114 protein-coding genes, 2 tRNA genes and 3 pseudogenes (2 of these 119 only partly in view) are annotated in these 111,246 nt (G+C 60.8%); 63 read left to right on the forward strand and 56 right to left on the reverse strand.

Annotated elements, in window-relative coordinates; all coding sequences use genetic code 11:
• The 3 genes in view from adeC to RB216_RS06755 are tightly spaced (at most 3 nt apart) and all read right to left on the reverse strand, a layout consistent with a single transcriptional unit that may run on beyond the window.
• Nucleotides 1–372, reverse strand: the beginning of a protein-coding gene (gene adeC / locus RB216_RS06745) for an AdeC/AdeK/OprM family multidrug efflux complex outer membrane factor (RefSeq protein ID WP_016975095.1). It extends 1,086 nt beyond the left edge of the window; the window shows 372 of its 1,458 coding nt (coding positions 1–372); its start codon is at nt 370–372; its stop codon lies beyond the left edge, outside the window.
• Nucleotides 369–3,530: an efflux RND transporter permease subunit gene (locus RB216_RS06750; RefSeq protein WP_028619279.1), complete on the reverse strand. Its 3,162-nt coding sequence runs from the start codon at nt 3,528–3,530 to the stop codon at nt 369–371. The genes adeC and RB216_RS06750 overlap by 4 nt, the downstream gene beginning before the upstream one ends.
• Before the next feature lie 3 nt (nt 3,531–3,533).
• Entirely contained in the window at nt 3,534–4,682 is a 1,149-nt protein-coding gene (locus RB216_RS06755; protein WP_028619280.1) for an efflux RND transporter periplasmic adaptor subunit, read from the reverse strand.
• A gap of 286 nt (nt 4,683–4,968) precedes the next feature.
• On the opposite strand from RB216_RS06755, the gene RB216_RS06760 reads away from it, so the two are divergent.
• Nucleotides 4,969–5,601, forward strand: a complete 633-nt coding sequence (locus tag RB216_RS06760) for a TetR family transcriptional regulator (protein ID WP_010212311.1) — start codon at nt 4,969–4,971, stop codon at nt 5,599–5,601.
• A gap of 234 nt (nt 5,602–5,835) precedes the next feature.
• On the opposite strand, the gene RB216_RS06765 is transcribed toward RB216_RS06760, so the two are convergent.
• From RB216_RS06765 to RB216_RS06775, 3 genes are read right to left on the reverse strand one after another with little or no spacing between them, the layout of a single operon-like run.
• Nucleotides 5,836–6,891 carry an alkene reductase gene (locus RB216_RS06765; protein WP_028619281.1) on the reverse strand — a complete coding sequence of 352 codons (1,056 nt, stop codon included), beginning with the start codon at nt 6,889–6,891 and terminating at the stop codon, nt 5,836–5,838.
• Nucleotides 6,892–6,939: 48 nt separating this feature from the next.
• Complete coding sequence (locus tag RB216_RS06770; protein WP_028619282.1) at nt 6,940–8,106, reverse strand: MFS transporter; 1,167 nt, start codon at nt 8,104–8,106, stop codon at nt 6,940–6,942.
• 13 nt (nt 8,107–8,119) lie between these two features.
• Nucleotides 8,120–8,446: an ArsR/SmtB family transcription factor gene (locus tag RB216_RS06775; protein ID WP_016975101.1), complete on the reverse strand. Its 327-nt coding sequence runs from the start codon at nt 8,444–8,446 to the stop codon at nt 8,120–8,122.
• Nucleotides 8,447–8,600: 154 nt separating this feature from the next.
• Between RB216_RS06775 and RB216_RS06780 the strand changes: the two genes are divergently transcribed.
• The gene (locus RB216_RS06780) at nt 8,601–9,194 is read left to right on the forward strand and encodes an acyl carrier protein phosphodiesterase (protein ID WP_028619283.1); all 594 of its coding nucleotides are present in this window, start codon (nt 8,601–8,603) and stop codon (nt 9,192–9,194) included.
• A gap of 73 nt (nt 9,195–9,267) precedes the next feature.
• Here RB216_RS06780 and RB216_RS06785 read toward each other — a convergent pair whose 3' ends face one another.
• A complete protein-coding gene (locus tag RB216_RS06785) occupies nt 9,268–10,056 on the reverse strand; it encodes a lysophospholipid acyltransferase family protein (RefSeq protein ID WP_308908452.1) in 789 nt (262 codons plus the stop codon).
• Complete coding sequence (gene olsB, locus RB216_RS06790) at nt 10,056–10,811, reverse strand: L-ornithine N(alpha)-acyltransferase (RefSeq protein WP_003172415.1); 756 nt, start codon at nt 10,809–10,811, stop codon at nt 10,056–10,058. Before olsB ends, RB216_RS06785 begins: the two co-directional genes overlap by 1 nt.
• Nucleotides 10,812–10,997: 186 nt before the next feature.
• On the opposite strand from olsB, the gene RB216_RS06795 reads away from it, so the two are divergent.
• From RB216_RS06795 to RB216_RS06830, 9 genes are all read left to right on the forward strand, one after another.
• Nucleotides 10,998–12,071 carry a serine hydrolase domain-containing protein gene (locus tag RB216_RS06795; protein WP_308908453.1) on the forward strand — a complete coding sequence of 358 codons (1,074 nt, stop codon included), beginning with the start codon at nt 10,998–11,000 and terminating at the stop codon, nt 12,069–12,071.
• Nucleotides 12,068–12,382: a hypothetical protein gene (locus RB216_RS06800; RefSeq protein ID WP_028619286.1), complete on the forward strand. Its 315-nt coding sequence runs from the start codon at nt 12,068–12,070 to the stop codon at nt 12,380–12,382. The genes RB216_RS06795 and RB216_RS06800 overlap by 4 nt, the downstream gene beginning before the upstream one ends.
• 211 nt (nt 12,383–12,593) lie before the next feature.
• Entirely contained in the window at nt 12,594–12,878 is a 285-nt protein-coding gene (locus RB216_RS30000; RefSeq protein WP_504968498.1) for a colicin E1 family microcin immunity protein, read from the forward strand.
• Nucleotides 12,879–13,137: 259 nt separating this feature from the next.
• Complete coding sequence (locus RB216_RS06805) at nt 13,138–14,313, forward strand: M20 aminoacylase family protein (protein ID WP_068936498.1); 1,176 nt, start codon at nt 13,138–13,140, stop codon at nt 14,311–14,313.
• A gap of 59 nt (nt 14,314–14,372) precedes the next feature.
• The gene (locus tag RB216_RS06810; protein ID WP_308908454.1) at nt 14,373–15,683 is read left to right on the forward strand and encodes a citrate-proton symporter; all 1,311 of its coding nucleotides are present in this window, start codon (nt 14,373–14,375) and stop codon (nt 15,681–15,683) included.
• Nucleotides 15,680–17,122 (forward strand): amidase, encoded by a 1,443-nt coding sequence (locus tag RB216_RS06815; protein ID WP_308908455.1) that lies wholly within the window; start codon nt 15,680–15,682, stop codon nt 17,120–17,122. The genes RB216_RS06810 and RB216_RS06815 overlap by 4 nt, the downstream gene beginning before the upstream one ends.
• 64 nt (nt 17,123–17,186) lie before the next feature.
• The gene (locus tag RB216_RS06820) at nt 17,187–17,945 is read left to right on the forward strand and encodes an IclR family transcriptional regulator (protein ID WP_028619291.1); all 759 of its coding nucleotides are present in this window, start codon (nt 17,187–17,189) and stop codon (nt 17,943–17,945) included.
• Between the two features lie 52 nt (nt 17,946–17,997).
• Nucleotides 17,998–18,588, forward strand: a complete 591-nt coding sequence (locus RB216_RS06825) for a YceI family protein (RefSeq protein WP_028619292.1) — start codon at nt 17,998–18,000, stop codon at nt 18,586–18,588.
• A 1-nt stretch (nt 18,589) separates the two neighbouring features.
• The gene (locus RB216_RS06830) at nt 18,590–19,747 is read left to right on the forward strand and encodes a phospholipase D-like domain-containing protein (RefSeq protein WP_028619293.1); all 1,158 of its coding nucleotides are present in this window, start codon (nt 18,590–18,592) and stop codon (nt 19,745–19,747) included.
• Nucleotides 19,748–19,877: 130 nt separating this feature from the next.
• Here the strand turns inward: RB216_RS06830 and bglX are convergent, their stop codons facing one another.
• Nucleotides 19,878–22,169: a beta-glucosidase BglX gene (gene bglX / locus RB216_RS06835; RefSeq protein ID WP_308908456.1), complete on the reverse strand. Its 2,292-nt coding sequence runs from the start codon at nt 22,167–22,169 to the stop codon at nt 19,878–19,880.
• 225 nt (nt 22,170–22,394) lie between these two features.
• Here bglX and RB216_RS06840 point away from each other — a divergent pair, with 225 nt between their 5' ends.
• From RB216_RS06840 to RB216_RS06855, 4 genes are all read left to right on the forward strand, one after another.
• Nucleotides 22,395–23,006: a LemA family protein gene (locus RB216_RS06840; protein WP_028619295.1), complete on the forward strand. Its 612-nt coding sequence runs from the start codon at nt 22,395–22,397 to the stop codon at nt 23,004–23,006.
• A gap of 18 nt (nt 23,007–23,024) precedes the next feature.
• Nucleotides 23,025–23,753: a TPM domain-containing protein gene (locus tag RB216_RS06845; RefSeq protein ID WP_028619296.1), complete on the forward strand. Its 729-nt coding sequence runs from the start codon at nt 23,025–23,027 to the stop codon at nt 23,751–23,753.
• Nucleotides 23,754–23,781: 28 nt separating this feature from the next.
• Nucleotides 23,782–24,399 carry a TPM domain-containing protein gene (locus tag RB216_RS06850; RefSeq protein ID WP_028619297.1) on the forward strand — a complete coding sequence of 206 codons (618 nt, stop codon included), beginning with the start codon at nt 23,782–23,784 and terminating at the stop codon, nt 24,397–24,399.
• 292 nt (nt 24,400–24,691) lie between these two features.
• Complete coding sequence (locus RB216_RS06855; RefSeq protein WP_308908457.1) at nt 24,692–25,894, forward strand: class I SAM-dependent methyltransferase; 1,203 nt, start codon at nt 24,692–24,694, stop codon at nt 25,892–25,894.
• A gap of 83 nt (nt 25,895–25,977) precedes the next feature.
• On the opposite strand, the gene RB216_RS06860 is transcribed toward RB216_RS06855, so the two are convergent.
• The 6 genes from RB216_RS06860 to RB216_RS06885 all read right to left on the reverse strand — a co-directional run bounded on the left by RB216_RS06860 (nt 25,978) and on the right by RB216_RS06885 (nt 32,993).
• Nucleotides 25,978–26,877, reverse strand: a complete 900-nt coding sequence (locus tag RB216_RS06860; RefSeq protein ID WP_305384053.1) for a DMT family transporter — start codon at nt 26,875–26,877, stop codon at nt 25,978–25,980.
• A gap of 104 nt (nt 26,878–26,981) precedes the next feature.
• On the reverse strand, nt 26,982–29,552 hold the full coding sequence (locus RB216_RS06865) for a TonB-dependent receptor (protein ID WP_028619300.1): 2,571 nt from the start codon (nt 29,550–29,552) through the stop codon (nt 26,982–26,984).
• Between the two features lie 128 nt (nt 29,553–29,680).
• Nucleotides 29,681–30,652 carry a FecR family protein gene (locus RB216_RS06870; RefSeq protein ID WP_308908458.1) on the reverse strand — a complete coding sequence of 324 codons (972 nt, stop codon included), beginning with the start codon at nt 30,650–30,652 and terminating at the stop codon, nt 29,681–29,683.
• Nucleotides 30,649–31,188, reverse strand: a complete 540-nt coding sequence (locus tag RB216_RS06875) for an RNA polymerase sigma factor (protein WP_016975119.1) — start codon at nt 31,186–31,188, stop codon at nt 30,649–30,651. The genes RB216_RS06870 and RB216_RS06875 overlap by 4 nt, the downstream gene beginning before the upstream one ends.
• A 115-nt stretch (nt 31,189–31,303) precedes the next feature.
• Nucleotides 31,304–32,182, reverse strand: a complete 879-nt coding sequence (locus tag RB216_RS06880) for a dihydrodipicolinate synthase family protein (RefSeq protein WP_068937599.1) — start codon at nt 32,180–32,182, stop codon at nt 31,304–31,306.
• A gap of 28 nt (nt 32,183–32,210) precedes the next feature.
• Complete coding sequence (locus RB216_RS06885) at nt 32,211–32,993, reverse strand: aldolase (RefSeq protein WP_028619303.1); 783 nt, start codon at nt 32,991–32,993, stop codon at nt 32,211–32,213.
• A gap of 105 nt (nt 32,994–33,098) precedes the next feature.
• On the opposite strand from RB216_RS06885, the gene RB216_RS06890 reads away from it, so the two are divergent.
• Nucleotides 33,099–33,626 (forward strand): helix-turn-helix domain-containing protein, encoded by a 528-nt coding sequence (locus tag RB216_RS06890; protein ID WP_122686406.1) that lies wholly within the window; start codon nt 33,099–33,101, stop codon nt 33,624–33,626.
• 99 nt (nt 33,627–33,725) lie between these two features.
• On the opposite strand, the gene RB216_RS06895 is transcribed toward RB216_RS06890, so the two are convergent.
• Nucleotides 33,726–34,742, reverse strand: a complete 1,017-nt coding sequence (locus RB216_RS06895; RefSeq protein WP_068937600.1) for a DUF4917 family protein — start codon at nt 34,740–34,742, stop codon at nt 33,726–33,728.
• Nucleotides 34,743–34,865: 123 nt separating this feature from the next.
• Between RB216_RS06895 and yiaY the strand changes: the two genes are divergently transcribed.
• The 6 genes from yiaY to RB216_RS06925 all read left to right on the forward strand — a co-directional run bounded on the left by yiaY (nt 34,866) and on the right by RB216_RS06925 (nt 41,397).
• A complete protein-coding gene (gene yiaY, locus RB216_RS06900) occupies nt 34,866–36,014 on the forward strand; it encodes an L-threonine dehydrogenase (RefSeq protein WP_028619306.1) in 1,149 nt (382 codons plus the stop codon).
• A 91-nt stretch (nt 36,015–36,105) separates the two neighbouring features.
• Nucleotides 36,106–36,780, forward strand: coding sequence for an NAD(P)H-binding protein (locus RB216_RS06905; protein WP_028619307.1), 675 nt, complete (start codon nt 36,106–36,108; stop codon nt 36,778–36,780).
• Entirely contained in the window at nt 36,780–37,688 is a 909-nt protein-coding gene (locus RB216_RS06910; RefSeq protein ID WP_308908459.1) for a LysR family transcriptional regulator, read from the forward strand. Before RB216_RS06905 ends, RB216_RS06910 begins: the two co-directional genes overlap by 1 nt.
• A 186-nt stretch (nt 37,689–37,874) precedes the next feature.
• On the forward strand, nt 37,875–39,068 hold the full coding sequence (locus RB216_RS06915) for a CaiB/BaiF CoA transferase family protein (protein ID WP_028619309.1): 1,194 nt from the start codon (nt 37,875–37,877) through the stop codon (nt 39,066–39,068).
• Entirely contained in the window at nt 39,065–40,006 is a 942-nt protein-coding gene (locus RB216_RS06920; RefSeq protein ID WP_308908460.1) for a hydroxymethylglutaryl-CoA lyase, read from the forward strand. The genes RB216_RS06915 and RB216_RS06920 overlap by 4 nt, the downstream gene beginning before the upstream one ends.
• A gap of 59 nt (nt 40,007–40,065) precedes the next feature.
• Nucleotides 40,066–41,397, forward strand: coding sequence for an MFS transporter (locus RB216_RS06925; protein WP_068937605.1), 1,332 nt, complete (start codon nt 40,066–40,068; stop codon nt 41,395–41,397).
• Here the strand turns inward: RB216_RS06925 and RB216_RS06930 are convergent, their stop codons facing one another.
• Entirely contained in the window at nt 41,398–41,886 is a 489-nt protein-coding gene (locus RB216_RS06930) for a DMT family transporter (protein ID WP_308908461.1), read from the reverse strand.
• 77 nt (nt 41,887–41,963) lie between these two features.
• Between RB216_RS06930 and RB216_RS06935 the strand changes: the two genes are divergently transcribed.
• The 4 genes and pseudogenes from RB216_RS06935 to RB216_RS06950 all read left to right on the forward strand — a co-directional run bounded on the left by RB216_RS06935 (nt 41,964) and on the right by RB216_RS06950 (nt 44,273).
• A complete protein-coding gene (locus RB216_RS06935) occupies nt 41,964–42,881 on the forward strand; it encodes a LysR family transcriptional regulator (protein ID WP_443704358.1) in 918 nt (305 codons plus the stop codon).
• 15 nt (nt 42,882–42,896) lie between these two features.
• The gene (gene fos, locus RB216_RS06940; protein ID WP_308908463.1) at nt 42,897–43,307 is read left to right on the forward strand and encodes a fosfomycin resistance glutathione transferase; all 411 of its coding nucleotides are present in this window, start codon (nt 42,897–42,899) and stop codon (nt 43,305–43,307) included.
• A 54-nt stretch (nt 43,308–43,361) separates the two neighbouring features.
• Nucleotides 43,362–43,505 (forward strand): annotated as a pseudogene (locus tag RB216_RS06945) (LysE family translocator); the annotation flags it as partial.
• Nucleotides 43,506–43,745: 240 nt separating this feature from the next.
• Entirely contained in the window at nt 43,746–44,273 is a 528-nt protein-coding gene (locus RB216_RS06950; RefSeq protein WP_016975135.1) for a DUF4142 domain-containing protein, read from the forward strand.
• 54 nt (nt 44,274–44,327) lie between these two features.
• Here the strand turns inward: RB216_RS06950 and RB216_RS06955 are convergent, their stop codons facing one another.
• The 5 genes from RB216_RS06955 to RB216_RS06975 form a co-directional block, all read right to left on the reverse strand.
• The gene (locus RB216_RS06955) at nt 44,328–44,753 is read right to left on the reverse strand and encodes a low affinity iron permease family protein (RefSeq protein WP_028619315.1); all 426 of its coding nucleotides are present in this window, start codon (nt 44,751–44,753) and stop codon (nt 44,328–44,330) included.
• An 82-nt stretch (nt 44,754–44,835) separates the two neighbouring features.
• Nucleotides 44,836–45,336, reverse strand: coding sequence for a methylated-DNA--[protein]-cysteine S-methyltransferase (locus tag RB216_RS06960; RefSeq protein WP_028619316.1), 501 nt, complete (start codon nt 45,334–45,336; stop codon nt 44,836–44,838).
• A 79-nt stretch (nt 45,337–45,415) separates the two neighbouring features.
• The gene (locus tag RB216_RS06965; RefSeq protein ID WP_028619317.1) at nt 45,416–45,736 is read right to left on the reverse strand and encodes a hypothetical protein; all 321 of its coding nucleotides are present in this window, start codon (nt 45,734–45,736) and stop codon (nt 45,416–45,418) included.
• Nucleotides 45,737–45,738: 2 nt separating this feature from the next.
• Nucleotides 45,739–46,149 (reverse strand): type II toxin-antitoxin system HicB family antitoxin, encoded by a 411-nt coding sequence (locus RB216_RS06970; RefSeq protein ID WP_308908464.1) that lies wholly within the window; start codon nt 46,147–46,149, stop codon nt 45,739–45,741.
• A gap of 136 nt (nt 46,150–46,285) precedes the next feature.
• The gene (locus tag RB216_RS06975; RefSeq protein WP_028619319.1) at nt 46,286–47,170 is read right to left on the reverse strand and encodes a LysR family transcriptional regulator; all 885 of its coding nucleotides are present in this window, start codon (nt 47,168–47,170) and stop codon (nt 46,286–46,288) included.
• Nucleotides 47,171–47,265: 95 nt separating this feature from the next.
• On the opposite strand from RB216_RS06975, the gene RB216_RS06980 reads away from it, so the two are divergent.
• Entirely contained in the window at nt 47,266–48,429 is a 1,164-nt protein-coding gene (locus RB216_RS06980; protein WP_305384074.1) for an MFS transporter, read from the forward strand.
• Complete coding sequence (locus RB216_RS06985) at nt 48,426–49,592, forward strand: MFS transporter (protein ID WP_305384076.1); 1,167 nt, start codon at nt 48,426–48,428, stop codon at nt 49,590–49,592. The genes RB216_RS06980 and RB216_RS06985 overlap by 4 nt, the downstream gene beginning before the upstream one ends.
• On the opposite strand, the gene RB216_RS06990 is transcribed toward RB216_RS06985, so the two are convergent.
• Both RB216_RS06990 and RB216_RS06995 read right to left on the reverse strand, forming a co-directional pair.
• Nucleotides 49,585–49,893 carry an addiction module antidote protein gene (locus tag RB216_RS06990; protein ID WP_016975142.1) on the reverse strand — a complete coding sequence of 103 codons (309 nt, stop codon included), beginning with the start codon at nt 49,891–49,893 and terminating at the stop codon, nt 49,585–49,587. The genes RB216_RS06985 and RB216_RS06990 overlap by 8 nt on opposite strands.
• Before the next feature lie 2 nt (nt 49,894–49,895).
• Nucleotides 49,896–50,189: a type II toxin-antitoxin system RelE/ParE family toxin gene (locus tag RB216_RS06995; protein WP_068937614.1), complete on the reverse strand. Its 294-nt coding sequence runs from the start codon at nt 50,187–50,189 to the stop codon at nt 49,896–49,898.
• A gap of 465 nt (nt 50,190–50,654) precedes the next feature.
• Here RB216_RS06995 and RB216_RS07000 point away from each other — a divergent pair, with 465 nt between their 5' ends.
• Complete coding sequence (locus RB216_RS07000; RefSeq protein ID WP_028619323.1) at nt 50,655–50,894, forward strand: DUF6124 family protein; 240 nt, start codon at nt 50,655–50,657, stop codon at nt 50,892–50,894.
• 78 nt (nt 50,895–50,972) lie between these two features.
• Here RB216_RS07000 and RB216_RS07005 read toward each other — a convergent pair whose 3' ends face one another.
• The 7 genes from RB216_RS07005 to RB216_RS07035 all read right to left on the reverse strand — a co-directional run bounded on the left by RB216_RS07005 (nt 50,973) and on the right by RB216_RS07035 (nt 56,037).
• Nucleotides 50,973–51,278, reverse strand: a complete 306-nt coding sequence (locus RB216_RS07005; protein WP_028619324.1) for a DUF6482 family protein — start codon at nt 51,276–51,278, stop codon at nt 50,973–50,975.
• Between the two features lie 23 nt (nt 51,279–51,301).
• Nucleotides 51,302–51,826, reverse strand: coding sequence for a DUF3833 domain-containing protein (locus RB216_RS07010; protein ID WP_028619325.1), 525 nt, complete (start codon nt 51,824–51,826; stop codon nt 51,302–51,304).
• 185 nt (nt 51,827–52,011) lie between these two features.
• A tRNA-Gly gene (locus RB216_RS07015) sits at nt 52,012–52,085 on the reverse strand.
• A 167-nt stretch (nt 52,086–52,252) separates the two neighbouring features.
• Nucleotides 52,253–53,137, reverse strand: a complete 885-nt coding sequence (locus RB216_RS07020) for an alpha/beta fold hydrolase (RefSeq protein ID WP_068937617.1) — start codon at nt 53,135–53,137, stop codon at nt 52,253–52,255.
• A gap of 304 nt (nt 53,138–53,441) precedes the next feature.
• Nucleotides 53,442–54,134 carry a pseudouridine synthase gene (locus RB216_RS07025; protein WP_068937618.1) on the reverse strand — a complete coding sequence of 231 codons (693 nt, stop codon included), beginning with the start codon at nt 54,132–54,134 and terminating at the stop codon, nt 53,442–53,444.
• Nucleotides 54,134–54,346: a cysteine-rich CWC family protein gene (locus RB216_RS07030; protein WP_028619328.1), complete on the reverse strand. Its 213-nt coding sequence runs from the start codon at nt 54,344–54,346 to the stop codon at nt 54,134–54,136. Before RB216_RS07030 ends, RB216_RS07025 begins: the two co-directional genes overlap by 1 nt.
• A 68-nt stretch (nt 54,347–54,414) precedes the next feature.
• Nucleotides 54,415–56,037 (reverse strand): methyl-accepting chemotaxis protein, encoded by a 1,623-nt coding sequence (locus tag RB216_RS07035; RefSeq protein WP_028619329.1) that lies wholly within the window; start codon nt 56,035–56,037, stop codon nt 54,415–54,417.
• A 262-nt stretch (nt 56,038–56,299) separates the two neighbouring features.
• Here RB216_RS07035 and RB216_RS07040 point away from each other — a divergent pair, with 262 nt between their 5' ends.
• Nucleotides 56,300–56,662, forward strand: coding sequence for a hypothetical protein (locus RB216_RS07040; protein WP_308908465.1), 363 nt, complete (start codon nt 56,300–56,302; stop codon nt 56,660–56,662).
• A gap of 55 nt (nt 56,663–56,717) precedes the next feature.
• Here the strand turns inward: RB216_RS07040 and dspII are convergent, their stop codons facing one another.
• On the reverse strand, nt 56,718–57,830 hold the full coding sequence (gene dspII / locus RB216_RS07045) for an enoyl-CoA hydratase/isomerase DspII (RefSeq protein ID WP_028619331.1): 1,113 nt from the start codon (nt 57,828–57,830) through the stop codon (nt 56,718–56,720).
• Between the two features lie 136 nt (nt 57,831–57,966).
• On the opposite strand from dspII, the gene ung reads away from it, so the two are divergent.
• Nucleotides 57,967–58,659 (forward strand): uracil-DNA glycosylase, encoded by a 693-nt coding sequence (gene ung, locus RB216_RS07050; protein ID WP_010212240.1) that lies wholly within the window; start codon nt 57,967–57,969, stop codon nt 58,657–58,659.
• Between the two features lie 15 nt (nt 58,660–58,674).
• Here ung and RB216_RS07055 read toward each other — a convergent pair whose 3' ends face one another.
• The 6 genes from RB216_RS07055 to RB216_RS07080 form a co-directional block, all read right to left on the reverse strand.
• Nucleotides 58,675–59,610 (reverse strand): YncE family protein, encoded by a 936-nt coding sequence (locus RB216_RS07055; RefSeq protein WP_308908466.1) that lies wholly within the window; start codon nt 59,608–59,610, stop codon nt 58,675–58,677.
• Nucleotides 59,611–59,730: 120 nt separating this feature from the next.
• Nucleotides 59,731–60,759 carry an AbrB family transcriptional regulator gene (locus tag RB216_RS07060; protein WP_028619333.1) on the reverse strand — a complete coding sequence of 343 codons (1,029 nt, stop codon included), beginning with the start codon at nt 60,757–60,759 and terminating at the stop codon, nt 59,731–59,733.
• A complete protein-coding gene (locus tag RB216_RS07065) occupies nt 60,752–62,266 on the reverse strand; it encodes a tripartite tricarboxylate transporter permease (protein WP_012722750.1) in 1,515 nt (504 codons plus the stop codon). Before RB216_RS07065 ends, RB216_RS07060 begins: the two co-directional genes overlap by 8 nt.
• Before the next feature lies 1 nt (nt 62,267).
• A complete protein-coding gene (locus tag RB216_RS07070) occupies nt 62,268–62,726 on the reverse strand; it encodes a tripartite tricarboxylate transporter TctB family protein (RefSeq protein ID WP_028619334.1) in 459 nt (152 codons plus the stop codon).
• A 59-nt stretch (nt 62,727–62,785) separates the two neighbouring features.
• A complete protein-coding gene (locus RB216_RS07075; protein WP_016975161.1) occupies nt 62,786–63,769 on the reverse strand; it encodes a Bug family tripartite tricarboxylate transporter substrate binding protein in 984 nt (327 codons plus the stop codon).
• A gap of 33 nt (nt 63,770–63,802) precedes the next feature.
• Nucleotides 63,803–65,095, reverse strand: coding sequence for an OprD family porin (locus tag RB216_RS07080; protein ID WP_068937620.1), 1,293 nt, complete (start codon nt 65,093–65,095; stop codon nt 63,803–63,805).
• A 234-nt stretch (nt 65,096–65,329) separates the two neighbouring features.
• Between RB216_RS07080 and tctD the strand changes: the two genes are divergently transcribed.
• Together tctD and tctE are read left to right on the forward strand one after the other, a co-directional pair.
• Entirely contained in the window at nt 65,330–66,001 is a 672-nt protein-coding gene (gene tctD / locus RB216_RS07085; RefSeq protein WP_122686423.1) for a two-component system response regulator TctD, read from the forward strand.
• A complete protein-coding gene (tctE, locus tag RB216_RS07090; RefSeq protein WP_028619336.1) occupies nt 65,994–67,379 on the forward strand; it encodes a two-component system sensor histidine kinase TctE in 1,386 nt (461 codons plus the stop codon). Before tctD ends, tctE begins: the two co-directional genes overlap by 8 nt.
• Here the strand turns inward: tctE and RB216_RS07095 are convergent, their stop codons facing one another.
• On the reverse strand, nt 67,380–68,201 hold the full coding sequence (locus RB216_RS07095; protein ID WP_236318868.1) for an HDOD domain-containing protein: 822 nt from the start codon (nt 68,199–68,201) through the stop codon (nt 67,380–67,382).
• A gap of 36 nt (nt 68,202–68,237) precedes the next feature.
• Nucleotides 68,238–69,179 carry a CAF17-like 4Fe-4S cluster assembly/insertion protein YgfZ gene (gene ygfZ, locus RB216_RS07100; protein WP_236318867.1) on the reverse strand — a complete coding sequence of 314 codons (942 nt, stop codon included), beginning with the start codon at nt 69,177–69,179 and terminating at the stop codon, nt 68,238–68,240.
• 140 nt (nt 69,180–69,319) lie between these two features.
• Here ygfZ and RB216_RS07105 point away from each other — a divergent pair, with 140 nt between their 5' ends.
• Both RB216_RS07105 and RB216_RS07110 read left to right on the forward strand, forming a co-directional pair.
• A complete protein-coding gene (locus tag RB216_RS07105; protein ID WP_014717362.1) occupies nt 69,320–69,574 on the forward strand; it encodes an FAD assembly factor SdhE in 255 nt (84 codons plus the stop codon).
• Nucleotides 69,558–70,004 carry a protein YgfX gene (locus RB216_RS07110; protein WP_028619339.1) on the forward strand — a complete coding sequence of 149 codons (447 nt, stop codon included), beginning with the start codon at nt 69,558–69,560 and terminating at the stop codon, nt 70,002–70,004. Before RB216_RS07105 ends, RB216_RS07110 begins: the two co-directional genes overlap by 17 nt.
• Here RB216_RS07110 and nadB read toward each other — a convergent pair.
• Nucleotides 69,973–71,589: an L-aspartate oxidase gene (gene nadB / locus RB216_RS07115; protein WP_236318866.1), complete on the reverse strand. Its 1,617-nt coding sequence runs from the start codon at nt 71,587–71,589 to the stop codon at nt 69,973–69,975. The genes RB216_RS07110 and nadB overlap by 32 nt on opposite strands.
• Nucleotides 71,590–72,052: 463 nt before the next feature.
• On the opposite strand from nadB, the gene rpoE reads away from it, so the two are divergent.
• The 4 genes from rpoE to RB216_RS07135 all read left to right on the forward strand — a co-directional run bounded on the left by rpoE (nt 72,053) and on the right by RB216_RS07135 (nt 75,906).
• Entirely contained in the window at nt 72,053–72,634 is a 582-nt protein-coding gene (rpoE, locus tag RB216_RS07120) for an RNA polymerase sigma factor RpoE/AlgU (protein WP_003172477.1), read from the forward strand.
• A 32-nt stretch (nt 72,635–72,666) separates the two neighbouring features.
• Nucleotides 72,667–73,254: a sigma-E factor negative regulatory protein gene (locus RB216_RS07125; protein WP_003172479.1), complete on the forward strand. Its 588-nt coding sequence runs from the start codon at nt 72,667–72,669 to the stop codon at nt 73,252–73,254.
• 15 nt (nt 73,255–73,269) lie between these two features.
• The gene (locus tag RB216_RS07130) at nt 73,270–74,232 is read left to right on the forward strand and encodes a MucB/RseB C-terminal domain-containing protein (protein ID WP_028619341.1); all 963 of its coding nucleotides are present in this window, start codon (nt 73,270–73,272) and stop codon (nt 74,230–74,232) included.
• Between the two features lie 234 nt (nt 74,233–74,466).
• Entirely contained in the window at nt 74,467–75,906 is a 1,440-nt protein-coding gene (locus RB216_RS07135; protein WP_028619342.1) for a DegQ family serine endoprotease, read from the forward strand.
• 65 nt (nt 75,907–75,971) lie between these two features.
• Here the strand turns inward: RB216_RS07135 and RB216_RS07140 are convergent, their stop codons facing one another.
• Nucleotides 75,972–77,405 (reverse strand): M48 family metalloprotease, encoded by a 1,434-nt coding sequence (locus tag RB216_RS07140; RefSeq protein WP_308908468.1) that lies wholly within the window; start codon nt 77,403–77,405, stop codon nt 75,972–75,974.
• A 94-nt stretch (nt 77,406–77,499) separates the two neighbouring features.
• On the opposite strand from RB216_RS07140, the gene RB216_RS07145 reads away from it, so the two are divergent.
• A complete protein-coding gene (locus RB216_RS07145; protein ID WP_028619344.1) occupies nt 77,500–77,739 on the forward strand; it encodes a sulfurtransferase TusA family protein in 240 nt (79 codons plus the stop codon).
• A 31-nt stretch (nt 77,740–77,770) separates the two neighbouring features.
• Entirely contained in the window at nt 77,771–78,841 is a 1,071-nt protein-coding gene (locus RB216_RS07150) for an AI-2E family transporter (protein WP_028619345.1), read from the forward strand.
• A gap of 115 nt (nt 78,842–78,956) precedes the next feature.
• Here the strand turns inward: RB216_RS07150 and RB216_RS07155 are convergent, their stop codons facing one another.
• Together RB216_RS07155 and RB216_RS07160 are read right to left on the reverse strand one after the other, a co-directional pair.
• Nucleotides 78,957–79,430, reverse strand: a complete 474-nt coding sequence (locus tag RB216_RS07155) for a peroxiredoxin (RefSeq protein WP_025855402.1) — start codon at nt 79,428–79,430, stop codon at nt 78,957–78,959.
• Between the two features lie 10 nt (nt 79,431–79,440).
• Nucleotides 79,441–80,001, reverse strand: coding sequence for a glycine cleavage system transcriptional repressor (locus RB216_RS07160; protein ID WP_003172487.1), 561 nt, complete (start codon nt 79,999–80,001; stop codon nt 79,441–79,443).
• 273 nt (nt 80,002–80,274) lie between these two features.
• Here RB216_RS07160 and dapA point away from each other — a divergent pair, with 273 nt between their 5' ends.
• From dapA to hepT, 7 genes and pseudogenes are all read left to right on the forward strand, one after another.
• On the forward strand, nt 80,275–81,153 hold the full coding sequence (gene dapA / locus RB216_RS07165; protein WP_016975174.1) for a 4-hydroxy-tetrahydrodipicolinate synthase: 879 nt from the start codon (nt 80,275–80,277) through the stop codon (nt 81,151–81,153).
• Nucleotides 81,154–81,170: 17 nt separating this feature from the next.
• Nucleotides 81,171–82,286 carry an NlpB/DapX family lipoprotein gene (gene bamC, locus RB216_RS07170; protein ID WP_308908469.1) on the forward strand — a complete coding sequence of 372 codons (1,116 nt, stop codon included), beginning with the start codon at nt 81,171–81,173 and terminating at the stop codon, nt 82,284–82,286.
• A gap of 4 nt (nt 82,287–82,290) precedes the next feature.
• On the forward strand, nt 82,291–83,049 hold the full coding sequence (locus RB216_RS07175) for an MBL fold metallo-hydrolase (RefSeq protein WP_016975176.1): 759 nt from the start codon (nt 82,291–82,293) through the stop codon (nt 83,047–83,049).
• A gap of 27 nt (nt 83,050–83,076) precedes the next feature.
• Nucleotides 83,077–83,790 carry a phosphoribosylaminoimidazolesuccinocarboxamide synthase gene (gene purC, locus RB216_RS07180; RefSeq protein ID WP_028619348.1) on the forward strand — a complete coding sequence of 238 codons (714 nt, stop codon included), beginning with the start codon at nt 83,077–83,079 and terminating at the stop codon, nt 83,788–83,790.
• An 84-nt stretch (nt 83,791–83,874) separates the two neighbouring features.
• Nucleotides 83,875–83,964: transfer RNA gene (locus RB216_RS07185), tRNA-Ser, on the forward strand.
• Nucleotides 83,965–84,084: 120 nt separating this feature from the next.
• Nucleotides 84,085–84,480, forward strand: a pseudogene (gene mntA, locus RB216_RS07190) (type VII toxin-antitoxin system MntA family adenylyltransferase antitoxin).
• Nucleotides 84,470–84,921: pseudogene (hepT, locus tag RB216_RS07195) on the forward strand (type VII toxin-antitoxin system HepT family RNase toxin). Before mntA ends, hepT begins: the two co-directional pseudogenes overlap by 11 nt.
• A gap of 58 nt (nt 84,922–84,979) precedes the next feature.
• On the opposite strand, the gene RB216_RS07200 reads toward hepT, so the two are convergent.
• Entirely contained in the window at nt 84,980–86,206 is a 1,227-nt protein-coding gene (locus tag RB216_RS07200; RefSeq protein WP_236318863.1) for an MFS transporter, read from the reverse strand.
• Nucleotides 86,207–86,488: 282 nt separating this feature from the next.
• Between RB216_RS07200 and RB216_RS07205 the strand changes: the two genes are divergently transcribed.
• Entirely contained in the window at nt 86,489–86,737 is a 249-nt protein-coding gene (locus RB216_RS07205) for a hypothetical protein (protein WP_028619352.1), read from the forward strand.
• A 67-nt stretch (nt 86,738–86,804) separates the two neighbouring features.
• Here RB216_RS07205 and RB216_RS07210 read toward each other — a convergent pair whose 3' ends face one another.
• Nucleotides 86,805–87,743 carry a LysR family transcriptional regulator gene (locus RB216_RS07210; protein WP_028619353.1) on the reverse strand — a complete coding sequence of 313 codons (939 nt, stop codon included), beginning with the start codon at nt 87,741–87,743 and terminating at the stop codon, nt 86,805–86,807.
• Between the two features lie 158 nt (nt 87,744–87,901).
• On the opposite strand from RB216_RS07210, the gene RB216_RS07215 reads away from it, so the two are divergent.
• From RB216_RS07215 to RB216_RS07225, 3 genes are all read left to right on the forward strand, one after another.
• Complete coding sequence (locus tag RB216_RS07215; protein ID WP_028619354.1) at nt 87,902–89,221, forward strand: MFS transporter; 1,320 nt, start codon at nt 87,902–87,904, stop codon at nt 89,219–89,221.
• A 13-nt stretch (nt 89,222–89,234) separates the two neighbouring features.
• A complete protein-coding gene (locus RB216_RS07220; protein WP_068934937.1) occupies nt 89,235–90,464 on the forward strand; it encodes a Zn-dependent hydrolase in 1,230 nt (409 codons plus the stop codon).
• 87 nt (nt 90,465–90,551) lie between these two features.
• A complete protein-coding gene (locus RB216_RS07225; RefSeq protein ID WP_236318526.1) occupies nt 90,552–91,580 on the forward strand; it encodes a histone deacetylase family protein in 1,029 nt (342 codons plus the stop codon).
• Between the two features lie 44 nt (nt 91,581–91,624).
• Here the strand turns inward: RB216_RS07225 and RB216_RS07230 are convergent, their stop codons facing one another.
• The 3 genes from RB216_RS07230 to RB216_RS07240 are packed head-to-tail and all read right to left on the reverse strand — an operon-like array spanning nt 91,625 to nt 93,261.
• The gene (locus RB216_RS07230; protein ID WP_236318527.1) at nt 91,625–92,518 is read right to left on the reverse strand and encodes an SMP-30/gluconolactonase/LRE family protein; all 894 of its coding nucleotides are present in this window, start codon (nt 92,516–92,518) and stop codon (nt 91,625–91,627) included.
• A gap of 54 nt (nt 92,519–92,572) precedes the next feature.
• The gene (locus tag RB216_RS07235) at nt 92,573–92,860 is read right to left on the reverse strand and encodes a type II toxin-antitoxin system RelE/ParE family toxin (protein ID WP_308908470.1); all 288 of its coding nucleotides are present in this window, start codon (nt 92,858–92,860) and stop codon (nt 92,573–92,575) included.
• Nucleotides 92,857–93,261, reverse strand: coding sequence for a ribbon-helix-helix domain-containing protein (locus RB216_RS07240; protein WP_305384112.1), 405 nt, complete (start codon nt 93,259–93,261; stop codon nt 92,857–92,859). Before RB216_RS07240 ends, RB216_RS07235 begins: the two co-directional genes overlap by 4 nt.
• A gap of 206 nt (nt 93,262–93,467) precedes the next feature.
• Between RB216_RS07240 and RB216_RS07245 the strand changes: the two genes are divergently transcribed.
• On the forward strand, nt 93,468–94,370 hold the full coding sequence (locus RB216_RS07245; RefSeq protein ID WP_028619360.1) for a LysR family transcriptional regulator: 903 nt from the start codon (nt 93,468–93,470) through the stop codon (nt 94,368–94,370).
• Here RB216_RS07245 and RB216_RS07250 read toward each other — a convergent pair.
• A complete protein-coding gene (locus RB216_RS07250; protein ID WP_028619361.1) occupies nt 94,362–95,120 on the reverse strand; it encodes a substrate-binding domain-containing protein in 759 nt (252 codons plus the stop codon). The genes RB216_RS07245 and RB216_RS07250 overlap by 9 nt on opposite strands.
• Nucleotides 95,120–96,424 (reverse strand): MFS transporter, encoded by a 1,305-nt coding sequence (locus RB216_RS07255; protein WP_068934928.1) that lies wholly within the window; start codon nt 96,422–96,424, stop codon nt 95,120–95,122. The genes RB216_RS07250 and RB216_RS07255 overlap by 1 nt, the downstream gene beginning before the upstream one ends.
• Nucleotides 96,425–96,516: 92 nt before the next feature.
• On the opposite strand from RB216_RS07255, the gene RB216_RS07260 reads away from it, so the two are divergent.
• From RB216_RS07260 to RB216_RS07300, 9 genes are all read left to right on the forward strand, one after another.
• Complete coding sequence (locus RB216_RS07260; protein ID WP_134743047.1) at nt 96,517–96,765, forward strand: hypothetical protein; 249 nt, start codon at nt 96,517–96,519, stop codon at nt 96,763–96,765.
• 208 nt (nt 96,766–96,973) lie between these two features.
• Nucleotides 96,974–97,696: a GntR family transcriptional regulator gene (locus RB216_RS07265; RefSeq protein ID WP_028619363.1), complete on the forward strand. Its 723-nt coding sequence runs from the start codon at nt 96,974–96,976 to the stop codon at nt 97,694–97,696.
• Complete coding sequence (locus tag RB216_RS07270; protein WP_068934923.1) at nt 97,693–98,481, forward strand: SDR family oxidoreductase; 789 nt, start codon at nt 97,693–97,695, stop codon at nt 98,479–98,481. The genes RB216_RS07265 and RB216_RS07270 overlap by 4 nt, the downstream gene beginning before the upstream one ends.
• Before the next feature lie 67 nt (nt 98,482–98,548).
• Nucleotides 98,549–99,481, forward strand: a complete 933-nt coding sequence (kce, locus tag RB216_RS07275) for a 3,5-dioxohexanoate:acetyl-CoA acetone transferase (protein WP_308908471.1) — start codon at nt 98,549–98,551, stop codon at nt 99,479–99,481.
• Nucleotides 99,482–99,544: 63 nt separating this feature from the next.
• Nucleotides 99,545–100,423 carry an SMP-30/gluconolactonase/LRE family protein gene (locus tag RB216_RS07280; protein WP_028619365.1) on the forward strand — a complete coding sequence of 293 codons (879 nt, stop codon included), beginning with the start codon at nt 99,545–99,547 and terminating at the stop codon, nt 100,421–100,423.
• Nucleotides 100,424–100,496: 73 nt separating this feature from the next.
• Nucleotides 100,497–101,819, forward strand: coding sequence for an MFS transporter (locus RB216_RS07285; protein WP_028619366.1), 1,323 nt, complete (start codon nt 100,497–100,499; stop codon nt 101,817–101,819).
• A 55-nt stretch (nt 101,820–101,874) separates the two neighbouring features.
• On the forward strand, nt 101,875–103,191 hold the full coding sequence (locus RB216_RS07290) for an MFS transporter (RefSeq protein ID WP_305384119.1): 1,317 nt from the start codon (nt 101,875–101,877) through the stop codon (nt 103,189–103,191).
• Nucleotides 103,192–103,249: 58 nt separating this feature from the next.
• Nucleotides 103,250–104,173: a LysR substrate-binding domain-containing protein gene (locus RB216_RS07295; protein ID WP_028619368.1), complete on the forward strand. Its 924-nt coding sequence runs from the start codon at nt 103,250–103,252 to the stop codon at nt 104,171–104,173.
• A gap of 48 nt (nt 104,174–104,221) precedes the next feature.
• The gene (locus tag RB216_RS07300) at nt 104,222–104,584 is read left to right on the forward strand and encodes a 5-carboxymethyl-2-hydroxymuconate Delta-isomerase (RefSeq protein ID WP_028619369.1); all 363 of its coding nucleotides are present in this window, start codon (nt 104,222–104,224) and stop codon (nt 104,582–104,584) included.
• Nucleotides 104,585–104,587: 3 nt separating this feature from the next.
• Here the strand turns inward: RB216_RS07300 and RB216_RS07305 are convergent, their stop codons facing one another.
• From RB216_RS07305 to RB216_RS07320, 4 genes are all read right to left on the reverse strand, one after another.
• A complete protein-coding gene (locus RB216_RS07305) occupies nt 104,588–105,523 on the reverse strand; it encodes a LysR family transcriptional regulator (RefSeq protein WP_122724915.1) in 936 nt (311 codons plus the stop codon).
• Nucleotides 105,524–105,660: 137 nt separating this feature from the next.
• Nucleotides 105,661–106,848, reverse strand: a complete 1,188-nt coding sequence (locus tag RB216_RS07310; RefSeq protein WP_028619371.1) for a cyanate transporter — start codon at nt 106,846–106,848, stop codon at nt 105,661–105,663.
• A 142-nt stretch (nt 106,849–106,990) separates the two neighbouring features.
• Nucleotides 106,991–108,433, reverse strand: a complete 1,443-nt coding sequence (locus RB216_RS07315) for an aldehyde dehydrogenase family protein (RefSeq protein WP_308908472.1) — start codon at nt 108,431–108,433, stop codon at nt 106,991–106,993.
• A complete protein-coding gene (locus RB216_RS07320) occupies nt 108,430–110,055 on the reverse strand; it encodes a 5-guanidino-2-oxopentanoate decarboxylase (RefSeq protein WP_028619373.1) in 1,626 nt (541 codons plus the stop codon). Before RB216_RS07320 ends, RB216_RS07315 begins: the two co-directional genes overlap by 4 nt.
• 112 nt (nt 110,056–110,167) lie before the next feature.
• Here RB216_RS07320 and RB216_RS07325 point away from each other — a divergent pair, with 112 nt between their 5' ends.
• Nucleotides 110,168–111,046: a LysR substrate-binding domain-containing protein gene (locus tag RB216_RS07325; protein ID WP_028619374.1), complete on the forward strand. Its 879-nt coding sequence runs from the start codon at nt 110,168–110,170 to the stop codon at nt 111,044–111,046.
• 56 nt (nt 111,047–111,102) lie between these two features.
• Here RB216_RS07325 and RB216_RS07330 read toward each other — a convergent pair whose 3' ends face one another.
• Nucleotides 111,103–111,246: the 3' end of an NAD(P)-dependent oxidoreductase gene (locus RB216_RS07330; protein ID WP_068934912.1), read on the reverse strand. The gene runs 471 nt beyond the window's last position; the window shows 144 of its 615 coding nt (coding positions 472–615); the start codon falls outside the window, past its right edge; it ends in the stop codon at nt 111,103–111,105.

The raw sequence follows: 111,246 nt of genomic DNA on the forward strand, positions 1-111,246 counted from the left end.
TTCGCCGGTCTGCGACAGGCGGGCCGGCGTACGCGAACGGCTGCCGCTGCCCGTGGCCGACACGGCCGGGAACAGGTCGGCGCGCTGGATCTGGTACTGCGCGGCATAGGCGTCGATGTTCAGGGCCGCGACACGCAGGTCGCGGTTGTTCACCAGCGCGGTCTGGATCAGCTGTTGCAGGGCAGGGTCATGGAAAAACTGCTTCCAGCCCTGCTCGGCAGCGGCCTGGCTCGGCGCCTGGGCCGACGAATACGCCGGCCCCTGCGGGAACTGTGCGGCCACCGGCGCTTCGGGGCGCTGATAGTCAGGTATCAGCGAGCAGCCACTGAGCACGAATGCCGTGACGGCTAGGGAAAGTAGCGACTTGCTCATTGGCCAGCCTCTTTAGGAGTTTCAGTAGTGTCAGTCTTTTTACGTTCGCCAGCAGCGGATACGGTTGCGAAGAACAATGGCACCCAGAAGATCGCCAGGACAGTGGCCGTGATCATACCGCCAATTACGCCGGTACCGATGGCGTGCTGGCTGCCTGAGCCAGCGCCCGAGGAGATCGCCAGCGGCAGTACGCCGAGGATGAAGGCCATGGAGGTCATGATGATCGGACGCAGACGCATGCGGGACGCCTCGATGGCCGACTCGACGATGCCTTTGCCCTGTTCGTGGAGCTCTTTGGCGAATTCCACGATCAGGATGGCGTTCTTCGCCGCCAAGCCCACCGTCACCAACAGGCCCACCTGGAAGAACACGTCATTGGACAGCCCGCGCATGCTGGTAGCGATCAATGCACCCACCACGCCCAGCGGCACAACGAGTACCACCGCAATCGGGATCGACCAGCTTTCGTACAGGGCCGCGAGGCACAGGAACACCACCAGCAGCGACAATGCATACAGCGCAGGCGCCTGGGAGCCGGACAGACGTTCTTCGTACGACAGGCCGGTCCACGCGTAGCCGATACCGGCCGGCAGTTCCTTGGCGATACGTTCGACTTCGGCCATGGCGTCACCGGTACTGTAGCCCGGAGCCGGGGTACCGAGGATTTCCATCGCCGCTACACCGTTATACCGCGACAGCTTCGGCGAACCGTAGATCCACTTGCCCGAGGAAATGGCCGACATCGGCACCATCTTCCCGGAGTCGCTGCGCACGTACCATTTGTCCAGGTCTTCCGGTGACATGCGGCCAGCGGCCTCGCCTTGCACGTACACCTTCTTCACTCGACCACGGTCGATGAAGTCGTTGACGTAGCTGCCACCCAAGGCGATCGCCAGGGTCTGGTTGATGCTCGACAGCGTAATTCCCTGGGCGCTGGCCTTCTCGTCGTCGACGGTGAGCTCGTACTGCGGCTCATCGTTCACGCCGTTGGGGCGCACACCGGCCAGGATCTTGCTTTGCGCTGCCGCACCGAGGAACTGGTTGCGCGCTTCCATCAGTTTTTCGTGGCCGACACCGCCCTGGTCTTGCAGGAACACGTCGAAACCGGTGGCGTTACCCAATTCCAGAACCGAAGGCGGCACGATGGCAAATACCATGGCGTCCTTGAAGGCCCCGAAGAAGTAACCCTGGGCACGCTTGGCAACCTCGAATACCGACATGGACGAATCGCGTTCATCCCACGGCTTGAGCATCACGAATGCCAGGCCCGAACTCTGGCCACGGCCGGCGAAGTTAAAGCCGTTTACGGTAAATACCGACTTCACAGCCTTGCCTTCGCCCGGCTCGCCTTCCTTGTCGTGCAGCAGGAAGGCACGCATGTCGTCGATGACTTTCTGCGTACGTTCAGCCGAAGAGCCGACCGGGGTCTGCACCTGGGCGAAGATCACGCCCTGGTCTTCTTCTGGCAGGAACGCGCTTGGAATGCGGGTGAACAGCCAGATCATGCCGGCGAAGATGATCAGGTACACGAAGAATGCAGGAAACTTGTGCTTGATCATGTTGCCCACGCCGCGCTCGTAGCTCAGTACGCCACGGTCGAAAGTGCGGTTGAACCAGCCGAAGAAACCACGCTTGGGTTGGCCGTGCTTTTCCGGGTCGATCGGCTTGAGCATGGTGGCGCACAACGCCGGGGTAAAGATCAGGGCAACCAGTACCGACAACGCCATGGCCGAAACGATGGTGATGGAGAACTGTTTGTAGATCACACCAGTAGAGCCGCCGAAGAACGCCATCGGCAACAGTACCGCCGACAGGACCAGGGCAATACCCACCAGGGCGCCCTGGATCTGGCTCATGGATTTCACCGTCGCTTCTTTCGGCGACAGGTGTTCCTCGGCCATGACCCGCTCGACGTTTTCCACCACCACGATGGCATCGTCCACCAGCAAGCCGATGGCCAGGATCATGCCGAACATGGTCAGGGTGTTGATGGTGAAGCCGAACGCGGCCAGGATCCCGAAGGTACCCAGCAATACCACCGGTACCGTCATGGTGGTGATGATGGTGGCGCGGAAGTTCTGCAGGAACAGGAACATCACCAGGAACACCAGCACGATCGCCTCGACCAGGGTGTGGACTACACCGGAGATCGATTCGGTCACGACTGGCGTGGTGTCATACGGCACCACGGCCTTCATGCCTGGCGGGAAGAACGGTTCCAGGGACGCCACGGTGGCACGGATGGCCTTGGCGGTGTCCAGGGCGTTGGCGCCCGATGCCAGCTTGATCGCCATGCCGGAAGCCGGCTTGCCGTTGAACTGTGCACTGATGCTGTAGTTCTGGCCGCCGAGTTCGATGCGGGCGATGTCACGCAGGCGCACTTGCGAGCCGTCGGCATTCACCTTCATGAGGATCTTGCCGAACTCTTCGGCAGTCTGCAGGCGGGTCTTGCCGATGATGGTCGCGTTCAGCTGGGTGCCGGGCAGGGCAGGCAAGCCGCCCAGTTGACCGGTGGCCACCTGTACGTTCTGGGCCGAGATGGCGGTGCTGACGTCTACCGGGGTCAACTGGTAGTTGTTCAGTTTGGCCGGGTCGAGCCAGATACGCATGGCGTACTGCGAACCGAACACCTGGAAGTCACCGACGCCCGCGGTACGCGAGATCGGGTCCTGGATGTTGGACACGATGTAGTTGGACAAGTCGTCCTTGGTCATGCTGCCGTCTTCCGACACCAGACCGATCACCATCAGGAAGTTCTTCACCGACTTGGTCACGCGGATACCCTGCTGCTGCACTTCTTGCGGCAGCAGTGGGGTCGCCAGGTTCAGCTTGTTCTGCACCTGAACCTGGGCGATGTCCGGGTTGGTACCCTGGTTGAACGTCGCGGTGATGGTCATGCTGCCGTCGGAGTTACTGTCCGAGGCGACATAACGCAGGTTGTCGATACCGTTGAGCTGTTGCTCGATCACCTGCACCACGGTGTCCTGCACGGTTTGTGCGGACGCGCCTGGGTAGGTGACCTGGATGTCGATGGCGGTTGGCGCGATGGCCGGGTATTGGTTGATGGGCAACTTCAGGATCGACAGTGCCCCGACCAGCATGATCACCAGGGCAATTACCCAGGCGAAAATGGGACGGTCGATAAAAAATTTCGACATGGGTTACTCCCCCTGGCCAGCAGCGGCAGCAGGAGCTGGAGCAGAACCGGCAGGCTTGGCGTTGTCGGCGTCCTTGACCTTGACTTCGATGCCCGGCTTGATGAATTGCAGGCCTTCGGTGATCACGCGGTCACCGGCGTTCAGGCCTTTTTCCACCAGCCAGTAGGCGCCGGCCGTGCGGTTGGCCACCAGTTGACGCTGCTCGACCTTGTTGTCTTTGTTCACCACCATCGCGGTCGGGATACCTTTGATATCGCGGGTCACGCCTTGTTGGGGTGCCAGGATGGCCTTGCTGTTGACGCCAGCTTGCAGTTGGGCGTGTACGAACATGCCCGGCAGCAGCGTGTGGTCAGGGTTGGGGAACACGGCGCGCAGGGTCACGGAACCGGTGGTCTGGTCAACCGACACTTCGGAGAATTCAAGCTTGCCGTCCTGGCCGTAGTCGCTGCCGTCTTCCAGGGTCAGCTTGACCTTGGCGGCGTTGGCGCCGGCTTTTTCCAGTTGGCCGCTTTCCAGGTCACGGCGCAGTTTCAGCATTTCGGCCGAAGACTGCGTGACGTCGACGTAGATCGGGTCCAGTTGCTGGATCACGGCCATGGCATCGGTCTGGCCATTGCTGACCAGCGCGCCTTCGGTCACCGAAGAGCGGCCGATACGCCCGGAGATCGGCGCGAATACTTTGGTGTAACGCACGTTGATCTGGGCCGTTTGAACGTTTGCTTCCGCAGTCATGCGGTTGGCGACGGCGGTGTCGTATTCCTGGCGGCTGACGGCTTGTTCATCGACCAACTGCTTGTAGCGGTCGGAGATGGACTTGGTCTGGGTCAGGCTGGCTTGTGCGCTTTTCAGGGTGGCGTCGTACACCGACGGGTCGATCTGGTAGAGCTGTTGCCCTTCCTTCACGTCGCCGCCTTCCTTGAACAGGCGCTTGAGAATGATGCCGTTGACCTGTGGGCGAACTTCCGCGATGCGGTAGGCGGTGGTGCGGCCTGGCAGCTCGGACGTCAGGGTATAGGCTTGCGGTTGAATGGTGACCACGCCGACCTGAGGGGTTTGAGCGGGCGGAGCCGCTTCTTCCTTTTTACATCCGCTGAGCAGCGATGCCAGGGCGACGGCAGTGACCAGAGCGGTAACAGCTGGCTTAAGTTGCATGAAGATCCTCGGGTCAGGCGCGCAGAGTGCGCACAAGAAGTGTGGAAGGGTAAAAAACAAGCACTGACTGGATAAGTAGCTTGCTACGCAATATACTTACGTTCATGGTTGTTTGTAAACTCTTGACAGGCTGCGCGGAATGTTGACAAAGCAACGCCCAAAGCCTCGATTTCATTACGTTCGGCACCCATGACGGTGTCGTCCCACAAATATTCGGATGATCGTTACCGACGGTTAATTCTGCGTTAACGATAGTCTCAAGTGTCCTGATTGAGGTTGTACTGCCATGGTTCGTCGCACCAAAGAGGAAGCTCAGGAAACGCGCAGCCAGATTCTTCAAGCCGCCGAGCAAGCCTTCTATGAGCGCGGCGTCGCGCGGACCACGCTGGCGGACATCGCCGCGCTGGCCGGTGTGACGCGGGGTGCCATCTACTGGCATTTCAGCAATAAATCCGATTTGCTCCAGGCGTTGCTCGACACGCTGCATGAGCCGCTGGACGAGTTGGCCAGGGCGAGTGAAAGCGAGGATGAACTCGACCCGCTGGGCTGCATGCGCAAGCTGTTGATTCATTTGTTTCATCAAGTGGCCCTGGACCCGAAAACCCGGCGCATCAACGAGATCTTGTTCCATAAGTGCGAATTCACCGATGAAATGTGCGATATGCGTCGCCAACGTCAGACCCATAGCCTGGAGTGCAACCTGCGCATCGGCCTGACCTTGCGTAACGCGGTCCATCGCGGGCAACTGCCGGAAAACCTCGATACCACCCGTGGCGCGGTGTGCATCCACGCCTACATCAACGGGCTGATCGGCCAGTGGCTGCTGGTTCCCGACAGCTTCCAACTGCATCAGGAAGCCGAACGCTGGGTGGATGCCGGGCTGGACATGCTGCGCTGGAGCCCCAGCCTGCGCAATTGAGACAAAATGCGTAATTGCATCAGGTTGTGTCAACAGTAAAGCCTAAGGACAGTCAATCGTCCTTCCGCCTGATCGGTGGGGTGACTTTATATACGGGCTGGCGGCGGGTTGATAGGTAGCCGCCTAAGTATTTTGTAGCGATTTTGTTGCAGGGCTGTGAAGGAATGTTACCCAGCGTCCATGAAAAAGCCCCGGTTCCTTCGAACCGGGGCTTTTTCGTTTCAGCTTTTTACATCACAGCGCCAGCGTCGGATAGTCGATGTAACCCACTGGGCCTTTGCTATAGAAAGTATCTGGGCGGGCTTCATTCAATGGCGCATCAGCCTTCAAGCGCGCTGGCAAATCCGGGTTGGCAATGAACGGCACACCCCACGCCACGGCGTCGGCTTTGCCTTCGGCCAGCCAGGCGTTGGCGCTGTCCTTGGTGAAGCGTTCGTTGGCGATGTACACGCCGCCGAAAGCCTTCTTGAGTTGTGGACCGAGGCTGTCGCCGGCTTCTTTCTCACGGGAGCAGATAAACGCGATGCCACGCTTGCCCAGTTCGCTGGCAACGTAGGTAAAGGTTTCCGCCAGGTTGTCATCGCCCATGTCATGGGAGTCGGCGCGCGGTGCCAGGTGCACACCCACGCGGCCAGCGCCCCAGACTTCGATGGCCGCGTCGGTCACTTCAAGCAGCAGGCGTGCACGATTTTCCAGGGAGCCGCCGTACTGGTCGGTGCGCTTGTTGGTGCTGCTCTGCAGGAACTGGTCGAGCAGGTAACCGTTGGCGCCGTGGATTTCCACGCCGTCGAAACCGGCGGCCTTGGCATTCTCGGCACCGGTGCGGTAGGCGTCGACAATGTCGGCGATTTCAGCGGTTTCCAGGGCGCGTGGCGTCGGGTAGTCGGCCAATGGGCGCACCAGGCTGACGTGGCCTTTAGGCTGGATCGCGCTCGGGGCCACTGGGCTTTCGCCGTTCAGGTACGACTCATGGGAAATACGCCCCACGTGCCACAGTTGCAGGAAGATCTTGCCGCCCGCGCCATGAATCGCCTTGGTGACGTTGGCCCAGCCGCGCACCTGGTCATTGGACCAGATGCCTGGGGTGTCCGGGTAACCCACGCCCAGCGGCGTCACGGACGTGGCTTCGCTGAGGATCAGCCCGGCGGAGGCGCGTTGCACGTAGTACTCGGCCATCAGCGCGTTGGGCACGCGACCGGCATCGGCACGGCAGCGGGTCAGCGGCGCCATGATGATGCGGTTCGACAGTTCCAGGTCGCCCAGTTTGATCGGATCGAAAATAGTCGTCATGGGGAAAGCACCTTTGTCTTTGAAGTGGATCAGTGTCTTTGAAGTGGATCAGTTAGTCGCGGGGGCCAGGTCGGCATCGCCGGTCTGACGGAAAGTAATCAGGGTCACCAACAGCGCGAGGATCGCCAGGGCCGCTGCGGCCAAGGGCACGCTGGTCAGGCCGAAACCATGGGCAATCACACTGCCGCCCACCCACGCGCCGAGGGCGTTGCCGATGTTGAACGCGCCGATGTTCAGGGTGGACACCAGGTTCGGTGCGGCCTTGCCGAAGGTCACCACGTTGATCTGCAGCGCAGGCACGGCGGCGAACGACGCGGTGGCCCACAGGAACAGGGTGATTTCGGTGGGGATCACGGCGACGCTGGTCCAGGTCAGTGCCGTGGAGACCACCGCCATGCTGATGAATACGCCGATCAAAGTGGCCGCCAGGCGCTTGTCCGCCAGCTTGCCGCCGATGATGTTGCCCACAGTGAGGCCCAGGCCGATCAACAGCAGGGTCCAGGTCACGCCTTTGGGCGACACGCCGGTGACATCGCCCAGCAGCGGTGCGACGTAGGTGAAGAGGGTGAACATGGACGCGGCAAACAGCGCGGTCATGCTCAACGAAAGCCAGATGCCGGCGCCCTTGAGGGCGGTCAGTTCGGCGCGCATATCGAGTTTCTCTTCATCACGCTTGGCCGGCAGGAAGCGGATCAGGCCGATCAACGCCACCACACCAATCACCGTCACCGCCCAGAAGGTCGAGCGCCAGCCGGCTTCCTGGCCCAGTGCCGTACCCAGCGGCACGCCGAGCACATTGGCCAGGGTCAGACCGGTGAACATCAAGGCCACGGCCGAAGCCCGTTTGTTGGCCGGCACCAGGTTGGCCGCTACCACTGAACCAATCCCGAAGAATGCACCGTGGCACAGCGCGGTGACCACACGGGCAAACATCAGCACGTTGTAGTCACTGGCCAGGGCGCAGAGCAGGTTGCCGATAATGAAGATGCCCATCAACGCTACCAGCGCCGCCTTGCGTGGCAATTTGGCGGTGGCCAATGCCATGAAGGGCGCGCCGATGGCCACGCCCAGGGCGTAACCGGTCACCAGCCAGCCGGCGCCGGGAATCGACACACCCAAGTCCGCCGCCACATCGGGCAACAAGCCCATGATGACGAACTCGGTGGTGCCGATGGCGAAGGCGCTGAGGGCCAGTATGAGTAGCGAGAGGGGCATTAGCGTTTCCTTGTTACAACGCGGCGCTGTCGTGCGCGCTGAGTTCGGTGGTGAGCGCCGCGAGGAAGGCTTGGATGGTGTCCTCGTTGCGTTTGAAAAAGTGCCACTGGCCGGCCTTCTGGCTGCTGATCAACCCGGCGCGTTGCAGGGTGGCCAGGTGGGCCGACACGGTCGACTGGGACAAGCCGCAGCGCTGGTCGATCTGCCCGGCGCAGATGCCGTATTCGTGGTTGTGCAGTTGTTCGGGGAATTGCACTTTCGGGTCTTTCAGCCAGGTGAGGATGTCTCGTCGTACTGGGTGCGCCAGGGCTTTTATTATTTCGTCGAGGTCGATGGACATGGCAGGTGCTCGGTGTCTTGCAGCGTTATATCGCGATGAGGCGAACTTTATATCGGTCTATCCCGATAGACCAATATGATTTTGGTCTGAGCCTAGGCTCAATCGGTATATCGGGTTATAACGATACGTTGAGGGCAGTGGTAGACTGCGCACCATGAATTATCTCGCACATCTGCACCTGGGCGGCCAACTTCCTGCGCAACTGCTGGGCAGCCTCTATGGCGATTTCGTCAAAGGTCGCCTGCAGGGCCAGTTCAGCCCGCAAATCGAGTCGGCGATCCAGCTGCATCGTTCCATCGACCGCTTCACCGACAGCCACCCGCTGGTGGGGGAGGCGTTGTCACGCTTCAGCCTGACCCGCAGGCGTTATGCCGGGATCGTCCTCGATGTGTTTTTCGACCACTGCCTGGCGCGGGACTGGGCCTTGTATGCCGACCAGCCCTTGGAGCGTTTTACGTCGCAGGTGTACCGCGTGCTGGCGGCCGAGCCGCAATTGCCGGGGCGGTTGGCGCAGATTGCGCCGTATATGGCGGCGGATGATTGGTTGGGCTCGTACCGCGAGTTTGCGGTGATGGAGCAGGTGTTGCGGGGGATTTCCCGGCGCCTGACACAGCCCGAGGAACTGAGCCATGCCATGCGGGAGCTGCGGGAGCTGTATGAGCCGTTGAGCGAAGACTTCAGCGTTTTCTACCCGCTGTTGCAAGACTTCTGTAGGAGCGAGCTTGCTCGCGAAGATCGTCAACGATAACGCAGCGCTGTCAGCCAGCCCGTGGCGCCTATTCGTTTTTCGCGAGCAAGCTCGCCCCTACAGTGAATCGGGTTCAGGCGGCAATCAGCGCGCCGCGAGGTTCGGCTGGCTGCACCACCTCACCAAACAACGCCTTCTGCACTGCCTGCTGCGCCTGATACGCCAGTGCCGCACGTTCCTGCCCGGCGCAGGCAATCGGCTTGAGCACATGGATTTCCACATCGCCCTGGTCGTTGGCAAACAAGCGCATCAGGTGCGAGAGCAAATCATCGTCGCCAATAAAAGGCGCCAGCGGGTCGACTTGGCCGTCACGCAGATAACGGATCGCCACCGGTTGCAGCGACACATCCGCATCGGTCGCACTGGCCAGCAAGCGCCCGTGGAAGGTGCGCAGGCTGCGCCCGTCGGTGGTGGTGCCTTCCGGGAACATCAGCAACGGATGCTCTTGCTCCAAGTGGCGCGTCATCTGCTTGCGGATCAACTGGCTGTCGCCCGAACCCCGGCGGATAAACAAGCTGCCAGCCTTGGCCGCCAACCAACCTGCCACCGGCCAGGTGCGCACTTCGGCCTTGGACAGGAATGACATCGGCGCCACGGCGCCCAGCAGCGGAATATCGGTCCAGGACACGTGATTGCTCACCCACAGCATCGGCTGCGTCGGCAACTCACCGTGCACCGTCACGCGAAAGGGCAGGGCGTTGGTCAGTCGCGCCATGAAAAACCGCGACCAACGCTGGCGCCGCACCATCGAATTGGCGATGCCCATGCGCTCGAATACCCCAAACACACTGGCCATGCTCAAGCCCAGCGCCACCACCACCAGCACGCGGGCAATGCGCCCGTAAACTCGCAGGCGGCTCATCACATTGCAGCCTTGAAGTGGCGCGCGTAACGCGGGCACAGCTCATCGCGCTTGAGCAGGATGAACACGTCGGCCACCTGGAAATCCTCATCCCAGCACGGCTCGCCGCAGATCTTCGCACCCAGGCGCATGTACGCCTTGAGCAATGGCGGCATCTCGGCGATCACGTTGGACGGCAGGTCCAGCGCCGGCAGTGGTTTTTTCGGTTCGGCACGCAGGTGTTCATTGCACAGGTAGCGTTCACGCAGGCGCTGCATGATTGCGTGGGCCTGGATGCCGCCATCGTGCATCGGGATGCTCGCGCAACCCATCAGGTAGCTGTAGCCGCCCTGGTTGAGCACTTCGGCCAATTCGCCCCACAACACGGCAATGGTGCCGCCGTTGCGGTAGGCCGGGTCGACGCAGGTGCGGCCGATTTCCAGGATCGGGCCTTGCAGATGGAGCAAGCCATGCAGGCTGAATTCTTCTTCACTGTAGAACCGACCCAGGGTGCTGGCAGCCTGGTGGTCCAGCAAACGGGTGGTGGCCACCAGTCGACCGCTGTTCAAGTCCCGCACGCCGATGTGGCTGCAGTGAACATCATAGTCATCCATGTCCAGGCCCAGTTCCGCGCCTTTCAGCTTGGCGTTGAACTCGCCGCTGAACACGTTGAACCGCAGGGCCTGGGCTTCCTGCAACGCCTGCGCGCCAACCAGGCGTTCGGCTTGCAGACGGCGTTCATTGCCGGTGTCGCTGATGCGGGCGATCTGAGTCATGGCGAGTCTCCGAGTGCCGGCCACGATTTCGGCCGGTCGACTTTGTTGTCCAAACTCAGGCTATGTAGGCTCGGTGTCATCTCCATGAAGTTATGGTGACGCTTGGATGACAGCCCCCGCTGTCGCAAATCTGTCATCACCCTCGGCTAGGCTCGCGGGCTTGAATGCCCCCTTGAGTCTGCGTCCATGGTCAGAGGCCTGTTGTACGTTGCCCTGCTGTTCGTCACCGTTACCGCCCACGCCGAAACATGGCCCGATAAAGACTGGGCCAAGGGCACACCGCTATCGGGTCCCGCTGTTGATGCCCTGGAGGCCTACGCCTTCCCGGCGCGGGACGACGCCACTCGCCAAGGCATCCGCACCGATGCGTTGCTGGTGATTCGCGATGGCGAGGTCATCTACGAACGCTACGCCGCACCCACCACCGCCAGCACCCCGCACCTCACCTGGTCGGTCAGCAAAAGCCTGATGGCGACCGTACTGGGCGTGGCCTACGGCGATAACCGCTTCAAACTCACTGACCCCGCCGCGCGCTTTTACCCGCCGATGAAACAGCACCCGGCCGTGACCATGGCCGACTTGCTGCACTGGGCCTCGGGCCTCGACTGGCAGGAAGATTACGAATACGCGCCGCTGAAATCCTCGGTGGTGGCGATGCTCTACACCCGAGGCCGCGGCGACATGGCCGACTTTGCCGCCGACACCGAGGCCGCCACTGCACCGGGCCAGGTGTTCCGTTATTCCAGCGGCGACACCAATATCTTGTCCGCCACCCTTAAAGGCATGCTCGGGCACAAGGCTTATATGAGTTACCCGTGGGATGCGCTGTTCAAGCCCTTGGGCATTCGCAATGCCACTTGGGAGACCGACGCCGATGAAACCTTCGTCGCCTCGTCCTATGCCTACCTCACCGCTCGCGACTTGGCGCGTGCCGGTTTGCTGATGGCGCGTGACGGTCGCTGGGGCGATCAACAACTGTTGCCCAAAGACTGGGTTGCCTTTAACCGCCAGCCCTTCGATAAATACAAACCCGGCCAGGACGAAGCCGTCCCCGGTGGTCATTGGTGGCTCAATAAAGGCGCGTCAAGACCCTGGCCCGATGCTCCCGCCGACACCTTCGCCGCCCTCGGTCATTGGGGGCAGGCGTTGTACGTGATGCCCGACGAACACTTGGTCATCGTGCGTTATGGCGATGATCGCGACGGCAGCTATCGCCATAACGAACTGCTCAAGCGCGTACTCGCGGCGGTGCAACCATGATCCGCCGTCGGCCGGTTACCAGTCTGTTTCTGCTGTTGTTGCTCGCCTTGCTGGGTTGGCTCTGGCACGAACGCGTCAACCTGCAAGCCTTCCCCGACATCATCGCGGCCTACACCGCCAAGGAGTACTGCTCATGCCGGTACGTGGCGAACAACCCGGCCGAATATTGCCGGGGGTATGTGAAGCAGTACGTGCCGACCAGCGCGTTCAGCGACAACCCGGAGCGCAGTGAAGTGACGGCGAGCGGGTTGGGGCGTACGCATGTGGCGCGGTGGTTGGGGGAGCGGCAGGGGTGTCGCCTGCTGCCGTAGGATTTACCTTTGCACGTTTCAAGCGCAACGTGCAGCGTCCTGATTTTGATGCCGCGCGCATGTAGTAATCTTGCAGGTGGCCGATGACATGGGTTGCGGCCCTTCAGAGGCAGAGCGGATGTTTCTGGCTCTAGCGCGTGTGGCTCAACATTACTTCAGGATGATAAGAATGCGAATGGGCATGGAGAGAAGCCATTTTTTTGAGGGTTTGATGATTGGATTGTTTTTGTTTTTTTTGAGCGCTTATAGTTTCCGGTCAAACGATAACGCTGCTATTTATATTTCTATCTGCGGGGCTAATGCACTTTTGTTTCCGTTCTCAAGGCGCGCAGTAGAAAACATTGTCTTCAGTGTTACCGGGAAACGCTTTTGGGGGTCGGATCCATTGAAGACGGCTGCATCCAATGGTGGGCACACACTGTTATGGCTGTTCTATTTTGTCTTCGCCGTTCCCCTTGGTGGGTTCTATTTGATGTGGTTTTACAGAAAAAAGTAATGCCCTCTAGCACGCTTTCTTACACAAGATTCGAACCAGTTATTCATGATTTTTGGCCGCCTGGTTTTTGGCGGCACTTCCCCCTCCAACGCAAGCAAGCTTGCTCACCACAGAGAGAGGCAAGCTTCAGGAAAACCATGTAATGCGGCAAGGTTCCACAGAGTGGAACCACCTTTGATTGTCCTCCTGCCCACATCGCGGTTAGCTGGCGATGTGCAGCAAACAAGAACGGGAACACCCGCCTGTGAGGAGAATCACCATGCGCCCACACCAGCACATCCTGGATTGGCTCAGCGACGTTGCCGGCGATTTGCACGCCGTGCGCCAGGACATTCACGCCCATCCTGAACTGGGCTTTGAAGAAAACCGCACCAGTGCCCTCGTCGCCAAATCCCTGAAAGACTGGGGCTATGAGGTGCACACCGGCATCGGCAAGACCGGCGTGGTGGGCGTGCTGCGCAATGGCAGCAGTTCGCGCACCCTGGGCATCCGTGCCGACATGGACGCCTTGCCCATCATCGAAAACACCGGCGCGTCCTACACCAGCCAACACGCCGGTTGCATGCACGCCTGTGGGCATGACGGCCACACCACGATGTTGCTCGGCGCCGCGCGCTACCTGGCGGCCACGCGGCAATTTGATGGCACTTTGAATCTGATCTTCCAACCCGCCGAAGAGGGCCAGGGCGGCGCCGAAGCCATGCTGGCTGACGGTTTGCTGGAGCGTTTCCCCTGCGATGGCTTGTTTGGCATGCACAACATGCCGGGGCTGCCGGCGGGGCATCTGGGGTTGCGCGTTGGGCCAATGATGGCTTCGCAAGACTTGCTCACCGTGACCCTTGAAGGCGTTGGTGGTCACGGTTCCATGCCGCATCTGACGGTGGACCCGTTGGTGGCGGCGGCGAGCATGGTCATGGCGTTGCAGACAGTGGTGGCGCGCAATATCGACACCCAGGAAGCTGCCGTGGTCACCGTCGGTGCCCTGCAAGCGGGCCAGGCCGCCAACGTGATTCCCCAGCAGGCGCTGTTGCGTCTGAGCCTGCGCGCGCTCAATCCCAAGGTGCGTGAGCAGATGCTGGAGCGGGTGTTCGCCATTATCCACACCCAGGCCGCCAGCTTTGGCTGCACGGTGCAGATCGAACACCGCCCGGCCTATCCGGTGCTGGTCAATCACGCCGAAGAAACCGAATTCGCCCGCCAGGTCGGCGTCGCCTTGCTCGGCGCCGACGCGGTGGACGGCAACACCCGTACGCTGATGGGCAGCGAAGACTTCGCCTGGATGCTGCAACGCTGCCCCGGCAGCTACCTGTTCATCGGCAACGGCGTGTCGCGGCCGATGGTGCATAACCCCGCCTATGACTTCAACGACGACATCCTGCTGACTGGCGCCGCCTATTGGGGCGCGCTGGCCGAGAGCTGGCTCAAGCCTGCCTGACGACCTTCTTTTTCTGCCGCTGGACCCTTTCCCTCGATCGGTTGAATGGAGTGTTCCTCATGCAGACTGCAAAACCAGGTGTGTCCCGCACCCGCCAAGTGGTGGCGGCCGTGATCGGCAATGCGCTGGAATGGTATGACTTCATTGTCTACGGCTTTCTGGCGAGCATCATTGCCCGGCAGTTTTTTCCTTCGGATGACGAGTACGCCTCGCTGTTGATGGCCTTGGCTACTTTCGGCGTGGGCTTTTTCATGCGGCCGGTGGGCGGCATCCTGCTGGGGATGTATTCCGACCGCAAAGGCCGCAAGGCCGCGATGCAGTTGATTATCCGGCTAATGACCGTGTCCATCGCGTTGATCGCCTTTGCGCCCAACTACGCCGCCATCGGCATGGGCGCGCCGTTGTTGATCGTGGTGGCGCGCATGCTTCAAGGGTTTGCCACCGGCGGTGAGTACGCGAGTGCTACGGCGTTCCTGGTGGAAAGCGCGCCAGCCCATCGCAAGGGCTTATATGGCTCTTGGCAGTTGGTGGGGCAGTGCCTGGCGGTGTTTGGTGGCGCGGCGATGGTGGCTGCGGTCACGCACTTCTTTTCGCCGCAAACCCTCGATCTGTGGGGCTGGCGTCTGCCGTTCGTGTTCGGTTTGCTGATTGGCCCGGTGGGCCTGTGGATTCGTCGGCACATGGAAGACCCGGAAGAATTCATCGAGGCACGCAAACAGGCGACCGGCCCGGCGCCGAGCCTGATGCAGGTGGTGCGCGAGCATCGGCGCAGCATCCTCGTGTCCATGGGCCTGGCCTGTGGCGCGACGGTGTCGTTCTATGTGGTGCTGGTGAACATGCCGACCTTCGCCCACAAAAGCCTTGGTCTGCCGCTGGACCAGGTGTTGATGGTGCAGATGTTCGCGGTGGCGCTGATGACCGTGGTGATTCCACTGTCTGGTTTGCTGTCGGACCGCCTGGGACGGCGGCCGGTGTTGATGGCGTTCACCCTGGCGTTTTTTGTGATGGTCTATCCGCTGTATGTTTGGGTCGCCGCCGCGCCGTCCATCGAGCGTCTACTGGTGATGCAAGTGATGCTGTGCACCGCCATCGGTGGGTTCTTCGGCCCGGCGCCGACCGCACTGGCCGAGCAGTTTCCCATCGAAGTTCGCTCGACCGGTGTATCGGTCGCCTATAACGTGGCGGTCATGGTGTTCGGCGGTTTTGCGCCGCTGATCGTCACTTGGCTGACCAAAGTGCTGGGCACGCCCGTCGCGCCCTCCTTTTATGTGTTGTTCGCTTGCGTGCTGACGCTGCTGGGCACCTACAGCATGCATGAGGCGCCGCGGGCACAGAAACCGCTGCCGTTTTCCAAAGAGGTGAAGCCTTGAGTATTGTTGATTGGGATGCCACCGAACTGTCGCGGGCGATCCACGCGCGGCAGGTGTCGTGCGAAGAGGTGATGCAGGCGTATCTGGCGCAGATCCAGCGCTTCAATCCGAGCGTGAATGCGCTGGTGTCGCTGCGCGACGCTGATGACGTGTTGGCCGAGGCGCGGGTACGTGATCGCGAGTTGGACCAAGGCCAGTCGCGCGGCTGGATGCACGGTATGCCCCAGGCGATCAAGGACCTCGCTGCTACCCGAGGCTTGCGCACCACCTTGGGCTCTCCGCTGTTCGCCGAGCACGTGCCCAGCGAAGACGCCATCAGCGTGGCGCGCGTGCGGGGCAGTGGCGCGATCATCATCGGCAAGAGCAACGTGCCGGAGTTCGGCCTCGGTTCGCAGACCTACAACACGCTGTTCGGCACCACCGGCAATGCTTACGACCCCAGCCTCGTCGCGGGCGGCAGCAGCGGCGGGGCGGCGGTGGCCCTGGCACTGCGCATGCTGCCGGTGGCTGACGGCAGCGACATGATGGGGTCGCTGCGCAACCCGGCGGCGTTCAACAACGTGTTTGGCTTGCGCCCGTCCCAAGGTCGAGTGCCTTACGGACCGACCCCGGAACTGTTCGTGCAGCAACTGGGCACCGAAGGCCCGATGGGCCGCAGCGTGACGGATGTGGCGCGGCTGTTGAGCATCCAGGCGGGTTACGACCCGCGAGTGCCGTTGTCGTCCAAGGAGGACCCGGCGATGTTCGGCCAGCCCTTGCAGCGTGACTTCAAGGGGGCGCGTCTGGGCTGGCTGGGGGATTACAACGGCTATCTACCGATGGAAGACGGCGTGCTGAGCCTGTGCGAATCGGCCCTCGGCGATTTCACTGCATTGGGCTGCACGGTGGAAAGCTGCCAGCCGGACTTTTCCATGGCGCGACTGTGGCGCAGTTGGCTGGTGCATCGCCACTGGCTGGTGCACGGCAACCTCGGTGCGGCCTACGCCAACCCGCAGAAACGCGCACTGCTCAAGCCCGAAGCGCAATGGGAAGTGGAGGGTGGCCTGGGGTTGACGGCCCAGCAGGTGTACCAGGCATCGCTGGATCGCAGCGAGTGGTATCGCGCTCTCGCCAAGCTGTTCGAACGTTACGATTTTCTGCTTCTGCCCACCGCCCAAGTGTTCCCTTTCGATGCACAGCAGCCCTGGCCGCGCCTCGTTGGCGGGCGTGAAATGGACACCTACCACCGCTGGATGGAAGGGGTCATCGGCCCGACCCTGGCCGGGCTGCCGAGCATGAGCGTGCCGGTGGGCTTTAACCCCCAGGGCCTGCCCATGGGCGTGCAGATCATCGGCCCGGCCCAGGCGGATCGGGCGGTGCTGCAATTGGCCTATGCTCATGAACAGCTGACGCAATGGGTGCAGCGTCGGCCGCCGACGTGCCTGGCATCGACGGGGTGAGCGGCGACCGGGCCTGTATCTTGCTGTGAACAATGATCATCCACCGGCAACAGGGAGATCGAACATGGAGACAGGCACCGTACGCTCGGTCGAGCGCGCACTGGCAATCGTCGAGTTGCTGGGCGCGCACCAGGCCCTGGGGCTGGAGGAGTTGCACTACCTCACACGCCTGCCCAAGGCCACGGTGTCGCGCATGTTGCTGACGTTGCAGGAGCAGGGCTGGGTCTATCGCGGCTTGAGCGATCGTCGTTACCGCCTGCGCGCTCAACGTCTGTTCGGCGACACCCAGCAACGCTTCAAACGCCAAGTCGTGGAAAGCGCGGCGCCGTGGTTGCTGGAGCTCAGCGAACGCACCGGGCTGGTGGTGGATTTGTCCTGCTTTGATGGCGAGCGCCTGGAAGTCATGGAGAGCGCGATCCCCAGCGTGTTGCGCAAGCTTTATCCGAACAATTGCCAGATCGTCGGCCAGCACGCCAGCCTGTTTCATTCCGCGATGGGCAAGGCCTGCCTCACCCAATTGCCGGCCGAAGAGGTGCAACGGTTGGCGGGTCGCGACCATGTGGCGGCGGACGAGCAATACCAGGCCTGCGAGCAAACCCAGCACCAGGGCTTCGGCCAGCGCACCGAGGGTTATTGGGAGTATCCGGTGCGTTTGCCGTTTCTGATTCGCGCCGTCGCCCTGCCGGTGCGCGTCAATGGTCGTCTGGTTGGGAGCATGGCGCTGCATTGGCCGATGCATCAGGCGCCAGTGGAGCGGGTGTTGAACCTGCACATGGCCAGCCTGGAAGAGACGGTGCGCGAAGTGCAGCGCGCATTGGCGTAACCCTCGCGATCCGGTTAAGGTTCGTTCAGGTTTTTCGCCCCACGAGTCTTCAATGTTCAACGCTTCTGTGATCAAACCCCTGGCCTTCGCCCTGTTGGCCGCCGCTGCCGTGCCTGCCCATGCCGACTGGTATCTGGATAACGAATCGTCGCGTCTGTCGTTCGTCACCACCAAGAACACCGAAATCGCCGAAGTGCAGCGCTTCCTGGTGTTGCACGGCAAGGTCGACAGCCAGGGCGCGGCGCAACTGGAGGTGGAGCTGGAGTCCGTCAACAGCGGCATCCCGCTGCGTGACGAGCGCATGCGCAACCAGTTGTTCGAGATCAAGACCTTTCCCGATGCGCTGATCAACGCGCAGATCAACCTGCAGCCGATCAATGATTTGGCTCCCGGCGCACAATTGGAGTTGCGCCTGCCGTTGTCCGTGACCCTGCACGGCAAAACCCAAACCTACAGCGCCGAGTTGTTGGCCACGCGGTTGGACGACCGACGCTTCCAGGTAGTGACTCTGGAACCGCTGGTGATGCATGCCGAGGACTTTGACCTGGCGCCGGGTGTGGCGGCGTTGCGCAAAGCGGCGGGGCTCAAGTCGATCAGTCTGTCAGTGCCGGTGGGTGCGGTGCTGATCTTCACGGCGCGCTGATATGAGCGGCGCGGTGTTCCCCTGGCGCAGCGCCAACCGTTTCGAATTGCTGATCGACGGGCCGAATTTCTTCCCGCAGATGCTGGTGGGCATTGCTCGCGCCGAGCGGCAAGTCGAGCTGGAGTTGTACCTGGTGGAAGCCGGCGCCTGCGCCGAAGCCATGGTGCAGGCGCTGGTGCTCGCCGCCGAACGCGGCGTGCAGGTGCGCTGCCTGTTCGATGATTACGGCAGCCTGGCGTTTACCCTCGGGCTGCGCAAACGCCTGACCGACGCTGGTGTGCAACTGCGTTTCTACAATCGCCTGAGCTGGCGCCGCTGGATGCGTAACCTGTACCGCGACCATCGCAAACTGTTGTTAATCGACCAGAATGTCGCCTTCGTCGGCGGCACCGGCGTGACCGATGAATTCTGGACGCCGGGCAATGACAGTGCCGACTGGCATGAAGTCATGGTGCAGATCAGCGGCCCGTTGGTGCAGGATTGGCAGGCACTGTTTGACCGCCAATGGCACGCCAACAACGCGCGCCGCGCATGGAAACCTGCCACCCACTTCGGTTTACCGCGTTTGCCCAGGATGCCCGCCACCGGGCCGGGGCTTGGCCGTGTCGCCTATGCCGACGCCCGTCAACACCGCGATATCCTGCAATCGCTGATCCGTGCCCTGAACAGCGGCCAGCAACGTATTTGGTTAGCCACGCCGTATTTCCTGCCGACCTGGGGCGTGCGCCGTGCCTTGCGCCGTGCAGCGGGGCGCGGGGTGGATGTGCGCTTGCTGCTCACCGGCCCGCGTACCGATCACCCGTCCGTGCGTTACGCCGGGCACCGTTATTACCCGCGCTTGCTGCGCGCGGGTGTGCAGATCTTTGAATACCAGCCGTGCTTCCTGCACCTGAAAATGGTGCTGGTGGACGACTGGGTAAGTATTGGGTCGTGTAATTTCGACCACTGGAATTTGCGCTTCAACCTGGAAGCCAACCTGGAAGCGCTGGACCCTGAATTGACGCGGGCGGTGGTGGGCAGTTTCGAGCGGGATTTCGAGAAGAGCCAGGCAGTGAGCCTGGAGGCGTGGAAGTCGCGGCCGTTGTGGCGGCGGGTGAAGCAGCGGGTGTGGGGGTGGATTGATCGGTTGGTGGTGAATTTGCTGGATAGACGCGGCTAGTCAAGTCAACTCGATCTAAATGTGGGAGCGGGCTTGCTCGCGAAGGCGCAGTGTCAGCCACTGAATAGTTGACTGATCTACCGCTTTCGCGAGCAAGCCCGCACCCACATTTTTTTGACCGCGTCAGGCGTTACAGCAACTCGAACGTTTGTTGCTGCACATCCTGGGAATCCAACCCGATCTGTACATTGAACTCACCCGGTTCCGCCGCGAACTTGAGCTGAGTGTTGTAGAACTTCAAGTCTTCCTCGGTGATGGTGAAGTGCAATGTGCGCTCTTCACCCGCCTTGAGCATGACCTTCTGGAAGTTCTTCAGCTCCTTGATCGGGCGGATCATCGAGCCAGCCACGTCCTGGATATACAACTGCACCACGGTTTCGCCGTCCACCTTGCCGGTGTTGGTCACGGTGACACTGGCGTCAAGCTTGCCGGTCTTGTTCAGGGTAGTGGACGACAGCGCCATGTCCGACAGACTGAACGTGGTGTAGCTCAAGCCGTAGCCAAACGGGAACAGGGGGCCTGTGGTGTCATCGAAGTACTGCGAGGTGTAGTTGCCCGGCTTGCCCGGGGTGAACGGCCGGCCGATGGTCAGGTGGTTGTAGTAGGTCGGAATCTGCCCCACCGAGCGTGGGAAGGTGATCGGCAGCTTGCCCGACGGGTTGTAGTCACCAAACAGCACGTCGGCAATCGCGTTGCCGCCTTCGGTGCCGGCGAACCAGGTTTCCAGGATCGCGTCGGCTTGCTGGTTCTCTTCGAGAATCGACAGGGGACGACCGTTCATCAGCACCAGTACCAGCGGCTTGCCGGTGGTCTTCAGGGCCTTGATCAGGTCACGCTGGCTCTGCGGGATGTTCAGGTCGGTGCGGCTGGAAGATTCGTGGGACATGCCACGGGATTCGCCCACGGCAGCGACTACGACATCGGCATCCTTGGCGGCTTTGACGGCCTCGTCGATCATCACCTGGGCTGGGCGGGTGTCATCCACCACTTCCGGGGCATCGAAGTTGAGGAAGTTTAGGTAGTCGACCACGGCCTTGTCGTTGGTGATGTTGGCGCCACGGGCATAGATGATCTTGCCTTTTTCGCCGATCACGGCGTTCAAGCCGTCGAGCAGGGTTACCGATTGTTCCGGTTTACCGGCGGCGGCCCAACTGCCCATCATGTCGATCGGTGCTTTAGCCAGCGGGCCGACCAGGGCGATGGTCGCGGATTTTTTCAGCGGCAGGGTGTTGTTCTGGTTTTTCAGCAAGACCAGGCTGCGACGTGCAATATCACGGGCTTCGGCGCGATGCAGGCGGCTTTCGGCGTAGGTGTCGGCCGGGTCATCCTCGGCCTTGCCGATGCGCAGGTACGGGTCCTTGAACAGGCCCATGTCGTACTTGGCGCCGAGCACTTCGCGCACGGCGTTGTCGATGTCGCTCTGCTCGATCTCGCCGGACTTGAGCAGCCCCGGCAATTCCTTGCCATACAGCGAGTCGTTCATGCTCATGTCGATGCCGGCCTTGATCGCCAGCTTGGCGGCTTCACGTCCGTCCTTGGCCACGCCGTGCTTGATCAGCTCGAAGATCGCGCCGTGGTCGCTGACGGCCAGGCCCTTGAAGCCCCAGTCCTTGCGCAGCAGGTCGTTCATCAGCCAGGTGTTGGCGGTGGCGGGCACGCCGTTGATCGAGTTCAACGCCACCATCACGCCGCCGGAACCGGCCTTGATGGCCGCGTGGTAAGGCGGCAGGTAGTCCTGGTACATCTTGACCGGGCTCATGTCGACCACGTTGTAGTCGCGGCCGCCTTCCACCGCGCCATACAGGGCGAAGTGCTTGACGCTGGCCATGATGCTGTCGGCATTCGCGGCGCTCACGCCCTGGAACGCCTTGACCATCACTTCGGCAATGCGCGAGACCAGGTAGGTGTCTTCACCGAAGCCTTCGGAGGTGCGGCCCCAGCGCGGGTCGCGGGAGATGTCGACCATTGGCGCAAAGGTGATGTCGAGGCTGTCGGCGGCGGCTTCCTGGGCGGCAATGCGCCCGGAACGGCCGATGGCGTCCATGTCCCAGCTGGACGCCAGGGCCAGGCTGATTGGGAAAATCGTGCGGTGGCCGTGGATCACGTCGTAGGCGAAGAACATCGGGATCTTCAGGCGGCTGCGCATGGCCGCGTCCTGCATCGGACGGTTTTCCGGGCGGGTGATGGAGTTGAACGTGCCACCGATGCGGCCGGCGGCGATTTCCTTGCGGATCAGCTCGCGGGGCATCTCGGGGCCGATGCTGATCAGGCGCAATTGGCCGATCTTTTCATCCAGGGTCATCTGCTTGAGCAGGTCGCTGACAAAGGCGACCTTGTCTTTAAGCGCAGCAGGCTTTGTTTCTGCCCATACGGGGTGACTGGCCAGAGTGGCAACAAGGCCGAGCAAACACAGCTTTTTCATGAATATCCTTTTTCGGCTCACTGCACAGCGAAAATGCGCTGATCTGCCAAAATGTGGGGAACATATGTTGTTGTTCGAGTGTTATTGCAGAAAATGCACCACACTTCTGAACTCTTATTTGTGCTGGGCATCTTTTTAGCTGATTGATCTGATGCAATCCAGTCGCGGCAGCGGATTATGCCTTACCGTTGCCACATTCCACCAAGGTTCGCCAGGAGAAACACCATGCAAGCAGCACAAGGCTACCGCTGGGGCGTGAAAGCCGCAGTTTTGTTACTGATTAGTACCGTATTGAGCGGTTGCGGCATCAACAACATTCCCACACTGGATGAACAGGCCAAAGCCGCCTGGGGCCAGGTGCAAAACCAGTACCAACGCCGCGCCGACCTGATCCCCAACCTGGTGGAGGTGGTCAAGGGCTACGCCGCCCATGAGCAAGACACCCTCACCGCGGTGATTGAAGCGCGGGCCAAGGCCACCTCGATCCAGGTGGATGCAAGCACCCTCGACAACCCGGAAAAACTCAAGCAGTTCCAGCAGGCCCAGGACGGCTTGAGCGGCGCACTCAGCCGTTTGATGGTGGTGTCCGAACGCTACCCGGACCTGAAGGCCAACCAGAACTTCCTGGCCCTGCAATCGCAGCTTGAAGGCACCGAAAACCGTATTGCCGTGGCCCGTCGCGACTTTATCCAGGCGGTGCAGGCCTACAACACCGAGATCCGCACGTTCCCTGGCCGCCTGTGGCACAGCGTGATGTACAGCGACTTGCCGATCCGCGCCACGTTTGAAGCCACCAGTGCCGATGCCGATAAAGCGCCGCAAGTGAAGTTCAAATAAGGCTGCACTGAGGTGTCGATGCGTTTATTACGGATAGGCCTGGCGCTGTGGCTGTTGGCCTGCGTCGGTGCGGCCCAGGCGGCGCTGACCTTCCCGGCGCTGACCGGGCGGGTGGTGGACAACGCCCAAATGATCGACCCGGCCACGCGCCAGCAACTGACCCAGCAGTTGCAGGCACTGGAGCAGACGTCCGGCGACCAGATCGTGGTGGTCACCGTGCCCGACCTGCAAGGCGTGCCCATTGAAGACTTCGGTTACCAATTGGGCCGCGAGTGGGGCATCGGCCAGAAGGGCAAGGACAACGGCGCGCTGTTGATCGTCGCCCGCGATGAGCGCAAATTGCGCATCGAAGTCGGCTATGGGCTGGAAGGTGTACTCACGGATGCGCAGTCGTGGGTGATCATTAACCAAGTGATTGCGCCGGCGTTCAAGGCCGGCAACTACAGCAAAGGCATCAGCGACGGCGTGGCCGCGATGGTGCAGGTGGTGGGCGGCGAGCCACTGGCCGTGCCGGCCCATGTGGCGGATGCCAACTTTGCCAAGGATAATCCCGGGTTTTCCATCGGCTTGTTTATCCTGCTGATCGGCGTGTTGTGGCTATGCAATCGCATGGGCCTGCCGGTGGGCGCGATCTTGCTGGCGATTCTCAGCAGCAGTGGCCGTGGCGGTGGCGGTGGGGGAGGCGGCGGTGGTTTCCGGGGCGGCGGTGGCGGCTTCGGCGGCGGCGGGGCTTCAGGCGGCTGGTGATGATAATAACGAGAGAGCAAGCACAACCATGGCATTACTGACTGAACACGAGCAGCGCCAAGTCGCGGAAGCGATCGCCCGCGTCGAGAAAACCACCGACGCTGAGCTGGTGACTGTACTGGCCGCCCGCGCCGATGACTACGCCTACATCCCGCTGTTGTGGGCCAGCCTGATCGCGTTGGTGGTACCCGGCGTGGTGCATTACCTGTCGGGCTACCTGACCATGTACACCTTGTTGCTGGCGCAATGGGCGACGTTCATCGTGTTGTGCCTGGTGTTCCGCCTGCCCAAGGTCACCACGCGGCTAATCCCCCGTTCGGTGCGCCACTGGCGCGCGTCCAACCTGGCGCGGCGGCAGTTCCTGGAGCAGAACCTGCACCACACCCTGGGCAGCACTGGCGTGCTGATTTTTGTCAGCGAGGCGGAGCGGTACGTGGAGATCCTGGTGGATGACGGCATTTCCAAACGGCTGGATGACGGCAGCTGGGATGTGATCGTCAAGGCGTTTACCCAGCAGGTGAAACAGGGGCAGACGTTGGCGGGGTTTATCAGTTGCATTGAAGCCTGTGGCGAGTTGTTGAAGGTGCATGTGCCGGTGACGCAGACCCGCAATGAGCTGCCCAATCGCCTGGTGGTACTCGAATAAGGTCAATTGTGTGGTGAGCGGGCTTATTGTGGTGAGCGGGCTTGCCCCGCGCTGGGTGGCGCAGCCACCCCAATAAAACCACCCCATTCATTCTAGACAAAATGCGGTGCCTGGATTCAGGGCTGCTTCGCAGCCCAGCGCGGGGCAAGCCCGCTCACCACAACAAGCCCGCTCACCCTATGTTTTGTGTTTGCCGGGGGGTGAGTGCCGACCGTTGATCAAATAACCCCGTGCCCTAATCCCCCATCCCCCCTAAAATGCCCGGCATTCCCTGCCCGAGGCGTTTTTGTTCATGTCTGTCACTGTTCAACCGGATCATCACGCCCAGTTCATCGAACTGCTCAGCGCAAGCCTCGCGCAGAACGCCTTTATCAAGCTGGTGCTGGCCAAGTACGTCGGTGAGGAGGCCGAGTTGCAGCGGCTGATCATCAAGCCAGTAACGGTCAAGGAGCAGGCTTGCCTGTCGTTCGTCTACCGCTACAAGACCCGCGACATCACCAAGAATTTCCCGCTGGCAGACGGTGTGGCGGCGATTGCCGAGTTGCTGCCGACCTCTTTCAAGAACGCGCACCTGCTGTCGCTGACTGATGAGGCCCAGCTGGAATACAGCAAGAAGAACAAAAGCTCGCTGTTCAAAAGCAAGCCACAGCAACTGCGTGAAGCGCCCTCGGCTGAACATAACCGTGAGAAAAATCGCTTCCTCGACCTGAGCCGGCCGTTCCTCGCCGACCTGGGTGTGACCGACGCCAAGCAGGCGCTGATCCCGTCGATGTCGCGCAAGTGGAAGCAGATCAACAAGTTCATCGAAGTGTTCAGCCACGCGCTCACCTCGTCACCCTTGAAACTGGACCAGCCGGTGCGTGTTGCCGACTTCGGCTCGGGCAAGGGCTACCTGACCTTTGCCATCCACGACTACCTGCGCAACACCCTCAAGGCCGAAGGCGAAGTGACCGGCGTCGAGCTGCGCGAAGACATGGTGACCTTGTGCAACACCGCCGCCGCGCGTCTGGAGCATCCGGGGCTGGTGTTCAAATGCGGCGACGTGCGCAGTGTGGCGCCCAGCGAACTGGACGTGATGATCGCCCTGCATGCCTGCGACATTGCCACCGACTACGCGATCCACACCGGCATCCGTTCCGGTGCGTCGATCATCATGTGCTCGCCGTGCTGCCACAAGCAGATCCGCCTGCAGATCCAGAGCCCGGTGCTGCTCAAGCCGATGCTGCAATACGGCCTGCACCTGGGCCAACAGGCGGAAATGGTCACCGACAGTTTGCGTGCGCTGTTCCTCGAAGCCTGTGGCTATGAAACCAAGGTGTTCGAATTCATCTCGCTGGAGCACACCAACAAGAACAAGATGATTCTTGCCGTGAAGCGCGCCGAGCCGGTGGACAATGCGCAGTTGCTGGAGAAAATCCAGGAGCTTAAAGCGTTCTACCACATCTCCGAACACTGCCTGGAAACCCTGCTGCGCGCGGATGGCTACCTGGCCTGAACACGGTCTTTTGTAGGAGCCGGCTTGCCGGCGAAAGCGAGGGTGACTGACACTCCGCCATCGCCGGCAAGCCGGCTCCTACATTAGATTGGGGTGGCTTTTGGCGTGGGGGCTGGCTGCACCGCCGTCTTGCGCCCCAGCATCACCGTCACGATCACCCCACACGCAAACAGCCAGGTGATCGGCTCGATGTGTTCACCAAAGAACAACGCCGAAAACGCGATGGTGAAGAAGATCTGCAACAGTTGGATCTGGCTGACCCGCGCGATCCCGCCCATGGCCAACCCGGCGTACCAGGCAAAGAAGCCCAGGAACTGCGAGAACAGCGACACATAGCCAAACGCCCACCACGCACGCATCGACACCGCGCCCTGATGCTGCGCCGCCAGGTACCACACCGGGCCGATCAGCACCGGCGTTGACAGCACCAACGCCCAGCAGATCACCTGCCAGCCGCCCATTTCCTTGGCCAGGCGACCCCCTTCGGCATAGCCCAGGCCGCCGACGGCAATCGCACCCAGCATTAGCAAGTCACCTGCCTGGATGCTGCCGGCCCCGGTGATCAGCGCATAGCTCAACACCAACGCACTGCCCAGCGCCGCGCAGGCCCAGAAGGCTTTTGACGGCCGCTCATGGGACAGCCACGCCGCATACAGCGCCACGCACAGCGGTTGCAGGCCGTTGACCAGCGCGCCATGGGACGCCGGCAATGTTTGCATGGCCCAGGCCGACAGCACCGGGAAGCCGAGAATCACCCCCGCGATCACCAGGCACAGCCCGCGCACCTGGCGCCAGGTCGGCCAGCGTTCGCGGCGCCACAGCAGCAGCGCCGCCGCCGGGATCGCCGCGAACAACGCGCGGCCCAGGCCGTTGAGCAACGGGTGGATTTCCTGCACCACGATGCGGGTGAAGGGCAGGGTCAGGCTGAAGATGATGACGCCCAGCAGGCCGAGGGCCATGCCGGTGTTTTCGCGCGAGCTCATGGGGAAGAACCGAAATCTAGAGGGCTTCAAGGGAAGCCCATCTAGCCACATCCCCTGCCGATTGCGGGCCTACAGCTGGGTGCGGATTTATCCGTACAGTTTTTTCAGAAGAAGCGGGTGATGCTGATCTTGGCGTTGCGGCCTTGGCTGTAGACACCTTCACCGCTGAGTGCAGGTTGGTAGAAGCGGTTGAACAGGTTGTCGACGGTGAAATTGATCTCGGTGCCCTTGAGACCGGCCTGCTGCGGTTTCCAATTGGCGAACAGGCCTTGCGTGTCGTAGCTGGCGTTCTCCGTTTGGTCGTAGATAAAGTCGCCGATGCTGGAGTTCAAACCGCCCGCGTAAACATCGGTGGGCACGCGATCGGTCTTGCGTACGAACTGGCCCTGCCAGCCCACCTGCGCGTCCCAGCTCGGGATCTTGGTACCCAGCACCACCACCCATTTGGCCGGTGGGATATCCCGCGCCCATACGTGCAGGTTGGTCGCCCAGGGGTTGGTGTAGGGGTTGTCGCGCTTGCCTGTGGCCCAGGAGTAAGTCAGGGAACCGAACAGGTAGGTCGAGTCGTAGTAGCTTTCAAGCTCGAAGCCCTTGATGGTCATGCCGCCCACATTGCGATAGTTGGTCCTGGATGCCGCGTCACTGCATACCGAATCGATACTGCCCGGTACTGTCAGTTGCCGTTCGCAGCCAATGCCGGTGGCCTTCATGATTTCGTCTTCGATGCGGTTATGGAACAACGTGGTGCGCAGTTGCAGGTTGTCCTCGCGGGTGAAGAGCCCCGAAAAGTTGGTGACGTTGCCCGCGGTAATCGCCGTAATGCGCTCAGGGTCGAGGTTCAGGCTGGTGGCGCTACGGGTGCTGATAGCGCCCTGGACTTCGTACTGTTCATCGATCACCGGCGCACGCCACGTGCGGTTCCAACTGGCGAAGAACGCCACATCCGGGGTCACGTTCCAGAACGCCGCCAGGCGCGGCGACCAACCGGTGTAAGTGCGGTCGCTGTAGTCGTGGCCCACTTTCGGGTCAGGGCTGCTGTAGTACGGCGCATCATTGGCTTGACCGCGGTTGCGCACATGGTCGTAACGCAGGGACGGCGTAATGGTCACGTTGCCCAGGGTAATCGCGTCCTGAATATAGAATGCGTTGGTGTCGACCTTGCCGTGAGGCATGAAATACGGCTGGAAATGCCCATAGTTGTATTTGGGGGTGTTGTAGGTTGCGCCCGGCATCCAGCTTTCGGTTTCGCGCTTGTGCTTGCGGATCTGCACGCCCGTGGTCACCGCGTGTTCCAACGGGCCGGTGGTCAGCAAGCTGGTATTGCGCAGTTCGAGGATGCGGTCGGTGTAGGACGTGTCCATCTTGCGTCCGCCGGTGGCCAGGCTAATGACGGCATTCTCGGCGCGCTCATCGGTCTGGTCGGTATTGGACTCCGAGTAGCTCAGCTTCAGGTCGATCAGCGGGTTGTTCAGTGGGTGGTATTCGTACTTGCTCGACCAGGTGGTGTCCACCGTGTCGCGGTCGGCCAGGAAGCGTGATACGGCCGTGGCGTAGCCGTAGCGGTCGATAGCCGATTGTGTCGGGGGTGATGGATAGGACTTTGCCGAGAACGGCGTCATACGTTGGCTTTGGGCGCGTGAGTAAGACAGGCCCATGCTGTGTTCGTCGGTGAAGTACGCGTTGAACTTGAACAACTGGCCTTCGACATCCTGCGCGCTGTTGGGCAAGCGTTTGGGGTTGATCGGGTATTGGTTGCGCGGATCAGGCGGAGTGTCGGCCAGCTTGAGGTCATCGCCGTCGCGCTTGGTCAGGTAGGCTAGGCCGTCCATGCGGCCGTCGTCGGTTCGGCCATACACGGCGCCGGTGTAGACCTGCTCGTGGGTGTTGCTGGCGTAGCCGTATTTGACCATCGCCCCGGCATTTTGCCCGTCCTTGAGCAGGTCCGGTGCGTCCTTGGTGATCATGTTGACCGTGCCGCCAAAACCGCCGTTACCGGTATATGGCGAGTAAGGGCCTTTCTCCACCTCAATGCTTTTGATCAACTCGGGTTCAATGAAGATAGTGCCTTGTTGATAACGCTCGAAACCGCTTTTGGCCGCGCCATCCACGGTCATTGGCACATCCTCGGCATCGCCCATGCCGCGGATGTTCATGGTCTGGCCGCCCGGCTTGGGTGAACCGCCCATGGATACCCCGGGCAGGGTCTGCAACAGCGAAGGAATGTTATCGGGCTGGTAGCGGTCGATGTCCGCTTGGCTCAGGGTGGAGCGGCCCACGGTGATGGAGTCGACCTGGTTACCGGTGCCGATCACGCTCAGTGCATCCAGTTGAACAACGCCGCTGTTGGTGGTCTTGCCCTCATCGGGGCGCACGACGTAGGTGCTGCCGACCTTGATCAGGGTGAATTCGCCGTTTTTCAACAGGGTGCGAATCGCCACTTCCGGCGTGAAGTCGCCGTTGAGCGCGGGGGCTTGCACGTTCTTGAGCAGCTCTTCATCGAACAGCAACTGGATCTGTGCCTGTTGCGCCACCTGGCTGAGGGATGTGGCCAGTGACTGCGCTGGCAGTTGCAGCGTGAGCGAATCGGCCTGTGCACTGAGGCTGAATACCAGGCAACTAGCGATGAGCGTCGGTCGAAGAAACAGGTGAGAAGCGTGGCAAGGCGCGCGAAACATGAAATCCCCCGGTGTGGCCAAGTGGCCGAAAAGGTGTGCGTATCAAACGCAGACCGGGGGAAGACGCGGCTGCTCGAAAAAACCACACCTGCGAATGCAAAATATTCTCAAATAAGAATTTTGCAAGGTTATTTGCTCGGTTCGATGCGTATGATGCCATCGGCCGACGCCACGGTTTTCACCGGTAACAGGGCGGGCAGGGCGTTGAGCAGGGCGTCGGGATCATTCACATCCAGGTTGCCGGAGACCTTCAGGTGCGCCACGGCGTTACTGACCTGCAACGGTGCCTGTGGGCGGTACAGACTCAATTCATCGATCAGGCTGACCAGCTCGCGGTTGCGAAACGACAGGTGACCGCTGCGCCAGTCGGCCACCTCTTCGGCGGTGAGGGTCTGCTGCTGCAACGTGCCCTTGGCGTAGCTGAAGATCGCGCGCTGCTGCGCGCCCAATAGGGTGACGGGGCTTTTGGCATCCGGCTCGAACGCGACCTGGCCATGGGCGACGCTGACCACCATTTGCTGCTGGCTGCGCCGCACATCGAAGCCGGTGCCGACCACGCGCACATTGGCCTCGCCCGCTTGCACGAACAGCGGGCGTTCCTTGTCGGCGGCCACTTCGAGGTACAACTGGCCTTTGTCCAGGTGCACGATGCGCTGGTACGCGGTGAACTCCACCCGCACGCGGGTGTTGGCATTCACATACAAGGTGCTGCCATCGGGCAGATTGAGGGTGCGCAGGCCTTTGGCGTGGGCTGCGACCTGGGTGTGATACAGCTCGCGGGGCGCGCCGATAGGCGTGGTCATGATTGCACACAGCAAGGCGGCCGCCACGGCAAGGGCAGGGCGCCATACGGAAGGCTTGCGCTTGGGCAGCGCCACGGGTTTGTTCAGTTGCTGCAACTGGGCGAGGTCTGCCCACAGTTGCTCGAATTCGGCATAGGCGCGGGCATGGGCCGGCTCGGCTTGCCAGGCGGCAAAGGCCTTGCGGTCGGCACGCCCCGCGTCATTATTGCGGTTGCGGGCAAACCAGCTGGCGGCTTGGGCATCAATGGCGTCACGGTCTTCGATGTCCAGGGCGTCGGTGTCGCTCAGGCGGTTCATTCTGGCTGCTCCGTGCCGGGTTCGTGTTGAAGGCGTCGCTTGCAGTGCAGCAGGGCAAACGCGATGTGCTTTTCCACCATGCTGGTCGAAATGCCCATGCGCTCGGCGATCTGCGCCTGGCTCAAGCCTTCGAAGCGGTGCAGCATAAGGGCTTCTCGCCTGCGGGGCGAGAGTTCTGCGAGGACTTCTTTCAACTGTTCCAGGCGTTGCAAGCGTTGCACGGCGGCCATGGGATCGTTTTGCTCGTCGGTGACAGGCTCGGCGTCCATTTCGGCCTGATCAGAGTGGACGGTATGCCGTACCTTCTGTTTGCGCCAGTGATCACGCAGCAGGTTGCGCGCCATCTGGAACAGAAACGCCCGTGGCTGCTCGACTTTGGCCCGGTCGCGGTAGTCCAGCCACTGAGTGAAGACATCCTGGGTCATGTCCGCGGCGTCGCTGGCGTTGTCTGTGCGCTTGCGCAGGAAATACAGAATGTCTGTATAGAACCCGCGAAAGGCATCGGCCGACAGCGGGTCGGGCTTGGGACGAGACATGGATATCCTTCTTGACGAAGCACGACTTGGAGAAAGTCGCGAATGGTATCGAGAACCATTGTCATTTGTCTCGTTTATTTTGTCGGAGCCGGATATCCGGCTCCTGCCGCCTTTTTCAGACGGTTGTCAGCATTTTTCTCAAGTGTTCAATCCCGGTTTCACCTAATGGGAACACCGGCAGACGCGGGTCACCCGCTTCCAATCCGGTCAACCGCAGCCCGGCCTTGATCGTGGCTGGCAATCCACCCTTGAGGATGAAGTCCAGTAACGGCAACTGGCGGTAAAACAGCTCCCGCGCCTGGGTGAGGTCATTCGCCAACACCGCCTCATACAACGCCAGGTTGAGCTGTGGGATCAGGTTCGGCGCCGCCGTGCACCAACCTTTGGCACCCGCCGCGAAGGCTTCCAGCGCCAGCGGATTGCAACCGTTGTAGAACGGCACGTCGCTGTGGCGATGCAACTGGTGCATGCGCTGGATATCCCCGGTGCTCTCCTTGACCATGGTCACGTTGGCCACCTGCTTGATGATGCGCAGGATCAGGTCCACCGACATGTCCGTGCCGCTGGTGGCCGGGTTGTTGTAGAGCATGATCGGCACGCCGATGCTGTCGCCGATCGCGGCGTAGTGGGCGATGATTTCTGCTTCGCTGAGTTTCCAGTAGGAGGTCGGCAGCACCATCACTACATCGGCGCCATTGGCCTCGGCGTAGCGGGCGCGGCGTACGGCTTTGGCGGTGGTGAGGTCGGACACGCTGACGATGGTCGGTACTCGACGGGCGATTTTGGCCAGGCTGTAGGCGCTGACTTCGTCCCACTCGGCGTCGCTCAAGTACGCACCTTCACCGGTGCTTCCCAGTGGCGCGATGGCGTGTACGCCGCCGTCAATCAGGCGGTCAATGGAGCGGCCGAGGGCGTCGAGGTCAACGCGTTGGCCGTCGGCGCTGAACGGGGTGATGGTGTAGCCGATGATGCCGTGAATGGTTGGGCTGGACATGGGAAGTCTCCGGTCAGAAATGGGCTAGTCAGTTCAGGCAATCGGCGTGTTGACGCAGGTTCTGCCGGGCGTAGTAGTTGAACGCGGCACCGTGACGCTTGGGCCGGGAGATCCAGTCATGGGCCTCGCGACCCAGCTCGGGCAGGATCGGCTTGATGGTGCCGGCCGCCATCGCCAGCAACTGCAATTTGGCCGCGCGCTCGATCAACTGCGCGATCACGCAGGCTTCCTCGATGCTCGCCCCGGTGGACAACTGGCCGTGGTGCGAGAGCAGGATCGCGCGTTTGTCACCCAGTGCCGTGGTGATGATTTCCCCTTCTTCATTGCCCACCGGAACACCCGGCCAGGCCTCCAGGAAGGCGCAGTCTTCGTACAGCGGGCAGAGGTCCATATGGGACACCTGCAGCGGCACTTCCAGCATCGAGAGCGCGGCGATGTGGGTGGGGTGGGTGTGGATGATGCAGTTCACATCCGGCCGCCCACGGTATACCCAACTGTGAAAACGGTTGGCCGGGTTGGGAATGCCGTGGCCTTCCAGTACTTCAAGGTCCTCGTTCACCAGCAACAGGTTGCTGGCGGTGATCTCATCAAAACCCAGGCCCAATTGCTGAGTGTAATAGGTGCCCTGTTCCGGCCCGCGCGCGGTGATCTGCCCGGCCAGGCCGGAGTCGTGGCCGTTCTCGAACAGGATGCGACATGTAAGCGCCAGCTTTTGCCGGACGGTCCACGTATTATCCGCCAGGGTGTTTTGCATCTGGACCAGTGCTTGCTTGACCAGTTGGTCTTTTGGGAGTGCTAATGTCTTGGCCATATCGGGTGCCCTCGGTGGCTGCAAATGACACTAACGATGCTATATGACACTTTGTGTCATTGGCAAGCACAGCTCATCGCTTACTGCATGGATTAATCGCAGCGCATGTCTATCCGTTTGAAATTATTGAGAAAAAAACTTGGTGTGACGTTGGATGTCCTGGCCGAAAAGTCTGGGATGACCAAGAGTTACCTGTCCAAGGTCGAGCGCGGGCTGAACACGCCGTCAATTGCCGCCGCGTTGAAGCTGGCCAAGGCGTTGAACGTGAAGGTCGAAGAGCTGTTCAGCGAAGACAGCGTCAGCCTCGACAGCTACAGCCTGGTGCGCAGCCATGAGCGGCCGGACACGTCACCGGGTTATGCGGTGCTGGCCCATCAGGTCAGCGAACGCAGCCTGCTGCCGTTCATCATCTACCCGCCGGCGGAGTTCACCGACAAGACCTTCAAGGAGCATGTGGGGGAAGAGTTTCTGTTTGTGCACGAAGGCCAGGTGGAAGTGGACTTCATGAACGAACGGGTGATCCTGGAGCGCGGCGATGCGCTGCACTTCAATGCGCAGAAGCCCCATCGGTTGCGCTCGGTGGGGCCGGTGCAGGCACAATTGCTGGTCGTGGTGCACAGCGCGGAAGATTGACGCAATCCTCTGTAGGAGCCCGGCTTGCCGGCGATGGCGTCCGCAGAAACGCTATCGCCGGCAAGCCGGGCTCCTACAGGTAATGGGTTATTCGGGGGATCAGCGTTCGACAGGCACTGACAGCGCTGGGTTGCCCAATGGATGCGTGCGCGCCGCAAAGAACTTCAGTTCCACGCCCGTCCCCTCAAACAACTCCGAATACCGCCGCTTCTGCTGACGGATAAACCCATCACTGCGCCCCGACACCGAGATCGCCAGCGTGGTCAGCCTGGCATGGCGAATCGCATCCACCAGGTGTTTGTCCTGCGGTCCCAGGTCATGGCCAAAGATGCACAGTGCACCTTCGTGGCTGAGCAACTGCTCATAGCAGAACGACAGGTAATCCGAACTGCGGATCGTCTTGAGCTTCTCCTCAACCTTGCCCTCGCTGACAAACAGCGGCACATCGTCCAGGGTCTTGATCGTGTTGTTGATCGCAAAGCTGCTGAGCAAGGTGCTGTCGGTGGTCGGCAGTTTGCGCGCGGTACCATCCAGGTTGCGCACCAGGTGCAGGCCGCCGTGCAGGTAGAGGATGCGCGTAGCATCGGTGCGGGTGTCACGCAGGTCGAAGCTGGCGTCGGCGCTGCGGAACAGGTCGTCGATGCCCGGCGTGTGCAGGATGGCCCAATAGTTGAGCAGGTCGTAGTTGCTGGTGAATACCGTTGAGTAATGCTTCAGCTCAGCGTTGATCGTTGCCAGCGTCGACGGCTGCACCAGGCGCCATGGGATATGCACCGCATGGATGGTATTGATCAAGGCTTCCTTGATCGCGTAATAGCGATTGCGCGGCGCCGCCGAGCTGACGGCCAGAGCCTTGTTGACCCGGCTGGTGGTCTTCAACGCGCCCAGGGCTTGCTCGAAACTGCGGGTTTGCAGGGCGTCGAATACGCTGAGCTCGGACTGGCTGAGGGGTTTTTCTTCGACGGTGCGAGCGTTTTCGAACAGCGAGTCGTAGGCAAAGTCTTCCCAAATGGCACGGCTCGCGCCATTGCCGATCAGAATCCCGCTGAAGTCCGTACTGCTGCGCAGGGCGCTCCAGTCTTCAAGGTGGGCGTCAATATCCTGGAAATCCTTCATTGCGGCGGGTCTACTCGAAATCGGCTGGACGGAGACTTTATCACGGGTCGGCGTTGATCCTGATCAAGATGCGCTGGGTAGCGCAGGTTGATGCTGTAGGCATAAAGCCTCTGAGGATTGACCATGAGCAGCACCTTCTTTATCCCCGCCGTGAACATCATGGGCACCGACTGCCTCGACGAAGCCATGACCGCCATTCGCAACTATGGTTTTCGCAAGGCGCTGATCGTCACCGACGCCGGCCTGGCCAAGGCCGGCGTGGCGAGCATGATCGCTGAGAAACTGGCGATGCAGGACATCGACTCGGTGATCTACGACGGCGCCAAGCCCAACCCGAATGTGGAAAACGTTGAGAAAGGCCTGGCGCTGTTGCAGGAAAGCGCTTGTGATTTCGTGGTGTCCCTGGGCGGCGGTTCACCCCATGACTGCGCCAAAGGCATCGCCCTGTGTGCCACCAACGGTGGGCATATCGGCGACTACGAAGGCGTTGACCAGTCCGGCAAACCGCAACTGCCCCTGGTGGCCATCAACACCACTGCCGGCACCGCCAGCGAGATGACACGTTTCTGCATCATCACCGACGAAACCCGCCATGTGAAAATGGCCATCGTCGACCGCAACGTCACGCCGCTGCTGTCGGTCAACGACCCGGCGCTGATGGTCGGCATGCCCAAGGGTCTTACCGCCGCCACCGGCATGGACGCGTTGACCCACGCCATCGAAGCCTACGTGTCCACCGCCGCCAACCCGATCACCGACGCCTGTGCCATCAAAGCCATCGAACTGATCAGCGCCAATCTGCGCCTGGCGGTGCGCGACGGCAGCGACAAGGCCGCCCGGGAAAACATGGCCTATGCGCAATTCCTCGCCGGCATGGCCTTCAACAATGCGTCCCTGGGTTTTGTGCACGCCATGGCGCACCAACTGGGAGGTTTATACGATCTGCCCCACGGCGTATGCAACGCGGTGTTGCTGCCCCATGTGCAAAGCTTCAACGCCAGCGTCAGCGCCAAACGCCTGAGCGACGTGGGCCGTGCGTTGGGTGCCGACGTCAAGGGCATCACCGATGAAGAGGGCGCCCAAGCCGCCATCGCCGCCATTCGCAGCCTGGCCCATGATGTCGAGATCCCGGCAGGATTGCGCGAGCTGGGCGCCAAGTTGCAGGACATTCCTTTACTGGCGACCAACGCGCTGAAAGATGCCTGCGGCCTGACCAACCCTCGGCGGGCGGATCAGCGTCAGATTGAGGAGATCTTTCGCAGCGCGTTTTGATAGGGGCAGCCTTTAGCCGCAAGCGTTAAGCTACAAGCTGAATGCGTTCAACTTGAGCTTGAAGCTTGCGGCTTGCCGCTGAGGTCCCCCTATGAGAGTTCTGTTATTCGGCGCCACAGGCATGGTCGGCCAAGGCGTGCTGCGTGAGTGCCTGTTGGCCGCCGACGTGCAGGAAGTCGTCGCTGTCGGCCGCACGCCCCTGACCCAGGAACACGGCAAGCTGCACCAGGTGTTGCACAGCGACATGCTGGATTTCCAGCCCCTGGAAAACCTGCTGCAAGGCTTTGATGCGTGTTTCTTCTGCCTCGGCGTTTCGTCGGCGGGGATGAATGAAGTCAAGTACACCCACCTCACCTATGACCTTACTCTGGTCGCCGCCAGCACGTTGGCGCGGCTCAATCCACATATGACGTTTATCTATGTGTCCGGCGCCGGTACCGATAGCTCCGAAGCGGGCAAGTCGATGTGGGCGCGGGTCAAGGGTAAGACTGAGAACGCCTTGCTGCGCCTGCCCTTCAAAGCGGTGTACCTGTTCCGTCCGGGAGTGATCCAGCCGTTGCATGGCGTGCGTTCGAAGACGCCGTTGTATCAGTCCTTCTATTCGGTGCTTGGGCCGTTGCTGTCGTTTGTGCGACGGCTGAAACCGGGTTGGGTGGTGAGTACCGAAACGGTGGGCCGGGCGATGTTGCAGGCGGCGCGCCAAGGCGCGCCGCAGCCGGTGGTGGAGCAGGCCGCGATCAATCGGCTGGCCAGCGAGCGTCGCTGATGTTGCACAAGAGCCTGGTGCGGCGGCTGGACCTGATCACATTGCAGTTGTTCGTCGCGGTGTTTGAGGAAGGCACGCTGACCCGCGCCGCCAACCGCGAAGCTATCGCCGTATCGGCCGCCAGCAAGCGGCTGATGGAGCTGGAGCAGGTGCTGGGCGTCAGTCTGTTCGTACGGCGGGCCAAGGGTATGGACCTGACTGCCGCTGGCGAAACCCTGTTGCACCATGCGCGGCAGATGCTGTTCAACGTCGAGAAGATGGGCCTGGAGCTGGGCGAGCACAGCCATGGCGTGCGCGGTTATGTGCGGATGCTGGCCAATCTGTCGGCAATCATTCAGTTCCTTCCGGAAGACCTGCGGGATTTTTCCGAGCGGCATCCCGAAGTGAAAACCGACCTGGAAGAACGTCCCAGCAATGGGGTGGTGCAAGGCGTGCTGGATGGCGTGGCGGACCTGGGGATCTGCTCCAGTGACACCGACACCAAAGGCCTGCCCAGCGTGACGTATCGCCACGACAAACTGGTGGTGCTGATGCCGGCGGATCACCCATTGGCAGCGCGCAAAACCCTGGCCTTCAACGAAACCCTGGATAGCGACTACGTCGGGCTGCACGCCGCCAGCTCCATCAACATGCGCACTCACGCCGCTGCGCGCGAGGCGGGCAAGATGCTGCGCCTGCGCATTCATGTGCCGGGGTTCGATGCGATGTGCCGGATGGTCCAGGCGAACATGGGCATCGGAATCCTGCCGAAGAAAGCATATGAACTGTTTGGTCGTGCATTGGGTTTGCATGCCGTGCCGCTGACGGACGACTGGTCGGATCGCAGCCTGATCCTGGTGGTGCGTGATGAGGCGCCGCTGTCCCCCGTCAGCCGGCTGCTCTTCGACTACCTCCACAACCCCTTGTAGGAGCCCGGCTTGCCGGCGATGGCCATTTCAATGCATCCGCCGGTTTCGAGGACGCCATCGCCGGCAAGCCGGCTCCTACAGGGGCGTTCGCGTTTAGAGAACGCTTGTTGCCAACTGACGGTTGGATTTCCCGTGCACCGGCCCTCTAGTCTTGGCGTCACATTCCAAGAATAAGAGGTACACCCCATGACGGCTCCCCTGAGCGGTATCAAGGTGATTGAGATCGGCACCCTGATTGCCGCGCCGTTCGCCGCCCGGCTGATGGCCGAGTTTGGCGCCGAGGTGATCAAGATCGAAGCCATGGGCCAGGGCGATCCGCTTCGCAAATGGCGAAAGCTGCACGAAGGCACGTCGCTGTGGTGGTACCTGCAATCGCGCAACAAGAAGTCCCTGGCGCTGGACCTCAAGTCGCCGGAAGGCTTGGACCTGATCAAGCAACTGCTCGGCGACGCCGATGTGCTGATCGAAAACCTGCGCCCCGGTGGCCTGGAAAAACTCGGGCTGGGCTGGGACGTGCTGCACGCCCTCAACCCCAAGCTGACCCTGGTGCGCATTTCCGGCTATGGCCAGACTGGCCCTTACCGCGACCGTCCGGGTTTCGGAGCCATCGGCGAGGCCATGGGCGGTATCCGTTACACCACCGGCAATCCGGATTCACCGCCGGCACGGGTTGGTGTAAGCCTGGGCGATTCCCTGGCCTCGTTGCACGGCGTGATCGGCGCGCTGATGTCGCTGTTGCGGGTCAAGACGGGGCAGGGTGATGGGCAGATTGTCGATGTGTCACTGGCCGAAAGTGTGTTCAACCTGATGGAAAGCCTGGTGCCGGAATACGACATGCTGGGCCATGTGCGCGAACGCAGCGGCGGCGCCTTGCCGGGCATTGCGCCGTCCAACACCTACCTCACAGCCGACGGAGCCTATGTGGTGATCGCCGGCAACAGCGACCCGATCTACAAACGCCTGATGACCACCATCGGCCGCGCCGACCTGGCTGACGCGCCTGAGTTCGCCCACAACGATGGCCGCGCGGCCAAGAGTGGATTGCTCGACGCCGCGATCACCCACTGGACCAGCAGCCTGCCCATCGACCAAGTACTCAGCGCGCTTGAAGCCGCAGAGGTACCGGCGGGGCGCATCTACTCCGTCGCGGATATCGTCAGTGACCCGCACTACCAGGCGCGTGACATGTTGCTCACTGCGCAGCTGCCCGGCGGTGTGTCGGTGAAGATGCCGGGCATCGTGCCCAAGCTCTCGGAAACCCCCGGCAGCGTGAATTGGCAGGGCCCGACGTTGGGCCAGCACACCGACGCTATCCTCGGCGATCTGGGCATGACGGTTGCCGATATCCAACGCCTGAAAGCCTCGGGAGTGGTGCAATGATTTCTGATTATTCCGACGCGCTGATCGTGCAGGAAGTGTCGCCGCGCGACGGTCTGCAGATCGAGCCGACCTGGGTCGAGACGGCCGACAAGATCGCTCTGATCGACCAGCTTTCCCAGGCCGGCTTTTCGCGGATCGAAGCCGGTTCGTTCGTCTCGCCCAAGGCCATTCCGGCGTTGCGTGATGGTGAACAAGTGTTTCAGGGCATCGAGCGCAAACCGGGTGTGATCTACGTGGCGCTGATCCCCAACCTCAAGGGCGCGCAGCGTGCCATCGCGTCTCGCGCCGATGAACTGAACCTGGTGATGTCCGCCAGCCAGACCCACAACCTGGCCAATATGCGCATGCGCTGCGAGGCGTCGTTGGCGGCGTTTGATGACATCGTCAGTTTTGCCCGCGACTACCCGGTGAGGCTCAACGGCAGCATTGCCACCACCTTCGGTTGCCCGTTCGAGGGCAGGATCGATGAAGACCGCGTTCTGCAGATTGTCGAGGATTATCAAACACTTGGAATCCAGGGCATCAGCTTGGCGGACACCACCGGCATGGCCAATCCGCGTCAAGTGACACGCCTGGTCAAACGCGTGCTGGAGCGTGTGCCCGCCAGCAATCTGACCCTGCATTTCCACAACACGCGCGGCCTGGGCTTGTGCAACGTGCTGGCCGCCTATGAGGCCGGCGCCCGTCGTTTTGACGCGGCGCTGGGTAGCTTGGGGGGCTGCCCGTTTGCGCCGGGGGCGTCGGGCAATATCTGCACCGAAGACCTGGTGAACCTGTGTGATGAAGTCGGGATTCACACCGGCATCGACCTGCCGCATCTGCTGAATATGTCCCGCCGTCTTCCCGCTTTGCTTGGACACGAGTTGCCCGGGCAGGTAGCCAAGGCCGGGCGCAATTGCGACCTGCATCCACCCCCGGCGTATATCGCAACGCTGTAACGCCGCACCAGACAACAAAAACAATCGGGCGCCTGTGAGCAGCCCGCTGGAGAGAAACCATGAGCACTAATACGTTGGAGGCCGGCGCGCGCCCGGCCGCTGAAATCGATGCCGAAAAAGCCCTGGTCAGCAAGGTCGCCTGGCGCCTGATGCCGCTGATCATGGTGTGCTATCTGTTCGCGTTTTTTGACCGTATCAACATCAGCTTCGCCAAGTTCCAGTTGCAGGCTGACCTGAGCCTGAGCGACACCGCCTACGGCTTGGGGGCCGGGCTGTTTGTGGTGGGTTATGTGATCTTCGAAGTGCCGAGCAACATGATGCTGTACAAGGTCGGCGCGCGACGCTGGATTGCGCGGATCATGATGTCGTGGGGGCTGGCGACGGCGGCCATGGTGTTTGTCACGGCCGAGTGGCAGTTCTACGGCCTGCGCTTCATCATCGGCGCGATGGAGGCGGGTTTTGCGCCAGGCGTGCTGTACTACCTGACCTTATGGTTCCCGCAGCATTTTCGTGGACGCATCACTTCGATGCTGTTCCTGGCCTCGGCCTTTGCGGGCCTGGTGGGCGCACCGTTCTCCGGCCTGGTGTTGGAACACCTCGACGGTGTCTTGCAGATGCGCGGCTGGCACTGGTTGTTCCTGCTCGGCGGCTTGCCGTGCATCGGCCTGGGTTTCCTGGTGCTGACCTTGCTCAAGGATCGCATCGAAGACGCCCACTGGCTGACGGCGGCGGAGAAGACCCTGCTGTCGAGCCGCATCGCCAAGCATGAGCCGAACCAGCACGGTGGTTCTCTGTTGTCGGCGATCCGTATTCCAGGGTTCCTGATGCTCGGTTTCATCTACTTTCTGATCCAGGTGGCATCCTACGGCCTCAACTTCTGGGCGCCGCAGTTGATCCGCAGCGCGGGCACCCAGAGCCCGGTGATGATCGGCCTGCTCACGGCGATTCCTTATGTGTGTGGCGCCATCAGCATGGTGGTGATCGGGCGGCTGTCGGATGCCACGGGTGAGCGTCGCAAGTTCGTCTGTGGCCTGGTGGTACTGGGTGCGGTGGGCTTCTTCAGTGCCGGCATTTTTGCCGATCACACTACTTTCCTGATCATTGCCCTGGGCATGTTGGGCGCGGGCATCATCGCTTCGATCCCGACCTTCTGGACGCTGCCACCCAAGCTACTGGCTGGTGCTGGAGCCGGCGCGGCGGGCGGGATTGCGGTGATCAATACCCTCGGCCAGTTTGGTGGCATTGTCAGCCCGGTGATGGTGGGGCGGATCAAGGACCTCACCGGCAGCACCACGCCGGCGCTTTACGTGATCGGCATGTGTGCGTTGCTGGCGGCGGCGTTGCTGCTGTGGGGGTTGCCGCAAAAACTGCGCACCCTCGACAAGGGCTGATCAGCCAGCGGTGGCCAAGACGCGTGCGGGTGTAGCGCTGAACTGAATCAACCCGACGCCGCCGATCAACAACAACGCCCCCAGCACGCGGGGCGTTGTCAGTTGGCGCTCCACCAGGCCGAACAGTCCGAAGTGATCCAGCACCAGCGACGCCAGAATCTGCCCAGCCATGGCCAGCGCGATAAACCCCGAGGCGCCGAGCTTGGGCAACAGCATCAACGCCAGGGAAATAAAGCACACGCCAAACGCACCACCGGCCCACATCCATAGCGGCGCCTTGTTGATAAACGCCAGGCTCGGTAACGGCAGGCGCAGCGCCAGAATCACCGGCAGCAACACGATGATGCTCACCAGCAACGACGCCAACGTGGCCCACAACGGGTGGCCAAGGCCGCGTCCGAGGTTGGCGTTGACCGCACTTTGAAACGGCACCACTGCACCGGCGATGACCGCCAGCGCCAATAAACCCACCCAATGCAACGTTGTCATGGCGAATCTCCCAGAGGTTTTGCTGGACTCTAGGCTATTCGTCACGCAAATTTAAATTCCAAGTTCTTATGCTGAGCATGCAGCTGATGAATGATCTGCGCCGCATCGACCTCAACCTGCTGGTGATCCTCGACGCCTTGCTCAGCGAGCAACACGTCACCCGTGCGGCTGAGCGTCTACACCTGAGCCAACCGGCGGTCAGTCATGCGCTGGCGCGTCTGCGTGACCTGCTCGGTGATCCGCTGCTGATGCGCCAAGGTGGCAGCCTGGTGCCGACCGCCCGCGCGCTGGAGTTGGCCACGCCACTGGCTGAAGCCCTGGCCCAGGTGCAGGCCTTGCTGGCGCCGAATCGCTTTGACCCGGCGTCGGCCAAGCGCAGGTTTCGGGTGGCGATGTCTGACTACAGCGCGGCGATGTTCCTTCCCGACCTTGTGCGTGCGCTGCGCCGCGAAGCGCCGGGTATCGACCTGCAAATCATCCAGGCCAGCCGTGAAGGTATGGTGGACGGGGTGCTCAATGGCGACCTCGACCTGGCGGCGGGGGTGTTCCCCGACATGCCCGCCGAACTGCGGACTACACCCTTGTTCGAAGAGCACTACACCTGTCTGGTGGACCGCGAAAGCCTGCCGGCAAGCGGCACACTGGATCTGTCCACCTACCTGTCACGCCCCCATGTATTGCTGGAAATGCGCGGCAGTGGCACGCCGGAAATCGAGCGGGCTCTGACGGCGATTCGGGAGCGTCGGCATGTGGCGATCAGCCTGCCGCACTGGGGCGTGGCGCCGCAGTTGATCCGGGGCACGGACTTGATCCTGACCGTGTCTTCCCGAGGCGTGCTGGATGTTGATCAAGAGCAGTTGCTGGCGGTGCCGCCGCCCTTTCATATTCCGTCGTTTGCGTTCGAACTGGCGTGGCATGTACGACGGGGCGGGGATTCGGGGTTGCAATGGTTGATTGGGCGAGTGCAGGGTGTATTGTCCGAAAGCCACTGCTGACAGGAAAACCCCAACATGCTCTCAGGCTTCAACCACCTGACCCTGGCCGTCACCGACTTGCCGCGCAGCATCCGTTTCTACCATGAGCTGCTGCAACTTCACCTTGATGCCACTTGGAACGCCGGCGCCTATCTCTCACTGCCAGGGGTCTGGTTGTGTTTGTCGCTCGATGCGCTGCGCGATTCGAAGCCGGCGGCCGATTACACCCATTACGCGTTTACAGTGGCAGCGGCTGATTTCACCGCGTTGGTAGAACGCCTGCGAGCAGCGCTGGTAGAGGAGTGGCGCGACAACCGCAGTGAAGGTGCCTCGTTCTATTTTCTCGACCCCGATGGCCACAAGCTCGAAGCCCATGTCGGCGACCTGGCCTCGCGGCTGCAAGCCTGTCGGGCCAAGCCCTATGCCGGAATGCAGTTTTACCCGTAGTGTGGGAACGTGCAGAATCCCTCCACCGCTTAACCCTCAGTTTGAGTCGCGCCCATGACCCCATCCTTGCTGCTGGCCGTCCTCGCTTCAGGTTTCATCTACGGTATTACCCCGGGGCCTGGGGTGCTGGCCGTATTTGGCATCGGTGCCGCCCGTGGTCGTCGTGCCGGGGCCGGTTTCCTTTGTGGGCATCTGGTGTAGTGCTCCACGGCGCTGATCGCGATTGTTGGCGCGCGGGAAGTGGGCGGTGTTTATTGGCTTCGCCATCAACGCCCTGGCGCACGCTTTGCCGGGCCTGTTTGGCAGCAAACCCACTTGATTTGATGATGACCGTTCGTCGCACTGGCGAGTTTTTTCTAAACCTTTGCCGCCCTGAAAATTCGAATTGAGGGCGGGGTGTGTTCCCCCGCCTTTATTTTCAGCCTGGAGGAACCCATCATGAGCCGCATGGCTATCCGGTTACGCACCGCCAGTTTCGCGATGCTGCTGGGCCTCGGCGCCAGCAATGCTTTCGCCCAGTCGCCTGCTGAATTCATCGAGCAGGCTTCGGCCAAGGGTATGGCCGATATCGAAACCAGTCGCATGGCCCACGCCAAGACCTCTTCCCAAGAGATCAAGGACTACACCATCGAGGTGATCAACGAGCGCACCCTGGCCAACCAGCACCTGGCGGCCATCGCCAAGAAGCTTGATCTGCCGGTAGCGCCGCGGGAAAAAATTGTCGACAAAGCCGAAACCCTGATGCCGGAACTCAAGGACGGCGACTCGTTTGATGCGGCCTACACCGCACAGCAGGTGAAGGAAAACGAAGACGCCATCGCGCTGTTCAAACAGGAAGGCGCGGCGTCGGACGTGCCGGAAATAAAAGCGCTGGTCGATGAGACGCTGCCCAAGCTGGAAGAGCGTTTGCAGAAGGCTCGCGCCTTGGCGTCGACCTACGGTAAAGGTCATCAAGGCGACGGTTAAGTGCGTCACTTGAAATAAAACAACGGCGGTTGGATCAGATCCAACCGCCGTTTTTTATGCCTGGTTCAAATCGGTCTTGGTCGGTGCCGCATCGTCGGCAGCATGACCGCAACTGCTATTCAGGCTCACCGTGCCCGCGTTGCCGATGCTGCGGTATTCCTGGCGCAGTTTCTCCAGCTCTTTGCGGTCCAGGCCGTCCAGGCTGAGCACGGCATTTTGTGCATCCTTGGACACACGCAGCAGTTCATCGATCTTGATATGCAGGATGTCGTTGTCGCGGTTCTGCGTGTTCTGGATCAGGAACACCATCAGGAAGGTGATGATGGTGGTCGAGGTGTTGATGATCAGTTGCCACGTGTCGTTGTAGTGGAAATACGGCCCGCTCAGGCTCCACGCCAGGATCAACGCCACTGCCGCGTAGAACGTGCGCGGGCTGCCGGCCCAACGGGACAGGGATTGGGAGACTGCGGAGAATTTCATGACCGTTTTCCTTGGAAGGGGGTGATGAAATAATGGACCGCAGGGATTCTTTGAAATTTCTTTTTACATTTGCTGAGGGCTTTCAGAACGCCAATTCAGCCTGGCCTGTACCTTCCAGCGCCAGCAAATACTGTTTGGCCTCCAACCCTCCTGCAAAGCCGGTCAGCCCACCTGACGCACCAATCACCCGATGGCACGGCGCAATGATCGAGATGGGGTTACGCCCATTGGCGGCACCCACCGCACGTACCGCTTTCGGGTTGCCGATCTGCTGGGCGATCTGGCTGTAGCTGCGGGTTTCGCCGAAGGGAATCGTTAGCAGCGCCTGCCAGACTTGTTTCTGGAAGTCAGTGCCGGCGAAATCCAGTTCCAGCTCGAAATGGTTGCGGGTGCCGGCGAAATACTCCTGCAACTGGCGTTGGGTTTCCACCAGCACCGGGCTTTCAGGCGCTTCGTACAATTCACCCAGGCGTACACGGTTGGCGCGCTCGGTTTCCCACAGGATGGCGCTGAGTTTGCCGTCGCGTGCCACCAGGGTAAGTTGGCCGACCGGGGAGGGCATGAGTTTGTATTCGTAGGTCATGAGCGGGCTCCTGAAGGTGGGTGTAGTGGGAGTCTAGAGTGGAGCGCTGATCGGCAAACTACGTTTCTTGCGATCAAATTCAGCGCCGCCAGTAGAGCCACTCCGAGAACGCCGGATAAGCGAACAACCACGCGATGTAACCGAGGGCCATCAACACCGAGGGGGTCGATAGCAACACCGTTGAGAGGATATTGAGCAATGTGACCAGCACAGCCGTCACCTTTAGCCCCGTACTGGCGTACCGAACCGCGAACCAGACGCCATAGGCTGAAGTCGCAAGGGCTAATAGCACACCCATTCCACCCAGCCTCATCAACGAGATCATCAGCGGCAGGATCAGTACCAGGCCGATCACCTTGTAGGTGGGGTGTCTGGAGTGGCTGGGCTTGAGTAGGAGCATCGTTACCCTTCCTGTTGCAGCACTTTAAGCGCCGCCGACGCCAGAAACCCCGAGCGGCTTTTTTCTTCCGGATGATGCAGTACATATTCATCGATGCGGTTCAGCAGGTAGCCCGACAGCGTGATGTTGAGCTTCTGCGCCTTGCCCAGATACTTGGTGACATCAATGTCCACCACCGCCCAGGTGCAGCCTGCGTACTGAGGGTTGGCTGCATGCAGGGTGACCTTCTGCGCACTGGGAATCGGTGCACCGTCTTCCGCCAGTATCTCGAAGTGCCCTTCGATGGCTTCGCGAGCCATGGCCATGGCGTCGTCCAGGTCGTCACCGGCGGAGTAGCAGCCGGGAATATCCGGCACCTCCACGCCCCAGGCGTGATCCTCGTCGCCGCTTGAAATTGCAATCGGGTAAAGCATCATTGAACCCTCAAAAGGGTACTTACTATAACCACCAAAGCTGTGTAATCAACGCGACCGCATCCATTCATATTGAACGAATTTTCCGAAAGGAACGTACGAGGGCTCTTTCAAAACCCTTGATACGCTATCTAGGCTATATCACTCTATTTATTACGTTCATAAAGGCTTGGATCAATAAGTTGTGTTCTTGTTTTCGGGTAAGAACTAACAGTTGCGCACACGCATCCACTTCCGCCAGCGGCCTGTACGTCACACCTTTATTCATCAAACTCTGCGTACATGCCGGCACCAACGCCACACCTTGCCCGGCGGCCACCAGCGCAATGATCGACGTGATCTGCCGCCCGGTCGGGCCCGGGCACAAAGGCTGGCCATGATGCCGATAAAGCTGCTCGATGGACTGGTTGAGCCCCGATCCATAATCCGCCGGAAACAGAATCAACGGGTACGCGCTGAGCTGCGCCAGGTTGACGCTTGCCTGGCGGGCCAACGGGCTCTCACTGGACACGGCGGCCACCAGCCTTTCTTCGCCCAGGGACAGCGCTTGCACCGCTTCGCCTTGCGGCAACAGGCGACTCAAGCCGATATCCAGCCGCCCATCCGCCACCTGCGCGCCGAGGCTGCCGGAGGCGCATTCCACGAGGGTCAACTGGACATCGGGGAAGCGCAGGGAAAATGCCTGGATCGCCTGGCTGAACAGGTCCGAAAGCGCGATCGAACTCACATACCCCAGCGTTAGTTGTCCCGCAGTGCCCGCCGCCAGTTTGCCGGCGATCACTTGCGCCAACTCAACCTGCTCCAGCACACCACGGGCATAGGGCAGGAACGAGCGGCCTTGCGCGGTGAGGGTGACCGTACGGCTGGTGCGATCGAACAGCTTGAAGCCCAACTCGGTCTCCAGCGCCGAGATCTGGCGGGTCAGCGGCGGCTGCGCCAGGTGCAGGCGAATGGCCGCGCGGCCGAAGTGCAATTCTTCGGCGACCGTCAGAAAGTAACGCAGCTTGCGTAGGTCGAGCATCCTGGTCCTTGGGTATCGATCGGTCTGAAATCGGTATTGGTTTTAGACCTGCCGGCCATTCTATAAAGACCTCACAAAATAAAACGAGAGGTTTCATGAAACCGCGCCTGCATTGTGCCCGTCTTGCCCTGTTCCTGTGTGGCTGCGCGGCGTTTCTCAACCTGTATGCCACCCAGAGCATTCTCCAGACGTTCGCCGCGCAGTTTCACATCAGCGCCAAGGCGGCGGGGTGGAGTATCACCGTGACGACCCTGGCGGTGGCGATCACTGCGCCTTTCGTCAGCCGGCTGACCGGGCGCTTTGAGCAACGCACGGTGATCAGCGCTGCGGCGTTGTTGCTGGCGGTGCCTGCGTTGATGACAGCCTATGCCGACAGCTTTGCCGAGGTGCTGGTGTGGCGCTTTGTGGAGGGCATGCTGATTCCGGTGGTGTTTGCTACCAGCGTGGCGTACATCGGCGACCGCTGGCGTGGCGGCACGGTCACGGAAGTCACCAGTCTTTACGTGGCCGGGACAGTGTTGGGTGGGTTTGCCGGGCGCTTCGTCACGGGTGTGATGACGGAGTACGTGGGCTGGCGCGAAGCCTTTGAGTTGATGGCGGTGCTAAGCCTGATGGTGGGTGGGTTTATCCAGTTCCTTTTACCGGTCAGCCGTGCGCGATCCGTGAGGGTTGAAACTGCGTTTTCGGCGGTTTTTCGCAAACCTTTATTGGCCGCCTATGCGGTAGGTTTTTGCGTGCTGTTTTCCCAGGTGGCGGCGTTTACCTACGCAGGTTTGTATCTCGGATTACCGCCGTTCAGCCTGGGGCCTGCGGCGCTGGGCACGCTGTACATGGTGTTCCTGCTGGCGCTGATCGTGATCCCCATCGCCGGCCGTCTCAGCAAGGCCCGGCCACATGCTGAACTGCTGAGCGTGGCTGCGGTGCTGGGTATTACCGGCTCCGCGCTGACGCTGTTGCCCTCTTTGTGGTGCATTGTTGCAGGCCTTTCGCTCAGCTCGACTGGCGTGTTCCTGGCCCAGGCGGCGGCCAACGCATTCACCACCGCGACCGCAGGTGACAACAAAGCAGGCGCCGTGGGCGTGTACCTCACCTGTTACTACCTGGGCGGCAGTTGCGGTGCGATTATCCCGGCGTTGATCTGGGAGCGTTGGGGCTGGGCCGGGTGTGTGGTGCTGATTATTGCCTTCCAGGTGTTGACCTTGTTGATCGCGCTCACTGGCTGGAAGCCCGTTAAACCTCAACTGATCGCGACGCCATGAACGACACCTCAAACCGCCGCCGTACCTTGATCGCCGGCTGCAGCGCCCATGCCGTGCATGATGGCCTTACCGATGTCATCTACGTGCTATTGCCGATCTGGCAGGCGCAGTTCGCGCTGTCATACGCCCAGATCGGACTGTTACGCGGTGCCTATTCCGGGATGATGGCAGTGTTCCAACTCATGGCCAGCCGCGCCGCGAAACGCTGGGGCCGGGTATCGATGCTGGTGGGCGGCACAGCACTTGCCGGTGCGGCTTATCTAATGGTGGGCCAAGCCACTGGATGGGTGATGTTGCTGCTGGCACTTCTGTTAGGTGGATTGGGCGCCAGCACCCAACACCCGCTGGCCTCTTCGATGATCAGCGACGCCTACGAGGACGGTGGCGGAATCAAGCAGGCACTGTCCCAGTACAACTTTTCCGGCGATATTGGCAAAACGCTGATTCCGGGCTTGATTGGGTTGCTGCTCACCGTCATCAGCTGGCGTGCCAGCGCGACGTTGCTGGGGTTGCTCGGCTTGGCAGCGGCGGGGTTGCTGTGGTGGTTGGTTCCTGCAAAAGCATCCGAATCCACCTCTACAAAAAGCGCAAAGCCTTTCAGCGGAAGTGGCTCCGTCACCGGCCTGCGCGCCTTGATTCTCACAGGCACCCTCGACAGCGCCGTACGCATGGGCTTTCTCACCTTCCTGCCCTTTCTGCTGCAAGCGAAAGGCGCGGGCACTGCCGGTATTGGCCTGGCCCTGACGCTGCTGTTTATCGGTGGCGCATTCGGCAAATTGCTCTGCGGCTATCTAGGGGCGCGCATCGGCATGATGAAAACCGTGTGGCTGACGGAAACCAGCACTGCGTTGCTGATCGTTGCCGCCGTGTATGTGCCGCTGGCCGGGTTGATGGCGATGCTGCCGTTGCTGGGCCTGGTGCTCAACGGTACGTCTTCGGTGCTGTACGGCGCCGTGCCGGATCTGGCGGGCGCGGGGAAGCGGGAGCAGGCGTTTGCGATGTTCTACACCGGCACCATTGGGGGTGGTGCGCTGGCGCCGGTGGTGTTCGGCGGGGTTGGGGATGCGCTGGGTGTGTCGGTGGCGGTGATGGTATTGGCGGGGGTGTTGCTGGTGACGTTGCCGTTGGCGTGGGTGGTGCGGCGGGGCTTCGAGCTCAAATAATCGAGCGGTCGACCGGATGTCCAGCCCGCGCAAATAGATCGATACCGAGGGAGTGGAGTACTTTGAGTACAGTTTCGAAGCGAGGTTTTGCGCCAGGGGCGAATGCCTTATAAAGGCTCTCACGACCCATGCCCGCTTCGGCAGCGATCTTTGTCATTCCTCGGGCTTTAGCCACGTAGCCGATGGCGCGAAGAAATTCTTGATTGTCGCCGTCGGCCAGAACCTGAGAGAGGTATTCACTGATGGCCTCGTCGCTGTCGAGCAGTTCGGCCATATCAAATGTCGTCAGCGTTTGTTTCATGATCAAACCTCTTTTGCCAATTTTTTTGCTCTACGGATATCAGTGTCCTGGGAAGACTTGTCACCGCCTACCAGCAAGATGACGATCACCTTACCTCGCAAAGTGAAATAAATTCGATAACCCGAACCAACGTCTATCCGCATTTCTGAGATGCCGTTACCTAGTGTCTTGATATCGCCCAGGTTACCCATGCTGGCTCTTTCGATACGTCGACCTATTGCGATCTTTGCTCGTAGGTCGCGTACTTCTGAACGCCAGTTAATGAAGGCTTGGGTTTGCTGGATCAAATAGCTCACAGGACCTCGCGTGGCCTAACTGTATCCAAGTGGATACTTGTTGGCAATAGGAATGGCAGCTGGCAAAGGCTGGGGAGGATGCGTGGGGAGCGCTTCGGTTTCAAACGTTCTTGAAGGTTTTCCTGTTGCCAAAATTTGCAGTGGCAGTTCGGGGAGAGAGGCTGTATTCGAACCTTGCGGCATTGCCTACACAACCATCAGAATCGTCCGAGTTGTGCGTCTTGGGCGACCTCTTTAAGGTTCGTCTGCCGCTGCCCATCAGCGGTCGGGTTTAGTAGCCCGATAAAAAATTTCCTCGGCGTATGGCTGTCCTTGCAGTCAGGCATTTCAGTGCCTGAATCTATTGGTAGCTGTGCGCAGGGCGTCTTCGGGCGCGCCGGTTTTCGAGGAAATTTCCGGTCTACTAACCTGCGTACAGCTGCCACCCTAACCCTTGGGGTGGTGGTCCTTATCGAGGATCAACAGATGTGTAATGACTCATGTAATCCATCCGTAAAACTGTTCAGCGTCCGTCCCGAAGCCAACACCGAAGCACTGCTCGCCAACGCCTACGAAACCATCGCCGGTGCGGGAGCCATGACCAATGAGTTCGCCGAAACCCTGCCTTCCCAACAGCGCTACCTGGCCCTTGCGATCCAGCAAATGATCGAGTTGGGGCTGATGCTGGTGGAAGCGGCGCAGGACCGCGTGGATCAAGCCGCCTAGGTCACTTGGCGCACCGCATAGGCTTGCCTTCCCAGGCCGCCCATACCAAGGGGTAGGGGAGCCAACAAATTCCAGATGCTACAGGGACGAGGCCAGCGTAAACGGAATGCGCAATGCGCCGATCGGTCCTTCCCGCACACCGCACATTTCATCGTGCACACAGTGCTGCACCAGCACGCAGGGAAAGGGCGGAACCCGTTGCAACAGGCTGCGCAAATGCGTGGTGGAGCCGATGCGCAGCGGCTGGGCGTCATCGCCCTGCAGTGTCATCTCCGCGTTATCCAGCCTGACGCGCGCGATATAGAAGCCACCCTCCAGCGACAGCAACTCCAGCTCGCGAACTTCACCGTTCATGGCCAACTCAGTCAGCATTTGCAGGTTCATGTTTCACCCTCACTGCGGGTCATTCATTGGCGACGAAAGAACAGCGTGACTTGGCCCCATTCGACGCCGAACTTGGTCATGCTGGAGCGGTTGATCAAGGTGTCCTCGTCCATCAGATACATCCAGTCATCAAAGCTCACCTCGTAGACCGAACCGTCCACTGGCAGGTTGAGCCTGTAGCGCCAACGCAGCGCGTTACCGGCCACTTCGCCGATCGCCTCGCCGACCACATCACCCGCCCGCCCCCTCCAGCGCCCTGGGCCATCCGGTGTCAGCGTCCATACACGTTGTTGACGCGTGCCGTCGCTGTACAGAAAACGCTCGTCGAGAATCAAGGCGTTGCCCTCGCGCCGGCTGGCGATATCCACTTCAAAGCGCTTGGTGACCTCACCGGAACGCTTCTGGAAAATGCCCCAGGCCTTGACGGGCTTGCTGAAGAAACGCTCCAGGTCCAGATGCGGCTGCTGATCAACGTAGCGCTCGACGCCTACGTTGGCGCAACTGCTCAAACTCAACATCAATAACAATGAAACCAGTAGACGTGTCATTGCTCGGCTCCGTGATTGTGCGTCAGCACGTTCGAAGGATACTTGTACAAGAATATAGATTTGTACAGGTATTCCCGACCGATGATTGATGCGTCAAATCGCGGCCATAAAAAAACCGGTCATCAAGGACCGGTTTTTTATGCATCCCCCGTCAAACGCAACTTGACGCGAAACGAGAATTTGAGTGGAGCGGGTAGAGGGAATCGAACCCTCGTCGGAAGCTTGGGAAGCTACTGTTCTACCATTAAACTATACCCGCTCAGAGCGGCTGACTTTGTACCAGAAGTTCGCGGGGATTTGAAGTTTTTCTTCAAAAATGTGTGGGTTATGTGCCTTTGTAGGAGCTGGCTTGCCTGCGATGGCATCGCCTCGGTTTACCTGATACCCCGAGAGCCATCGCAGGCAAGCCAGCTCCTACACAAGCATTCAAATGGCAAAGGCATGCTGCGCCTGGCCTTGGTGATAGCGCAACCGGCTGACCTGCCGCTCCGGTTTCAAGAAGCCCACCACTGCATCCCGGCTGTCCCGGCACGCCGCCTTGTGCTCCATGTCCAGGAAATGCCCCGTCGCCTGAATCGTACTGAAGCTGCTGTTGGCCACATGCTGACCAAACAGCTTGGCATCCTGGGCGCTGGTGTATTCGTCCCATTCACCGTTGAGAAACAACACCGGAATGTCGATCTGCTTGGCCGCCTTGAGGTAGCACAAGCGATCGCTGTTCAGCACGTGGCTGATGTGAAAATGCATCTGCCCATACTCATGCTCGGCCAGGCTGCTCACGTGCTTGTAGTTGAAGCGCTTGAACAGTGACGGCAGGTGTTTGCCGATGGTGCTGTTGACGAGGTGGCCGACGCGGTCGCGGTCGAGATTGCCGAGGTAGTCGACGCCGCGTTCCAGGTAGTCGCGCATCGGGGCGTTGATCACCGGGGAGAACGAACTGATCACGGCCTTCTCCACGCGGCGCGGGCGATGGGCGAGGGCAACCAGGGTGGCGGCGCCGCCCCAGGAAAAGGACAGTACGTGTTCGGCGGCGAAGTGATCGATGAGTTCCAGCAGGAGCTGGCCTTCGACTTCCTTCGTCAGCATTTGCTCGTGGCGGTTGTGGATTTTGGAGCGGCCAGCGTAGGGCTGGTCGTACAAAACCACATTGAATTGCGGGTACAGGCTTTTCACGGTTTGGGCGAAGGATGCCGTGGTGGCCATGGAGCCGTTGACCAGGATGATGGTCTTTGCAGCAGCGTCCGCGCGATAGAACTCCGTGTAAACCCGATACTGACCCTGTATATCCAACACAGCGATTTCTGGCCTCATGTCGTAAGACTCCTGGCAAGCGGGTAGGGCGCGCAGATCACTCTGCACGAGCTTTATGACAGGTAGGCATACGCCTGGAAAAGGAGGCCCATGTCGATCCAATGACGGCTGGCCGACGGCTGTTGTTATGGCGGGCTGTTTGCCTGAGAGGCCCGTAGATCAAGCGCGGGCGGGGCAAGGTGTTTCTTGGAGGTTATAGGCGACTCGCCGGTCATATTTGAACGGGTGATCCTGATTCAAGCAGCAGCGGTGCGACCCTGCAAGGCGCTGAGGCGGTTTTTTGCCATCACCGGCTGAACGGTCGTCAGACCTGTCGGATTTCGTCGTCAGTCAGCGCCCGATACTGGCCCGGCGCGAGGGCCACATCCAGCTCCAAAGGGCCCATCCGCTCGCGATGCAGGCCGATCACCTTGTTATCAAAGTGCCCGAACATGCGTTTCACTTGGTGGTAGCGGCCTTCGACGATGCTCAGCCGTGCGGTGGTCGGCCCCAGTAATTCCAACTCGGCGGGTTGGGTGGTGAGGTCTTCGAATGCGAAGTACAGGCCCTGGGCAAAGGTCATCGCATACTCAGGGCCGATAGCCTGCTCGGTCTCCACAAGGTAGACCTTGGGCAGCTTGGTCTGTGGCTGCGTCAGTCGCCGCGACCACTGGCCGTCATTGGTGATCAGCATCAGACCGGTGGTGTTGAAATCCAGACGACCGGCAATGTGCAGCTCACCTTTGTCCGGCTCATCCAGTAAATCCAGCACGGTTGGGTGCTGCGGGTCTGCGGTGGCGCTTACGCAACCCTGGGGCTTGTGCAGCATGAAGTAGCGCGCCGGTTTGCCGGCCTGCAGCACTTCATCGTCAACGCACACACGGCTGAATTCCCGGACCTCATGATGAGGATCGCTGACCGCAACGCCATCCACCGACACACGCCGCTCTGCCAGCAACAGGCGCACTTGCTTGCGGTTGAAGCGCGGCAGGTTACTGAGGAGACGATCAACCCGCATTACGTTGGCTCAGCCCCGCGCAATTGCTGATCCACCTGGGCGCAGCGTGGGCACAGACAAGCCTGGTTGCGCAGCTCCGAGGGCAGGGCCTCAAGCACCGCTGGATCGATGGTGACGCTGAAGCACCAGCAGGCTTGGTCGGCTGTGCGCGGGTCGGCCAGCGTGCAGTCGTTGCGCGCGCCACAGGCGGGGCAGAGTGTTGGCGTGGTCATGGGCGGGTTCGGGCTGGATCGGGCAAGGTATGCCGTGCACGATACAGGTCCGACCCGGCCCAAGCTACTTAGAGCTGGAACTTGCTGACCAGTACGTTGAACGAAGTGGCCAAACGCGACAGGTCCTGGCTAGACGCATTGGTCTGGTGAGCACCGGCGGCCGTTTGGGTGGACAGGTCCTGGATGTTCAGCAGGTTGCGGTCCACTTCGCGGGCCACCTGGGCCTGCTCTTCTGAGGCGGACGCGATGACCAGGTTGCGCTCATTGATCTTCGCCACGCTGGCGGTGATCCGTTGCAGCGCTTCGCCAGCGTTTTGCGCCAGGGTTTGGGTGTCGTTGGCCCAGGTCAGGCTCTTGTTCATCGCCGCGACCGCGTCATCGGCGCCGGTCTGGACGTCGCCAATCATCTTTTCAATATCGACGGTCGAGGTTTGAGTACGGTGGGCCAGCGCCCGCACTTCATCGGCGACCACTGCGAAGCCACGACCTTGCTCACCCGCACGAGCCGCCTCAATGGCCGCATTCAGGGCCAGCAGGTTGGTCTGGTCGGCGATCCCACGGATCACATCGATCACCTTGCCGATTTCCCGTACTTGCCCGGCAAGATCTGCAACCGACTGAGTGGAATCGTTGATCTCGCCCACCATCGAGCGCATGCCGGACACGGCCTGTTCCACTTGTTGGCGGCCGTCTTCGGCCTCGGTAGTCGCTTGGCGCGAAGCTTCCGAAGTCGACACGGCGTTGCTTGCCACTTCGTCCACGGCAGCGGTCATCTGGTTGACGGCGGTGGCGGCTTGTTGAATTTCATCATTCTGACGGGTCAGACCACGGCTGCTTTCATCGGTGACAGCGCTCAGCTCTTCGGCGGCCGAAGCGAGCTGGTCGGAGGCGTTGGCGATTTCCACCAGGGTGCCTTTCAAACCGCCCTGCATGTCCGACAGCGCCATCAGCAGTTGCCCGGCTTCGTCGGTGCGTTCGGTGGTAATGGCCTGGGTCAGGTCGCCTTTAGCAATGCGTTGTGCACTCTCTACTGCCTGCGCGATGGGCCGAGTGATCAAGCGGGTGATCAATACACCCACAATGATCGCAATCATGAACGCCAGAACAATGCCGCTGATCATCCAGGTCAACGCGCTGGCACGCAGCTCATCGGCGGCGATGGCGCCTTGCTTGATCTGGCGGTTATTGGACTCGATCATCACGCGGATCAGTTCGCGCGCCTGGCGGAACAGTTCATTGTTTGTGGTATTCAACTGAGTGCGGGCCTGATCGACCTGGCCGCCGTCAAGCAATGCCATGATGCGTTCGGAGCTGCTGACATAGGTGGGCCAAATCTGGTCGAGCTTGTCTCCGGCTGCCCGTTCGTCATCTTCCAGCGGCGTCGCGCGATAGGTCGCGTAGGCGCTCTGGCTGCGCTTGAGTTCCTGGGCGATATCCTGGCGCACGCGCTCGCGGTCTTGTTGGGCCACGTTGCCGTTGGCCGCATCCATTAACCGATACAACCCGCGATTATGGGCGACCAGGCCATTGAGGGTGGCGGCCGTATTACTCACGGAGACAAGGTTGTTGGAGAACGTCAGCTCCAGTGCCGAAGAGAGGCGCACGACCCCTTTGATCCCCAACAGGCCGACTCCAAAGGTGATCAACGCACACAGTAAAAATGAAAGCAGCAGCTTAGTTGAGATTTTCATGGCTCGAATCCGGCGATAGTAGCGAAGGGCGCACGCTAGAGCCTCCCTGGCATGGTGCGATGTCATAGTGACATCATCGCAATTGAGAAAGTTGCGAGCCAGATAAATTTACTGAATCGATAAAGCTTGAACAGATGTATCAAGTCGTTACGGAAACGCACCAGATTCAGTTTTTGATGTCAGATATTTCGTCATTCGGTGAAAGCCGAGTGCCGCTCTCCAGCGTCGCTGGAGGTGCTCTTCCGCGGTCCAGGAGGCCGCCATGTATCGACGACTGCTGCTCAGCGCTTTACTCGGTCTGACCCTTTCCGCTTGCGTGCCCTATTACGATGGCGGCCAGAGCTACTACCGTTCCGAGGTCTACTCCTCACCGGCACCGGTGTATTACTACGGTGGCGGCACGGCGTATCAGTACCGCCGTGATTACTACCCCGCACCGCGCTACTACGCGCCACAACCGCGCTACTACTCGGCCCCGCGTTATTACCAGCCGGCCCCGCGCTACTACGGGCCGCGTGCCGGCTACCGGCCGTATCCGAACCACGGCTGGGGCGGTGATCGTTGGGGAAATGGGGGGCGTGGACGCGGTTCCGACCATGGAGGTGGCCGCGGCGGTCACCGTTGACAGGCCAGTAATGCATGCGGCGCATGAAGCGCCGCTTTTTTATGGGCGCCAATAATCAGTAATCAGACAGGTCCGCCAACGGATGGCGGCCTTCCCACGCCTTGTTGAAATGCGCCTGCACCACCGCCTCCGGGATCGTATTGATATCCGGCCAATGCCAATGCGGCGTCTGGTCCTTGTCGATCAACCGCGCGCGCACCCCTTCACTGAATTCCGGATGGCGGCAGCAATTGAGGCTCATTGTGTATTCCATCTGGAACACCTGCGCCAGGGACAGGTGCCGGGCACGCTGAATCTGTTCCCACACCAAGTGGGCGGTCAGCGGGCAGCCTTCGCTCAACGTCTTGCCGGCACGGCTGAACAGGGGATCGGCATGCTCACGCAGTGGGCTCAAATTACGCCAGGCACACCGCACATCGCCCACGTCCAGCCATTCGTCGATTTGTGCCCGGCGCGGCAGCCACTGCGCTTCGGGTTGCTGGTCGACGGCTTCCTGGGACAGCGCCTTGAGAAGGCTGTTGAGCTGCATTTCTGTCTGTTCCTGCCAGTTCAGTTGCAGCAAACCATCGAGCAACTCGTCTTGCTGATCATCGCGCAGGAAGCGGTCGGCCAGGCCGAGGTCCAAAGCGTCGCGGCCGTTGATATGGGCGCCGGTAAGGCCGAGGAACAACCCCAGCTTGCCCGGCAGGCGCGACAGGAACCAACTGGCGCCGACGTCCGGGTACAGCCCGATGCTGATCTCCGGCATGGCTAACCGGCTGCTTGGCGTGACGATGCGCACTGCGGCGCTTTGCAACAGGCCCATGCCGCCCCCCAGCACGTAGCCGTGCCCCCAGCAGATCACCGGTTTGGGGTAAGTGTGCAGGCGGTAATCAAGACGGTATTCCGCCGCAAAAAATTGCGCCGCCAGGGCTGGCACCACGCCAGGCTGTTCCCGACAGGCCTGCGCCAGGCTGCGTACTTCACCACCGGCGCAAAACGCCTTGGGGCCGTTGCCGCGCAGCAGTACGCAGTGGATGTTCGGATCCTTGGCCCAGGCTTCAAGGCGTTCGCCCAGGGCGAGGATCATCGGCAGGGAAAGGGCATTGAGGGATTTTTCAGCGTCGAGGCTGGCGATGCCGATGCGGGCACCGTCGCTGCCGGTCAGCTCTTCGAAGTGCAGGTTCATCGTGACCTCAATCGAGAAGGTGAAGGATGAGTATGATCGCTTCGTAGGAAAGCGCCGTTGGTGTGTCAGATCAATTGACAAGCGGGGTCGGCTTTCCTAGGGTTCGCCTCATTCTTTTTTACAAGACTATTCAACCATGACCGAAGACGACCGTATCAAACTCGAACCCAGCTGGAAACACGCCCTGCGGGATCAGTTCGAGCAGCCGTACATGGCCCAGTTGCGCGAGTTCCTGCGCCAGGAACATGCCGCCGGCAAAGAGATCTACCCGCCCGGCCCGCTGATTTTCAACGCGCTCAATTCCACACCGTTGGACAAGGTCAAGGTCGTGATCCTCGGCCAGGACCCCTACCACGGCCCCGGCCAGGCCCACGGCCTGTGCTTTTCGGTGCAACCGGGCGTGCCAGCGCCGCCGTCGCTGGTCAATATCTATAAAGAGCTCAAGCGCGACCTTAACATCGACATCCCTAATCACGGCTACCTGCAAAGCTGGGCCGACCAGGGCGTGCTGATGCTCAACACCACCATGACCGTCGAGCGCGCCAATGCCAACGCCCATGCGGGCAAGGGCTGGCAGTTCTTTACCGACCGCATTATCGAGGTGGTCAGCGAGCACCAGCCGCATCTGGTGTTCCTGCTGTGGGGCGCCCATGCCCAGGGTAAGCAGAAGCTGATCGACGCGACCAAGCACCTGGTGTTGACGTCGGTGCACCCGTCGCCATTGTCGGCGTATCGCGGGTTCTTGGGGTGTGGGCATTTCAGCCGGACCAACAAGTTTCTTGAGCAGAATGGCGAGACGCCGATCGAGTGGCGGTTGCCGCCGGTTTGATACCCTAGCCCTGCCTTACAGCCGGACTTCTGCCACTGTTGAATTGCCGATATTTGCGACATATGCAATTCGGCCGGTGGGGGCCACAGCGATTCCACGTGGCTTGTCGAAACCAGGGATTATGCCAGTCACGGTTTGGGTACGAGTATCGATAATGCTGACTCGGTTGCCATCGGTTTCGGTGAGATAGGCTCGCTCCAGCATGGTGTGAAAAGCTATCTGAAAAGGGCCGAGCAGGCCGCGGAGAATCGAGCTTGCCTGTGCAGTGGCAGTATCCCCGATATACACCTCGCCACGGTCTCGGTAGGTGATGTAGACGCGAGCGGCGAAGCGAGCATGAGCAATGCTGGTGGGTTCTCCAGCAACCGTATTGGTTTGGAACACGACCTTGTTGGTGCCTAGGTAGATAATGGTCCATTTATCGGCTGTTGACGCCACATGTGAGCGGGCGTTTCCGGGGGCTACACAAATGTCTTTGGCATAAGGCACGGCGGTGGCGATGATTCGCTCGTAGTTGGTGGTGTTGATCGCAACGACTTCGCAAGCGCCGTGGTCGGCGATGTACAGGCGCGCACCGGTGGAGTTCAACGCCATGCCATTGACGGTGGTGAATCCGCCGATTTGATTGATAACGGTGTTGCTTGAGGTGTCGATCACCGTAATGGGGGTATCGCTCGCCTTGCTGTTATCGCTGGCATAGAGTCGATGGGCTGACGGGTGCATGGCGAGCCAGATGGGCGAACCCACCCCGACAATCGTTGTAAGGACGCTCATGTTTGTGGTGTCGATGACCGTGATGCCTTGTGGGGGTGTGGCGCTGGCGACATAAAGCCGGCTTCCATCTCTGTTAAGTACAAGGCGATTAGGTGATCCCTGTACGGGAGTCGTGTTGATGATCGCAGCGGGTTCATCATTCTCGTCGTCCGCGACGGTAGGGGGGAGGGGCGTCATGTTGTAATCCTCAAGGGTTCAGTAGCACGATTGAGGATCAAGGCGATGAGCTTGCCTAGCTGTGAGAGTTGACAGTTCAGACAAATGGCAGCGATCCGAAGTGAACCACTGCCACCCGGGTCAAGATTGCCGGTTCCAGCGCCTGAACAACGGCTCCGCCAGAAACAGTACAAACAACAATCGCATCACTTGCATGGCCGTCACCAACGGCACCGACAGTTGCAGGGTCTCGGCTGTAAGACTCATCTCGGCAATCCCGCCGGGCATCATGCCCAGGGTCAGCGAGCGCAGGTCCAGATGGGTCAACACACTCAGCCCTACCGCCGCCAAGGTTGCCAGCGCCATGGTCAAGGCCGTACCAATCAGGGTGCGGCCCATGAACGAGGGCGCGCGACGAAAGAATTGACGATTGAAGTGGCAACCCAGGCCGCTGCCGATCAACCATTGGCCAATCTGGCTGCCGCCGTCTGGCAGGCCGATATGCAAATCCCAAACGACGCTGGCCGTCGCACTCACCAGCAGCGGCCCGAACAACCACGGGTTTGGCTGACGCAACCGCTGCCAACCCCAGGCCACCAGCGCGCCTATCGGAAATAGCGCCAACAGCCAAGGCCAACTCACCGGCGCCGGATGAAACTGCGGCGTGCCGCCTTCCAGCAGATATTTGAAGATCGCCGGCACACACAGCACCACTACCAGCACTCGTAGACTCTGCCCCGCCGCGACACGGCTGAGCACCGCGCCATTGCGTGCGCCGAGGTTGACCATCTCACCGGAGCCGCCCGGCATGCTGGAGAAAAATGCGGTGGCGCGGTCTTCACCACTGCGGCGCATCAGCCACACCCCGACGACGCTCGATAGGCTAGTGACCAGCGCACCGACGAAGATCAGCCCGAAGTGGCTCATCACCTGCTCAATCACCACCGGGGTGAAGTGCAGGCCAATCCCGATCCCCACTACCCATTGGCCGCATTTGCGCCCGCCGGGAATCTCCGCCAACTGCCACGGCGTGAGGCAGCGCACCAGGATAATCGCCAGCAACGAGCCGACCATGTACGGCAAAGGCCAGCCGACGAGGCTGGCCAGGTAACCGCCGGCCAGGCCGACCAGCGGTGTTCCCCACCAATGTTTAAAGGTGACCTCAGACATCGGCCACGGCACGACGCTGCAGGGCACGTTTGCGGTAGATGCGGATCAGCGGGAAGGCCAGCATCAGCGCCGTCAGTACCCACACGCCAAAGGTGATCGGGCTCGACCAGAGAATCTGCAGGTCACCGTTGGAGATCGACAGCGCACGGCGCAGGTTCTGCTCCATCAAACCGCCGAGGATAAAGCCGAGCAGTACCGGCGACAGCGGGAAGTCGAGCTTGCGCAGGATGTAGCCGAAGATGCCGATACCGACCATCAGGAACAGGTCGAAGGTGGTGGCGTGCACGGCATAAACACCAATCGCCGTGATGATGGCAATCACCGGCACCAGCGCCCAGTTCGGCACGGCGAGGATACGCGTGAAGATGCGGATCATCGGGATGTTGAGGATCACCAGCATGATGTTGGCGATGAACAACGAGGCGATCAGGCCCCAGACGATGTCGGGTTGCTGTTGGAACAGCAGCGGACCCGGGGTGATGTTGTACAGCGACAGCGCGCCGATCATCACCGCCGTGGTGCCCGAACCGGGTACGCCGAGGGTCAGCATGGGCACCAGGGCGCCGCAGGCGGACGCGCCGATGGCGGTTTCTGGAGCAGCGAGGCCGCGCATGTCGCCCTGGCCGAACTTGCCGCTGGCACCGGCCAGGCGTTTTTCGGTCATGTAGGCAACGGCCGAGGCCAAGGTCGCACCGGCACCTGGCAACACGCCCATGATGAAACCCAGCAAACCGCAGCGGATGTTGACGACAAAGACCGCGCCCGCTTCCTTGAGGTTGAACATCATGCGGCCCGTGGCTTTCACGGCTTCCTGGCCACGGTGGGTTTTTTCCAGCAGCAACAGGATCTCACTGATAGAGAACAGGCCCAGCACCAACACCACAAACTGGATGCCGTCGGTGAGGTGGATGTTGTCGCCGGTAAAGCGGTACACGCCGCTGTTCGCGTCGATGCCGACAGCCGACAGGAACAAGCCTATCAGCGCTGCAACAAAGGTCTTCAAGGGTTTGTCACCGGCCATGCCGCCGAGACAGACAATCGCAAACACCATCAGTACGAAATATTCCGCCGGCCCGAAGGCAATCGCCCATTTGGCCAGCAACGGCGCAAACAGCACCATGCCGCAGGTAGCGATAAACGCGCCGATGAACGAACTCCACGCCGACAACGACAGCGCTACACCGGCCAGGCCTTTGCGGGCCATCGGGTAGCCGTCGAGGGTGGTCATCACGGTGGAGGCTTCGCCCGGGATGTTCAGCAGAATCGAGCTGATGCGCCCGCCGTATTCGCAGCCCAGGTACACGGCTGCCAGCAGGATCAGCGCCGATTCCGGCGGCAGGCCCAGGGCGAACGCGATGGGGATCAACAGTGCCACGCCGTTGATCGGGCCAAGGCCCGGCAACAGGCCGACCACGGTGCCGATCAGGGTGCCGCACAGTGCGGTCACCAGGTTGTAAGGGGACAGTGCAACGCCGAAGCCCTGGCCCAAGTAGCCGAAAGTATCCATATCAGTTCTCCAGAACGTCGAGCAGGCCGAGGGGCAGCGGCACATCCATGGCTTTATCGAACAGCAGGTAAAGACCAATCGCCATCAGGCTGACGATCACCACACTCGGCAACCAGCGGCCGCCATACAGGCGCGCCATCGGAATGCCGATCAGCATGCTGCTGAGGATGAAACCCAGGGGTTCGAAGGTGCCGGCGAATACGATCAACAGGCCGACGCAGATGCCGATCTTGATCAGGGTTTCGCGGTCCAGCGCGGGTTCTTCTTCGGTGTGTTTGGTCGGCTGTGGGCGGAACAGCATGTAGATCAGCGCCAGGCTCATCAGCCCGAGCATCAGCAGCGGGTAGGCGCGAGGTCCTACCGGCTCGTAGGAAAACGATGCCTGGTACGGCCAGGCCATCAGTGCCAGGGCGGCACAGGCCAGCAATAGCACGGAGGCGAAAATGCGTTGTAAGAGCATGTTGAACTCCTGGGCCACGCCGCGTGTGCAACGGGCGTGACCGGGCAAAAGAGGGGCGATTACTGGATCAGGCCGAACTCTTTGGCCAGCACTTTGTAGTCAGCCACCTGTTTCTTCACGTAGGTGTCCAGCTCCGGGCCGGTCATGGCGAACGGGAACAGCTCGCGCTGGTCGCGCAGCTTGGCGAACTCTTCCGAGGCCAGCAGTTTGTCGAACGCTTCTTTCCACCAGGCGTAGTCGGCATCGCTGACTTTTGGCCCGAGGTAGAAACCACGCACCACCGGCCAGACGATGTCGTAGCCTTGCTCTTTGGCGGTCGGAATATTCTTCATTTCCGGCTCGTCCAGGCGCTGCTCGGAGAACACGGCCAGCAGGCGCATGTCACCGCTCAGGATGTGCGGCATGGAGTCGGAGATGTCGGTACTGCCCACCTGGATATGGCCACCCAGCAGAGCAGTGGCGATTTCGCCGCCGCCTTCCAGCGCCACGTAACGCAGTTCGCGCGGGTTGATCCCGGCGGCCTTGGCGATCAGCGCGGTTTGCATCCAGTCCTGACTGCCGACGGTGCCGCCGGAACCGATCACTACGCTGCCCGGATCTTTTTTCAGCGCTTTGACCAAATCGTCCAAGGTCTTGTAGGGCGAGTCGGCTTTCACTGCGATGGCCCCGTAGCTGGTGCCGACCGCTGCCAACCAACGCACGGCGCTTTCATCGAAGCGACCAAACTTGCCCTGGGCCAGGTTCAACAGCGAACCGCTGGACCAGGCTACCAGGGTGCCGGCATCGGCTGGACGCTGGGCGACCACGGCGTTGTAGGCCACTGCGCCGACGCCGCCTGGCATGTAGGTCACGCGCATCGGCTTGCTCAGCAGCTTCTCGTTGACCAGCGCGCTTTGCGCCAGTTTGCAGGTCAGGTCAAAACCACCGCCAGGCGAGGCCGGGGCGATGCATTCCGGACGCTTGGGCTCGTCGGCAGCCAGCAGTTGGCCGGCGAACAGCATGCAGCCGGCGGCGAGGGCCAATTTACGCAGTGAAGGGGTCATGGTTATCTCCATCTTTGTTGTTATGAGGGGGTACTACCAAAGTGCGACGCTATAGCTGACCAGCAAGCGCATTTCATCCGCATCACGGGCTGAGTAGTTGGAACGGTACGTGGCGTTACGCAGGCGCACGGCTACATCCTTGAACGTGCCGGTCTGCACTACGTACTTGATCTCGCTGTTGCGTTCCCACTCCTTGCCGGTCTCGCCGTTCTTGAGCTTGATGTTGTCACCTGACAGGTAACGGCTCATGAAGCTCAGGCCGGGAATCCCCAGCTTGGCGAAGTCGAAGTCGTAGCGCGCCTGCCAGGAACGCTCTTCGGCGCCGGCAAAGTCGTTGATCTGCACGAAGTTGACCAGGTACGGATCGCTGCCATCCACATACGGGAAGGCGCTGTCGCCGGACATGTGCTGGTAGCCGGCGCTGAGCTTGTGGCCATTGAGGGCATAGCTGAACAGGCCGTTGAGGGATTTATTGTCGATCGTGCCGCCGCGCGCGCTGCCGGTGTCATCGCTGATGGCCAGGCGCAGGTCGGTGCCGAAGGTGCCGGGGCCCATCGGGCGCGCAGCCACCAGGCCGAGGAAGTGCTGGCGGTACACGTCGTCGAGTTGGGCGAAGTGGTAGCTGCCGGTGATCTTGTCGGCGAATTTGTAGTCGGCGCCGCCAAAGTTGAAGTGCTTGCCGGTGGCGCCGCTGACGAAGCGGCTGTTCTTGTTGTTGAGGGCGATGTCTTCGTAGTTGGTGTCGTCGCGGTCCTTGGCTTTGTCCAGGCGGCCGCCGGTGAACACCAGGTTCTTGAATTCCTTGGACGTGATTAGGCCGCCATTGAAAGTCTGCGGCAGGATGCGGCCGTCATTGGGCTTGAGGATCGGCAGTTCAGGGATCAGCGAGCCGATCTTCAGCTCGGTGGCCGAGATCTTCACTTTGCCGGTCAGGCCCAGCTTGGAGTACTCGTCGGCGGCGCGGCCATCGTCATGCGTGGGCAGCAGGCCGGTGCCGGTGCGGTCAGGGCTGGAGTCGAGCTTGACCCCAAGCATGCCCAGCGCATCCACGCCAAAGCCGACGGTGCCGTCGGTGTAGCCCGACTGCAGGTTGAGCATGAAGCCCTGGGCCCACTCGTCGCGCTTGGATTGCTGGGCGCTGGTGCCATCGCGAAAGTCGCGGTTGAAGTACATGTTGCGGGTTTCCAGGGTCGCGCTACTGTCTTCGAAGAAGGCAGCCTGGCTAAGCGGCGAAAAGCCGGCAAGGGTAGCAGCACTGGCGAGGGCGGTCTGGGTCAGGCGAGAAAAACGAACAGGCGAGGGGGCCTGGGGCTGTGTCGACAGCATCGTTGTGTACTCCGTTATTGTTCTTATTTTGGCGAAAACGCTTCGAGGCGTTTTTCGGGCGCGGCGCTGAAGCCGCTCGGCGGGCATAGACCACCGTAGCTGGATGCTAAAGGGCGAAGCTTTCACTAACCTTTCAGTTGGCTTTCAATGTTTTCGGGCTTCACAGGGCAGGCGGCGCCTGTAAACTGCCCAGCAAAGCGTGGCGCCGACCACCCCTGAATGAGGTAGAAATCCATGCGTGTCTTGCTGGTTGAAGACCATCTGCAACTCGCCGAAAGTGTCGCGCAAGCGCTCAAGAGCACGGGTCTGACCGTCGACGTGCTGCACGATGGCGTGGCGGCGGACCTGGCCCTGAGCAGCGAGGAATACGCGGCGGCGATCCTCGATGTGGGGCTGCCGCGCATGGACGGTTTCGAGGTGCTTGCACGCCTACGCGCCCGTGGGAAAAATCTGCCAGTGCTGATGTTGACGGCGCGCAGTGATGTGAAAGACCGTGTGCACGGTCTTAACCTGGGGGCCGACGACTACCTCGCCAAGCCTTTCGAGCTCACCGAGTTGGAAGCGCGGGTCAAGGCTTTGTTGCGGCGCAGTGTGCTGGGTGGCGAGCGTCAACAGGCCTGCGGCGAGTTGGTCTATGACCTCGACACGCGACGTTTCACCGTGGGCGGCGAGCTGATGACGCTCACCTCCCGTGAACAAGCGGTGCTTGAGGCGCTGATTGCTCGGCCAGGCCGGGTGATGAGCAAGGAACAACTGGCTTCCCAGGTGTTCGGCCTGGACGAAGAAGCCAGCCCCGATGCCATCGAAATCTACGTGCATCGCCTGCGCAAGAAGCTCGACGGCCAGCCCATCGCTATCGTGACCTTTCGCGGCCTCGGCTACTTGCTGGAAGCCCGCGATGCATAAGCCCAGCAGCCTGCGTTGGCGCCTGCTGTGGAACCTGGCGTTGTTGCTGGTGCTGTTGATGCTCGCCAGTGGCATGAGCGCGTACTGGAATGGTCGCGAAGCCGCTGACACCGCCTACGATCGCACGTTGCTGGCCTCGGCGCGCACCATCGCCGCCGGCTTGACCCAGGTGGATGGCACCTTGAGTGCGAACGTGCCGTATGTGGCGCTGGATACGTTCGCCTACGACAGCGCCGGACGCATTTATTACCAGGTAAACGACATCGACCAGAAGCTCATCTCTGGCTATGAAAACCTGCCCGGCCCACCGCCAGGCACGCCGCGTACCGATGACTATCCCGCACTGGCACGCTTCTATGACGCCGTGTATCAAGGCCAGGAAGTGCGCGTGGTGAGTTTGCTCAAGGCCGTTTCCGAACCGAACATGAACGGTATGGCGGAAATCCGCGTGGCCGAAACCGATGAAGCGCGTGTGAGCATGGCGCGCAGCTTGATGGCCGACACTTTGCTGCGTTTAGGCATGCTCGCCATCGGTGCGTTGTTGCTGGTGTGGTTTGCCGTGAGTGCAGCGTTGCGCCCGCTGGAGCGCCTGCGCACGGCGGTCGAAGAGCGTCAGCCTGACGACTTGCGTCCATTGCCATTGGTGGAAGTGCAGCATGAGTTCGGGCCGCTGGTGCGCTCGCTCAACCACTTTACCGAACGCCTGCGCGGACAGTTCGAACGACAGGCGCAGTTCATCGCCGATGCAGCCCATGAATTACGCACGCCACTGGCCGCGCTCAAGGCGCGACTGGAACTGGGCTTGCGCGCCGAAGACCCCGCCACGTGGCGCACCACTCTGGAAACCGCAGCTCAGGGCACTGACCGCCTGACCCATCTGGCCAATCAATTGCTGTCTCTGGCACGTATCGAAAACGGTGCCCGCGCCATTGCCGAGGGCGGCGCACAGTTACTTGACCTCAGCCAGTTGGCCCGGGAACTGGGCATGGCCATGGCGCCGCTGGCCCACGCACGCGGCGTGGCGTTGGCGTTGGAGGCCGACGAACCGGTGTGGTTGCGCGGTGAGCCGACCCTGTTGAATGAGTTGCTGAGCAACCTGGTGGACAACGCCCTGGCTCACACACCGCCGGGCGGCAACGTGATTCTGCGGGTGACGGCGCCGGCGGTGCTGGAAGTGGAGGACGATGGCCCAGGTATCCCGCTGGATGAGCGGGATCGCGTGTTCGAGCGTTTCTACCGTCGCAGTCAGCAGGGCATGGGCTCAGGCCTGGGGTTGGCGATTGTCGGTGAGATTTGTCGGGCGCACCTGGCACAGATCAGCTTGCATGATGGCGAACTGGCCGGGTTGAAAGTGCGGGTGAGTTTTATCGCGGGCTGATCAATAGAACATCGAGCGGGCTTCGTCCAACTCGGCGCGCAAGTCTTCGCTGTACGGGTCGAACCGCAGTTTCTTGATCGCAGGCAAGGTCGAGACCGGTACGCTGGCCAAGGGGTGATCGGTGCCGCGATGGCAATACAACACGGCCACCTGCACCAGGTCGACGTAGTCGAGGCTGGCTGAATCACGCTCCAGGTTGAGGTATTGGCCGGGCAGTTTGGCGAGCATTTCCGGAAAGTCCCAGCCGCTCAGCAGTTTGTCACCGAGCAACGGGTGGATGCTCTCGATGACGTGATTGAGGCTGACCGGGTCCGAAAGCAACTCGTAGTGGTCTTCGGCGTACGTCAGGATAGGCAGCACGCCGATCTGGTGTACCAGGCCGCCGAGAGCGGCCTGGTCTGGCTTGAGCTGGCTGTGGCTGCGACACAAGGCATAGCTGACGCCCGCCACTTCCAGGCTGCGGCGCCATACATCACGCATCTTCTGTTCGACCACGTCGGAGCGGGCGTGGAAGATTTGCTCCATCACCAGGCCGATCGCCAGGTTGCTGCTGTAGTTGGTGCCCAGTCGGGTGATAGCGGTGTGCAGGTCGGTGACTTCCTGGGTCGCGCGCAACAACGGGCTGTTGACCACTTTGATCAGACGCGCCGACAGCGCGGTGTCGCGACCGATGACTTTGCTCAAGTGGCTGATGCTGATCTCCGGGTCTTCAGCGGCCTGACGAATATTCAGGGCCACTTCCGGCAATGTCGGCAGAACCAGGTCATCGTTGTCGATGGCCGTCACTAAAGCCTGTTGGACTTTTTCCGCCAGCTTGTTCATTCATGCTCTCTAGGGTGTTGCAAAAAGGTACGGCGACTAGCGTTGGATCTCTCGATCACGGTCGAGCGTGTAAGGCAGGTCGAGCAACTGCAAGCCTGGACCTTCCAATGTGCCTACGTGCACATCGCCACTATCGGCAGCTTCGGCTTGCAACACGGCCAGAAGTTCAATGGTCTGGCCGGCTTTTGCAGCAAGCACCACCTCGCCGATTGCGCTGTTGTGGCTGGGTGAAAAGAGTGGCGTGCCTGGCTCGGGCATTTCAGGCGCATCGAGGCTCAAACGGTACAGGCGACGCTTGAGTTTGCCCAGGTACTGCATGCGCGCAACGATTTCCTGGCCGGTGTAGCAGCCTTTCTTGAAGCTTACGCCGCCAACGGCCTGCAGGTTGAGCATCTGCGGGATAAACAGCTCGCGGGTTTGCTGCATGACCTGGCCGATGCCTGCGCGGATTTGCCCCAGCAGCCATTCATTCAGATCGGCTTGTTCAAGGGTTGCAGCCAATTGACTGCGTATGGCGTCGCCTTGCTCGGCAGGCACCCAGAGTTCAGCGCGATCTGGGGAGATACGGATGGCGATCAACGTATCGTTGCGGGCGACGCTGTCGGTATCGGCGGGTAGTTCAAGGCCAAGGCTGGCCAGGGCCAGGTCCGCATTCACCAGGCCAAAGCGCACCCAGGCGGCGCTTTCGTCGGTGAGCTTGGACTTGGAGAATACGGCGTACTTCTTCAGGTCGGCCAGCTGCGGTTCCAGCAGCGCGGTGGCCATGGCCAGCAACACGCCGTCACCTTGCAGCAGGATGCGGAAGCTCGACTGCATGCGCCCTTTTTGCGTGCAGCGCGCGCCGAGGCTGGCCTGGGTATCGCTCAGGTAATTGAGGTTGCAGGTCAGTTGGCCCTGAAGGAATTTGGCGGCATCAGAGCCGCGGACGGCGAGAACGCCTTCGTGGGACAGGGGGCAGAAGAAAGCAGAGTCAGCCATGGGTCATCGCAGGTCAAAAAGTCATGGGTGCATCATAGAGGGGCGCCCGGCAAATGGATAGTTTCCGTATGGGGCGACCAAAGCCGACTGTTCCGGTGCCGTCGGGCCTGTATACTTGCCGCCTATTTGAGGAGCGCTCCATGGTCGAAGATGTAGAAATCAATCGTCTCTACTGGCACAGCCGTCGTGGCATGCTGGAGTTGGATGTGTTGCTGGTGCCTTTCACCAAAGAGGTCTATGCAACGCTCAATCAGGTGGATCGCGACCTCTACGTCAGGCTGCTGACTTGTGAAGACCAGGACATGTTCGGCTGGTTCATGGAGCGCGCCGAATCCGAAGACCCAGAGCTGCAGCGCATGGTTCGGATGATCCTGGACCGTGTCCAGCCCAAGTAATACCTTTGAATGCCGCTGGCAGGCCTCACGGCTGTTGCTGGCGGCGTATCTCCTTGCCCAGCTGTTTGCACTGGGTACGCTTTTGTTTCTTGATCTGTCCTATTCAAGCCTTGGCTTGCTGGTGTGTCTGGCGCACGCGGCCTGGGTTTTGCCGCGCTCTGTCCTGCTGACTCACCGTTCGTCGATTCGTGGCCTGCGTCGCGACGCCGACGGCTGGCAGTTACTCAATGCGGAGCAGGGCTGGCACAGCGTGCAATTACGTCCCGACAGCCTCGCTTTGCCATTGATCGTCGTTTTGCGTTACCGGGTGCCAGGCGAATGGCGGATACGTTCTGTGTGTGTGCCCAGGGATTCGCAGGTCGCCGATGTGCATCGGCGCCTGCGGGTTCGTCTGAAGTTCAGCCGCCGTAGGTGGCTGGCACCAGGATAGTGTCGCGGGCTTCGGGCAGCATCTGTGGGTAGTCGAGGGTGTAATGCAGGCCGCGGCTTTCCTTGCGTTCCATCGCCGAGCGGATCATCAGTTCCGCCACCTGCGCCAGGTTGCGCAGTTCGATGAGGTCGCGGCTGACCTTGTAGTTGCTATAGAACTCGTCGATTTCATCCAGCAGCAAGCGCACGCGATGCTGCGCGCGTTGCAGGCGCTTGTTGGTGCGCACGATCCCCACGTAGTCCCACATGAAACGGCGCAGCTCGTCCCAGTTGTGGGCGATGATCACATCTTCGTCCGAGTCGGTGACCTGGCTGGCGTCCCAGCGGGGCAGGGCGGCCGGCACCGGAATGCGCGGCAGTTGTTCAAGGATGTCCGCCGCCGCCGAGCGCGCATAGACGAAACATTCGAGCAGCGAGTTGCTGGCCATGCGGTTGGCGCCGTGTAGGCCGGTGAAGCTGGTTTCGCCAATTGCATACAGGCCTGGGACGTCGGTGCGACCGTGCTGGTCGACCATCACGCCACCACAGGTGTAGTGCGCGGCCGGAACTACGGGGATCGGGCCTTGGGTGATGTCGATGTTGAACGCCAGGCAACGCTCATAGACGGTGGGGAAGTGGGTCTTGATGAAGGCTTCGTGTTTGTGGCTGATGTCCAGGTAGACGCAGTCGATGCCCAGGCGTTTCATTTCATGGTCGATGGCGCGGGCGACGATATCGCGCGGGGCCAATTCGGCGCGTGGGTCGAAGCGCTGCATGAAACGTTCGCCGTTGGGCAGTTTCAGGTGGGCGCCTTCGCCACGCAGGGCTTCGGTAATCAGGAAGCTCTTGGCTTGCGGGTGATACAGGCAAGTGGGGTGGAACTGGTTGAATTCCAGATTGGCCACCCGGCAGCCCGAGCGCCAGGCCATGGCAATCCCGTCGCCACAGGCGCCGTCGGGGTTGCTGGTATAGAGGTAGACCTTGGCCGCGCCGCCGGAGGCAAGAATGGTGAAGCGCGCACCGTACGTGTCGACTTCGCCGCTGGTGCGGTTGAGTACGTAGGCGCCGAGGCAGCGTTCGCCGTCCAGGCCCAGGCGTTTTTCGGTGATCAGGTCGACCGCGACGCGTTGTTCCAGCAATTCTATATTGGGGCGCTGGCGAGCCTGGTCGAGCAGTGTCTTGAAAATAGCGGCGCCAGTGGCGTCTGCCGCATGGATGATGCGGCGGTGGCTGTGGCCGCCTTCTCGGGTCAGGTGGAACTCAAAACCGCCGTCGTCGCTGCCCGCGTGTTCGTCGCGGGTAAAGGGGACGCCTTGATCTATCAGCCATTGGATGGCTTCACGGCTGTGCTCGACGGTGAAGCGCACTGCTTCCTCATTGCACAGGCCACCGCCGGCGTTGAGGGTGTCTTCGACGTGGGATTGCACCGTGTCGGTGTCATCCAGCACCGCGGCGACACCCCCCTGGGCCCAGAATGTCGAGCCGTTGGCCAGGTCGCCTTTGCTCAGTACCGCAATGCGCAGGTGGCTGGGGAGGGTCAGCGCAAGGCTCAAACCGGCCGCGCCGCTGCCGATCACCAGGACATCGTGTTGAAACTGTTGGCTCATTGGAAGGATTCCGCAAAAAGCGATCCGAAGAGGTGGCGCAAACAGGACGCCTGGATCGGCGAATCAAAGGGTCACACGGGCTACTAGTATATAGAGGGGTGGAGCGGCACAATAGCCGGGCATTCGTGGCAATGTGAGATTACGGTGCACGGCTAGGGTAAAATCGCCAGGTTATTGAGGTGGGAACTTTTTGCATAAGCCTCGACTCAATAGCAGGTTGCCCGAAAGCTGGGAAAACGTTGAGTTTATTGGCCCGTCGGGAGCATTGGACGCGTCAGAAAACCGGCGACAAGATTATTCGCGCAGTCGGCCATGCCCGTACTGCGTTTTTCGTGTGTGCCAAATCAGTGCGTGCCGGAAACTTGCTTGAAGGGGGAGAACTTTTGCGAAAAGACCGAGTCTATGTTTGCAAGCCTGATCGTTTAGTTATGCAAGCCTCCTTCAAGTACAACGAGGAGTGTTCATGCTAACCCAGGAAGAGGATCAGCAGCTGGTCGAGCGCGTTCAACGCGGCGACAAGCGAGCTTTTGATCTGCTAGTGCTGAAATACCAGCACAAAATTCTCGGGTTGATCGTGCGGTTTGTGCACGACACCCATGAAGCGCAGGACGTTGCACAGGAAGCCTTTATCAAGGCTTACCGTGCACTTGGTAACTTTCGCGGTGATAGTGCGTTTTACACGTGGCTATATCGAATCGCCATCAACACGGCGAAAAACTATCTGGTGTCTCGCGGACGCCGCCCACCGGATAGCGATGTAAGTTCAGAAGATGCGGAATTTTACGATGGTGATCACGGCCTCAAGGATCTCGAGTCGCCGGAGCGTGCATTGCTGCGCGACGAGATCGAAGGCACCGTTCATCGCACTATTCAGCAACTGCCAGAAGATTTGCGTACGGCGTTAACTTTACGTGAATTTGATGGTCTGAGTTACGAAGACATTGCGAGCGTCATGCAGTGTCCGGTGGGGACTGTAAGGTCACGGATTTTCCGGGCCCGGGAAGCCATCGATAAAGCCTTGCAACCGTTGTTGCAAGAGAACTAAAGACAGCGGCGACAGCCAAGAGAGGAACCGCCATGAGTCGTGATGCCCTGCAGGAATCGCTGTCCGCAGTGATGGATAACGAAGCGGATGAACTGGAACTTCGTCGAGTGCTCAACGCATTTGATGATGCCGAAACCCGTGATACCTGGTCTCGTTACCAAGTCGCTCGGGCGGTGATGCACAAGGATCTTCTAATCCCTCGTCTGGATATTGCTGCGGCCGTTTCTGCCGCGCTGGCTGATGAAGCCGTTCCGGCAAAAGCTGCTCGTGGTCCATGGCGTAGCCTGGGTCGCCTGGCAGTAGCTGCCTCGGTGACTGTTGCCGTGTTGGCCGGTGTTCGCCTGTACAATCAGGACGAAATCGCCGGTGCCGAACTGGCCCAGCAGACTCAGCAGCCAGTGATGGCCGGACCTCAAGTCAAAGGCCCAGCTGTACTCGCCGGCTACAAGGAAAGCTCTGACACCACCGGCCCGATGGCTAACGGTGTACTGCAAGGGCAATCCGGCTGGCAAGACCAGCGTCTTCCAGGCTACCTGCGCCAGCACGCACAGGAATCGGCTCTGAAGGGCACTGAAAGCGCTCTGCCATATGCTCGCGCAGCAAGCCTGGAAAACCGCTAATCCGTAAGGAGCTCTATGCGAGCCATACCGCTCCTTACGCTTTTGCTCAGTGGTTGGTTTGCACTCCCCGCCCACGCCGATGAAGCCCAAGACTGGCTGACTCGACTTGGGCGTGCAGAGCAGCAGCAAAGCTTTCAAGGTACGTTCGTCTACGAGCGTAACGGTAGTTTTTCAACTCATGACATCTGGCATCGTGTCCAGAATGGTCAGGTCCGTGAGCGGCTTTTGCAGCTTGATGGTTCTGCTCAGGAAGTTGTGCGGCTGGATGGCCGGACACAATGTGTCAGCGGCACCCTTGTCGCAGGTCTCGGCAACTCGCGTGATGCGCCATCCCGTGCGCTGGATCCGCAAAAACTCAATCAATTCTACGAACTGGCCGTCATCGGAAAATCCCGCGTGGCCGGTCGTCATGCGGTGATCGTGTCGATCACGCCGCGTGATCAGTACCGCTACGGTTTTGAACTGCACCTGGATCGTGAGACTGCGCTGCCGCTCAAGTCCCTCTTGCTAAATGATCAAGGGCAGTTGCTGGAGCGCTTCCAGTTCACGCGACTGAACACGTCGGCATTGCCGGATGACCGCGAATTGCAGCCCAGCAACGAATGCACACCCATATCCGTCGCCAATGAAAAAGCACCCGAGGTGCAGTCTACTCAAGCGTGGCATTTGGAGTGGCTACCGCCGGGCTTTCAGTTGACCAATACCAGCGCCCGCAAAGATACCCAGACCAAGGCAACAGTCGACAGCCTGATGTATGAGGACGGGCTGGCGCGTTTCTCCGTGTTCCTGGAGCCGATCAGTGATGCGAGTATCACGGAAACCCGCACTCAACTCGGCCCAACGGTGGCTGTGTCCCGTCGCCTCAATACGGTAGATGGCGAAATGATGGTGACGGTGGTGGGCGAAATCCCCATCGGCACCGCAGAGCGTATCGCGTTGTCGGTACGCGGTGAAAAAAAGCCAGTCGCCCAGCCGTGAGCCGTTAATCCTATGTTCATCCTGACGTTTCAATGTATTTGCATGCCAGGTTGGCTGTCGAGAGCATGAAATGTCTGGATCAGCATTTTCACTTGCAAAAATCTCTTATGTTTTTTATAGGTCAGGGCTTGTCGGCTCTGGCCTTGTTTTGTTCGCGGAACAAAGACGTCGGTCGCAGTTTCCGGCGTTTCTTGAACCCTGTCGCTCAACCCTGCTCGTCGTAACGGGAGCTGTATGTCGATACCACGTTTGAAGTCTTACCTATCCATAGTCGCCACGGTATTGGTGCTGGGTCAGGCCGTGTCCGCGCAAGCGGCCGAGCTGCCTGACTTCACCCAATTGGTTGAGCAGGCCTCGCCGGCCGTGGTGAACATCAGTACCACGCAAAAACTGCCGGATCGCAAAGTCTCCAACCAGCAGATGCCGGACCTGGAAGGCCTGCCGCCCATGTTGCGCGAGTTTTTCGAGCGTGGCATGCCGCAACCGCGCGCGCCCCGTGGTGGCGGTGGTGGCCAGCGTGAGGCTCAGTCCCTGGGTTCGGGCTTCATTATCTCGCCTGATGGCTACATTCTCACCAACAACCACGTGATTGCCGATGCCGACGAAATTCTCGTGCGCCTGGCGGATCGCAGTGAACTGAAAGCCAAACTGGTGGGCACCGATCCACGTTCCGATGTGGCCCTGTTGAAGATCGAAGGCAAGGACTTGCCGGTGCTGAAGCTGGGTAAATCCCAGGACCTGAAGGCTGGGCAGTGGGTCGTCGCCATCGGCTCGCCGTTTGGTTTTGACCACACCGTGACCCAAGGTATCGTCAGCGCCATCGGCCGCAGCTTGCCGAACGAGAACTACGTGCCGTTCATCCAGACTGACGTGCCGATCAATCCGGGCAACTCCGGTGGTCCGCTGTTCAACCTGGCGGGCGAAGTGGTAGGCATCAACTCGCAGATCTACACCCGCTCCGGTGGTTTCATGGGAGTGTCGTTCGCTATCCCGATCGATGTGGCGATGGATGTTTCCAACCAGTTGAAAAGCGGCGGCAAGGTCAGCCGTGGCTGGTTGGGCGTGGTGATCCAGGAGGTGAACAAAGACCTGGCTGAATCCTTCGGTCTCGACAAGCCAGCCGGTGCCCTGGTCGCGCAGATCCAGGACGACGGCCCGGCTGCCAAAGGTGGCCTGCAAGTGGGCGACGTAATTCTGAGCATGAATGGCCAGCCGATCGTCATGTCGGCCGACCTGCCGCACCTGGTGGGTGCACTTAAGGCTGGCAGCAAGGCCAAGCTGGAAGTGATCCGCGAAGGCAAGCGTCAGACCGTTGAACTGACGGTGGGTGCCATCCCTGAAGAGGGTGCAACCCTGGATGCCCTGGGCAACGCGAAGCCAGGTGCTGAGCGCAGCAGCAACCGCTTGGGCATTGCCGTGGCCGAGCTGACCGATGAGCAGAAGAAATCCTTCGACCTCAAGAGCGGTGTGGTGATCAAGGAAGTGCAGGACGGTCCTGCCTCCCTGATCGGTCTGCAGCCGGGTGACGTCATCACCCACCTGAACAACCAGGCCATCGACAGCACCAAGCAATTCACCGATATCGCCAAGGCGTTGCCGAAGAATCGTTCGGTGTCGATGCGCGTGCTGCGTCAAGGGCGTGCAAGCTTCATTACCTTCAAGCTCGCCGAATAAGTCGGTAGAAACAAAAAGCCCCGCCTTCGTTAAACGAGGGCGGGGCTTTTTTGTGGGCGAGAGGTTTAGCTCATCATCCCTTTGACCAGGCGTTCTTGCTCGATCAGCTCGCGTTGACGGGCGTCGATGCGCGACGACAGTGGGAAGTTGTTGCCAGCGCGACGTTTGGCAAAGTCCAACTGCTGGATGGCCTGCTGGAAGTCACCCACCAGCGCGAAGTATTCGGCGCGGGCCTGGTGCAGGCCGATAATATTGCCGGACAAGCCACGTGTCTCTGCAACCTGATACCAGACGTCCGGATCATCCGGACGAGATTTGAGCAAGCTGTCCAACGCCTTTTCCGCATCCGCGGTACGGTTCTGTTTGAGAAGAAGATCCACGCGTAGCTGATTCAGTGGGTAGTTGCCCGGATACTGAGTCAGCATTCGATCAGTACGTTGCTGGGCATCAGGCAGATGGTTGTTGTCTATCTCAAGTTGGATCAGCGCCAGGTTGTAGGTGATGTCGTTCGGCGCCTTGGCCAGTAACGTTGTCAGGTTTTCACGCGCTTGCTTGAACTGAGAACCTTTGATCTGGGCGATAGCCAGGCCATAACGCGCCACATCGTTCTTCGGGTTTTCGTCCAACTGCGCCTGGAAGCGCTTTGCGGCGAGTCCTGAGGTGTCTTCGTATTGCAGCTGTACCCGTGCGCGAATCAGTTGATAGCGCAGGCTGTCTTCCTTGCCGCCGGCTTTGGCCTGCTCGGCGCGGTTGCGGGTGTCGGCGATCCGCGATTCGGTCACTGGGTGCGTGAGCAGGAATTCCGGTGGCTTGGCGTCGAAGCGGTATTGGCGCATCAAGCGTTCGAACATGATCGGCATGGAGCGCGGGTCGTAACCGGCTTTTTCCAGGTTGAGGATGCCGATACGGTCGGCCTCTTGTTCGTTCTGACGGGAGAACCGGCGTTGTTCCTGGATAGCAGCGGCCTGGGTGCCGGCAATGGCGGCAATACCCGCGTCACCCGCGCCGGCTGCTGCGGCAATGATGCCGCCCAGCAGCGCGGCCATCATCGGGATCTGCATGCGCTGCTGCGCTTCCACGCCACGGGCGAAGTGGCGTTGGGATAAATGCGCCAATTCGTGAGCCAATACCGAGGCGTATTCCCCTTCGGTCTGGGCGTTGAGGAACAGGCCGCCGTTGACGCCGACGATGCCGCCAGGCGCGGCGAAGGCGTTCAATTGCGGGCTGTTGATCAGGATGAACTCCAGGCGCCGGTCATTGACCTGGCTGGTCTCTACCAATTTGTACACGCTGGTTTCGACGTAATCCTTGAGCTGCGGATCGTTGAGTTGCGAGACTTGGCCCCGAAGGTAAGCCAGCCAGGCGCGGCCCAACTGGTATTCCTGTTGTGGCGAGACAATGGCAGAACTGGCGTCGCCGAGTGACGGCAGGTCGTCAGCGAAGCCTGGGGAGGCCAGCAGGCAAGCCAGCGTCAGCAGGGTAGGGCGCAAAAAAGTCATGCACAAAGCCTTTCGACAAAGAGCTTACTGTAGCCGGACACTGAGCTTCGGACCAGATATTCTAAGCATCCCCGACGCTTGCCTGGAGTAAATCATGACCGACGCTGTAGCCTTTGATGCCGAACTCGATGCCAGCGGTCTCAATTGCCCGTTGCCTTTGCTCAAGGCCAAGCTGGAGCTCAATCGATTGGCCAGTGGAGCAGTGCTTAAGGTGATCGCCACGGACGCGGGCTCCCAGCGTGATTTTCGCACCTTTGCCAAGCTGGCCGGCCACACGCTGTTGCATGAAGACGACGCCGCCGGTGTGTACCGTTACTGGTTGCGCAAGGCCTGAACCGTTTGCCCCCACCCGCCGAGGTTGATTGATGTTCAAAGTGTTACGAGACTGGATCCAGCGCTACTTCTCCGATGAGGAGGCCGTGGTGTTGGCGGTCCTGCTGTTTCTGGCCTTTACGGCCGTGCTCACCTTGGGCGGCATGCTGGCGCCGGTATTGGCGGGGATGGTGTTGGCGTATCTGATGCAAGGCTTGGTCACCACACTGGAGCGCTTGCGCTTGCCAGGCGGAGCCGCCGTGGGCCTGGTGTTCGCCTTGTTCATGGGGCTGCTGGTGCTGTTTGTCGTGGTAGTACTGCCGCTGCTGTGGCATCAGTTGATCACGTTGTTCAACGAACTGCCGGGCATGCTCGCCAAATGGCAGTCACTGTTGCTGCTGTTGCCGGAGCGCTATCCGCATCTGGTCTCGGACGAACAGGTGTTGCAGGCCATCGAAGCGGCACGCGGCGAGATCGGAAAATTCGGGCAATGGGCACTGACCTTTTCCCTGTCCAGCCTGCCGTTGCTGGTCAACATCATGATCTACCTGGTACTGGTGCCGATCCTGGTGTTCTTCTTCCTCAAGGACCGCGCCATGATCGGCCGCTGGGTGCGTGGCTACCTACCGCGCGAACGTGCGTTGATTACCAGGGTGGCCGAGGAAATGAACCGGCAGATTGCCAACTACATTCGCGGCAAGGTCATCGAGATCATTATCTGCGGCGGCGTGACTTATATCGCCTTTATTGCCCTGGACCTGAACTATGCGGCCTTGCTGGCGTTGCTGGTGGGGATTTCGGTGGTGGTGCCGTATGTCGGCGCCGTGGTGGTGACGGTGCCGGTAGCCTTGATCGCGTTGTTCCAGTGGGGCTGGAGCGACCAGTTCATCTACCTGATGGCGGTGTACGGAATCATCCAGACCCTGGATGGCAACGTGCTGGTGCCGCTGCTGTTCTCGGAGGCCGTCAACCTGCACCCGGTAGCGATCATTTGTGCGGTGCTGTTGTTCGGTGGGCTGTGGGGGTTCTGGGGCGTGTTCTTTGCAATCCCGCTGGCGACGCTGTTCAAGGCGGTGCTGGATGCGTGGCCACGGCAAGAGCCGGTGGTGGCGCCGTTGCTTTGAATGTTGCGGGGGGATCGAAGACGCTATCGCCGGCAAGCCAGCTCCTACATATGATTTTGTTACAAATGTAGGAGCCGGCTTGCCGGCGATGACAATCCAAAGGACGCCGCAGCGATCAAGCCTTGTTCAGCGCCTGCGCCGCCGCCAAAACGGCATCCACGTGGCCTGGCACTTTCACACCACGCCATTCCTGGCGCAGCACACCTTCGCTGTCGATCAGGAAGGTGCTGCGATCCACACCCAGGTATTCCTTGCCATACAGCTTCTTCAACTTGATCACATCAAACAGCTGGCAGACCGCTTCATCCTTGTCGCTGATCAGCTCGAAGGGGAATTCCTGCTTGCCCTTGAAGTTCTCGTGGGACTTCACGCTGTCCCGCGACACCCCAAACACTTCGGTGTTGGCCGCTTTGAATGCCGCGTACTGGTCACGGAAACCCTGGCCTTCAGTGGTGCAGCCCGGGGTGCTGTCCTTCGGATAGAAGTAGATCACCACTTGCTTGCCCTTGAGGGCTGCAAGGCTGAAGGTCTGGCCGCTGGTGGCCTGTGCTTCGAAATCGGCTACGGGTTTGTCGATGACTACCGCCATGAAAACTTCCTTACATTGGGTTCTGTGGGCGCCATGGCTCGATCAGTGCGTCGAGGTTCAGGGCATCGGCGAAATCCAGGAACTGGTCGCGCAGCCAACTGATCTGCACGCCGGCCGGCAAGGTCACGGTGAACGTGGCATTCAACATGGTGCCGCCGGTTTGTGGGGCCTGGTAGGTGTCGCAGGTCAGGTTCTCCAGCTCGACGTTGTGGTCGATGAAGAACTGGCACAGTTCGTTGACGATGTCCGAACGATAGGCCGAACTGACATACGCCACATAAGGCAGGGCCTGGGGACGATTCTCCAGGGCGGCACTGCGCACCACATTGACCGTGAAGTCATGCTTCTTGGCCAGGCCCGGCAGGCCGGTTTCCAGGCGCGCCAAGGCGTCCCAGGTGCCGGAGATCTGCAGGACCAGCGCGCTGCACTCGCCGTGGCGGGTCAGGCGGGAAGTCACGACGGCGCAGCGGTTTTCATGGCTGGCGCGGCACAGGACGTTGGTCAGCTCCATGGGGTTGGCGCCGAGGGCACTGATAACAAGGAATTGTTCGCGAACTGTGGGGGTGGACATGCAGCCTTCCTAAAACGATGAGCGGTCGATACTGTGCGGGCTGTATCGATCAAAGGATGAAGGGTAGCGAAAACCGTCGCCAAGGGATAGGAGGTGGCCTTTTCATTGCGTAATCGGCTCGATTTTACCGTGCTCCTGGGCAGGCTTTGGCCCAATGATGGCATTGCCCGTCGTTTAGTTGCGCCATAACGCATCCTCAGGCGGTACTTCGCTTGTGCAAGCATCTTGGCGCCAGTACCATTACGGCTCTCTTTTTCCGGCAGGAGCGGTTGCATGATTGCGGGCAGTATGGTGGCACTGGTCACACCCATGGATGCACAAGGTCATCTCGACTGGGACAGCCTGGGCAAACTGGTGGACTTCCACCTGCAAGAAGGCACCAACGCCATCGTGGCGGTCGGCACCACCGGTGAATCGGCCACCCTCGATGTGGAAGAACACATCCAGGTCATCGAATTCGTGGTCAAGCGCGTCGCGGGTCGTATTGCCGTGATCGCCGGTACGGGCGCCAACTCGACGCGTGAAGCGATCGAGCTGACCAAGAACGCCAAGAAGGCCGGCGCCGATGCGTGCCTGCTGGTGACCCCGTACTACAACAAGCCGACCCAGGAAGGCCTGTACCAGCACTTCCGCGCCATCGCCGAAGCGGTCGATATCCCGCAGATCCTTTACAACGTGCCAGGCCGCACCGCGTGCGACATGAAGGCCGAGACCGTGATCCGCCTGTCCACCGTGCCGAACATCATCGGTATCAAGGAAGCCACCGGCGACCTGCAACGTGCCAAGGACATCCTGGCCGGCGTGAGCAGCGATTTCCTGGTGTATTCCGGTGACGATGCCACCGCCGTAGAGCTGATCCTGCTGGGCGGCAAGGGCAACATCTCCGTGACCGCCAACGTGGCCCCGCGCGCCATGAGCGAAATGTGCGCCGCCGCCATTGCAGGCGACGCCGTGACCGCCCGCGCGATCCACGAGAAGTTGATGCCGCTCAACAAGACACTGTTTATCGAATCCAACCCTATTCCCGTGAAGTGGGCGCTGACTGAAATGGGCATGATGCCGGACGGTATCCGTCTGCCGCTCACTCGTCTCAGCGAAGCCTGTCACGAACCGCTGCGACAGGCCCTGCGCCAGTCCGGCGTCCTGGTTTAATTGAGGAAGCACTACGCATGAAGCGATTGGCCGGACTTTCCGCACTTGCCTTGATTATCTCCAGCACCAGTGGCTGCGGTTGGATCTGGGGCCCGGAAGGCTACTTCCGTGACCGCGGTAGCGATTACCTGGAAGCACAACCCACCAAACCGATGGAATTGCCGCCAGGCGTCAACGTCGCCAAGCGTCTTGACCCGTTGCTGCCGATCCCGCGCAACGTTGCCGACGACACCACCAAGGGTGAGTACGTGGTGCCGCGTCCGCAGCCGATCTCGGCCGTGGCGGATGCCAGCGACTACAGCCTGCAGAAGAGCGGTGATTCCAGCTGGATCGTGGCTCAGCGCCCACCTGCCGAAGTCTGGCCAGTGGCCGTACAGTTCTTCCAGGACAATGGTTTCCGCATCGACGAGCAGCGCCCGCAGACCGGTGAATTCACCACCGCATGGCAGCAGGGCAGCGAGCTGTCCGCCACCATGGCCAAGCGCCTGCAGGCCGGTGGTGTAGCCGCCGACAGCGAAGCCCGTGTGCGTGTGCGCATCGAGCCAGGCGTGCAGCGTAATACCAGTGAAGTCTATGTGGTCAGCGCCGAGCGTCCGGCCGGCAGCACGGCCAATGTTGATTTCACCAACCGCTCGGTCAATACAGGCGTCGACTCGGCACTGGTCGACGAGATGCTGGCCAGCATGAGCCGTATCTCCGAGAAGGGCGGTTCGGTTTCCCTGCTCGCCGCACGTGATTACGACACCCCGAGCCGCGTCAGCCTCACCGAAGACGGCAGCGGCAACGTGGTGCTGAACCTGGGTGAAGACCTCGACCGTGCCTGGGCCAGTGTTGGCCGTGCATTGGAGCAGGGCCCTTGGCGGGTAGAGGACATTAACCGCAGCCTGGGTCTGTACTACATCAACGTGGCTGAAAAGGCCGAGCGTAAAGATGAAGAGCCAGGTTTCTTCAGCAAACTGTTTGGCAGCCAGCCGACCAAGGAAGAAATCGAGACCCGTGCCGAGCGTTACCAGGTTCGTTTGAGCAAGGTTGGCGAAAGCGTGCAAGTCACCGTCGAGAAGAACATCAATACCGTTGCGCCCGCTGAAACAGCGCGCAAAGTATTGGGCGTGATTCAGGACAACTTGGGCTGATTCGATGCGTTTTGCCGTTCTCGGCAGCGGTAGCCAAGGGAACGGCACGCTGGTCGCACATGACGACACGTATGTGCTGGTGGATTGTGGTTTCTCGTTAAAGGAAACCGAGCGGCGCCTGCTGCGCCTGGGGGTACACCCCGCGCAGCTGAGCGCGATTCTGGTGACCCACGAACATGCCGACCACGTGCATGGCGTGGGTTTGCTGTCTCGGCGCTACAATCTTCCGGTGTACCTCAGTCGCGGCACCTTGCGCGGGATGCGCAAACCCATTGAACCCGCAGGTTTCCTGGCCGGTGGCGAGCAGCTGCAAATCGGTGCCTTGAGCATCGAGGTGATTGCCGTGGCGCACGACGCCCAGGAACCGACGCAATATGTCTTCAGTGATGGTGAGCGGCGCTTTGGCGTACTCACCGACCTGGGTTCCTACTGCGCCAAGGTGCTGGACGGTTACCGGAACCTCGATGCCTTGATGATCGAGTCCAACCACTGCCGAGACCTGCTGGCTCGCGGTCACTACCCCTACTTCCTAAAGCAGCGGGTGGGCGGCGAACTGGGACATTTGAACAACCACCAGGCGGCGTACCTGGTGTATGAGTTGGGCTGGCAAGACTTGCAACACCTGGTCCTGGCCCACCTGAGCAGCAAGAACAACCTGCCGCAGCTGGCCCGGCAATGTTTTGTCGACACCCTTGGGTGCGACCCGGACTGGCTGCAACTGGCCGATCAAGATTCAGGGCTCGACTGGCGACACATCGCCTAGCCCACCATTTAGCAAGCGGAGCCCATCATGGAAAAACGTGAAGAACTCTACCGCGGCAAAGCCAAGTCGGTGTACAAGACCGACGACGCCAACCGCCTGATCCTGCTGTTTCGCAACGACACGTCGGCGTTCGATGGCAAGCGCATTGAACAACTTGACCGCAAAGGCATGGTGAACAACAAGTTCAACGCCTTCATCATGCAGAAACTCGAAGAGGCCGGCATTCCGACCCAATTCGACAAACTGCTGGGCGACAACGAGTGCCTGGTCAAGAAGCTCGACATGATCCCGGTTGAGTGCGTCGTGCGTAACTACGCCGCCGGCAGTCTGGTCAAGCGTCTGGGCGTGGAAGAGGGGCTCAAGCTCAACCCTTACACCTTCGAGCTGTTCCTGAAGGACGACGCCAAGGGCGACCCGTTCATCAACGAATCCCACGTCGTGGCGTTCGGCTGGGGCACCGCTGAGCAATTGGCGCGCATGAAAGAGTTGTCGCTCAAGGTCAACGAAGTCCTGAGCAAACTGTTCGACGACGCAGGCCTGCTGCTGGTGGACTTCAAACTGGAATTCGGCGTGTTCCACGACGGCTCCATCGTCCTGGGCGACGAATTCAGCCCGGACGGCTGCCGCCTGTGGGACAAAGACACCAAGAAGAAGATGGACAAAGACCGCTTCCGCCAAGGTCTCGGTGATGTCATCGAAGCCTACGAAGAAGTCGCCAACCGTCTGGGCGTACCGCTTTAATCGACGCAAGCATCTGATAGCACGGAAAAAAATCTCGTTTCGAGCTTTGCTTTCCTGAGTCACACTGTTATGATGCGCGCCGTTGGAGAGATGCCAGAGTGGCCGAATGGGACGGATTCGAAATCCGTTGTACCTTCACCGGTACCTAGGGTTCGAATCCCTATCTCTCCGCCATTATTGAATAATGAAAAACCCCCGATAACCTAAAGGTTGTCGGGGGTTTTTTGTTTGGGGCAGAAATTTGAAGATGAATTCTGCTACGGTCATTCATCGGGTGGCACCATGGGTTGTAACATGAACATTGAAGCAGTGTTGGCGCATTTATTGGCGAGTGTCCCTGATCTGATGGCCGTCTATATGTTTGGCAGTCAAGCGACGGGTTAGGCGAATGCCGACAGCGATCTGGACCTGGCAGTGCTTGCTGCTGGCACAGTGGAGCCGCTACTGCTGTGGCAGATAGCAGGAGAACTCGCTGATATTGTGGCGGTGCCCGTCGATTTGCTGGACCAGCGCGCGGTGTCCACGGTCATGCAATATCAGGTAATAACAACTGGGCGTCGGCTCTGGAACAAGGACAGTCAGGCGGGTATTTTCGAGAGCTATATCCTCAGTGAAAAAAACGCGCTGGACACTGCAAGGGCTGCGCTGTTGGCTGACATTCAGCAGAAAGGAAAAGTGCATGGTCGATAATGTGCTCATCCACAAAGCCTCGAGTATTGAGCGCTATGTGGCTCGCGCTCGCGAGGAGTACGACAAGGATCCTGCCAGTTTCGCGACTGACTTCACCCGACAGGATGCGGCGATTCTCAACATTCAGCGTGCCTGCGAAGCTGCGCTGGATATGGGGCAGCATTTTTGATCCGTCGTGAGCGGCTAGGCGTCCCCCAGGGGGCACGCGACGTGTTTCAATTGCTATCCCAAGGTGGGTGGGTGAGCCCGTCCTTGTTGACCAACCTGAAGAACATGGTCGGTTTTCGCAACATCGCCGTTCATGAGTATCAAACCCTTCAATTGCCGATCACAGTTGCGATCATCACTCAGCATCTAGGGGATTTTCTGGCGTTTAGCTCATTTATCCTGACTAAGGATGCAAGTCAGTCAGGTGCCACCACAGATACTCATCCCAATTAAACGAAAAAAGCCTGCTGAGCTCAACACTCAGCAGGCTTTTTGGTAAGTACTGGTTTGGTCAGGCAGTCTGCGCCGCCAAGCTATTGCTGACATTACGGCCCAACACCAGCACCGTCACAAAACCCACGCCCACCAACGCCGTCGCCAGGCTCAACAGCACCGCGCTGCCCATCTGGTCGACGATACGCCCGCCAAAGAACGACCCCAGCGCAATGATCACCTGGAACAACGCGACAAACAGCGGCATACCACGTTCCACATCCTTGGGCGCTACCACAAACATCCAGATACTGGCGCAAGCCGGGAAGGCGCCGAAGGCGAAGCCCCAGAGTGCGATCAGCATGGCGGCGCCGGTCAGGCCGGTGGCGAAGTAGGGGAACAGGGCGGTGCTGGTGCCGATCATCAGTGCGACCAGCAGCAGGGTGTAACGCACACTGCGGTTGGCGGCGAAGCCAGCGAAGATGTTACCTGCCACACCTGCAATGCCAAACATCAGCAGCAGTGAGCCAATAGTCGGGCCATCGAAGCCGGAGCTGTTCTTGAAGAAGGGGGCGACGTAGGTGTACGCGGCAAAGTGCGCCAGGCCGATCAGCAATACCGCGATCAAGCCGACCCGGGCCCGTGGGTTGATGAACAACGCCGGCAGGTCGCTGACGAGAATGGCTTTTTCCGGTTTGAGCGTTGGCAGCAGGAGAACTTGCGCCAACAGCACCGGCAGGCCCACCAGTGCGGTGACCAGGAAGGTCATGCGCCAGCCCATCAGGCCGCTGAGCCAAGTGCCGACGGGCACGCCGAGTACGGTGGCCAGTGTCACGCCCATCATGATGATCGAAGTGGCCTTCGCGACGTCCACGCCCCTGGGGGCCAGGCGGCCGCTGAGGGCGATGGCTGTCGCCCAGAAACCGCCGATGCTGATACCCAGCAATACGCGACCGAATAGCAGCAGGCTGAAATCACTGGCGAAGGCCACGACCATGTTGGCCACGATCATGATCAACGTCAGGCCGATCAGCAGGTAACGGCGATCCATAGCGCCAATGATCACTGACAGCAAAGGGGCCGCCAGCGCGGCCATGATGCCGGGCAGAGTGACCATCAGGCCTGCGTGGCCAGCAGTGATGCCCAGGTCCGCAGCGACATCGTTGAGTACGCCCACCGGTAGGAACTCGCTGGTCACCAGGGCAAAGGCGCCCACCGCGACCGAGAGGATCGCCAACCACTGCTGTTTGACGCTCTGTTGATTATGTTCGGGAAGGCCGCGGGGGGCCTGGCTGGCACTTGGCATAGTGTTGGGTTCCAGGATGAACGTCGCCTGAAGCCAGGCGAGGGGGAGGGAGTTAGGACGCGATTATAGGAATCAGTGCTGAAAATCGAGCAGGCGCTCGTTTCGATAGTAATCATCAGTGCTATCGATGCGACGCTCTAGCACGCACTACGTAAGCCATACACCTTTCATACAGACGTCCCCAACGTTGCCTACAGGCAGCGCATTGCAGTGGCTCCGGCAACTGATTACTTTGTGGTAGCGCACTCGATCAGGCGCTTCCCACTGCAAAGGAGTTGCAGCATGAGCAAAAACACCAAGAAAACCTCGGGCAAGATCGCGACATTGGCAGCGGATACGCTCAACAGTCCAACCTCATCAGCCACTGCCAGAAGTCTTGCCGCTTCAGCGCTAGCCCAGAAAAGCACCGACAAGCAGACCAGCGCAGAGATGGAGGAGACGGCTGGCAAAGTGCTGGGCAGCGATAAATACAACGAAGACACGAAGGCGCTTGCGGCGTCGGTGCTTTCTCAGGCCAATAAAGCGCGTTGACGCGGAGTCGATTCGATTAGGTAGGGAAAGCCCCCGTGGTCTCATCGAGCACGGGGGCCAGGTTCGCTCATCGCGCGAGTTTTTCAGAAAGGCTTTCGATAAATACCGTTTCCGCCCGGCTCATCTTCTGTTCCCGGTTCCACAGCAGATGGATATCCACGTCCGTAATGCCCTCGTCCGGCGGTAGCCGCCATAGCAGCCCGTTCTTCACATCCTCCGCCACCACATGGATCGGCAGGCAGCCCAGGCCGAAGCCGGCAATCACCAATCGCCGCACTTCTTCCAGGCTTGAAGACGACGCCACGATCCGACCGCTGAACCCTTGCTGATCCCGGAAAATCGTCAACGGCGAGAGCATCCCGCCAATCTGGTCGCTGGTAAAACTGACGAAGTTCTCAGATTGCAGGTCCCCCTCTGCCAAACCGATGCGCCCGAACAATGGATGGTGTCGCCCACAAAAAAACGCATAACGCTGGCGCAGGAACAGGTGTTGTTCCAGGCGTGGCTGCGGCCGACGGTTGAGGCTCAGACCCAGGGTCGCGGTTTTTTCCAGGAGCGCGGCGACGATGTCCGAGCTGCGCATCACCTCGACTTCCAGGTCGACCCGAGGATGTTCACGATGAAACTCCGCCAGAAATTCATCGAAGGTGTCCGAGTTGATCCGGCTGATCATCAGCAATCGCACTTTACCGATCACCTCATCGCCCGGTTTTTGCAGGGCATTGCTCATCTGCGACACCTGGCCGTACATCTCGCCGGCGATGGCGAAGATCTGCTCACCGGCCTCCGTCAACACAAAGCGCGGACCACGACGGACGATGAGTTGGCAGTCGAGTTGTTCTTCCAGTCGCTTGAGCGCTTGGCTGATTGCTGGCTGGGTCAAGTGCAGGCGGGCGGCGGCGCGGCTGATGCTCAGCTCTTGGCCAATCACACGGAAGGTGCGCAGCAGGTTCCAGTCCAGGCGGTCGTTGAGCAAGGGATGAATGTCTCGGCGGGCTTCGGGCATGGCACGGTTCGATAATAAGCAGAATTTATAATTGGAATAATAAATAGAAAATTGACTAATCATAGCCCCGAGACGATAAATCACCCTCAACAAGCGCCATCAGAGCGCATGCGTTCGACCTTTCTCCTGCCAAAAAAATAACCAAAGGAGCCAGCCCCATGAAGCCTTCCGCTTCGCCCCAGCCTCGCCGTGCTGCGGCCGCCGCTTTTATCGGCACGATGATCGAGTGGTACGACTTTTACATCTACGCCACTGCCGCAGCGCTGGTGTTTGGCCAGCTGTTTTTCCCCTCCGAAGACAAACTCTTCAGCACCATGGCGGCGTTCGGCACCTTTGCCGTGGGTTTCTTCGCACGGCCGTTGGGCGGCATTGTGTTCGGGCACATCGGCGACCGGATCGGCCGCAAGAAATCCCTGGTGATCACCCTGGTGATGATGGGCGTGGTGACCGTGTGTATCGGTCTGCTACCAACCTATGCGCAGATCGGTGCCGCTGCGCCGGTGCTGCTGATCCTTCTGCGCGTGGTGCAGGGTATCGCCGTTGGCGGCGAGTGGGGCGGTGCGGTGTTGATGGCGGGCGAGCATGCGCCGAAAGGTCGGCGCAACTTCTTTGCTTCCTTCGCGCAATTGGGCAGCCCGGCTGGGCTGATCCTGTCGCTGCTCGCGTTCAGTGCGGTCACCCGTCTACCGGAAGAAGAGTTATTGAGTTGGGGCTGGCGCGTGCCGTTCCTGGCCAGTGCGTTGCTGTTGGTGGTCGGCCTGGCGATTCGCCTGGGCGTGAATGAGTCGCCGGAATTTCTTGAAGACAAAGCCTTGGCGGAAAAAGCGCGGGCGATCAAGAAAGACCAGGCGCCTGTCATAGAGGTGCTACGAACCGCCTGGCGCCCACTGCTGCTGTGCATCGGGGCCAACACCCTGGGCATTGCCGGCGTGTATTTCACCAACACCTTCATGATTGCCTACAGCACTCAGCAACTGGGCCTACCGCGCTCGCTGATTCTGGAGTGCCTTTTCTTTGTCGCCATCATCCAGTTCTGCGTCCAGCCGCTAGCCGCCTGGGTAGCGGAGAAGGTCGGCGCCACGCGTTTCCTGTGCGCAATGACGGTGCTGGCCATGGCCTCGCCTTATCCGATGTTCGTATTGGTCAGCAGCGGCCAGGCGCCGTTGATCATCCTCGGTATTGCCCTGGCGGTGGTGTGCATGGCGTCGTTTTATGCGGTGATCGCCGGCTTCGTCAGTGGCCTGTTTGAAACCCGCGTGCGCTATACCGCGATCTCCCTGGCCTACCAGGTGTGTGGCGCGCTTGCGGGTGGTCTTACGCCGTTGATCGGCACCTGGCTGGCCCACGAATACCAAGGCCAATGGTGGCCGATGGCAGTGTTCTACAGCTTGATCGCGGCGGTCTCGCTGGTGTGTGTACTGGCGTTGTCGCGTCGGCATGCCACCGCCCACCGTCGTGAAATGGCCCATAGTGTTTGATGGAGTGTCTGTAATGTTGAAGATCAATGGCGAGCGCCTGTGGGCCAGCCTGATGGCCATGGCCGAGATTGGTGCCACGGCACGCGGTGGCAGTTGCCGCCTGGCTTTGAGCGCCGAAGACCAAGCCGGTCGCGAACTGTTCAGCCACTGGTGTACGGCCGCCGGGCTGACCCTGAGCGTGGATGCCATCGGCAATCTGTTTGCCCGTCGTGCCGGTACGGACAAGGATGCGTCGCCAGTGATGATGGGTAGCCACCTCGACACTCAGCCCGAAGGTGGGCGTTTTGACGGTGTCTACGGTGTACTGGCGGGGCTGGAGGTGATCCGTAGCCTTGACGATCACGGGATCCAGACACGCAAGCCGCTGGAAATTGCGGTATGGACCAATGAGGAGGGCGCCCGTTTTACGCCAGCCATGCTCGGCTCGGCGGTATTCACCGGCACCCTGGCACTGGATAAGGCCCTGGCCACTGCCGATGTCGATGGCATCAGTGTGGCCGAGGCTTTGCGTGCTACTGGCTACGACGGCTCACGCCCGTTGGGCGGTGCGGTAGATGCGTATTTCGAAGCGCATATCGAGCAGGGCCCTATTCTTGAGGACAACGCCAAAAGCATCGGTGTGGTCACCGGCGGGCAGGCGATTCGCTGGCTGGATGTGCGCGTCGAAGGCATGGCTGCCCACGCCGGCACTACGCCGATGCTGCTGCGTAAAGACGCCTTGTATGGCGCCGCGCAAATGATCCAGGCCCTGGAGAAACTGGCGGCGGATTTTGCCCCCGAAGGCCTGACCACCGTGGGTGAACTGAGCATCGCCAAATCGTCGCGCAACACTATTCCTGGCCTATTGAATTTCACCGTCGACCTGCGGCATCACCGCGACGTCGATATCGACGCCATGGAACAGCAAGTGCGCCAACAACTGCAGGCTATCGCCGAGCAACGCGGGCTGTCCGTGACCGTCAGTCCACACTGGATCAGCCCGGCCACACCGTTCGACGCCGACTGCGTCGCCTGCGTGCAAGCCGCTGTGGATGCCCTGGGTTACAGCCAGCAACGCATCGTCAGCGGCGCCGGTCACGACGCCATCCACCTGGCGCGCTATTGCCCGACTGCGATGATCTTCATCCCTTGCGTCGGCGGCCTTAGTCACAACGAAGCCGAAGACGTGTTGCCCGAGGACGTGCGCCAGGGCACCGACGTATTGCTCAACGCCGTGTTGAAGCGCGCCGGCCAAGCGACCTGATCACTCATATTTCAAGCCTGACCGGATTCAAATGTGGGCGCAGGCAAGGCAACTCCCACAGGTTCCGTGTTCACCCAGGAGCATCTCATGCGTACATTTTTTCATCCCGAGCAACTTTTGCATCATCCGCGCAGCTACTACTCCCGTGGTCAGATGCGCACGCCGCAGGAGGTTCCCGAGCGTGCCCGCAACCTGCTGTTGGCCGCGCAAACCTTGGGTTTCGACATCCAGCAGCCGCAGGACTACGGCCTCGGTCCATTGCTGGCCGTACATAGTGCGCCTTACCTGGCTTTCCTGCAGGAGGCCCACCAACGCTGGAAGGAAATCCCCGAAGACTGGGGTGACGAAGTCATGTCCAACATCTTCGTGCGCGAACCCAACGCCCTGCGCGGCATCCTTGCCCAGGCTGCGCGCTACCTGGCGGATGGCAGTTGCCCGATCGGCGAGCTGACCTGGCGCTCGGCCTACTGGTCGGCCCAGAGCGCCGTTGCTGCCGCCAAGGACATTCTTGATGGCGCTCCGGCCGCCTACGCCCTTTGTCGCCCACCGGGCCATCATGCTCGCTACGATGCGGCAGGAGGATTCTGTTACATCAACAATGCTGCTGTAGCAGCGCAGGCATTGCGTCAAGGTTTCCAGCGCGTTGCCGTGCTCGACACCGACATGCACCACGGCCAAGGTATCCAGGAGATTTTCTACGACCGCGACGACGTGCTTTACGTCTCGATTCACGGTGACCCCACCAACTTCTACCCCGGCGTAGCCGGCTTCGCCGAAGAGCGCGGTAGTGCAGCAGGTGAAGGCTTCAACCTCAACCTGCCAATGCCCCACGGTGCCAGCGAGGCGGTGTTTTTCGAAAAGGTGGAACTGGCGTTGGCGGCGGTGAAGAACTTCTCGGCAGATGTGCTGGTGCTGTCACTGGGTTTCGATATCTACGAGTTGGACCCGCAGAGCAAAGTCGCCGTTACGCGGGAAGGGTTTGCACGGTTGGGTGAGTGCATTCGTGGATTGGGCTTGCCGTGTGTGATCGTGCAGGAGGGTGGGTATCACCTGGAGACGCTGGATAGCAATGCGCAGGCGTTTTTTAATGGCCCGCAGGTTTGGGAGCTGCTTTGACCTGCGCACCGCCTCAACGTATGGATGAAGCGGTGGTGCGGTGTTTACGGTAAGGATTTACGTGTGTCGGGTACCAGTTCCAACACCCGGTCCCTGCCACCCTCGGCCAGCAGATAGGTCCCTCGACTGGTTGGCACAATCGACTGCGGCGCCTTCAGGAACGACAAGATCGTCTGTTGGTGCCCCTGCTTGTCTATCAGCAACAACCTCGCTCGGTGCGTGGAGTCCTCATTGACCCACAACCCGCGCTCATCGCACATCAAAAACGTCGGTTTGTTCAGGCCGGCCAGCACGTCGGGATCGCTGCCGTCTTCTGTCAGCTCACGTACCACACCCTTTTTCTTCTCGGTGTAGAGCATGCGCCCGTCGGTGCAACGGACGACGGACTCGCCTTCCTGAATCTGGTCACGCAATACGGTCAGGGTCTGGTCGCTCCAGCGATAACGCAACAGTCGCCCGACAGGCTTGCGGTCCTCGATGGCATAGAGGTAGTCACCGTCATCCCACAGGCCCTGCACGTTCTCACCTCTGAACAGTTCGCTGACGACGCCATCCTTGAGAAAGCTCACGGGCAAATTAGCGGACTCCTGGCTGAACACCCAACCACCGCGTGTGGCGAACAGGCCGTCGGGTTTGGAGAGCTTGTTCACCATCACATCACGCGTTCCATCCTTGAGGATGCGCACGATGCTGCCCTTGGCGTCATCGAGTTCCTGACTGACCATCAATGAACCATCCACCAGAGGCATCAGCGAGGCGGCCTTGGGCACATCGCGGTGCAGCACCTGCACACTCCAGCCGCTGGCTGCGCTGACAGGGTAGAAGCTTTGCCAGGCAAAGAACCCCAGGGTGGCGACGCACAGCAGTCCGATGACCCAGAGCCCTGGCTTCAGCGCCCGGCGCGGGGCACTGTTCACTCTTCCAACTGTCTTGTTCATTGATCACTCTTTATTGGTCAGGGACGACTCCCCATCGCCCTGCAACAATGCCGCTTAGTCCTGCCCACCGTAAAACACTCCGAGGATCGACACTGTTTCGGTCGCGGGGTCCGCCGTGAACGCAATGGCGGTGGTGCGTCGATAGTGCGTGATGCGTAAGTGGGTCAGCAGGTCGTCACGTCGAACTCCGTGCGAGGGAAACAGGCAAAGGTTTTCGCAGTAGGGGATGAGGTTGTCGATAAAGCGTGCCGCTACAACGGGGGAACCGGCATCGCTGATGTAGTCTTCAAGGGCGTCGAGTTGCGCCAATGCTTCAGGCGAAAAGGCTACCGTGTAACTCACGCTTTCCCGGTGCCTTGTCGTTGACGCTTGGCTGCCATGTGTTCTCGAACCTGTTCGACGGACAGCGCACGCTCGGGCTCGGCCTTGAGGGCTGCCGCAGCTGGGATCACCTCGTCCCGCAGCCAGTCTTCCATAGCGCGATCACGGGCCAGCAAGACCCTCAGGCCGTCGCGGATCACTTCACTTTCGGATGCATATTCACCGGCTGCGACTTTGGCTTTGACCAAGGCTGCCATTTCGATTGGCAAGGTAATGCTCATTTGCTGGGTTGAGCGCATGTGGAAGTCCGTCGAAGGAGAGTAGGATTCAATCCTACTTGACCATTGGCGTGATGCAAGAAGCAACTGATCGATGCCGATATCCGGCGACTCGTCGTCTGTCCAGAAGTGATAGGTTTCCATGCGTGCTACATCTCCGGTTGTTTAGGTCAGGTCGCAAGTATTGACCCATTTAGAAAACTGCGTGGCCGCATAAACCCAATAACCCACTGATATGTATGACTTCATATTTGTAGCAGGGTTATTACAACAACCCGGTCCCGACATGCATGGCGCGCCATCGGCTCCCATACGATAATGCCTGCCACCTCGACCACATTGGCCTTCCCGTGATCATCAACTTCGACCTCAACGACCTCCAAGCCTTCCGCGCCGTGGTAGACAAGGGCAGTTTTCGCGGTGCCGCCGAGGCTATCCGTATCTCGCAGCCGGCCCTCAGCCGGCGTATCGAAAAGCTCGAGACCGCCCTGGATGTGAAGCTGTTCGAACGCACCACGCGGCGCGTCAGCCTGACCATGGTCGGCCGCGCTTTCCTGCCTCAGGTCGAGCGCATGCTCGATGACCTCGACGTGGCGCTCATGGGCATCAGTAATGTCGCGTCCACCCGCATGGGTAATGTCACCATCGCCTGCGTGCCGTCCACCGCGTACTATTTCATGCCCCATGTGATCTCCGAATTCCACAAGTTGTATCCGAAAATTCGCCTGCGGGTGCTGGATGCCAGTGCCGGTGAAGTGTGCAATGCGGTGGGAAGTGGCGAGGCGGATTTCGGCGTGAGTTTCAGCGGCAGTCTGGCCGATGAAGTGGAGTTCGAATTGCTGCTGCAGGAGCGCTATGTGCTGGCCTGTCGCCGCGATCACCCCTTGGCCCAGCGTGACAGCGTGAGCTGGTCGGAGGCCTACGAACACGACTACATCACCGTGGACAAGACCTCTGGTAACCGCTTCCTGCTCGACCAGGCGTTGCGTGGCGTGCGGGTGAAAAAGCCGAGTATCTGCGAGACGCACCACGTAACGACAATGATCGGGCTGGTGGAGGCGGGATTGGGGGTGGCGATGGTGCCCTCGATTGCCATGCCGGCGGGCGAGCACCCGATCCTGGTGAGTGTGCCGCTGGTGGAACCGCAGGTGATGCGCAATGTGGGCTTGATAAAACGCCGCGGGCGGACCTTGCCGCCAGCGGCGCTGGAGTTGGAGCGATTGGTGCGGGAGATGCCGTTTCGGTCAGCGTGACACCGAGTCCAGGCCGGTGGCTTGCACCACCGGTTGCGCCTGGGGCGACGCCAGGTACTGCAACAAGGCCTTGGCCTGTTCAGGGTGTTCGGCATTCACCGGGATACCGGCGGCGAACCGCGTCACCGATTGCACGTCTTCCGGGATCTTGCCGACGTAGGTCACACCCGGCACTGGCAGCAATTCCGCGACCTGCTGCAGGCCCACTTCGTAGTCACCCTTGGCGACCTGTTCTGCCACCGGCAGGCGTTCGATCATGGTGCCCTTGCTCGGCATGCCGAGCTTCTTGAACAACTCCTTCTCGACATACACACCGCTGGCGCTGTCCGAGTAAGCCACGGATTTGGCCTTGCTCAGCACGGCTTTCAGTTCGGCATCAGTACCGATTGCAGGTTTGACCGCTCCGGCCTTCACCACCAGGCCGATGCGCGAGTCCGCCAGTTCCACGCGGGAGGCCGGGTCGACCTTGCCTTGTTTGATCAGGTCATCCAGGGCGTAGCCGACCATGATCACCACGTCGGCGTGTTCGCCACGGGCGAGACGGTTGGGAATCGCTTCCGGCGCCTTGCCCATGGACGGACCCAGAATGGTGTCGAGGCTGTCACCGCTTTGCTTGGCGTACTGCGGGCCAAGCAGTTTATACGCGGCGGTGAAGCCACCCGATGTCATCACCTTGAGCTGTTCGGCCTGGGCCGACAGCGCCAGGGCGCCGAGGGCCAGGGCCGTCAGGGTCTTGAGCAACGGCTTCATCATGCCGCCTCCTGCATGACCTGGCCACGGGTGTTGGCGCGACGGTACAGCGCGAGGGTCGAGCACAGCGCGCAGGCTGCGGCGAACATCATCCAGTAGGCTGGCGAGGCTTTGTCTTCGGTAATGTGGATGAACCAGGTGGAAATCGCTGGGGTAAACCCACCGAAAATCGCGGTCGCCAGGCTGTAGGCCAGGGAGAAACCCGCCACACGCACTTCCACCGGCATGATTTCGGTCAGGGCCGGGATCATGGCGCCGTTGTACATGCCGTAGAGGAAGGAGAACCACAGCAGGGTTTCCAGCATGTGGGCGAAGCTTGGGGCATTCACCACGTAGGACAGCGCTGGATAAGCGGTCAGAACCGTCAGTACGGTCATGGCGATCAGCACCGGCTTGCGGCCAAACCGGTCGCTCAGCGTGCCGCCGATCGGCAACCAGACAAAGTTCGACACCGCCACCAGCAAGGTCACCAGCAGAGCGTCGGAGGTGCTCAATTGCAGCACAGTCTTGCCGAAGGTCGGTGCGTACACGGTGATCAGGTAGAACGCGGTAGTGGTCATGGCCACCATCAGCATGCCGCCGATGACCACGGTCCAGTTCTTCACCAGGGTCGCCATCACTTCGCGCATGGTCGGGCGATGCTTGCGGTTGGCGAACTCTTCGGTTTCCTGCAGGTTGCGCCGCAGGATAAAGATGAACGGGATGATCACGCAGCCGATGGCGAACGGAATGCGCCAGCCCCAATCGGCTACCACGGCCGGTTCCATCCACACGTTCAGGCCATAACCCAGCGCGGCGGCGACCACGATAGAGATCTGTTGGCTGCCCGATTGCCAGCTGGTGTAGAAGCCTTTGCGGCCGGGGGTGGCCATTTCGGACAGGTACACCGACACACCGCCCAATTCCGCGCCGGCCGAGAAGCCCTGCAACAGGCGGCCCAGCAGCACCAGCAAAGGTGCCCAGAGGCCAATGGTGTGATAACCGGGCACCAGCACAATCAGCAGCGTGCCGCTGGCCATGATCGACAGGGTCACGATCAGCCCTTTGCGGCGACCGACGTCATCGATATAGGCACCCAGGATGATCGCGCCCAATGGACGCATCAGGAAGCCCGCGCCGAACACGGCGAAGGTCATCATTAATGACGCAAACTCATTAGCGGCAGGGAAGAACGCGGCAGCGATGTAGGTGGCATAAAAACCGAACAGGAAGAAGTCGAACTGTTCGAGGAAATTGCCCGAAGTCACGCGGAAAACCGCGCCCACTTTCGAGCGGGCAGAGTCGGGTCGGGTAGGGCTAGTCATGGTTTTGTGTCTCCAGCGTTCTTTTTAAAGTGCTTGTTTCGCCTAAGACCCAGAATAGTGGCTGACACATTTAGAAATGATAAGTGACAAATTTGGATGCATTGATGTGCATTGGCTATCAATCGGTAGCTCGGTCAAAAATGCGTTCGCTGTTCTATGCTGAAGGTGTGACCAATTCTTACGGATGGGAGGTGGCGATGACTGACCAACAGAAACGGCGGGACGAGCGGGAGCTTGAGCAACCCCGGCAGCGTGAGGAAGAAAAACCCCAGACCTGGAAGCATCCCGATGATGGGACGGAGCTTTCCGAGCGGGATCAGGAACGTCCGCTAAAACCGTAATATCAGGCTAAACGCGGTCAAAATGTGGGAGCTGGCTTGCTCGCGAAGACGGAATGTCAGTCAACAATGCTTTGACTGATCAACCGCTTTCGCGAGCAAGCCCGCTCCCACATTTGTCAGCGCGCTTTCATAAACGGGAAACTATTTGACATATTTGATTTGTGATCACATATTGAGGCCATAAGAACGACAACACAGGTTTTGCCTCATGACAGATGGTCCGCTCCTCCTGCCCACCCTGCGCCAGGTGTCCCGCGATACCTTGCAAGACCAGGTCTACCGCCAGATCCGCGAAGCCCTGATGAGTGGCCGTTTCCAACCTGGCCAGAAACTCACCATCCGCGGCCTCGCCGAAGCCCTCGGTTCCAGCCCGATGCCGGTGCGTGAGGCCCTGCAACGTCTCAGCGCTGAAAACGCCTTTGAAGTCACCGAAACCTCCCGTCTGCGTGTGCGCCTGATGACGGTCGACCGCCTGCGTGAAATCCGTGATGCGCGGGTCGCCCTTGAAGGCTTGCTCGCCGAAAAGGCGGTGCTGCTCCTGCAGAAAACCGACCTCGATGAAATCACCGATCTCTGCCAGCAGATGCAACACGCCGCCGACGAAGTCGACGTGTCCCGCTACCTCTGGACCAACTTCGCGTTTCACCGGCGCATTTACGCCGTGGCACAGGCCGAGTTGACAATGGCCGCCGTGGAAAACTTCTGGCTGCACATGGGCCCGTGCTTTGCGCTGGTCGCCCCGGATAAAGCTCACCTGCAACGCTCGATGGAAGCGCACACGCGCATCGTCGAAGCGCTGGCTGCCCGCGACGGCGCCGGCGCACGCGCAGCGGTGACCGATGACATCATGCAGGCCGCCGACTCCCTGGCGCGTCTGCTCGTCAAGAACGACCGTGCGCGGTCGTCTGTTTCAGGAGGTAAACGTGCATGAGTGTCCTACAACGGCTGCAGCCTTATCCTGGGTTACGCGTGTTGATTTCCGGCGGGGCTGCCGGCATTGGTGAAGTGCTGGCGGCGGCGTATCTGGAAGCCGGTGCCCAAGTGCATGTGTGTGATGTGAGCGAGCCGGCCCTGGCCGCGTTCCGCGACAAATACCCAGGCACCGTCGCCACCCGCGCGGATGTCAGTGATGCCGCGCAGATCGAGGCGGTGTTCAAGGTGCAGCGCGAGCGTTTCAGCGGCCTCGATGTATTGGTCAACAATGCCGGGATTGCCGGGCCTACCGGTGGCATCGATGCGATCAGCGACGCCGAGTGGCAAGCCACCATCAACATCAATCTCACCGCGCAGTACCGGTTTGCCCACCACGCGGTGCCGATGCTCAAGGAATCGTCCCACGGCCATCTGCTGCATATTGCCTCGGTGGCGGGGCGCTTGGGCTACGCCTGGCGCACGCCGTACGCGGCGACCAAATGGGCGATCGTCGGCTTGATGAAATCCCTGGCCTCGGAGCTGGGCGAGAGCGACATCCGCGTCAACGCGTTGCTGCCCGGCATCGTCGAAGGCCCGCGCATGGACGGCGTGATCCGCGCGCGTGCGGAGCAGGTCGGCGTGCCCGAAGCCGAGATGCGCCAGGAATACCTCAACAAGATTTCCCTCAAGCGCATGGTCACCGCCGAAGACGTGGCCGCCATGGCGCTGTTCCTCTGTTCGCCCGCCGCACGCAACGTGACCGGCCAGGCGATCAGCGTCGACGGTAACGTCGAGTACCTGTAAGCCACGGAAGAATACATCGCGCTGCACCCAGGATTTTTTTCATAAGAATAAAAGTCGGAGATTCGTCATGTCCAAAAATCGTCCTGTCATCATCACCTGCGCCGTCACTGGTGCGATTCATACGCCGTCGATGTCACCGCATTTGCCGATCACCGCGCAGGAAATTGCCGATGCCGCCATCGGTGCCGCCGAGGCTGGCGCCGCGATTGTCCACCTGCATGCCCGTGACCCCAACGACGGTCGCCCCAGCCAGGACCCGGCGTTGTTCGCCGAATTCCTGCCGCAGATCAAGGCCGCCAGCGACGTGGTGATCAACATCACCACCGGCGGCGCGCCGACCATGGGCGTGGAAGAGCGCCTGCAGCCGGTGATGCAGTTCAAGCCGGAACTGGCGTCGCTGAATATGGGCTCGATGAACTTCGGCCTGTACGAAATGCTCAACCGCTTTACCGACTTCAAGCACGACTGGGAGCGGCCGTACCTGGAAGAAAGTGACGACCGGATCTTCCGCAACACCTTCCGCGACATCACTCACATCCTCAATTCCTGTGCCGAAAACCGCACCCGTTTCGAGATCGAGTGTTACGACATCGGCCACCTGTACACCGCCGCGCATTTCCTCGAACGTGGCCTGCTCAAGCCACCGTTGTTTATCCAGTCGGTGTTCGGCCTGCGTGGCGGTATCGGCGGCCACCCGGAAGACCTGGCACACATGCGCCGCACCGCCGACCGCCTGTTTGGCGACGACTATATGTGGTCGATCCTTGGCGCCGGGCGTGGGCAGATTCCGCTGGCGACCATGGGCTTGTCCATGGGCAGCAACGCCCGTGTCGGCCTGGAAGATTCGCTGTGGGATGGCCCGGGCAAACTGGCGGCGTCGAATGCCGATCAGGTCCGGCGTATTCGTACCGTGATCGAAGCGCTTGGCCATCGGGTCGCTACGCCGGATGAAGCGCGGGAAATCCTCGGCCTCAAGGGGCGCGACCAGGTCAACTTCTAACCCAACATACCGCCGCGTCAAGGCGCGGCCTGCATCCCGCACAACAACAATAAGGGGATCACCATGCGTATCGAAGTGCTTGTCGACGTCAAGACCACCCTGGGCGAAGGCCCGGTGTGGGACGTCGAGCAACAACGCTTGTATTGGATCGACAGCGCCGACGGCCGCATCTTGCGATGCACCGACGACGGTCGCGAGCTGCTGGCCTGGGACGTGGGCCAGAAGATCGGCTCCATGGCCCTGCGCCGCGACGGTGAGTCGGCGATCGTCGCGCTGCAGAACGGCGTTCACACCCTCGACCTCAACAGCGGTGAGCTCAACCTGGTCATCGACCCGGAACCGCACCTGCCCGACAACCGCCTCAACGACGGCAAGGTCGACCGCCAAGGCCGCTTTATCTTCGGCTCCATGGACACCCAGGAAGACAACGCCAGTGCCAAACTCTACCGGCTTGATGCCGACCTGAGCCTGCACACCCTGGACGAAGGCATCATCGTGTCCAACGGCCCGTGCTGGAGCCCATCGGGTGAAACCTTCTACTTCTGCGACACCTGGTCCGGCGAGATCTGGGCCTACGACTACGACCTGGCCACCGGCAGTGTCAGCAATCGTCGCACCTTCGCCAAGGTCGACACCTCCGGCGGGGGCGCCGCCGATGGTTGCACCGTGGATGCCGAAGGCTGCCTGTGGCAGGCGCTGGTCTACGCCGGAAAACTGGTGCGCTACACCCCCGACGGGCACGTCGACCGCATCATCCAGATGCCGGTGAAAAAGGTCACCAGCCTGACCTTTGGCGGGCCGAACCTGGACACCCTGTTTGTGACCTCCATGGCCAAGCCGCCGCTGCCGCGTTTTCCGGCAGACGGCCAGCAGCGCGGAGCGCTGTTCGCCATTACTGGGTTGGGCGTGCAAGGAATAGCCGAGCGACGGTTCGCCAGCTAGCGCGTGTGTTTGACAAGGCATATTCCTTCGCAACCTTGTGTCAGTGCGCGCCCTTGCGCGCCTGGAGAGGCCCATGGCAACTATAAAAAAAGCGTCGCTGCGCAGCATTCACCGGCATTCCTGGGTGTCGCTGCTGGTCTGCTGGATGATCTGGATCCTCAATGCCTACGACCGTGAGATCGTGCTGCGCCTGGGGCCGACCATTTCCAAGCATTTCGATTTGTCCGCCGACCAATGGGGCACCGTGGCCACGGTGGTCATGCTGGCCCTGGCGCTGCTGGATATCCCCGGTTCGATGTGGAGCGATCGTTACGGTGGCGGCTGGAAACGTGCGCGCTTCCAGGTGCCGTTGGTGCTGGGCTACACCGCGATCTCGTTTCTGTCCGGTTTCAAGGCGTTGAGCGGCAACCTCGCCACCTTCATTGCCCTGCGCGTCGGCGTCAACCTCGGCGCCGGCTGGGGCGAGCCGGTGGGCGTGAGCAACACCGCCGAATGGTGGCCGGTTGAGCGCCGCGGGTTTGCCCTGGGCGCGCACCACACGGGTTACCCGATTGGCGCGATGCTTAGCGGTATCGTCGCGAGTTTTGTCATCACCGTGTTTGGTGAAGAGAACTGGCGCTATGTGTTCTTCTTCGCGTTCGTGGTGGCGCTGCCGCTGATGATCTTCTGGGCGCGTTATTCCACCGCCGAGCGCATCACTGCACTGTACGTCGACATTGCCGCCAAAGGCATGACCCCGCCCGACAACGCGCCGGCCAGCCAAGTCAAAGGCGAGGCCTGGCGTACATTCCTTGCTACCTTGCGCAACCGCAATATCGCCCTCACAGCGGGCAACACCATGCTCACCCAAGTCGTATACATGGGCGTCAACATCGTGCTGCCGGCCTACCTCTACAACATCGCCGGATTGTCCCTGGCCGAGTCGGCGGGGATGAGCGTGGTGTTCACCCTCACCGGCATTCTCGGGCAATTGGTGTGGCCGTCGCTGTCGGACATCATCGGCCGGCGCACCACGCTGATCATTTGCGGCGTGTGGATGGCGGCGAGTGTCGGCGCGTTCTACTTCGCCAATACGCTGACGTTGATCGTCGTGGTGCAACTGCTGTTCGGCCTGGTGGCTAACGCGGTGTGGCCGATCTATTACGCCGTGGCCTGCGACTCGGCCGAGCCGTCGGCGACGTCGACCGCCAACGGCATCATCACCACCGCGATGTTTATCGGCGGCGGCCTGGCGCCGGTGCTGATGGGCAGCCTGATCGCCATGGGCGGCGGTTGGACCACGCTGCACGGCTACACCGTCTGTTTCTTCGTGATGGCCGGCTGCGCCCTGGGCGGCGCACTGCTGCAATTGTTTTCCCATCGCCCCCAGGCCATGGCCGTGCAACTCGACTCCTAGAACAACACCGATGCGCTCCCCAGCCCAGCTGGCGGGGCGCCAAGAGGAATTGCCGATGATTACCGCCACTTCCGCCCGCACCCCGCAGGCGTTGAACAAACTGATGTTCGTCAAGTTGATGCCCTTGCTGATCATCGCCTACATCCTGAGCTTTCTGGACCGCACCAACATCGCCCTGGCCAAGCATCATCTGGACGTCGACCTGGGTATTTCCGCTGCGGCGTACGGGTTGGGCGCGGGGCTGTTTTTCCTGACGTATGCGCTGTCGGAAATCCCCAGCAACCTGATCATGCACAAGGTCGGCGCGCGGTTCTGGATCGCGCGGATCATGGTGACCTGGGGCCTGATCTCGGCGGCCATGGCCTTTGTGCAGGGCGAGACCTCGTTCTACGTGCTGCGCCTGTTGCTGGGCATTGCCGAAGCCGGACTGTTCCCCGGCGTCATGCTCTACCTCACCTACTGGTTCAACCGTGAACAACGGGCGCGCGCCACCGGGTATTTCCTGCTTGGCGTGTGTTTCGCCAACATCATCGGTGGCCCGGTGGGCGCGGCCTTGATGCGCATGGACGGCATGCTCGGCTGGCACGGCTGGCAGTGGATGTTCATGCTCGAAGGCCTGCCAGCGGTGGCGTTTGCCTGGGTGGTCTGGCGCAAGTTGCCGGATCGTCCGAGCAAGGCGCCGTGGTTGTCTGCCGAGGAAGCGCGCGGCATTGAGCAGCGCATCGCCCGGGAAACCGAAGAGGGCGCGGGCGAGGGCGGTCACTCGTTGAAAAACTGGCTGACCCCGCAAATCCTGCTGGCGATTTTTGTGTACTTCTGTCACCAGATCACCATCTACACCGTGATCTTTTTCCTGCCGAGCATCATCAGCAAGTATGGCGAACTGAGTACCATGAACGTCGGCCTGCTGACTTCGTTACCGTGGATCGCGGCGGCACTCGGTGCCTTGCTGATTCCGCGTTTCGCCACGACGCCCGGACGCTGCCGGCGGTTGCTGGTCACAGGTCTGCTGACCATGGCGCTGGGCCTGGGCATCGCGTCGATATCGGGGCCGGTGTTCAGCCTGCTCGGTTTTTGCCTGTCGGCGGTGATGTTCTTCGTGGTGCAGTCGATCATTTTTCTGTACCCGGCTTCCCGTCTCAAGGGCGTTGCGCTGGCGGGCGGGCTGGGTTTCGTCAACGCGTGCGGGCTGCTTGGCGGGTTTGTCGGGCCGTCGGTAATGGGCGTGATCGAGCAAAGCACCGGCAATGCGATGAACGGCCTGAAGGTGATTGCGCTGGTATTGGTGGTGGCGGCTATTGCGGCGCTGCGGTTGCGTATGGGGCACGAGCCTGAGCGTGGCGCACAGGCCAGCGAAGCGTCCTACACGTAGACGCCGGCAACGCGGCTTTCTACACTGCGGCTTGTCTTGGGGAAAGGGGCAGGCGCCGATGAATCGCAATGAATTACGCAAGGCCGACATCAACCTGATGGTGGTGTTCGAAGCGCTGATGCTGGAGCGCAACGTGACGCGGGTGGCGGAGAAGCTGTTTCTCGGCCAGCCGACCATCAGCTCGGCCCTCAACCGCTTGCGTACCTTGTTCAACGACCCGCTGTTCATTCGCGTCGGCCACCGCATGGAGCCCACGGCGCGGGCCGAGGAAATCATCCAGCACCTGTCGCCGGCGCTGGACTCGCTATCCTCGGCCTTGAGCCTGACCCACGATTTCGACCCGTCCATCAGCACCATGACTTTTCGTATCGGCCTGTCCGATGACGTCGAATTCGGCCTGTTGCCGCCTTTGCTGCGCGCCCTACGCCAGGAAGCGCCGCAAGTGGTGTTCGTGGTGCAACATGTGGACTACTGGCGCATCCCGGATCTGCTCGCCTCTGGCGATATAACCGTTGGCATCACACAGACCCGTGGCCTGCCGGCAAATGCCAAGCGCAAGCTGCTGCGCCATATCCGCCCGCGCATCCTACGTGCCGATGCCTCGGAAACACCGCTGACCCTCGACGAATACTGCTCACGCCCTCACGTGCTGGTGTCCCACACCGCCAACGTGGCAGGGTTCGCCGATGAGTGGCTGGCAGAAATCGGCCGCAAGCGCCACGTGGTGTTGTCGGTGCCGCAATACAGCGCACTGCCGGCGTTGCTCGCAGGCACCGACCTGATCGCCAGCCTGCCGGACTACACCGCCGAGGCCATGGCCGTGTCGGGCCACCTGTTCTGCGAGCCGTTCCCGTTCGAGACGCCGACCCTGGACTTGTCTATGGTCTGGCTCAGCCATGTCGACACCGACCCGGCCGAGCGCTGGGTACGCTCGCGACTGGAAGCGTTCATGAGTGATCGAGGGTTGGCGACCAAGGCCTGACTCCGTGGTATATCTAGGATTCTTCCTACCAAAGATTCGGAGCCCTACATGCCACACCTGCATCTGGAATACACCGCCAACCTGACGAACCTGGCCGTTGAGAAAACCCTCCTACGGCTCAACAACGTGTTGATGGTGTCTGGCCAGTTCGGTTCCGAATTCGATATCAAAAGCCGTGCGGTCAAGGTCGAGACGTTCCAGGTGGGCACCTCCCTCGACCCCCGCGGTTTTATCGCGGTGAAGCTGTCGCTGCTCAGCGGGCGGTCGCCGCAGGTCAAGAAGCAGTTGTCGGAAAGCCTGTTGGCTGCCTTGCAGGACCTTGGCGACTGGCCGGCGGGCGTACAGGTTCAGCTGAGTGTTCTGTTGGTGGATATGGATCGCGATTCCTACAGCAAAGTCGCGATTGGTTAAGCCCTACAACAACCCCTGATCGGCACACACCTTCACCACCTGTTCACGAAACCAGGTATTGGCACTGTCCTGTTCACTGGTTTCGTTCCATTGCATCTCCAGCGTGAACCCCGGCAAGCCGTTCGGCGCTTCGCAATGGCCGAATGCCGTGGCCGGTGCCAGCAACTTTTGCACGCGGCGCGGCAGGGTGACGATGAAATCGGTGCCGGTGATCATCTTCAAGGCTGCGCTGTAGCTGTTGGCGCGGGCGATGACCTGGCGCTTGTGGGCCTGGCGTGCGAGCCAGCCGTCGATCATGTTGGTGTCGGAGGTCCACGGCGTAGGGAACACGTGGCGGCGTTCGACGAAGGAGTGCAGGCTGAAGGCCGGTTCCCGGGGTGCCGAGCGTTTGTCGAACACGCACACAAGGTCGTCCTCCAGCAGCATCTGGGTGCGGAAGTCTCTGTGGGCGCGGTGGAAGTTGGGGCCGAAGCAAATCACTAGGTCGAGACGACCTTCGCGCAGGTCGTCGGCGGGGATGTCGGTTTCCAGCTTCTGCACATTGACGATCACCGGCAGGTCGGCGCGGTCGAAGTTTTTCAACAGGCGCGGCAGGATCAACTGTTCGAAATATTCCGGCGCACACACGTTGAAGGTCACGGCCTTCTGCGTCGGATCGAACGCTTGGCCACCGGCGTGGCAAAGGTTGATGCTTTCGAGGATTTTCTGCACATGGCTGTACATGGTGGTGGCCTTGTACGTCGGCCGCATGCCGGCCCGCGTGTTGATAAACAGCTCGTCTTCGAAGCTGGTGCGCAACTTCTTCAGGCTGTAGCTCACGGTGGACTGGCTGACAAACAGCGTTTCAGACACCTCGGTAACGCTGCTCTGGTCATAGACGGCGATAAACACCATCAAGTCCTGCATATCGAGCTTTCTGAGCAAGTTACTGTTTAGCATCGGTTTCGTCCGTAAACCCTTTGTACCGAATTCAGTACAAGACAGCACAAAAGCTTAACGGAACGAGCGTGCCAATAGAATGCTCTGTAGGGCGTTTCTATGTTTGGTGTGAGACAAATACTGTTTGCAACACGACCTCAGCGTATATGTCGTGCGTAATGCTTTGGGTTGAAGCGCGTCACGATCAACAGCATCAGCACGATCACCGCCGTCAGCGACCACCAGGCCCATTCGAAGCTGCCCAGTCTGTCACGGATCATCCCGGCGATCAGCGGCGAAAGCCCGGCAATCAGGTAGCCGATGCCTTGCACAAACGCGGTGAGGCCACCGGCGCGGCGCGGGTTGTCCAGGTGGTCGAGGGACAGGATCAGGCTCATCGGGAACAGGCCGCCGATGCCCAGGCCGAGCAGGCTAGGCCACAGCAGGCTCAGGTGTTGCGGACTCAGGATCAGGCCGCAGAAACCGAGGATGATCAGCACCAGCAACACCGCAACGACGCCGCGTTTATCCTGGCGACGGTTGGCGATGGCGGGGGTGATCAGGCCGGACACGACTTCCATGGCCGTCAGGAAACCCAGCAGCAAACCGGCGTTCTGTTCACTCCAACCCTGCTCCACGTAGTACGGCGCCAGCCAGGCGAGTACGCAGGTGTAGGAGGCGGTGCCGAGGCCGAAGAATACCGCGAGCAACCAGGCGCGACCGTTGCCGAAAAATGATTCTTGAGGGCCCGCACCGGCTTGGGGCAGTGGCGGCAACACCGAGCGCTGCGCGTACCAGAACACCAAGGCCAACAGCGCCAGCACCGCCCAGATCGCCAGGCCGATGCGCCAACTGCCGGTCTGCACCTGCACGAACGGTGCAAACGATGCGGCCAGCGCCGCGCCGCCCATGATCGCGGTGACGTACAGGCCCATGAACAGCGAAACGTTGTCACTGAACCGCGATTTGATCAGCGCCGGCATCAGCGCCTGGATCATCGCAATCCCCACGCCGGCGGCGATGGCGCTGACAATCAACTCCAGCGCCGAATCGAGGAACAACCGCGACAGCGTCGCCACGCCAATCACCACCAGTGACACCACGATGCTGCGGTGCTCGCCAAAACGTTTGGCCACGCCCATTCCAAAGAACATCGCCAAGCCCATGGCCATCACCGGCAACATGGTCAGCAGGGCCGCGCTGCTGAAACTCAACGGCACGTCGCCACGAATCGAGGACAACAGGGGGCCGACAGCGGCCATTGAGGGGCGCAGGTTGAGGGCGACCAGCACGACACTGATCATCAGCCAGACGGCGGTGGTGGGTTTTGTTTGGACGGTTTCCATGGGACGGCCTTGAGTGAACAGGGGCGAATCAGGCCATGGGCGGGAGGAGGGGGGCAAATCAGAAAGTCGCAGGGGCTATCTAAAAATTGCGCAGGTCACATGTGGGAGGGGGCAAGCCCCCTCCCACATGTGACCTGCGCCGTCAGTTAGAGCTGATCACATGCTTGATCTCCTGAAACGCCGCCAACCCCCACGGCCCCAACTCACGACCGATGCTGCTCTGCTTGTAACCACCCCACGCGGCCTGCGGGAAGATCACCTGCGGCGCGTTGACCCACACCAGTCCGGCTTGCAAGGCGTTCGCCACCCGCTCGGCGGTTTCATGGCTGGCGCTGACCACACTCGCCACCAGGCCGAAATCGCTGTCATTGGCCAGGGCGATGGCCTCGGCTTCGGAGGTGAAGCGTCGTACACAGAGCACCGGGCCGAAGATCTCTTCGTTCCACAACGCGCTGTCCAGCGGTACGTCGGTGAACACGGTCGGGCGGATGAAAAAGCCCTGCGGCAAATCTGCCGGGCGATCGCCGCCGCACAGCAAGCGTGCGCCATCTTCAACACCGCGCTGGATATGCCCGAGCACGCGCTGATATTGCACGCGGTTGATCAACGCGCCCATTTCCACGTCATCGGCAAATGGGTCAGCCACGCGAATGCCTTCAGCCCGTGCCTGCACACGTTGCAGGAATTCATCCGCCAGGCTGTCAGCTACCAGCACGCGACTGGTGGCGGAACACATCTGCCCAGCGTTGAAAAATCCACCACCACAGGCCAGCTCCACTGCCAGGTCCAGGTCGGCATCGGCCAATACCAGCAGGGAAGATTTGCCGCCCAGTTCCAGGCTCACGCCCTTGATGGTTTCGGCAGCGCGCTGCATCACCTGCACGCCGACGGCGTTGCTGCCGGTGAAGGAAATCTTCGCCACGCGGCGATCCGCCGCCAGCGGCGCGCCCACTTCCAGGCCCGTGCCGCACACTAGGTTGAACACCCCAGCCGGCAAGCCCGCCTCGGCGATAATCCGCGCCAGATGCAACTCCGCCAACGGCGTCACTTCCGATGGCTTGAGCACCACGCAGCAACCGGCCGCCAGCGCCGGGGCGAGTTTCCACGCGGTGGTGACCATCGGGAAATTCCACGGCACGATCAGCCCGACCACACCGCACGGCTCACGGCGCAGGCGTGCGCTGAAGTCCGCGCTGGGCAATGCCACCGGGCTATCCTGGCTGGCATCCATCGCTTCGGCCACGCTGGCGTAATAGTCGAAGGTGGCGATCACATCGTCCACATCAATCGCGGCTTCAAACAGCGGTTTGCCGTTGTTGCTCGATTGCAGATGCATCAGCTGTTCGCGCTGCTCGCTGACACCTTGGGCGATCTTGCGCAACAGCGCGGCGCGGTCGCGGCCGGTGCTTTTCGACCAGTCGATGAAAGCGGCGCTGGCGGCGTCGACCGCCTGGGTGACCGTGCTTGCATCACCGACGCTGACGTGGGCCAGGACGGCCTCAGTCGCGGGGTTGATTACCTCAAGCGAGGCCTGTCCGGCATGCCATGCCCCATTGATATACACACCGTTCAAGACCGCGCTCATACCGCCACCTCCTTCATCCATAGCCCTTGGTCGACTTCAATCAGTGTCGGCCCTTGGCGATCAGCCGCAGCGCGTAGTGCCACGCGCAGCGACTCAACCCCTTGGATGCTGTCGGCGGCGCAACCGAGTGCCTTGGCCACGCCGATAAAGTCCGGCGTGTAGATGTCCACGCCGACCGGCTCGATGGCGCGGTTGACCATGTATTTCTTGATCTCTTCATAGCCGTGGTTATTCCACAGCAGCACGATCACCGGCGTGCGCGCTTCCACGGCGCTGGCCAGTTCCGGCAGGGAGAATTGCAGGCCGCCGTCGCCGATCAGGCACACCACCGGCTGCCCATCGCCACGCCCCAGCCAGGCGCCGATGGCGGCGGGCAGGGCGTAGCCCAGGGTGCCGTAGCCGGTGGACGAGTTGAACCAGCGGCGCGGGTGGTCGAGGTTCAGGGTCAGGTTGCCGCTGTACACCGGTTGGGTGGAGTCGCCCACCAGTACGGCGTTGGGCAATTCTTCGAGGACGGTATTGAGGAACAGGGTTTGCGCGCGGGTGGCGGCGTCCCAGCTCGGGGTCAGTTCCGCCCACAGGCGCGCTACGCGCTCAGCGCCCCACGCGCTGTTACGCGGTGGCAAGGGTTTGCTGCTCAGCTCGGCCAGCAAGGCCTCTGCGGCGATTTGGGCATCGGCCACCAGCGCCACTTGCGGTGGATAGTTACGCACGGTCTGGTCGGGGTCGATATCGATGCGCAGCAGCGCGCCGGGAATCTCGAAACCACCGGCGAAGGTCACGTCGTAGTCGGTTTCCGCCAGTTCGGTGCCGATGGCTAGCACCACGTCCGCTTCGGCCACCAGTGCGCGGGTGGCGACCAGGGTCTGGGTCGAGCCGATCAGCAGCGGGTGGTGGCCGGGCAGCATGCCTTTGGCGTTGATGGTCAGGGCTACCGGCGCGCCGAGCACTTCGGCCAGTCGGGTCAGTTCCGGGGCCGCGTCGATGGCGCCGCCACCGGCCAGGATCAAGGGTTTCCTGGCCGCCGCGAGCAGTTGGCTCATCTGCTTGACCGCCGAAGGCGCGGCACCGGCACGGGCCACGCTGACCGGTTCACTGCCCCGCAGTGCGTCGGCATTTTCCACCAGCACATCCAAGGGGATTTCGATGTGCACCGGTCGCGGCCGCCCGGCCTGGAACAACGCAAACGCCCGTGCCAACACGCCGGGCAGCTCCGCCGCCGACATCAGGGTGTGGGAGAACGCCGCCACGCCGGCCATCATCGCGCCCTGGTTCGGCAGCTCATGCAGCTTGCCGCGTCCGCCGCCCAATTGGCTGCGCGACTGCACGCTGGAAATCACCAGCATCGGGATCGAGTCGGCATAAGCCTGGCCCATGGCGGTGGTGATATTGGTCATGCCGGGGCCGGTGATGATGAAGCACACGCCGGGTTTGCCGCTGGTGCGCGCATAACCGTCGGCCATGAAGCCGGCGCCCTGTTCGTGGCGCGGGGTGACGTGACGGATGCTGGAACGGGCCAGGCCGCGGTACAGCTCCACGGTGTGTACGCCGGGAATGCCAAACACCTGGTCCACGCCGTAGCCTTCCAGGAGGTTGACCAATACTTCGCCGCAGGTCGCCATACAGATCGCTCTTATTGTTGAGGTAAGGCGTTATTGGACCGGCTGGCCCGTAGCGGCAACAATCGATAAAAAGTCATACTAGCCATGTCCTCACGTCATGGCTTGCCCCCCTATGAAACGCCTCCCGCCACTGCCCGCGCTGCACACGTTCTGGGTCACGGCCCAGTGCTGCAACTTCACCCGCGCTGCCGAGCAGTTGCACATCACCCAAGGCGCGGTGAGCCGGCAGATTGCCGGGCTGGAAAGTCATTTGGGCTATGCGCTGTTCCAACGCCAGGCGCGCGGTCTGAGCCTGACCGACGCAGGCCGCGAATGGTCACTGCGCGCACAGCAGGTGTTTGGCCTGCTTGGCGAAGCGGTGGAGCAGATCGGCAGTCGCCGCCAGACCCTGCAACTCAAGGCCTCCACCTGTGTGATGCGCTGGCTGCTGCCGCGCCTGATGCAGTGGCAGAAAGAACGCCCGGACGTGCCGGTTGAACTCACCACCACCGTGGCCTACACCGTGGACTTTCGCCGCGAGCAATTCGACGCGGCGGTGATCTATGCACCCATCGCCGAGCAATCGAGCGCGGCGCGGCATCTGTTCGACGAACAGCTCACGCCGGTCTGCGCACCGGCACTGCTTGCGGGCTTGCACACACCGCAAGATTTGCAACAACAGGTCTTGCTGCACCCCACGCGGGATGAGCGGGATTGGGCATTGTGGCTCAAGGCGGCGCAGACGCGACTGGGCAATTTGAGCCAGGGGCATCATTTTGAAACGCTGGATCTGGCGATGACGGTGGCGTCCCAGGGTTCCGGCGTGGCGATTGGCGACAGTGCGTTGATTGGCGAGGATTTGAAGGCGGGGCGGTTGGTGATGCCGTTTGAGTTAAGGGTGCCGACGGGGATGGGGTATTACTTGGTGTATCCACCGGGGGCCGAGCCTTCGGCGGGTCTGGAAGCCTTGATGGATTGGTTGGTGAGTCAGGCACAGTCCCCAAGACACTAAGGATCCAAATGTGGGAGCGTCGAACCGCCGCTCCCACAGTTTTTAACCGCGCGGTGTCAGTAGCCGACGGTGAAACGTTGGCGCGAGTGCTTGGGTGTTTCCACTTCGTCGATCAAGGCGATGGCGTAGTCAGCAAAGCTGATCCAGCTGCGGCCTTCACTGCTCACCAGCAGATCATCCAGGCCCACACGGAATGTGCC

This window comes from Pseudomonas canadensis (assembly GCF_030980095.1).
Classification (GTDB): domain Bacteria; phylum Pseudomonadota; class Gammaproteobacteria; order Pseudomonadales; family Pseudomonadaceae; genus Aquipseudomonas; species Aquipseudomonas canadensis.

Coding starts and splice junctions, on each gene's coding strand:
- RB216_RS06750 (WP_028619279.1), bottom strand. CDS start 3,530: ATGTCGAAATTTTTTATCGACCGTCCCATTTTCGCCTGGGTAATTGCC.
- RB216_RS06755 (WP_028619280.1), bottom strand. CDS start 4,682: ATGCAACTTAAGCCAGCTGTTACCGCTCTGGTCACTGCCGTCGCCCTG.
- RB216_RS06760 (WP_010212311.1), top strand. CDS start 4,969: ATGGTTCGTCGCACCAAAGAGGAAGCTCAGGAAACGCGCAGCCAGATT.
- RB216_RS06765 (WP_028619281.1), bottom strand. CDS start 6,891: ATGACGACTATTTTCGATCCGATCAAACTGGGCGACCTGGAACTGTCG.
- RB216_RS06770 (WP_028619282.1), bottom strand. CDS start 8,106: ATGCCCCTCTCGCTACTCATACTGGCCCTCAGCGCCTTCGCCATCGGC.
- RB216_RS06775 (WP_016975101.1), bottom strand. CDS start 8,446: ATGTCCATCGACCTCGACGAAATAATAAAAGCCCTGGCGCACCCAGTA.
- RB216_RS06780 (WP_028619283.1), top strand. CDS start 8,601: ATGAATTATCTCGCACATCTGCACCTGGGCGGCCAACTTCCTGCGCAA.
- RB216_RS06785 (WP_308908452.1), bottom strand. CDS start 10,056: ATGAGCCGCCTGCGAGTTTACGGGCGCATTGCCCGCGTGCTGGTGGTG.
- olsB (WP_003172415.1), bottom strand. CDS start 10,811: ATGACTCAGATCGCCCGCATCAGCGACACCGGCAATGAACGCCGTCTG.
- RB216_RS06795 (WP_308908453.1), top strand. CDS start 10,998: ATGGTCAGAGGCCTGTTGTACGTTGCCCTGCTGTTCGTCACCGTTACC.
- RB216_RS06800 (WP_028619286.1), top strand. CDS start 12,068: ATGATCCGCCGTCGGCCGGTTACCAGTCTGTTTCTGCTGTTGTTGCTC.
- RB216_RS30000 (WP_504968498.1), top strand. CDS start 12,594: ATGATTGGATTGTTTTTGTTTTTTTTGAGCGCTTATAGTTTCCGGTCA.
- RB216_RS06805 (WP_068936498.1), top strand. CDS start 13,138: ATGCGCCCACACCAGCACATCCTGGATTGGCTCAGCGACGTTGCCGGC.
- RB216_RS06810 (WP_308908454.1), top strand. CDS start 14,373: ATGCAGACTGCAAAACCAGGTGTGTCCCGCACCCGCCAAGTGGTGGCG.
- RB216_RS06820 (WP_028619291.1), top strand. CDS start 17,187: ATGGAGACAGGCACCGTACGCTCGGTCGAGCGCGCACTGGCAATCGTC.
- RB216_RS06825 (WP_028619292.1), top strand. CDS start 17,998: ATGTTCAACGCTTCTGTGATCAAACCCCTGGCCTTCGCCCTGTTGGCC.
- RB216_RS06830 (WP_028619293.1), top strand. CDS start 18,590: ATGAGCGGCGCGGTGTTCCCCTGGCGCAGCGCCAACCGTTTCGAATTG.
- bglX (WP_308908456.1), bottom strand. CDS start 22,169: ATGAAAAAGCTGTGTTTGCTCGGCCTTGTTGCCACTCTGGCCAGTCAC.
- RB216_RS06840 (WP_028619295.1), top strand. CDS start 22,395: ATGCAAGCAGCACAAGGCTACCGCTGGGGCGTGAAAGCCGCAGTTTTG.
- RB216_RS06845 (WP_028619296.1), top strand. CDS start 23,025: ATGCGTTTATTACGGATAGGCCTGGCGCTGTGGCTGTTGGCCTGCGTC.
- RB216_RS06850 (WP_028619297.1), top strand. CDS start 23,782: ATGGCATTACTGACTGAACACGAGCAGCGCCAAGTCGCGGAAGCGATC.
- RB216_RS06855 (WP_308908457.1), top strand. CDS start 24,692: ATGTCTGTCACTGTTCAACCGGATCATCACGCCCAGTTCATCGAACTG.
- RB216_RS06860 (WP_305384053.1), bottom strand. CDS start 26,877: ATGAGCTCGCGCGAAAACACCGGCATGGCCCTCGGCCTGCTGGGCGTC.
- RB216_RS06865 (WP_028619300.1), bottom strand. CDS start 29,552: ATGTTTCGCGCGCCTTGCCACGCTTCTCACCTGTTTCTTCGACCGACG.
- RB216_RS06870 (WP_308908458.1), bottom strand. CDS start 30,652: ATGAACCGCCTGAGCGACACCGACGCCCTGGACATCGAAGACCGTGAC.
- RB216_RS06875 (WP_016975119.1), bottom strand. CDS start 31,188: ATGTCTCGTCCCAAGCCCGACCCGCTGTCGGCCGATGCCTTTCGCGGG.
- RB216_RS06880 (WP_068937599.1), bottom strand. CDS start 32,182: ATGTCCAGCCCAACCATTCACGGCATCATCGGCTACACCATCACCCCG.
- RB216_RS06885 (WP_028619303.1), bottom strand. CDS start 32,993: ATGGCCAAGACATTAGCACTCCCAAAAGACCAACTGGTCAAGCAAGCA.
- RB216_RS06890 (WP_122686406.1), top strand. CDS start 33,099: ATGTCTATCCGTTTGAAATTATTGAGAAAAAAACTTGGTGTGACGTTG.
- RB216_RS06895 (WP_068937600.1), bottom strand. CDS start 34,742: ATGAAGGATTTCCAGGATATTGACGCCCACCTTGAAGACTGGAGCGCC.
- yiaY (WP_028619306.1), top strand. CDS start 34,866: ATGAGCAGCACCTTCTTTATCCCCGCCGTGAACATCATGGGCACCGAC.
- RB216_RS06905 (WP_028619307.1), top strand. CDS start 36,106: ATGAGAGTTCTGTTATTCGGCGCCACAGGCATGGTCGGCCAAGGCGTG.
- RB216_RS06910 (WP_308908459.1), top strand. CDS start 36,780: ATGTTGCACAAGAGCCTGGTGCGGCGGCTGGACCTGATCACATTGCAG.
- RB216_RS06915 (WP_028619309.1), top strand. CDS start 37,875: ATGACGGCTCCCCTGAGCGGTATCAAGGTGATTGAGATCGGCACCCTG.
- RB216_RS06920 (WP_308908460.1), top strand. CDS start 39,065: ATGATTTCTGATTATTCCGACGCGCTGATCGTGCAGGAAGTGTCGCCG.
- RB216_RS06925 (WP_068937605.1), top strand. CDS start 40,066: ATGAGCACTAATACGTTGGAGGCCGGCGCGCGCCCGGCCGCTGAAATC.
- RB216_RS06930 (WP_308908461.1), bottom strand. CDS start 41,886: ATGACAACGTTGCATTGGGTGGGTTTATTGGCGCTGGCGGTCATCGCC.
- RB216_RS06935 (WP_443704358.1), top strand. CDS start 41,964: ATGCAGCTGATGAATGATCTGCGCCGCATCGACCTCAACCTGCTGGTG.
- fos (WP_308908463.1), top strand. CDS start 42,897: ATGCTCTCAGGCTTCAACCACCTGACCCTGGCCGTCACCGACTTGCCG.
- RB216_RS06950 (WP_016975135.1), top strand. CDS start 43,746: ATGAGCCGCATGGCTATCCGGTTACGCACCGCCAGTTTCGCGATGCTG.
- RB216_RS06955 (WP_028619315.1), bottom strand. CDS start 44,753: ATGAAATTCTCCGCAGTCTCCCAATCCCTGTCCCGTTGGGCCGGCAGC.
- RB216_RS06960 (WP_028619316.1), bottom strand. CDS start 45,336: ATGACCTACGAATACAAACTCATGCCCTCCCCGGTCGGCCAACTTACC.
- RB216_RS06965 (WP_028619317.1), bottom strand. CDS start 45,736: ATGCTCCTACTCAAGCCCAGCCACTCCAGACACCCCACCTACAAGGTG.
- RB216_RS06970 (WP_308908464.1), bottom strand. CDS start 46,149: ATGCTTTACCCGATTGCAATTTCAAGCGGCGACGAGGATCACGCCTGG.
- RB216_RS06975 (WP_028619319.1), bottom strand. CDS start 47,170: ATGCTCGACCTACGCAAGCTGCGTTACTTTCTGACGGTCGCCGAAGAA.
- RB216_RS06980 (WP_305384074.1), top strand. CDS start 47,266: ATGAAACCGCGCCTGCATTGTGCCCGTCTTGCCCTGTTCCTGTGTGGC.
- RB216_RS06985 (WP_305384076.1), top strand. CDS start 48,426: ATGAACGACACCTCAAACCGCCGCCGTACCTTGATCGCCGGCTGCAGC.
- RB216_RS06990 (WP_016975142.1), bottom strand. CDS start 49,893: ATGAAACAAACGCTGACGACATTTGATATGGCCGAACTGCTCGACAGC.
- RB216_RS07000 (WP_028619323.1), top strand. CDS start 50,655: ATGTGTAATGACTCATGTAATCCATCCGTAAAACTGTTCAGCGTCCGT.
- RB216_RS07005 (WP_028619324.1), bottom strand. CDS start 51,278: ATGAACCTGCAAATGCTGACTGAGTTGGCCATGAACGGTGAAGTTCGC.
- RB216_RS07010 (WP_028619325.1), bottom strand. CDS start 51,826: ATGACACGTCTACTGGTTTCATTGTTATTGATGTTGAGTTTGAGCAGT.
- RB216_RS07020 (WP_068937617.1), bottom strand. CDS start 53,137: ATGAGGCCAGAAATCGCTGTGTTGGATATACAGGGTCAGTATCGGGTT.
- RB216_RS07025 (WP_068937618.1), bottom strand. CDS start 54,134: ATGCGGGTTGATCGTCTCCTCAGTAACCTGCCGCGCTTCAACCGCAAG.
- RB216_RS07030 (WP_028619328.1), bottom strand. CDS start 54,346: ATGACCACGCCAACACTCTGCCCCGCCTGTGGCGCGCGCAACGACTGC.
- RB216_RS07035 (WP_028619329.1), bottom strand. CDS start 56,037: ATGAAAATCTCAACTAAGCTGCTGCTTTCATTTTTACTGTGTGCGTTG.
- RB216_RS07040 (WP_308908465.1), top strand. CDS start 56,300: ATGTATCGACGACTGCTGCTCAGCGCTTTACTCGGTCTGACCCTTTCC.
- dspII (WP_028619331.1), bottom strand. CDS start 57,830: ATGAACCTGCACTTCGAAGAGCTGACCGGCAGCGACGGTGCCCGCATC.
- ung (WP_010212240.1), top strand. CDS start 57,967: ATGACCGAAGACGACCGTATCAAACTCGAACCCAGCTGGAAACACGCC.
- RB216_RS07055 (WP_308908466.1), bottom strand. CDS start 59,610: ATGACGCCCCTCCCCCCTACCGTCGCGGACGACGAGAATGATGAACCC.
- RB216_RS07060 (WP_028619333.1), bottom strand. CDS start 60,759: ATGTCTGAGGTCACCTTTAAACATTGGTGGGGAACACCGCTGGTCGGC.
- RB216_RS07065 (WP_012722750.1), bottom strand. CDS start 62,266: ATGGATACTTTCGGCTACTTGGGCCAGGGCTTCGGCGTTGCACTGTCC.
- RB216_RS07070 (WP_028619334.1), bottom strand. CDS start 62,726: ATGCTCTTACAACGCATTTTCGCCTCCGTGCTATTGCTGGCCTGTGCC.
- RB216_RS07075 (WP_016975161.1), bottom strand. CDS start 63,769: ATGACCCCTTCACTGCGTAAATTGGCCCTCGCCGCCGGCTGCATGCTG.
- RB216_RS07080 (WP_068937620.1), bottom strand. CDS start 65,095: ATGCTGTCGACACAGCCCCAGGCCCCCTCGCCTGTTCGTTTTTCTCGC.
- tctD (WP_122686423.1), top strand. CDS start 65,330: ATGCGTGTCTTGCTGGTTGAAGACCATCTGCAACTCGCCGAAAGTGTC.
- tctE (WP_028619336.1), top strand. CDS start 65,994: ATGCATAAGCCCAGCAGCCTGCGTTGGCGCCTGCTGTGGAACCTGGCG.
- RB216_RS07095 (WP_236318868.1), bottom strand. CDS start 68,201: ATGAACAAGCTGGCGGAAAAAGTCCAACAGGCTTTAGTGACGGCCATC.
- ygfZ (WP_236318867.1), bottom strand. CDS start 69,179: ATGGCTGACTCTGCTTTCTTCTGCCCCCTGTCCCACGAAGGCGTTCTC.
- RB216_RS07105 (WP_014717362.1), top strand. CDS start 69,320: ATGGTCGAAGATGTAGAAATCAATCGTCTCTACTGGCACAGCCGTCGT.
- nadB (WP_236318866.1), bottom strand. CDS start 71,589: ATGAGCCAACAGTTTCAACACGATGTCCTGGTGATCGGCAGCGGCGCG.
- rpoE (WP_003172477.1), top strand. CDS start 72,053: ATGCTAACCCAGGAAGAGGATCAGCAGCTGGTCGAGCGCGTTCAACGC.
- RB216_RS07125 (WP_003172479.1), top strand. CDS start 72,667: ATGAGTCGTGATGCCCTGCAGGAATCGCTGTCCGCAGTGATGGATAAC.
- RB216_RS07130 (WP_028619341.1), top strand. CDS start 73,270: ATGCGAGCCATACCGCTCCTTACGCTTTTGCTCAGTGGTTGGTTTGCA.
- RB216_RS07135 (WP_028619342.1), top strand. CDS start 74,467: ATGTCGATACCACGTTTGAAGTCTTACCTATCCATAGTCGCCACGGTA.
- RB216_RS07140 (WP_308908468.1), bottom strand. CDS start 77,405: ATGACTTTTTTGCGCCCTACCCTGCTGACGCTGGCTTGCCTGCTGGCC.
- RB216_RS07145 (WP_028619344.1), top strand. CDS start 77,500: ATGACCGACGCTGTAGCCTTTGATGCCGAACTCGATGCCAGCGGTCTC.
- RB216_RS07150 (WP_028619345.1), top strand. CDS start 77,771: ATGTTCAAAGTGTTACGAGACTGGATCCAGCGCTACTTCTCCGATGAG.
- RB216_RS07155 (WP_025855402.1), bottom strand. CDS start 79,430: ATGGCGGTAGTCATCGACAAACCCGTAGCCGATTTCGAAGCACAGGCC.
- RB216_RS07160 (WP_003172487.1), bottom strand. CDS start 80,001: ATGTCCACCCCCACAGTTCGCGAACAATTCCTTGTTATCAGTGCCCTC.
- dapA (WP_016975174.1), top strand. CDS start 80,275: ATGATTGCGGGCAGTATGGTGGCACTGGTCACACCCATGGATGCACAA.
- bamC (WP_308908469.1), top strand. CDS start 81,171: ATGAAGCGATTGGCCGGACTTTCCGCACTTGCCTTGATTATCTCCAGC.
- RB216_RS07175 (WP_016975176.1), top strand. CDS start 82,291: ATGCGTTTTGCCGTTCTCGGCAGCGGTAGCCAAGGGAACGGCACGCTG.
- purC (WP_028619348.1), top strand. CDS start 83,077: ATGGAAAAACGTGAAGAACTCTACCGCGGCAAAGCCAAGTCGGTGTAC.
- RB216_RS07200 (WP_236318863.1), bottom strand. CDS start 86,206: ATGCCAAGTGCCAGCCAGGCCCCCCGCGGCCTTCCCGAACATAATCAA.
- RB216_RS07205 (WP_028619352.1), top strand. CDS start 86,489: ATGAGCAAAAACACCAAGAAAACCTCGGGCAAGATCGCGACATTGGCA.
- RB216_RS07210 (WP_028619353.1), bottom strand. CDS start 87,743: ATGCCCGAAGCCCGCCGAGACATTCATCCCTTGCTCAACGACCGCCTG.
- RB216_RS07215 (WP_028619354.1), top strand. CDS start 87,902: ATGAAGCCTTCCGCTTCGCCCCAGCCTCGCCGTGCTGCGGCCGCCGCT.
- RB216_RS07220 (WP_068934937.1), top strand. CDS start 89,235: ATGTTGAAGATCAATGGCGAGCGCCTGTGGGCCAGCCTGATGGCCATG.
- RB216_RS07225 (WP_236318526.1), top strand. CDS start 90,552: ATGCGTACATTTTTTCATCCCGAGCAACTTTTGCATCATCCGCGCAGC.
- RB216_RS07230 (WP_236318527.1), bottom strand. CDS start 92,518: ATGAACAAGACAGTTGGAAGAGTGAACAGTGCCCCGCGCCGGGCGCTG.
- RB216_RS07240 (WP_305384112.1), bottom strand. CDS start 93,261: ATGGAAACCTATCACTTCTGGACAGACGACGAGTCGCCGGATATCGGC.
- RB216_RS07250 (WP_028619361.1), bottom strand. CDS start 95,120: ATGAAGCCGTTGCTCAAGACCCTGACGGCCCTGGCCCTCGGCGCCCTG.
- RB216_RS07255 (WP_068934928.1), bottom strand. CDS start 96,424: ATGACTAGCCCTACCCGACCCGACTCTGCCCGCTCGAAAGTGGGCGCG.
- RB216_RS07265 (WP_028619363.1), top strand. CDS start 96,974: ATGACAGATGGTCCGCTCCTCCTGCCCACCCTGCGCCAGGTGTCCCGC.
- RB216_RS07270 (WP_068934923.1), top strand. CDS start 97,693: ATGAGTGTCCTACAACGGCTGCAGCCTTATCCTGGGTTACGCGTGTTG.
- kce (WP_308908471.1), top strand. CDS start 98,549: ATGTCCAAAAATCGTCCTGTCATCATCACCTGCGCCGTCACTGGTGCG.
- RB216_RS07280 (WP_028619365.1), top strand. CDS start 99,545: ATGCGTATCGAAGTGCTTGTCGACGTCAAGACCACCCTGGGCGAAGGC.
- RB216_RS07285 (WP_028619366.1), top strand. CDS start 100,497: ATGGCAACTATAAAAAAAGCGTCGCTGCGCAGCATTCACCGGCATTCC.
- RB216_RS07290 (WP_305384119.1), top strand. CDS start 101,875: ATGATTACCGCCACTTCCGCCCGCACCCCGCAGGCGTTGAACAAACTG.
- RB216_RS07295 (WP_028619368.1), top strand. CDS start 103,250: ATGAATCGCAATGAATTACGCAAGGCCGACATCAACCTGATGGTGGTG.
- RB216_RS07300 (WP_028619369.1), top strand. CDS start 104,222: ATGCCACACCTGCATCTGGAATACACCGCCAACCTGACGAACCTGGCC.
- RB216_RS07305 (WP_122724915.1), bottom strand. CDS start 105,523: ATGCTAAACAGTAACTTGCTCAGAAAGCTCGATATGCAGGACTTGATG.
- RB216_RS07310 (WP_028619371.1), bottom strand. CDS start 106,848: ATGGAAACCGTCCAAACAAAACCCACCACCGCCGTCTGGCTGATGATC.
- RB216_RS07315 (WP_308908472.1), bottom strand. CDS start 108,433: ATGAGCGCGGTCTTGAACGGTGTGTATATCAATGGGGCATGGCATGCC.
- RB216_RS07320 (WP_028619373.1), bottom strand. CDS start 110,055: ATGGCGACCTGCGGCGAAGTATTGGTCAACCTCCTGGAAGGCTACGGC.
- RB216_RS07325 (WP_028619374.1), top strand. CDS start 110,168: ATGAAACGCCTCCCGCCACTGCCCGCGCTGCACACGTTCTGGGTCACG.